The sequence below is a fragment of the Treponema vincentii genome (assembly GCF_018336815.1).
In the GTDB taxonomy this organism is placed as follows: Bacteria; Spirochaetota; Spirochaetia; order Treponematales; family Treponemataceae; genus Treponema.
Genome location: NZ_CP050497.1, coordinates 2,421,922 through 2,537,264, shown reverse-complemented (window position 1 = coordinate 2,537,264; position 115,343 = coordinate 2,421,922). Strand labels below are relative to the sequence as shown.

The 115,343-nt window shown below is 42.9% G+C and carries 108 protein-coding genes, 4 tRNA genes, 1 other RNA gene and 3 pseudogenes (1 of these 116 running past the window's edge); 88 read left to right on the top strand and 28 right to left on the bottom strand.

Translation table 11 applies throughout. The features are described from left to right. Positions 1–445 precede the first annotated feature (445 nt). Positions 446–1,439: pseudogene (locus GWP40_RS11615) on the bottom strand (DHH family phosphoesterase). 117 nt (positions 1,440–1,556) lie between these two features. Beyond that, complete coding sequence (locus GWP40_RS11610) at positions 1,557–1,976, bottom strand: hypothetical protein (RefSeq protein ID WP_212565447.1); 420 nt, start codon at positions 1,974–1,976, stop codon at positions 1,557–1,559. A 141-nt stretch (positions 1,977–2,117) separates the two neighbouring features. On the opposite strand from GWP40_RS11610, the gene ssrA reads away from it, so the two are divergent. Then, positions 2,118–2,466: a transfer-messenger RNA gene (ssrA, locus tag GWP40_RS11605) on the top strand. 7 nt (positions 2,467–2,473) lie between these two features. Here ssrA and GWP40_RS11600 read toward each other — a convergent pair. Genes GWP40_RS11600 through der form a run of 3 tightly spaced genes read right to left on the bottom strand, consistent with a single transcriptional unit; the run spans position 2,474 to position 5,432 of the window. Next, positions 2,474–3,517, bottom strand: coding sequence for a hypothetical protein (locus tag GWP40_RS11600; protein WP_212565446.1), 1,044 nt, complete (start codon positions 3,515–3,517; stop codon positions 2,474–2,476). Between the two features lie 50 nt (positions 3,518–3,567). Then, positions 3,568–3,933 carry a MerR family transcriptional regulator gene (locus GWP40_RS11595; RefSeq protein ID WP_230974446.1) on the bottom strand — a complete coding sequence of 122 codons (366 nt, stop codon included), beginning with the start codon at positions 3,931–3,933 and terminating at the stop codon, positions 3,568–3,570. Continuing rightward, the gene (der, locus tag GWP40_RS11590) at positions 3,909–5,432 is read right to left on the bottom strand and encodes a ribosome biogenesis GTPase Der (protein ID WP_212565445.1); all 1,524 of its coding nucleotides are present in this window, start codon (positions 5,430–5,432) and stop codon (positions 3,909–3,911) included. The genes GWP40_RS11595 and der overlap by 25 nt, the downstream gene beginning before the upstream one ends. A 120-nt stretch (positions 5,433–5,552) precedes the next feature. Between der and GWP40_RS13115 the strand changes: the two genes are divergently transcribed. Both GWP40_RS13115 and GWP40_RS11580 read left to right on the top strand, forming a co-directional pair. Beyond that, complete coding sequence (locus GWP40_RS13115) at positions 5,553–5,954, top strand: DUF6364 family protein (protein WP_230974445.1); 402 nt, start codon at positions 5,553–5,555, stop codon at positions 5,952–5,954. A gap of 220 nt (positions 5,955–6,174) precedes the next feature. After that, positions 6,175–6,687, top strand: coding sequence for a hypothetical protein (locus GWP40_RS11580; protein ID WP_212565444.1), 513 nt, complete (start codon positions 6,175–6,177; stop codon positions 6,685–6,687). A gap of 10 nt (positions 6,688–6,697) precedes the next feature. Here the strand turns inward: GWP40_RS11580 and ptsP are convergent, their stop codons facing one another. From ptsP to GWP40_RS11565, 3 genes are all read right to left on the bottom strand, one after another. Next, entirely contained in the window at positions 6,698–8,455 is a 1,758-nt protein-coding gene (ptsP, locus tag GWP40_RS11575) for a phosphoenolpyruvate--protein phosphotransferase (RefSeq protein ID WP_212565443.1), read from the bottom strand. Between the two features lie 66 nt (positions 8,456–8,521). After that, a tRNA-Glu gene (locus GWP40_RS11570) sits at positions 8,522–8,593 on the bottom strand. Between the two features lie 73 nt (positions 8,594–8,666). After that, a tRNA-Gln gene (locus GWP40_RS11565) sits at positions 8,667–8,737 on the bottom strand. A 243-nt stretch (positions 8,738–8,980) separates the two neighbouring features. Here GWP40_RS11565 and GWP40_RS11560 point away from each other — a divergent pair. Genes GWP40_RS11560 through GWP40_RS11550 form a run of 3 tightly spaced genes read left to right on the top strand, consistent with a single transcriptional unit; the run spans position 8,981 to position 11,637 of the window. Continuing rightward, positions 8,981–9,199 carry a hypothetical protein gene (locus GWP40_RS11560; protein WP_212565442.1) on the top strand — a complete coding sequence of 73 codons (219 nt, stop codon included), beginning with the start codon at positions 8,981–8,983 and terminating at the stop codon, positions 9,197–9,199. Positions 9,200–9,220: 21 nt separating this feature from the next. Further along, the gene (locus tag GWP40_RS11555; RefSeq protein ID WP_212565441.1) at positions 9,221–11,317 is read left to right on the top strand and encodes a heavy metal translocating P-type ATPase; all 2,097 of its coding nucleotides are present in this window, start codon (positions 9,221–9,223) and stop codon (positions 11,315–11,317) included. Then, the gene (locus tag GWP40_RS11550; RefSeq protein ID WP_212565440.1) at positions 11,314–11,637 is read left to right on the top strand and encodes an HMA2 domain-containing protein; all 324 of its coding nucleotides are present in this window, start codon (positions 11,314–11,316) and stop codon (positions 11,635–11,637) included. The genes GWP40_RS11555 and GWP40_RS11550 overlap by 4 nt, the downstream gene beginning before the upstream one ends. A 263-nt stretch (positions 11,638–11,900) precedes the next feature. On the opposite strand, the gene GWP40_RS11545 is transcribed toward GWP40_RS11550, so the two are convergent. From GWP40_RS11545 to GWP40_RS11525, 5 genes are all read right to left on the bottom strand, one after another. After that, the gene (locus GWP40_RS11545; RefSeq protein WP_212565439.1) at positions 11,901–12,776 is read right to left on the bottom strand and encodes an AEC family transporter; all 876 of its coding nucleotides are present in this window, start codon (positions 12,774–12,776) and stop codon (positions 11,901–11,903) included. Positions 12,777–12,811: 35 nt separating this feature from the next. Further along, entirely contained in the window at positions 12,812–13,111 is a 300-nt protein-coding gene (locus GWP40_RS11540) for an acylphosphatase (RefSeq protein WP_212565438.1), read from the bottom strand. A gap of 49 nt (positions 13,112–13,160) precedes the next feature. Further along, positions 13,161–13,955 carry a PHP domain-containing protein gene (locus GWP40_RS11535; RefSeq protein ID WP_212566613.1) on the bottom strand — a complete coding sequence of 265 codons (795 nt, stop codon included), beginning with the start codon at positions 13,953–13,955 and terminating at the stop codon, positions 13,161–13,163. A 99-nt stretch (positions 13,956–14,054) separates the two neighbouring features. Continuing rightward, positions 14,055–15,782, bottom strand: a complete 1,728-nt coding sequence (locus tag GWP40_RS11530) for an AMP-binding protein (RefSeq protein ID WP_212565437.1) — start codon at positions 15,780–15,782, stop codon at positions 14,055–14,057. Positions 15,783–15,883: 101 nt separating this feature from the next. Beyond that, positions 15,884–17,812 (bottom strand): DNA topoisomerase IV subunit A, encoded by a 1,929-nt coding sequence (locus tag GWP40_RS11525; protein WP_212565436.1) that lies wholly within the window; start codon positions 17,810–17,812, stop codon positions 15,884–15,886. Between the two features lie 563 nt (positions 17,813–18,375). Here GWP40_RS11525 and dxs point away from each other — a divergent pair. Further along, entirely contained in the window at positions 18,376–20,244 is a 1,869-nt protein-coding gene (gene dxs, locus GWP40_RS11520; protein WP_212565435.1) for a 1-deoxy-D-xylulose-5-phosphate synthase, read from the top strand. Between the two features lie 73 nt (positions 20,245–20,317). Here dxs and GWP40_RS11515 read toward each other — a convergent pair whose 3' ends face one another. Beyond that, positions 20,318–21,364: an endonuclease/exonuclease/phosphatase family protein gene (locus GWP40_RS11515; RefSeq protein WP_212565434.1), complete on the bottom strand. Its 1,047-nt coding sequence runs from the start codon at positions 21,362–21,364 to the stop codon at positions 20,318–20,320. 156 nt (positions 21,365–21,520) lie between these two features. Here GWP40_RS11515 and GWP40_RS11510 point away from each other — a divergent pair, with 156 nt between their 5' ends. The 18 genes and pseudogenes from GWP40_RS11510 (at position 21,521) to GWP40_RS11425 (ending at position 40,007) form a co-directional block, all read left to right on the top strand. After that, positions 21,521–22,426: an RluA family pseudouridine synthase gene (locus GWP40_RS11510; protein ID WP_212565433.1), complete on the top strand. Its 906-nt coding sequence runs from the start codon at positions 21,521–21,523 to the stop codon at positions 22,424–22,426. Positions 22,427–22,507: 81 nt separating this feature from the next. Next, positions 22,508–23,548: a tRNA preQ1(34) S-adenosylmethionine ribosyltransferase-isomerase QueA gene (gene queA / locus GWP40_RS11505; RefSeq protein WP_212565432.1), complete on the top strand. Its 1,041-nt coding sequence runs from the start codon at positions 22,508–22,510 to the stop codon at positions 23,546–23,548. Between the two features lie 163 nt (positions 23,549–23,711). After that, complete coding sequence (locus GWP40_RS11500; protein WP_212565431.1) at positions 23,712–24,185, top strand: arginine repressor; 474 nt, start codon at positions 23,712–23,714, stop codon at positions 24,183–24,185. A 172-nt stretch (positions 24,186–24,357) separates the two neighbouring features. Beyond that, on the top strand, positions 24,358–25,800 hold the full coding sequence (locus tag GWP40_RS11495; protein WP_230974443.1) for a hypothetical protein: 1,443 nt from the start codon (positions 24,358–24,360) through the stop codon (positions 25,798–25,800). A gap of 260 nt (positions 25,801–26,060) precedes the next feature. After that, positions 26,061–26,133: transfer RNA gene (locus GWP40_RS11490), tRNA-Thr, on the top strand. Between the two features lie 23 nt (positions 26,134–26,156). Continuing rightward, complete coding sequence (gene rpmG / locus GWP40_RS11485; RefSeq protein WP_016523242.1) at positions 26,157–26,327, top strand: 50S ribosomal protein L33; 171 nt, start codon at positions 26,157–26,159, stop codon at positions 26,325–26,327. A gap of 40 nt (positions 26,328–26,367) precedes the next feature. Further along, positions 26,368–26,440: transfer RNA gene (locus tag GWP40_RS11480), tRNA-Trp, on the top strand. A 21-nt stretch (positions 26,441–26,461) separates the two neighbouring features. Further along, complete coding sequence (secE, locus tag GWP40_RS11475) at positions 26,462–26,641, top strand: preprotein translocase subunit SecE (RefSeq protein WP_044013336.1); 180 nt, start codon at positions 26,462–26,464, stop codon at positions 26,639–26,641. A 9-nt stretch (positions 26,642–26,650) separates the two neighbouring features. Next, the gene (gene nusG / locus GWP40_RS11470) at positions 26,651–27,205 is read left to right on the top strand and encodes a transcription termination/antitermination protein NusG (RefSeq protein ID WP_212565429.1); all 555 of its coding nucleotides are present in this window, start codon (positions 26,651–26,653) and stop codon (positions 27,203–27,205) included. Between the two features lie 61 nt (positions 27,206–27,266). Further along, complete coding sequence (gene rplK, locus GWP40_RS11465; RefSeq protein ID WP_212565428.1) at positions 27,267–27,698, top strand: 50S ribosomal protein L11; 432 nt, start codon at positions 27,267–27,269, stop codon at positions 27,696–27,698. After that, a pseudogene (gene rplA, locus GWP40_RS11460) lies at positions 27,698–28,379 on the top strand (50S ribosomal protein L1). Before rplK ends, rplA begins: the two are co-directional and overlap by 1 nt. A 1-nt stretch (position 28,380) precedes the next feature. Next, a complete protein-coding gene (rplJ, locus tag GWP40_RS11455; RefSeq protein ID WP_212565427.1) occupies positions 28,381–28,914 on the top strand; it encodes a 50S ribosomal protein L10 in 534 nt (177 codons plus the stop codon). A gap of 98 nt (positions 28,915–29,012) precedes the next feature. Then, complete coding sequence (gene rplL / locus GWP40_RS11450) at positions 29,013–29,402, top strand: 50S ribosomal protein L7/L12 (RefSeq protein WP_212565426.1); 390 nt, start codon at positions 29,013–29,015, stop codon at positions 29,400–29,402. Positions 29,403–29,678: 276 nt separating this feature from the next. Further along, on the top strand, positions 29,679–33,176 hold the full coding sequence (rpoB, locus tag GWP40_RS11445) for a DNA-directed RNA polymerase subunit beta (protein WP_212565425.1): 3,498 nt from the start codon (positions 29,679–29,681) through the stop codon (positions 33,174–33,176). A gap of 18 nt (positions 33,177–33,194) precedes the next feature. After that, entirely contained in the window at positions 33,195–37,529 is a 4,335-nt protein-coding gene (gene rpoC / locus GWP40_RS11440) for a DNA-directed RNA polymerase subunit beta' (RefSeq protein ID WP_212565424.1), read from the top strand. Between the two features lie 150 nt (positions 37,530–37,679). Next, positions 37,680–38,054, top strand: a complete 375-nt coding sequence (gene rpsL / locus GWP40_RS11435) for a 30S ribosomal protein S12 (protein ID WP_016518396.1) — start codon at positions 37,680–37,682, stop codon at positions 38,052–38,054. Between the two features lie 14 nt (positions 38,055–38,068). Next, entirely contained in the window at positions 38,069–38,539 is a 471-nt protein-coding gene (gene rpsG / locus GWP40_RS11430; protein ID WP_044013319.1) for a 30S ribosomal protein S7, read from the top strand. Between the two features lie 259 nt (positions 38,540–38,798). Continuing rightward, positions 38,799–40,007: an MFS transporter gene (locus tag GWP40_RS11425; protein WP_212565423.1), complete on the top strand. Its 1,209-nt coding sequence runs from the start codon at positions 38,799–38,801 to the stop codon at positions 40,005–40,007. A 13-nt stretch (positions 40,008–40,020) separates the two neighbouring features. On the opposite strand, the gene GWP40_RS11420 is transcribed toward GWP40_RS11425, so the two are convergent. Both GWP40_RS11420 and GWP40_RS11415 read right to left on the bottom strand, forming a co-directional pair. Beyond that, on the bottom strand, positions 40,021–40,758 hold the full coding sequence (locus GWP40_RS11420) for a substrate-binding periplasmic protein (RefSeq protein WP_230974442.1): 738 nt from the start codon (positions 40,756–40,758) through the stop codon (positions 40,021–40,023). A gap of 113 nt (positions 40,759–40,871) precedes the next feature. Then, positions 40,872–41,690, bottom strand: coding sequence for a transporter substrate-binding domain-containing protein (locus tag GWP40_RS11415; protein ID WP_212565422.1), 819 nt, complete (start codon positions 41,688–41,690; stop codon positions 40,872–40,874). Between the two features lie 632 nt (positions 41,691–42,322). Between GWP40_RS11415 and ligA the strand changes: the two genes are divergently transcribed. From ligA to GWP40_RS11395, 4 genes are all read left to right on the top strand, one after another. Then, on the top strand, positions 42,323–44,251 hold the full coding sequence (gene ligA, locus GWP40_RS11410) for an NAD-dependent DNA ligase LigA (RefSeq protein ID WP_212565421.1): 1,929 nt from the start codon (positions 42,323–42,325) through the stop codon (positions 44,249–44,251). Positions 44,252–44,485: 234 nt separating this feature from the next. After that, the gene (locus GWP40_RS11405; RefSeq protein WP_212565420.1) at positions 44,486–45,676 is read left to right on the top strand and encodes a THUMP domain-containing class I SAM-dependent RNA methyltransferase; all 1,191 of its coding nucleotides are present in this window, start codon (positions 44,486–44,488) and stop codon (positions 45,674–45,676) included. 11 nt (positions 45,677–45,687) lie between these two features. After that, positions 45,688–46,692 carry a permease gene (locus tag GWP40_RS11400; RefSeq protein WP_212565419.1) on the top strand — a complete coding sequence of 335 codons (1,005 nt, stop codon included), beginning with the start codon at positions 45,688–45,690 and terminating at the stop codon, positions 46,690–46,692. A gap of 162 nt (positions 46,693–46,854) precedes the next feature. Further along, positions 46,855–48,546, top strand: coding sequence for a thiol-activated cytolysin family protein (locus GWP40_RS11395; protein WP_212565418.1), 1,692 nt, complete (start codon positions 46,855–46,857; stop codon positions 48,544–48,546). A 122-nt stretch (positions 48,547–48,668) separates the two neighbouring features. Here GWP40_RS11395 and nudC read toward each other — a convergent pair whose 3' ends face one another. The 5 genes from nudC to GWP40_RS11375 form a co-directional block, all read right to left on the bottom strand. Then, positions 48,669–49,460 (bottom strand): NAD(+) diphosphatase, encoded by a 792-nt coding sequence (gene nudC, locus GWP40_RS11390; protein ID WP_212565417.1) that lies wholly within the window; start codon positions 49,458–49,460, stop codon positions 48,669–48,671. 49 nt (positions 49,461–49,509) lie between these two features. Further along, positions 49,510–49,641 carry a hypothetical protein gene (locus tag GWP40_RS13315; RefSeq protein ID WP_256481848.1) on the bottom strand — a complete coding sequence of 44 codons (132 nt, stop codon included), beginning with the start codon at positions 49,639–49,641 and terminating at the stop codon, positions 49,510–49,512. Between the two features lie 141 nt (positions 49,642–49,782). Then, complete coding sequence (recO, locus tag GWP40_RS11385; RefSeq protein ID WP_212565416.1) at positions 49,783–50,682, bottom strand: DNA repair protein RecO; 900 nt, start codon at positions 50,680–50,682, stop codon at positions 49,783–49,785. 126 nt (positions 50,683–50,808) lie between these two features. Continuing rightward, a complete protein-coding gene (asnS, locus tag GWP40_RS11380; RefSeq protein WP_212565415.1) occupies positions 50,809–52,230 on the bottom strand; it encodes an asparagine--tRNA ligase in 1,422 nt (473 codons plus the stop codon). Between the two features lie 15 nt (positions 52,231–52,245). After that, complete coding sequence (locus GWP40_RS11375; RefSeq protein ID WP_212565414.1) at positions 52,246–52,776, bottom strand: adenine phosphoribosyltransferase; 531 nt, start codon at positions 52,774–52,776, stop codon at positions 52,246–52,248. Between the two features lie 194 nt (positions 52,777–52,970). Between GWP40_RS11375 and murD the strand changes: the two genes are divergently transcribed. Further along, on the top strand, positions 52,971–54,326 hold the full coding sequence (gene murD / locus GWP40_RS11370) for a UDP-N-acetylmuramoyl-L-alanine--D-glutamate ligase (RefSeq protein ID WP_414162747.1): 1,356 nt from the start codon (positions 52,971–52,973) through the stop codon (positions 54,324–54,326). 51 nt (positions 54,327–54,377) lie between these two features. Next, complete coding sequence (locus GWP40_RS11365) at positions 54,378–54,677, top strand: 2-hydroxyacyl-CoA dehydratase (protein ID WP_212565413.1); 300 nt, start codon at positions 54,378–54,380, stop codon at positions 54,675–54,677. On the opposite strand, the gene pyk is transcribed toward GWP40_RS11365, so the two are convergent. Together pyk and GWP40_RS11355 are read right to left on the bottom strand one after the other, a co-directional pair. Then, positions 54,603–56,363 carry a pyruvate kinase gene (gene pyk / locus GWP40_RS11360; protein WP_212565412.1) on the bottom strand — a complete coding sequence of 587 codons (1,761 nt, stop codon included), beginning with the start codon at positions 56,361–56,363 and terminating at the stop codon, positions 54,603–54,605. The genes GWP40_RS11365 and pyk overlap by 75 nt on opposite strands. Positions 56,364–56,392: 29 nt before the next feature. After that, positions 56,393–57,580, bottom strand: coding sequence for a dicarboxylate/amino acid:cation symporter (locus GWP40_RS11355; protein ID WP_212565411.1), 1,188 nt, complete (start codon positions 57,578–57,580; stop codon positions 56,393–56,395). A 257-nt stretch (positions 57,581–57,837) separates the two neighbouring features. Between GWP40_RS11355 and GWP40_RS11350 the strand changes: the two genes are divergently transcribed. The 57 genes and pseudogenes from GWP40_RS11350 (at position 57,838) to GWP40_RS11070 (ending at position 110,093) form a co-directional block, all read left to right on the top strand. Further along, positions 57,838–59,280 (top strand): aminopeptidase, encoded by a 1,443-nt coding sequence (locus GWP40_RS11350; RefSeq protein WP_212565410.1) that lies wholly within the window; start codon positions 57,838–57,840, stop codon positions 59,278–59,280. Positions 59,281–59,353: 73 nt separating this feature from the next. Further along, positions 59,354–61,276: a phosphoglucomutase gene (locus GWP40_RS11345; protein WP_212565409.1), complete on the top strand. Its 1,923-nt coding sequence runs from the start codon at positions 59,354–59,356 to the stop codon at positions 61,274–61,276. A 106-nt stretch (positions 61,277–61,382) separates the two neighbouring features. Continuing rightward, entirely contained in the window at positions 61,383–61,769 is a 387-nt protein-coding gene (locus tag GWP40_RS11340; protein ID WP_212565408.1) for a PUR family DNA/RNA-binding protein, read from the top strand. A gap of 283 nt (positions 61,770–62,052) precedes the next feature. After that, positions 62,053–62,445, top strand: coding sequence for a VanZ family protein (locus tag GWP40_RS11335; protein ID WP_212565407.1), 393 nt, complete (start codon positions 62,053–62,055; stop codon positions 62,443–62,445). Between the two features lie 69 nt (positions 62,446–62,514). Next, positions 62,515–62,703 carry a hypothetical protein gene (locus GWP40_RS11330; protein WP_212565406.1) on the top strand — a complete coding sequence of 63 codons (189 nt, stop codon included), beginning with the start codon at positions 62,515–62,517 and terminating at the stop codon, positions 62,701–62,703. Between the two features lie 102 nt (positions 62,704–62,805). After that, positions 62,806–64,107 (top strand): phosphoenolpyruvate mutase, encoded by a 1,302-nt coding sequence (gene aepX / locus GWP40_RS11325; protein ID WP_212565405.1) that lies wholly within the window; start codon positions 62,806–62,808, stop codon positions 64,105–64,107. Further along, positions 64,108–65,235 (top strand): phosphonopyruvate decarboxylase, encoded by a 1,128-nt coding sequence (aepY, locus tag GWP40_RS11320; RefSeq protein WP_212565404.1) that lies wholly within the window; start codon positions 64,108–64,110, stop codon positions 65,233–65,235. A gap of 1 nt (position 65,236) precedes the next feature. Next, entirely contained in the window at positions 65,237–67,087 is a 1,851-nt protein-coding gene (locus GWP40_RS11315; RefSeq protein WP_212565403.1) for a 2-aminoethylphosphonate aminotransferase, read from the top strand. Between the two features lie 138 nt (positions 67,088–67,225). Next, positions 67,226–68,443 (top strand): ATP-binding protein, encoded by a 1,218-nt coding sequence (locus tag GWP40_RS11310; RefSeq protein ID WP_212565402.1) that lies wholly within the window; start codon positions 67,226–67,228, stop codon positions 68,441–68,443. Further along, on the top strand, positions 68,425–68,754 hold the full coding sequence (locus GWP40_RS11305) for a nucleotidyltransferase domain-containing protein (protein ID WP_212565401.1): 330 nt from the start codon (positions 68,425–68,427) through the stop codon (positions 68,752–68,754). The genes GWP40_RS11310 and GWP40_RS11305 overlap by 19 nt, the downstream gene beginning before the upstream one ends. After that, entirely contained in the window at positions 68,742–69,248 is a 507-nt protein-coding gene (locus tag GWP40_RS11300) for a hypothetical protein (RefSeq protein ID WP_212565400.1), read from the top strand. Before GWP40_RS11305 ends, GWP40_RS11300 begins: the two co-directional genes overlap by 13 nt. A gap of 432 nt (positions 69,249–69,680) precedes the next feature. Beyond that, the gene (locus GWP40_RS11295; RefSeq protein WP_212565399.1) at positions 69,681–69,785 is read left to right on the top strand and encodes an AAA family ATPase; all 105 of its coding nucleotides are present in this window, start codon (positions 69,681–69,683) and stop codon (positions 69,783–69,785) included. 49 nt (positions 69,786–69,834) lie between these two features. Further along, positions 69,835–70,932 carry a Gfo/Idh/MocA family protein gene (locus GWP40_RS11290; RefSeq protein ID WP_212565398.1) on the top strand — a complete coding sequence of 366 codons (1,098 nt, stop codon included), beginning with the start codon at positions 69,835–69,837 and terminating at the stop codon, positions 70,930–70,932. A 15-nt stretch (positions 70,933–70,947) separates the two neighbouring features. Further along, entirely contained in the window at positions 70,948–72,069 is a 1,122-nt protein-coding gene (locus tag GWP40_RS11285) for a DegT/DnrJ/EryC1/StrS family aminotransferase (protein ID WP_230974441.1), read from the top strand. A 6-nt stretch (positions 72,070–72,075) separates the two neighbouring features. After that, on the top strand, positions 72,076–72,570 hold the full coding sequence (locus GWP40_RS13475; protein ID WP_212565397.1) for an acyltransferase: 495 nt from the start codon (positions 72,076–72,078) through the stop codon (positions 72,568–72,570). 40 nt (positions 72,571–72,610) lie between these two features. After that, positions 72,611–73,039, top strand: coding sequence for an HI0074 family nucleotidyltransferase substrate-binding subunit (locus GWP40_RS11275; RefSeq protein ID WP_212565396.1), 429 nt, complete (start codon positions 72,611–72,613; stop codon positions 73,037–73,039). A 3-nt stretch (positions 73,040–73,042) separates the two neighbouring features. Further along, positions 73,043–73,342 (top strand): nucleotidyltransferase family protein, encoded by a 300-nt coding sequence (locus GWP40_RS11270; protein WP_212565395.1) that lies wholly within the window; start codon positions 73,043–73,045, stop codon positions 73,340–73,342. Between the two features lie 52 nt (positions 73,343–73,394). Further along, entirely contained in the window at positions 73,395–73,751 is a 357-nt protein-coding gene (locus GWP40_RS11265; RefSeq protein WP_230974440.1) for a DMT family transporter, read from the top strand. A 9-nt stretch (positions 73,752–73,760) separates the two neighbouring features. Further along, complete coding sequence (locus GWP40_RS11260) at positions 73,761–74,744, top strand: NAD-dependent epimerase/dehydratase family protein (protein ID WP_212565394.1); 984 nt, start codon at positions 73,761–73,763, stop codon at positions 74,742–74,744. 113 nt (positions 74,745–74,857) lie between these two features. Beyond that, a complete protein-coding gene (locus tag GWP40_RS11255; RefSeq protein WP_212566609.1) occupies positions 74,858–75,382 on the top strand; it encodes a UbiA family prenyltransferase in 525 nt (174 codons plus the stop codon). Between the two features lie 240 nt (positions 75,383–75,622). Continuing rightward, entirely contained in the window at positions 75,623–76,186 is a 564-nt protein-coding gene (locus GWP40_RS11250) for an HAD-IB family phosphatase (RefSeq protein ID WP_212565393.1), read from the top strand. Between the two features lie 37 nt (positions 76,187–76,223). Beyond that, positions 76,224–78,008, top strand: a complete 1,785-nt coding sequence (locus GWP40_RS11245; RefSeq protein ID WP_212565392.1) for a DUF6044 family protein — start codon at positions 76,224–76,226, stop codon at positions 78,006–78,008. A gap of 32 nt (positions 78,009–78,040) precedes the next feature. After that, entirely contained in the window at positions 78,041–79,441 is a 1,401-nt protein-coding gene (locus tag GWP40_RS11240) for an oligosaccharide flippase family protein (RefSeq protein WP_212565391.1), read from the top strand. A 16-nt stretch (positions 79,442–79,457) separates the two neighbouring features. Beyond that, positions 79,458–79,895, top strand: coding sequence for a polysaccharide biosynthesis protein (locus tag GWP40_RS11235; RefSeq protein ID WP_212565390.1), 438 nt, complete (start codon positions 79,458–79,460; stop codon positions 79,893–79,895). Then, complete coding sequence (locus tag GWP40_RS11230; RefSeq protein WP_212565389.1) at positions 79,843–80,673, top strand: polysaccharide biosynthesis protein; 831 nt, start codon at positions 79,843–79,845, stop codon at positions 80,671–80,673. Before GWP40_RS11235 ends, GWP40_RS11230 begins: the two co-directional genes overlap by 53 nt. Positions 80,674–80,676: 3 nt before the next feature. Next, complete coding sequence (locus GWP40_RS11225; protein WP_212565388.1) at positions 80,677–81,828, top strand: LegC family aminotransferase; 1,152 nt, start codon at positions 80,677–80,679, stop codon at positions 81,826–81,828. A 31-nt stretch (positions 81,829–81,859) separates the two neighbouring features. Further along, positions 81,860–82,711: an AAA family ATPase gene (locus tag GWP40_RS11220; protein WP_212565387.1), complete on the top strand. Its 852-nt coding sequence runs from the start codon at positions 81,860–81,862 to the stop codon at positions 82,709–82,711. Continuing rightward, on the top strand, positions 82,657–82,968 hold the full coding sequence (locus GWP40_RS11215) for an AAA family ATPase (RefSeq protein ID WP_212565386.1): 312 nt from the start codon (positions 82,657–82,659) through the stop codon (positions 82,966–82,968). Before GWP40_RS11220 ends, GWP40_RS11215 begins: the two co-directional genes overlap by 55 nt. Beyond that, positions 82,965–83,642: a DUF4276 family protein gene (locus GWP40_RS11210; protein WP_212565385.1), complete on the top strand. Its 678-nt coding sequence runs from the start codon at positions 82,965–82,967 to the stop codon at positions 83,640–83,642. Before GWP40_RS11215 ends, GWP40_RS11210 begins: the two co-directional genes overlap by 4 nt. A gap of 2 nt (positions 83,643–83,644) precedes the next feature. Beyond that, complete coding sequence (neuC, locus tag GWP40_RS11205) at positions 83,645–85,801, top strand: UDP-N-acetylglucosamine 2-epimerase (RefSeq protein WP_212565384.1); 2,157 nt, start codon at positions 83,645–83,647, stop codon at positions 85,799–85,801. After that, positions 85,767–86,426, top strand: coding sequence for a peptidoglycan bridge formation glycyltransferase FemA/FemB family protein (locus tag GWP40_RS11200; protein WP_212565383.1), 660 nt, complete (start codon positions 85,767–85,769; stop codon positions 86,424–86,426). Before neuC ends, GWP40_RS11200 begins: the two co-directional genes overlap by 35 nt. A 34-nt stretch (positions 86,427–86,460) precedes the next feature. After that, positions 86,461–86,790: a hypothetical protein gene (locus GWP40_RS11195; protein WP_230974439.1), complete on the top strand. Its 330-nt coding sequence runs from the start codon at positions 86,461–86,463 to the stop codon at positions 86,788–86,790. Between the two features lies 1 nt (position 86,791). Continuing rightward, entirely contained in the window at positions 86,792–87,793 is a 1,002-nt protein-coding gene (gene neuB / locus GWP40_RS11190) for an N-acetylneuraminate synthase (protein WP_212565382.1), read from the top strand. Further along, a complete protein-coding gene (locus tag GWP40_RS11185; RefSeq protein WP_212565381.1) occupies positions 87,790–89,118 on the top strand; it encodes a cytidylyltransferase domain-containing protein in 1,329 nt (442 codons plus the stop codon). The genes neuB and GWP40_RS11185 overlap by 4 nt, the downstream gene beginning before the upstream one ends. 14 nt (positions 89,119–89,132) lie before the next feature. Then, the gene (locus GWP40_RS13310) at positions 89,133–89,564 is read left to right on the top strand and encodes a sugar phosphate nucleotidyltransferase (protein ID WP_414162746.1); all 432 of its coding nucleotides are present in this window, start codon (positions 89,133–89,135) and stop codon (positions 89,562–89,564) included. A 69-nt stretch (positions 89,565–89,633) separates the two neighbouring features. Continuing rightward, complete coding sequence (locus GWP40_RS11175) at positions 89,634–91,052, top strand: hypothetical protein (protein WP_212565379.1); 1,419 nt, start codon at positions 89,634–89,636, stop codon at positions 91,050–91,052. Between the two features lie 27 nt (positions 91,053–91,079). After that, a complete protein-coding gene (locus tag GWP40_RS11170; RefSeq protein WP_230974438.1) occupies positions 91,080–92,039 on the top strand; it encodes a GNAT family N-acetyltransferase in 960 nt (319 codons plus the stop codon). A gap of 19 nt (positions 92,040–92,058) precedes the next feature. Further along, the gene (locus tag GWP40_RS11165) at positions 92,059–93,447 is read left to right on the top strand and encodes a polysaccharide deacetylase family protein (protein WP_212565377.1); all 1,389 of its coding nucleotides are present in this window, start codon (positions 92,059–92,061) and stop codon (positions 93,445–93,447) included. A 29-nt stretch (positions 93,448–93,476) separates the two neighbouring features. Then, positions 93,477–94,568: a non-hydrolyzing UDP-N-acetylglucosamine 2-epimerase gene (gene wecB, locus GWP40_RS11160; RefSeq protein WP_212565376.1), complete on the top strand. Its 1,092-nt coding sequence runs from the start codon at positions 93,477–93,479 to the stop codon at positions 94,566–94,568. Next, on the top strand, positions 94,562–94,879 hold the full coding sequence (locus tag GWP40_RS11155) for a hypothetical protein (RefSeq protein WP_212565375.1): 318 nt from the start codon (positions 94,562–94,564) through the stop codon (positions 94,877–94,879). The genes wecB and GWP40_RS11155 overlap by 7 nt, the downstream gene beginning before the upstream one ends. After that, positions 94,867–95,508 carry a nucleotidyl transferase AbiEii/AbiGii toxin family protein gene (locus GWP40_RS11150; protein WP_212565374.1) on the top strand — a complete coding sequence of 214 codons (642 nt, stop codon included), beginning with the start codon at positions 94,867–94,869 and terminating at the stop codon, positions 95,506–95,508. Before GWP40_RS11155 ends, GWP40_RS11150 begins: the two co-directional genes overlap by 13 nt. A gap of 50 nt (positions 95,509–95,558) precedes the next feature. Continuing rightward, positions 95,559–96,881, top strand: a complete 1,323-nt coding sequence (locus GWP40_RS11145) for a nucleotide sugar dehydrogenase (protein ID WP_212565373.1) — start codon at positions 95,559–95,561, stop codon at positions 96,879–96,881. Positions 96,882–96,893: 12 nt separating this feature from the next. Beyond that, positions 96,894–98,012 (top strand): glycosyltransferase, encoded by a 1,119-nt coding sequence (locus GWP40_RS11140; RefSeq protein WP_212565372.1) that lies wholly within the window; start codon positions 96,894–96,896, stop codon positions 98,010–98,012. Next, positions 98,005–99,036: an EpsG family protein gene (locus GWP40_RS11135; protein WP_212565371.1), complete on the top strand. Its 1,032-nt coding sequence runs from the start codon at positions 98,005–98,007 to the stop codon at positions 99,034–99,036. The genes GWP40_RS11140 and GWP40_RS11135 overlap by 8 nt, the downstream gene beginning before the upstream one ends. 17 nt (positions 99,037–99,053) lie before the next feature. After that, positions 99,054–99,941, top strand: coding sequence for a glycosyltransferase family 2 protein (locus tag GWP40_RS11130; RefSeq protein WP_212565370.1), 888 nt, complete (start codon positions 99,054–99,056; stop codon positions 99,939–99,941). A gap of 63 nt (positions 99,942–100,004) precedes the next feature. After that, positions 100,005–100,823 (top strand): glycosyltransferase family protein, encoded by an 819-nt coding sequence (locus GWP40_RS11125; protein WP_212565369.1) that lies wholly within the window; start codon positions 100,005–100,007, stop codon positions 100,821–100,823. A gap of 41 nt (positions 100,824–100,864) precedes the next feature. Beyond that, entirely contained in the window at positions 100,865–101,740 is an 876-nt protein-coding gene (gene rfbA, locus GWP40_RS11120) for a glucose-1-phosphate thymidylyltransferase RfbA (RefSeq protein ID WP_212565368.1), read from the top strand. 81 nt (positions 101,741–101,821) lie between these two features. Beyond that, complete coding sequence (locus tag GWP40_RS11115; RefSeq protein WP_212565367.1) at positions 101,822–103,051, top strand: ATP-binding protein; 1,230 nt, start codon at positions 101,822–101,824, stop codon at positions 103,049–103,051. Further along, positions 102,987–103,364 carry a PD-(D/E)XK nuclease domain-containing protein gene (locus GWP40_RS11110; RefSeq protein WP_230974437.1) on the top strand — a complete coding sequence of 126 codons (378 nt, stop codon included), beginning with the start codon at positions 102,987–102,989 and terminating at the stop codon, positions 103,362–103,364. The genes GWP40_RS11115 and GWP40_RS11110 overlap by 65 nt, the downstream gene beginning before the upstream one ends. A 100-nt stretch (positions 103,365–103,464) precedes the next feature. Then, positions 103,465–104,005: pseudogene (rfbC, locus tag GWP40_RS11105) on the top strand (dTDP-4-dehydrorhamnose 3,5-epimerase). A gap of 16 nt (positions 104,006–104,021) precedes the next feature. Next, complete coding sequence (rfbD, locus tag GWP40_RS11100; RefSeq protein ID WP_212565365.1) at positions 104,022–104,894, top strand: dTDP-4-dehydrorhamnose reductase; 873 nt, start codon at positions 104,022–104,024, stop codon at positions 104,892–104,894. Further along, positions 104,895–105,995 (top strand): dTDP-glucose 4,6-dehydratase, encoded by a 1,101-nt coding sequence (gene rfbB, locus GWP40_RS11095; RefSeq protein WP_212565364.1) that lies wholly within the window; start codon positions 104,895–104,897, stop codon positions 105,993–105,995. Positions 105,996–106,074: 79 nt separating this feature from the next. Further along, positions 106,075–107,082, top strand: coding sequence for a GNVR domain-containing protein (locus GWP40_RS11090; RefSeq protein WP_212565363.1), 1,008 nt, complete (start codon positions 106,075–106,077; stop codon positions 107,080–107,082). Next, positions 107,072–108,619, top strand: a complete 1,548-nt coding sequence (locus tag GWP40_RS11085) for an SLBB domain-containing protein (RefSeq protein WP_212565362.1) — start codon at positions 107,072–107,074, stop codon at positions 108,617–108,619. The genes GWP40_RS11090 and GWP40_RS11085 overlap by 11 nt, the downstream gene beginning before the upstream one ends. 202 nt (positions 108,620–108,821) lie before the next feature. Then, entirely contained in the window at positions 108,822–109,439 is a 618-nt protein-coding gene (locus tag GWP40_RS11080) for a hypothetical protein (RefSeq protein WP_212565361.1), read from the top strand. A 10-nt stretch (positions 109,440–109,449) separates the two neighbouring features. Then, positions 109,450–109,674 (top strand): hypothetical protein, encoded by a 225-nt coding sequence (locus tag GWP40_RS11075; RefSeq protein ID WP_212565360.1) that lies wholly within the window; start codon positions 109,450–109,452, stop codon positions 109,672–109,674. A 77-nt stretch (positions 109,675–109,751) separates the two neighbouring features. Next, positions 109,752–110,093 carry a hypothetical protein gene (locus tag GWP40_RS11070; protein WP_212565359.1) on the top strand — a complete coding sequence of 114 codons (342 nt, stop codon included), beginning with the start codon at positions 109,752–109,754 and terminating at the stop codon, positions 110,091–110,093. Between the two features lie 253 nt (positions 110,094–110,346). Here GWP40_RS11070 and GWP40_RS13625 read toward each other — a convergent pair whose 3' ends face one another. The 5 genes from GWP40_RS13625 to fmt form a co-directional block, all read right to left on the bottom strand. Next, on the bottom strand, positions 110,347–110,412 hold the full coding sequence (locus GWP40_RS13625) for a UvrB/UvrC motif-containing protein (protein ID WP_212566607.1): 66 nt from the start codon (positions 110,410–110,412) through the stop codon (positions 110,347–110,349). Beyond that, the gene (locus GWP40_RS11060) at positions 110,405–111,331 is read right to left on the bottom strand and encodes an Rpn family recombination-promoting nuclease/putative transposase (protein WP_212565358.1); all 927 of its coding nucleotides are present in this window, start codon (positions 111,329–111,331) and stop codon (positions 110,405–110,407) included. The genes GWP40_RS13625 and GWP40_RS11060 overlap by 8 nt, the downstream gene beginning before the upstream one ends. A gap of 271 nt (positions 111,332–111,602) precedes the next feature. Then, a complete protein-coding gene (uvrB, locus tag GWP40_RS11055) occupies positions 111,603–113,594 on the bottom strand; it encodes an excinuclease ABC subunit UvrB (protein WP_212565357.1) in 1,992 nt (663 codons plus the stop codon). A gap of 111 nt (positions 113,595–113,705) precedes the next feature. After that, the gene (locus tag GWP40_RS11050) at positions 113,706–114,707 is read right to left on the bottom strand and encodes a PASTA domain-containing protein (protein ID WP_212565356.1); all 1,002 of its coding nucleotides are present in this window, start codon (positions 114,705–114,707) and stop codon (positions 113,706–113,708) included. Positions 114,708–114,722: 15 nt separating this feature from the next. Then, positions 114,723–115,343: the 3' portion of a methionyl-tRNA formyltransferase gene (gene fmt / locus GWP40_RS11045; RefSeq protein ID WP_212565355.1), read on the bottom strand. 357 nt of this gene lie beyond the right edge of the window; 621 of the gene's 978 nt are visible here — the last part of the coding sequence; its start codon lies off the right edge, out of view; it ends in the stop codon at positions 114,723–114,725.

The window sequence follows — 115,343 nt, the reverse complement described above, 5'->3', positions numbered from 1 at the left end:
ACACCCCCGCGGAAAAATTGAGACTACTCAACCGGAACTGCCAAGGAGGGCAGTGGTTCCATATAGCAGCGATATTTTGGCTTTGCCAAAATTCGCCTTCAACTGTTGTACACGGATGTACAACAGTTGAAGATGGTTCAAATGGTCTCACAGTCTCAATTTTTCCGCGATTTTTATCTATTTTGCCTGATGCGTTTCCCCCTTTGCTGGAAAAATGTGCGAAATTTTATTTCCTTAAAATGCAACAGTTGAACAAAATATGAATTTTGGAAACTGTTGCATTCGTGCGCGAAAAGCGCACACATCAATACGCAAGTTTTCGAAAGAAAACTTGACGGTTAAGGTGAGCGGTGTCATTGTAGACGCTCACCTTATACCTATGAAATTTCGCACAGAAGGAAGGCAACCGCTGCAAATATTTTATAATGCGGTTGCCCTGTAAATATCAATTTTGAAACTGCGGGGCAAACGCTGCGACAAACTTCGGTATTAATTGTTCGGCAATTCCTTCTATATAAAGCCCTGCGGCCTGCTTATGCCCGCCGCCGCCGAATGAAGAGGCAATAATGCTAACATCGATGGTATCGAGAGATCGGAAGCCGACGCTGCAATGTGTTTCGGTATCCTGCCGGACAATACAAATTGCCTTTACTCCTGCAATGCTCTGGATAAGCTGATATGCCATATCGGAATCTCTGTTTTCGATGCCGATTTCTTGCTTATCCTGATACGTTTCATACGAAACGATAAGCCTTCCGTCATAATACGGCTTCATACGGGCTAATACGCGCGAGATAAGCGTCCGTGAGCCGAATGACTTACCGCCGTTAATGGCTGCAAAGGTGTATTTCGGGTTTGCCCCCGCCTGTACCAACCGTGCTGTATGAGCAAAAACCTCGCCGCTCCGTTCATCCAAGTGGCGGAAAAAACCGGTGTCGGTACAAAGCCCGAAAAACAGCATCTCCGCTTCATCCCGTGTTACGGAGCCGGTCATCTTTTCGATGATTGTTTGGATAATAAATGTTGTTGAAGGAGCTTCTGCATATACAAGCGATCCTGCTTCATTCATCGTATTGGTAGCGTGGTGATCAATGCAGATTGAAGGAAAGTTTTTTAATTGTTCGGCAATGTCGCCCGTCCGATCTATTCCCGAACAGTCAACAATGATGACGCCTGTGTTTTCAGGGTGTTTGATGAGCGCTTCCGGTACCTGCGCAGAAAAAAAGCGATTCATATATCCGTATTTCAGACCGTTGGAACGGCCCTGCAGAAAGCAGCTGCGTTTTTTTTCCGAGTCGTTGTAAGAAAAGAGACATCGCAATACTGCTTCCGATACAGTCTCCGTCAGGCTCTTTATGACCGGCTATGAGGAACATCGGATATGAATGCAAAAAATCGATTAATTTCTGCGGAACGGCAGGTGTAATAATATTAGCCATGAATAACCTAGTTTAAATGGAAAACAGGCATATAGCTCCAAGCTATTTTTAAGCCGACGAGGAGCTCTGAAAATCAATCGGATTTTTAGAACTCCTTATGCCAATTTCCGATACGGATTAGAACTCAAGCGCGAGTGACTCTACTCCGTCAAATTTATCATTATATTGTTGAGGATTGGATAAAAGCCCCCATGTTGGGGTATTTAAATCTTGTCGTGGAGCAGAAATTTTAATGTATTCACATTTTCCATCGCGGATAAAGAAAGAGAGATAGGGATTAATACGGGTATTAATAAACGCAATATCAGCCTTGTTTTCTTTTGGGCTGAACCATTCGAACGGGATAAATGCTTCTCCGGTCTCTAACCCTGCCCGACGATAGATGACATAGTAACCCTTTGGATGGGTAAATATCTTCAAAAGCTGAGTGTTGACATAATATACATCAGCTTCTTTTGATTCGGCTGCGAGCGGAAATACGCTTACTGCTCCGAACAGTATAATACAGAAAATGAAACAACGGCATATCTTTTGCATAAAATTCCTCCGGAATTATGATAGTAAAATTATAACAATGGATATGAAAAATTGCAAGTATACGCATTGCATCAGAAGCAATCGGAATCAACAGGCTTGACAGTAACCGTATAAATCCGTATATTCGATCAAACCAAGCATGGGGATGTTCCGGTTTCGACTAGGAAGCAGAGGCTTGAGTTGCAGGTGGAGAGCCGTGCTCCTAAAAAGCGGCAAACTTTATAACTGCCAACAATGACAGTTCCGACTACGCATTAGCTGCGTAATCGCGGAACCTACCGAGTGTTGCTTCCGAGCGAGGTAGAGTTCCGACGCTATTCGGAGCTTGCTTTTTACCGGATGCGGACGGTAGAAAGGACACTTCCCGCAATACGGATTCGACGCTTTCGGCGCTGACACCGGATCCCGACAATCACCTCGCGCCGATAAACCTGTAGATGCTCCTGTATCTCTTTTTAGGACGGGGGTTCAATTCCCCCCATCTCCAACGTTCCTTCCTATTGATACATAATCAAATATGGGCGCGGTTTAAGCGAAAATACTTCTTCCGGTTTCATAATTGGAATATCATACCCGGCGCCCTCAACCATCGGCTTCAAAAAAAGCTTGAAAGATTTGAGCGGAATATTTTTTGCCGCTGCATTATACGCATACGTCTCTTTTTTTAACTTCGGCGATCCAAAACCGTCGGAACAGTGGATGAGCTGCACCCGCTCATAATTGCTTTTTACTAATTGCCGCTGTTTAATCATCCGCGCATTAAACTGATGGATAACCAACATACGCCTGCCGCCGATACCATGCTCAATCATATAGTTCTGTATTATTTGCTGCGCTTCGTTGATTTCCTCTGCCGTCACAGAGCCGATTTCCTGCATCGGTTTTGTGGTACGCCATTCGGGATCAAGTGCGAGATGAACATTCGGATATTTTAAGAACGGGAGCAATTTTTTCGTTGCCTCGGCAACCGGATACTTTCCGATTTGATGGTCGAGGAACACATACCAACCCCGTTCCGCTGCAAATGTAATATACTGCTCTACAATAGCGGTAGAAAGTATACCGATTTCGCCGGCAGGCCAACAGGTACCGTAAATGATATAAAATGCGGGGATGATTTTTCGATTGCCGTTTGCGGAGTCGTAGAGTTTAACGAATTCGTTCATAATCGGTTCAATCTCTTCAAGCGAATACTGACCGAGTATCCCCATCGTGCGGGCATTAGGCTTTCCGTACAGGGCAAAAACATCGCTATTGAGCAATACCGATTGTAAGCCTTGTTCCGCTCGCTCTCTGTTCTTTATAATATCCTGATACTCAATAGGACCTGCCAGACCGCCTGTTTCCATCACGGCAATCTCTGACCTATCGAGGAAAAGGGCGCGGGGAAAGACCGGCTTCCATTCAATCTGTCCCTGCGGTACGGTGGTGTTCCTTTCAGGATTGACGGAATCATAGGTATAAGCGCCGACTGTATAAAGCACGGCTGCACAAAAAAACAAAGCGATTTTTTTCGGTAAAGGTACTACCATAGCTTTCATAGTATCGGCAGTAAACCAAAAAGCTATAGGTGCCGCTTCAAATCCGGTTGTTAGGATTCGGGAGCCGGTTTAAACACATTTTTATTTCTTTGCAGCAGCCGGTACATATCGAGCAATTCACTGCGGATGCCGGAAAGTTCGGTGATACGGCTGCTCCCTCCCTTGCCGGAAAGATCGGAAAGGAGTTGTTGCCCTGCGCCTTCAAGCGTAAACTTCCGTATCTCAATCAAATACTTCATACGGAAGATTAAATCGAGGTGATGGTCGGTATACAGCCGTCGCCCCTGCTCATCCTTTTGCGGCCGCAAAAAGGGCAGCGCCTGCTCCCAGTAGCGGAGAACATGCGCCTTAATGCCGGTTATCTTTTCAACTTCGCCGATGGAAAAGCCTGTCACGGTTTTACCCTGTCTTCCCATTTTACCCGGCTGCCCTTTACCCGTACCAAAAAGGGAATCGATGTAAAGCCGAGGTCTTTGCGTATTCGGTTGGTAATGTACCGGAGATAGGATTCGGAGACAAGGTCGGGTTTATTGGCAAAAATTAAAAACTCAACCGGTCGTGCGGAAGTTTGCACCATATATTTAAGCGTGAAAGAATTACGCTGCCCGTGCGGAGGAGGCACCGCCTCGAGCCAGTCCTTGAGCGCGAGGTTGAGTGCAGAGGTTTCTACCTTTTTGGTGAGCTGATCGAAGAGTTCCAGTGCGGTGTTCAAGAGGTCGGGAATGCCGCTTCCGTTCTGCGCGGACACCGGCACAATCGGGGCATATTCCATCTTGCCGAACATAATCTTGATATGTTGCTCCGCATCGCGGAATTTTTTTTCGCCTTTCACCAAATCCCATTTATTCAACACAAAGATGACGCCCAGCCCCCGCTTGGTCGCCTGCACGATGATTTTTTTATCCTGTTCGGTTAGCCCTTCCTCCGCATCGATCAGGTGAAACACAATGTCGGCATGTTCCAAGCTCTTCATTGCACGGACAACCGAGTAATACTCGATATCCTCTTTTACCTTTGTTTTACGCCTGATGCCGGCGGTGTCCTGAATGATAAACTGTCTGTCTTTATAGAAAAACTCACCTTCCACCACATCGCGTGTTGTACCGGCAATCTCCGAAACAATCGATGCGGAGGTCTTGGTGAGGTAGTTGCTAAGCGTGGACTTACCGGTGTTCGGTTTTCCAATGAGCGCGATGCGGATCGCAGTATCGGCGGGCGCTTCGCATACCTGCGAAAAGTCCAAGCCCTTGGTTATCTCTTCGGCAAGCGGCGTGATATTGTCCCCGTGTTCGGCACTGATACACAGGAGCGTCGGGAAACCGAAGCTGAGATAGTTATAGGCTTCCGCTTCGCCGCGCCCGCCTTCGGTTTTATTTACCGCCGTGATGAGCTTATCCCAGTAGGGACGCAGAAAGCGGATAAACTCTTCGTCTTCCGCTGTGGGTGCAGAAGCTTCTAATAATAGAAGAATTTTATCGGCACGGCGGAGCGCTTCCTGCGTTTTTTCTATAACCAGCTCATCCATCAAGTCTTCTTTTTTGTCGCCGCTGCGGGTCAGCTTAAAACCGCCCGTGTCCATCAGCCGTACCGGCTTCCCGTTGATAATTGCCTGCTCCTCGATGGGGTCGCGGGTTACGCCGGGGGTCGGGTCGGTAATAGCGCGGCGCTTCCGCAAAAACCGGTTGAATAGGGTAGACTTTCCTACATTCGGCCGCCCTGCTATCACCACAAGCGGCGTGTTCTCGTATTTTTTGCGGTAATCGAACCCACCTTCCGTTCCTTCCGAAGCTGTAGGGTCTGCATCTGGAAATTCCAGTCCTGCATCCGCTGCTGTGTGCCCGTGCATTATCGTATCGGTATTGCCTACTTCATTTCTATCGTCTCTTTCTGTATTTATCCTGCGATTTTTACTCATTCTCTTTCCTTATCGGACGTGATTATAGAAAATTACCGCAGCTCTCTCAAGCACCTAGCAGAAATAATAATTCTTGACGATACGTATCAATTATATCTATACGTACAAGAGGTGCTGTAGATGCAAGCAAAATTAACATTAAAAATGGAAAAGGATATTATCGATGCAATGAAACGCTATGTGGCAAACAACAACAAAAGTCTTTCGCGGTTGGTTGAAGATTTTTTCAAAACCTCTATCGGAGAAACACAGCAAACCATCACATTATCTCCGCTCGTAAAAGAATTAACAGGTATTATCAGTGAAGCGGATATAGAAAAGAGCAATTACATCGATTATAATGACAGAGAGATTCTTGATGTATTTTTGAAGTTACAAATAGTTTTTGTCGGAGATGAAGATTGTAGAGATAAGTTTAAAAATAACGTCATGCCCGATGATATATTACTTATAAATAGTGGTCGTATAGTAAAAGCAATTGGCATTGTAAAAAAGCGAGGGATTTGCTTTATCAGATTTTGATATTTCAGATATAGATGAAAATGATTTAATTAGTTCGACATATCCTGACTTTGATTTTTATGACGCACAAAGTTTTGCTAACGGCTGTAAAGTTTGTATTTACAAGCTCAAAGAAAAGGATTATTTAAAGATAAATAGAGGAGTTACGTTTTCTAATTGCTATCAGTATTCTGAACAAGATGTAATCAATCTCATCTCAATATATAGTGGAGAAAAAGATATGTTAAATAAAATAAAAAATTATACCGGTATCTTACGTACAAAGAAAAATATTATTTTACAAGGGGCGCATGGAACAGGTAAAACATATATTACCGCTTCTCTTGCAGTATCACTTATAAATCCTTCGTTTAAAGATTTTGATGACCATCAAAAAGTTATGGCAGAATATAATAAGTTTTTGATTGACATTGACGATGAACAAGGTGAAATTGTATCCGGTCAAATTGGTTTTGTAACTTTCCATCAATCATTAGATTACGAAGAATTTATAGAAGGATTAAAACTCTCTCTTGTTAATAATAATGTCACCTATAAAATTGAAGATGGGATTTTTAAATTGTTAGCTAATAAAGCAAAATATAAGAAGAACAATAATTTCTCTGAAGCGTATGAAGTTTTAATTGAGCAATTGGAAAAAGTAAGAGACGAAAATCCTAATGAAAAAATTCTGTTTAAAGATACCTGTAAACGAAACAAGGTAAATAGCTTTATACAATATAAGTATGAATAATATATTGCTCCTACAGTGGGAATCGCTCCATCGTTTCGCGGCGGATTTCTTCGGAGCTGTCAAACCGGCTGACAGCTTTGTAGAGAGCCTCTGCATCGGAAAGCCGGATAGATTCGATGCGCTGCGCAATCTCCGGTATTTTCTGTGCTGCCATGCTGAACCTGCGTAACCCCATCCCAAGCAGAAGCGGAACAGCCTCCGCCTTGGAAGCCATCTCTCCGCACATGGATACAAACCCGCCGCGCGAATCGCCGGTACGGTGCAGGAGCGGTTCCGCTTCGATAACATGGCGGATAAGCCGCAGTACCGCGGGTTGAAAACAGTCGGCTAAATGCGCAATGGTTTGGTTTTCCCGATCCGCCGCCATCGTGTATTGAATAAGATCGTTGGTACCAATGGAAAAAAAGTCGACCGCCGGTGCATACAGGTCGGCGGCGATTGCGGCGGAAGGAACTTCTATCATAATCCCCACCGGAATATCTTTTTTATACGGTATCCGATTTTGTTCACACTCCAGCTCAATCTCTTTGATTAACTTCCGCACTGCGATGATTTCTTTTTTACAGGAGATCATCGGAAGAAGAATATGCAGATTGCCGGTACGCCCCGCTCGCAGCAGCGCCCGCAGCTGAGGCTTAAAGACTTCGGGTCGATCCAAACAATACCGAATACCCCGCCAGCCGAGAAGCGCATTCCGTTCCAAAAGGTTTTCCTGTTCTTTCAGCATTTTATCGGCGCCGGCATCAAAGGTGCGGATCAACACCGGTTTTGAACCCATCCGTTCCAAAACGGTACGGTATGCTATGTATTGATGTTCTTCATCGGGGATATCACTGTCCCCTAAAAATAAAAATTCAGAGCGGAAGAGTCCGATTCCGGCAGTATTCTGAACAGCCGACATCTCCGATTCTTCCGTAAGTACAATGTTTGCACTCAAATGAACGGGAATACCGTCTTGCGTATACACTTGCGCATAGTCCCGTGCTTCTTCGGTTACCTCAATTTGTTCAGTACCTGCAGATTTTATTTGAGCGACGGTTTCCTCATCGGGTTCCAAAATCAACGTTCCGTTCGTGGAATCCAGCACGGCATACATTCCGCTTTTTGCCGACTCCATAAGGCCTTGAACGGCAATCAATGTCGGAATGTTCCACGCTCGTGCCATAATCGCAATATGACTGGTTGCGCCTCCTTCTTCCATAATAATCCCACAGGGTGCAAGTTTTTTTATTTCGAGCACTTCGGACGGTTTAAACACCCGTGCTGCAAGCAGGGTGTCCGGCTGTACGCCGACAAATCGAGAGGGTGGTTGCTTAGGCTGCGGATTCAAATGAGAAAACACCGGTTCGTAAGCATCCTGAATATCAACCGCCCGTTCGCAAAGATAGCTGTCGCCGGAAGCGGTCAGCATCGTAGTAACTTCATCTAATTTCCGTTTGAGCACTGCTTCGGCATTCGTCAGCGAAGTTTCTATTTCCGTATAAATACCGCGCATGAATTCTTCGTCGGCAAGCATTGCTTGATGGGATTCTAAAATAGCCTGTTCGGGGGCTTTTGAGGGAGCATTTGTTGTTCGGTATTGAGTAAGCGCCTGCCTTAGCTCTTCTTGAGCAGCTTGCACCGCAATCCGCAGCCGTTCTTGTTCATGGCGAATATTTTCTGCGGTAATTGCGTAGGCGGGGGTGGCCTGTATAACGTTTTCAGGAATACACACAAGCCGACATGCAACGAGACCGTCGCAGACAGATAAACCGGTAAACTTTTTCATAAAATCATTATAGAAAAAAAGATGGGGTTTGCATATATAACGGAACAGTACATCTAAAATGAGAACCGGTCCCTACGGGAATCGAACCCGTCTTTTAAGATTGAGAATCTCATGTCCTAACCGATAGACGAAGGGACCAAAAACAGAGCATCGGTTGCTCTACTAAGCGAAAACCTCTAAAAATAATCATTTTTAGAGGTTTTTCGGCGTATTCCCCAGGGAGGATTCGAACCCCCACAAGCAGAACCAGAATCTGCGGTGCTACCATTACACAACCGGGGAAAGTTGACGGGGAAGATACTATCATATATTGCTATTTCGTGTCAAGAATAACGGAATAACGTGAATAACGATTCTATGTAAAGAACTTACCTACTTACCTACTTATTGCGTTTTTTATCAAAAACTGTTATCGTTGCACACACGAGAACGCCTTATCAGCAAAGCTGCTGGCGGCTTTTAATAGGTATCTCCCACAATCGAGATTTTTGGGAGTACTCTTATCATAATTAAGCGAGGTAAACTATGTTTTCAAATAAATGGGTGGCATTCGGCGTAGGTGTTGCAGCGGGTCTCGTAGCAGCATCCGTTATTAAAACTCCGGCTTTTCGCAAGGCCTGTATAGCAGTTACGGAAAAAGGTATGCAGCTTAAACAGGATGCCGTGGCCTTTATGGAAGCGGTGAAAGAGGACGCACAGGATATCGCAGCCGAAGCTGCATATAACCAATCGCAAAACGCATAAAAGCTTTTTATCAATTTATCGATGAACGTAACCGTTAAACACTCCCTGCCCGGCAGAATACGGCTGCACTACAATGCGGTTGAAATTTTGCCGCGGCAAGCTATCCTTGCGCAAACCCTCGTCGCGGTGCAAGACGGCATAACCGATATTCAAGTTAATCCCAAAGTCGCATCCTTTTTAGTGTATTACGATGTAAAGACTCTTTCGGAAGATGAGGTGCTCGCCTTATTCAGGGCGCTGTCAGACAAATACCTGTCCGATGAAAGTCTGCTTGACTCCGTCGCAAAAATTCCTGCACCCGAAAGTGTATTCGATGTATTAGCGTCTACGCTCTTTGACGTTACCGTACGATCGCTTCTCCCGATGCCGCTTCGCAATCTGTTGCTCTACAAAAGGATTGTCCCGCGTATTATAAAAGCGGTACAGTCCATCTTTGCAGGAAAATTCTTTAGCACGGATTTACTGGATGCAACGGCGCTGACGGTTGCCGTTCTGGACGGCAAGGCGCAGACGGCTCGTTTTGTAGCAACATTGCTCGATATGGGGGAAGAAATTGAAGAGCTGACCCGCCGCCAATCGTACAATAATCTGGCGCAAATGCTGTTGATTTCAAATGAGCCGGTACATCTCATCGAAGGTGATCAAGAACGGACAATCCCGCCTTCCGCACTTAAAAAAGATGATCTTATCGTTGTCCGCGCCGGAAGCCAAATCCCCGCAGACGGGAATGTTGAACAGGGTGAAGGCCTTGTGAACCAAGCGAGTATTACCGGAGAATCGCTGCCGGTAGAAAAAAAGAGCGGAATATCGGTCTTTGCCGGCACTATTCTGTTGGAAGGGGAACTGTATATCCGTGTACGCACGGTCGGGTCGGAAACAAAGGTGAACAATATCATCGCGATGATCGACCGCTCGCAATCTTTAAAAGCTGCCGCTCAAAAACGATCGGAACTTATCGCGGAAAAAGTAGTGCCCTTCAATTTTTTACTGACCGGCTTAACCTATTTATTTACACGAAATATCACCAAGACTATTTCTACATTGATGGTTGATTATTCCTGCGCGATGAAGCTTGCCGCACCTATTGCCGTTCTTTCTGCAATGAAGGAAGCGGCGGAGCACGGTATTTCGATAAAAGGCGGAAAGTATTTGGAAGCGGCGGCGCTTGCCGATACCGTCATTTTCGATAAAACGGGAACTCTTACTTATGCGGAACCGGTTTTAGCCGGAGTGCATCCGTTCGGCGCTTTTGCAAAGGATGAAGTGCTTAGGCTCGCTGCATGCCTTGAAGAACATTTTCCGCATCCGCTGGGAAGAGCCGTTGTGCAAGCCGCCCAAGACCGGAACCTTGTACATCCCGAACGCCACGCAAAGGTTGAATACATTGTCGCACACGGTATCGCGTCTTCGTTAGAGGGCAAGCGGCTCTGTATCGGAAGCGCTCATTTTATTTTTGAAGATGAAAAAGTTCCGACAACCAAAGCGATAGCCCGCGTGCAGAAATCTGCCGAAAAATCCGGCTATTCTTTACTCTACTTGGCGATTGACGGACAGCTCGCCGGTATTTTGACTATTGGGGATCCTGCTCGAGAAGGTACCGCAGAAACCGTCGCCGAGCTGAAACGATTGGGTGTGCGTAATTGCGTTATGATTACAGGCGATGCCGAACAGGCGGCGGCAAAAGTCGCAGCTCAAGCCGGTATTACGGAATATCATGCACAGACGCTGCCGGAAGATAAGGTGCGCTATGTGCAGGAAGCGAGGGATGCCGGACACAAGGTGATTATGATCGGTGATGGAATCAACGACGCGCCTGCGCTTTCCGCCGCGGATGTCGGCATTGCGATGGGTAATTGTTCTTCCATTGCGGGAGACACCGCCGATATCGTACTGGCTGACGACGGACTTTCCGGTTTAATTACGGTGCGGAAGCTCGGTCAAAAAACACTGTCGCGGATAGATAAAAACAACAAGCTGATTATCGTCGGCAACTCACTGCTCCTGTTTGCCGGTATGTTCGGCCTTATTCCGCCCGCACTCGCGGCGGCGCTGCATAATTCGCTGACCATTGCCGTCAGTATCGAATCCATGCAAAAGCTATTAAAGGATGCGCGATGATTACCGGCTTTTTCCCCGGCCGCATACGGCTGCGAGCGCCTGTCTTTAAAGACACCGCAATCACCGAACGGGCATTATCCATCCTGCAAGCTCCGGCGCTCTCGTCAATCGTCAAAGCCATTGAGCATAATCCCGTTACCGGAAGTGTGCTGATAACGTACCATCCGACAAAGGTACCCATGGCGAAGCTGACCCCATTGCTTCCGTTTTTTAAAAAGCTGGGAAAAGAAGCTGAGACCTATTCTGAAAAAAACAAAGCTGACATTCTTGCAATGCTGGATGAACTGGAAGGGTACGTCAAAAACTGGGAAACGGCTTAACTGCTCCGGTAGCATTTAAAACGCAGAGCAACCGCATCAGAAATATTTTAAGCGGTTGCTTTCCTTCTGTGCGAAATTTTAAATAAAATTTCGCACTTTTTTCCAGTGCTGGACGGGCAAACGCATCAGGCAGAATAGATAAAAATCGCAGAATAATTGAGGCCGTGAGACCATTTGAACCGCGAAGAGGTTCAACTCTGGTTGAACGACCTCAATTATTCTGCGGGGCTATTAAAAAAACAGCCTGATGCGTTTGCCATGGTTTAAAACAGCAGCCGTGTTACCACAATATAGATCGGGATAAGCGCTAAACTCAACAGCGTTCCCCACGCGGTAAGGCCGGCGGATTTTCCCGTATGGCAGTAATGTGTTTCCAGCACGATAATGTTGGCGGCAGGCGGCAAGATACAGATCATATACAGCGCCTGCTTATTGGCGGTTACCAATTCCAAATGCAGCAGCCCCGCAATAAAGATAAAGAGCGTCATCAAACAGGCGACCGTAAGCGCCCGTAGTACCGCCAGTTTAAGCGTGAGTTTTAAATCTTTTATTTCAAGCTTAATCTTTGCAAGCCACATACCGAGCACACCCATACCTAAAATACTCATAACCAATTTAAGGATTCGATATAAGGGCGGCAAATAAAGTTTGATACTGTCCCCGAAAGGAATACAGATAATGCCGATAATGAGCGCCGCAACGGGAGGAGATTTCAGTGTCCGTTTTATATCAATCTTTGCAGCGCCATTATTGATCAGCATCCCTGCGCCGATGGAATTTCCAAAAAGAGAGTTTCCGATATACAGCGAAAGTACGGCGGTTGCGGCGCCGTCTCCCCATACCGATGCAACAATCGGCAACGAAAGCCACCCGATATTCAAATAGAAAAAACATAACTGTTCGACGGCATCGGCGCTGAAAAGACGGCTCATATACATCATTACCGTCATCATAATAATCATAGCGAATATGCTGACAAATAAGTCGGCACGGCACGTTGAGATATTGTAAATAATAATCAACGGAATAATTATTCTGGTAAGCAAATATGCCGTCTGATTTTTTATATCGATCGGCGTTTTCCCAACAAGAAAACCGAACCCGAGATATAAAAACGGAAGCACTATTTTAATAACCATTATGTTCTCCTCAGTAGATGCATCATTAAAAGTTCCTAATGCTGTATTTTAAACGAATGCAACCCCTGATATTGCGCCGCTGTAACGGTAAAATTGGAAATATAGGCGCGTGGATGGCTGTGCTGCACCGCATCGAAAAATTCGTAGAGCGCGGTGCCTTCTCCTTCCGCAAATATCTCCACCGAATAGTCGGGACAGTTCCGTACCCAACCGGTGATACCGAATTCCCGCGCTACCTGTACCGTCCAATAGCGGAATCCGACGCCCTGCACTCGGCCTTCCACAACGGCACGGGCGGCCTTCCGTTCGGCAGTATGCGGCGTATTCTTATGCATAGCATATCCTCAAAAAAATGCCCTCTTTCAACATACCGATGAACCTATCCTACTTATGAGCAAAGCCCAGCGCTTCCGCCGCATCGAGTATCGGTATGCCGAGGTCTTCCGCATAGTCGATACCGTTTCGTACTCCAGCTAAAACCTGTTCTATTTGGTGCGCATCGGCATTGCAGATAATACGGGCATTTTTTTGCGCTGCCCGTTTCCAAAACGTGGCTACGGGATATTGATAGTCTGCGCCGTAATCCCGCTGCACCTTCGATTTAATCAGTCCGTACCCATTGATTTCAAGCGGCATACCCAAATCATTTGCCGCATCGATGAGCGCATCAATGCAGGCAAGACAGTCTGCGTCGATAGACCGGATGCTGCTCAAAAACAAATCGGGATGAGCCAAAAATGCATAGAACCCCGACTGCATCCCCTCAATCGTAAAATCGATATAGGTATGCAGCCGCCGCCTTTCGGTAACAGTTGCGATATATTCAAGTCCGCCGTGCAGCGGAAACCAGTGAGAACCAAACACCAAATAATCGGCTCCGTAGCGGCCGATCAGTTCATCCTTAAACCAGCTGCGGTGTTGCGGCGACCATTCGCACTCAAAGCCGAAGTATACGGGAAAATCGGCTTCTTTTTTTGCTTCTTCAACAAGGCGCTTGTACAGCGGTATATCAGCCGCCGCCATCCGGCAATAAAGCCACATATCGTCATGCGGATAAGGACAATGATCGGAAAATCCGAGTGCGGAACAACCGTCAGCAGCAGCCTGCCGTACATAATCAATTGGAGTGCCCTCAGCGTGTTTGCACAGATACGTATGCGTATGAAAATTACTGAGCATAAAAAAAAGTATAGCGGTAAGTCCTTCAAATGTCAAACTTCTGCAGGGTAAACGCATTCTGCCCCCGGCAAAATTAGACGCAGGGTTTCGGCGGATGTATTATTTCCCGGACGGAGCTTCGCCTTCCTTTTTCCCTCGGTTCTTAAAATGATACAGATATCGTTTTATCTTTTGACTGGCGGTCTTTTCAAAGGCTTCGACCTGCTCGATCTTATCGATCCGTGACATCTTATTCACACTGGAATTAACGAAAAATTTAATCTCGTTTAAGATTTCCGCCCGTTTATAGGCCATTGCATCGGTAATGCCCGAAACAGCGTCCGCTACGGCAGATTGTAGATTCTGAATGGCGGAACCTTCTTTATTTTGATTTTGCTCTTTTTGTACCTCGGCTGCAAGTTTTTCTTCATCAAGCTGCACGTAGGCAACAAGGGATGATTTTTCCCCCTCAACAACGAGCGATTCCGTTACAAGCGGATGCTGATTCAGTACAAACTCAATATCTTCGGGGTAGATATTCTCGCCGCTGGCGCCGAGAATCATATTTTTTGAACGGCCTTTAATTGCTAAATGTCCTTTTTTGTCCATTACAAAAAGATCACCGGTTTTGAACCAGCCGTCTTCGGTAAATGAATTTTTTGTAAGCTCAGGGTCGCGGTAATAACCTTTCATCACATTCGGTCCCTTGACCAACAGTTCGCCGATGCCGGTTTTGGGATCAGGGTTATCGATTTTAACCTCGACATCGGGGACGGCGTAACCGATCCAGCCCGGAACACTTTGGCGGACGGTCGAGCCGGCAATAAGCGGCGCCGTTTCCGTCAAACCGTACCCGATAACATACGGGAACTTAGCATCTCTCAAAAATTCTTCAACGGTTGTATCGGTTTTCGAGCCGCCTAATCCGAAAAATTTCAAGTGTCCGCCGAATGTTTTTTTCAGCTGCTTTCCGGCAAGACGGTTTAGGATTTTTTTACCGAGCTTAGTATGGTACATCCGTGCGCGGAACGGCGAGGAGTTAAAAGCCGGGAGTATCTTGTTCCGGTATATTTTTTCCATGACGATAGGAACGCTCAGCATCATTGTCGGACGTACTTTCAACAGAGCAGGCAGGAGTATCCGCGGCGAAGGAATCCCTTCAAGGTAGTACACACAGGCGCCGTTTAAAAAGAACATCAAAAAGCCGATCGTAAATTCATAGACATGCGAAAGCGGCAGAATGGAAAGCGCCCTGTCATACTCGTTAATGCGTTGGCAGGACTGCCCTGCGATTGCATTGCAGACAAGGTTTTTATGCGAAAGCTCCACGCCCTTGGAACGACCCGTCGTACCGGACGTATAAATAACGGAAGCGGTATCGTTTTCCCTGCAGGTATGAGGCGGAGGGGCGCCGTCTCTTGTTTCCGTACCTTTTTTAACCGAAAAGTCCTGAATATCGATGAGGACGGAAACGGTTTCGGGCACTCTGCTCATCAGTTTTTCCGAAACGATAATCATCGTTGTTTCGGAATGTTCCAAACAAGCCTTAACCTCTTTGTCGGTAAAATCAGGCAACAGCGGCACGGCGATAGCCCCCATCGTAACAATTGCAAAATAGGCGATTCCCCAATGGGGCACGCTGTGGCTGTAAATTGCGACCTTATCACCGGGATTAACGCCAAGCCGATACAAATTTTGTTGCAGCTGTTTTATTTGCTTACCGGCTTCATTGTATGAAATCGGCTCTCCCGACACAAATGAAAGCGCCGGACGTGCCCCGAACCGCTTGATGCTATTCTCCAGCATCGCTTGAAAGGTATAATGTCCCAATTCATTGATTGTTTGCATAGGCAGTGTTCCTCCCTACAAGGTACTGAATTATCCGGACAAAGACAACTCAGCATAACCTTTGGTCATCTCTAAAAACTCACATTTTTAGAGATTCACCATTACTTTTTAGTATTTTTTTTCGCTACCGGCGCCGCCGCTTCCGCTTCCCGTTCCGCAAGGCGTACCCCCTGCGCCTTTAATCCCTTTTCGGGATAATCCGCGGTTTTGAAGCGCGCTTCGTTTTTCTTTGTCCGAGGCTTGGGCGCGTACTGCACCGTAAACTCAAAATTTTCAGCCGTGCTTGCGTAGAGTACGGTCGCCGTATCCGGTACGAACAGGTAATCACGGTTCAATATATAAGATTCAACCCGTGCCCGTTTGATATACGGATACTGTGTTTTCTCATCTTTATAAATAACCGTAAAGAGGATTTGTGACAATAATTCTTTTTCAGCAAACCCGCAATACCACATACCGGTATCGACAAAGAGCCGGTCGGGCACATCCATAACGGTGTACACCCCGCTTTTGCGCAGGATAAAAACACGGTCATACGGCGAAACTTTGAGTATTTCTTTTCCGGTAGTTACGGCAGTGCCGAGGTAGCCGGTTGCTTCGTCATAGCGGAGCGATAAATCGCGGTTAACGGCTTCTTTTACATCTACCTTGGTAAAGCCGGTAATCTCCGTTTTACGCGCCGTAACTTCGGGCGGCAGTTTCGCAAGGATTCCGTCAAGAACGCTGAGGGCATATTTTTTGAGATTCTTTAAAAGACGGGCAATCTCTTTGAGCCGGGCGGAAATTTCCTGCACTTCGGCACGGTTTTTTTGAATGTCGTAGAGCGAAATACGCCGAATGGGGATTTTGAGGAGCCGGTCTACATCGTCTTCCGTTACTTCCCGTATCAGCTCCGCTTTGAACGGTTCAAAACCTTTGATGACAGCCTTAATGACCGATTCGGCAGTTTTCATCGTTTCAATTTTTTTATAAATCCGCTCTTCGATAAATATCCGCTCGAGTGTTCTCAAGTGCAACCGGTCGGTCAGCATCTCCTGCTCATACAAAAGTTCATCTTTCAGCAAAGCGGTCAGCTGTTTCGCGTGAGTTTTAATCACCTCGGTAACAGTCGTTTGAACCGGCAGATTGTCTTGAATGACCAGCAAATTACAGGAGATCGATTGCTCACAATCGGTAAAGGCATAGAGCGCATCAACAACATCCGCTGCGTACACGCCGCGCGGCAGCTTGAGTTCTATTTCTACTTGTTCAGCCGTATAGTCGTTAATTTCCGAAATTTTTATCTTTCCCGACTTCGACGCCGATTCTATAGAAGCAATGAGGCTTTCTGTAGTGCTGCCGAAGGGGAGTTCACGGATCACAATCCGTTTATCGTCGGAGGTATCCAACTTTGCCCGCACCAACACCTTGCCCTTGCCGTCCTGATAGTCGGATATGTCGATAAGTCCGCCGGTTTGAAAGTCGGGATAGAGTGTAAAAGATTTACCGGAAAGGCAGGCTTTTTCCGCCTCGATAATTTCGCGGATATTATGCGGAAGTATTTTGGTAGACATGCCGACGGCGATGCCTTCCGCCCCGATGAGTAGTACGACAGGCAGTTTAGCACGGAATACAACCGGCTCTTTATTTCTGCCGTCATAAGAAGGAACATATCGCGTAATATGGGGATTAAACAGGATATCTTTTGCAAATTCGGTGATGCGGCATTCGATATACCGCGGGGCGGAAGCTTCGTCCCCCGTAAAGAGGTTTCCGAAGTTCCCTTGCTTGTCGATAAAGAGGCTTTTATTGGCGAGTACCGTCAATGCGTTCCCGATGGAAGCGTCCCCGTGCGGGTGATACTTCATGCAGTAGCCGACGACATTGGCAACCTTATGGAACTTTCCGTCATCCATCTCAAAAAGAGAATGCAGAATACGCCGTTGTACCGGCTTTAAACCGTCCTCTACATCGGGAATTGCGCGGTCGCGAATAACATAACTGGCATACTCTAAAAAATTCGTGTTAAATAAACTTTCTACATAATCCATACAAGGTTGTTAAGCATAGCGGAAAAACCCGACATTGTCCAGATTCGCCAGCAGGGTAAACGCATCAGACTCTCTTTTAACATCCCGCAAAATATTCTGTTTTCTGTTTTTCTTCCATAAAATTGGAAAACTGAGAAAGCGACTGCCCTGTTACTGCCCTACTCTATTTTATGGAAAAAAACGGCAGCCTTGACTTTTTACTGCTGTTCGGCTATTATCTCCTATCTTTATAAATAAGGAGTGTGTTCACGTGCCCTGCGGAAAAAAACGGAAGCGACAGAAAATAGCAACGCATAAACGAAAGAAGAAGCTTCGAAAGAATAGACATAAGAACAAGTAACCTCTAAAAATATCATTACGCTTTTTAGAGGTTTTCAATAATCTTGTATCCTTCTCGATTATACCACTATACCGGTGTATAAAGCATATAAGAAGGATCTTTTATTATTTGCAAGATTATTATAGGCGTATTGTTCTATCGCTTTTATTACGGTGAGAAAGGGCTTTGTTGAGTATCTTCACAGCCCTTTTTTTATGTATCCGGCAGTTCACTGAACATATACATGGATAAAAACGTACTCTTATCAATACATGACCCGAAAGACCTACAATCTCTTTCAAGTGAGGAGCTGCGTATATTAGCGCAGGAAATGCGCAGCGTTATTCTGGAAACAGTCGGCGCAAACGGCGGGCATCTTGCCAGCAATCTCGGCGTTATAGAGTTAACTATCGCACTGCATCGAGTGTTTTCGAGCCCAAAAGACGCAATAATATGGGATGTGGGGCATCAATCCTATCCTCATAAGCTCCTAACCGGAAGGTATGATAATTTTTCAACACTCCGCTTAAAAGACGGCCTTGCAGGTTTCCCCAAACGGGAAGAAAGTCCCCATGATGCATTCAACACAGGACATGCCTCTACCTCAATTTCAGCAGCCGAGGGAATTCTTATCGGGCGAAAGCTACAGCACCAGAGCGGAAAGGTTATCGCTGTTATCGGCGACGGGGCTTTAAGCGGAGGAATGGCCTTTGAAGCGCTCCTGAATGTTACCCCGCTTACAAAGAATCTGGTTGTTATCCTTAACGATAATAAGATGTCCATCTCTCCGAATATACGGGCGGTTTCCGAATACCTGAGCCGCTTAACCGTGCGGAAAGGATATCAGCAGTTTAAGTATATATTTGATACCGCTGTCGGCAAAATTCCGTTTTTAGGTAGGCGCATTAATTTTTTGATTCACCGGTTAAAGCGGGGCGCCAAGGGGATTTTTTACAGAAACAATCTTTTTACCGATCTCGGCTTTGAGTATGTCGGGCCGCTGAACGGGCATAACGAAAAAGAGCTTGAAAAAGTATTCCGCAATGTCAAAAATATTGATGCGCCGGTACTTATTCATATTGAAACAAAGAAAGGGAAAGGCTATCCGCTCGCGGAAAATAATCCTTCCGCCTTCCACGGCATCGGACCGTTCAATATTGCCGACGGAAAAATTGAAAAGGCGAGTACAAACTCTTTTACCGAAGCATTTTCTCATATTATCATTGATGAGGCGGCAAAGCGGGATGATATTGTTGCGATTACCGCTGCAATGGCGCAAGGAACAGGACTTCAGCGCTTCCGGCAGCAGTTTCCCGATCGTTTTTTTGATGTCGGTATTGCCGAACAACATGCGGTAACCTTTGCCGCCGGACTTGCCGCGGCCGGTTTACGGCCTATCGCAGCCATTTACAGTACGTTTTTGCAGCGGGCAATCGATCAAATTATCCATGACGTTGCACTGCAAAAACTGCCGGTTATCTTTGCGATAGACCGTGCGGGAGCGGTTCCCTATGACGGAGAAACCCACCAAGGCCTCTACGATATCTGCTTTTTACGCAGTATTCCCAATATGACGGTGCTCGCTCCCGCCTCGGCAGCGGAAATGCGGGCGATGTTTGAATGGGCATTGCAGTTGGATGCACCGGTTGCAATACGGTACCCTAAGAATACCTGCGCAGCGGAATGCCCCGCATTTTTGCTTCCGATGGAAACCGGCCGCGGCGTGTTCACCGTAACGGCGGAACACAGCAATGTGCTGCTGGTGTGCACCGGCGGGATGTTCCCGGAAACCGTTCAGGCGGCAGAGCTGCTCGGACAAAAAGGCATATCCGCCGATATATACAATCTTCGCTTCTTAAAACCCATTGACGAAACCTTTTTCTTGGAAAAAGTCAAAAAATACCCTGCCGTACTCTTTATCGAAGACGGCGCATATATCGGCGGTGTCGGGCAGTATCTGGAAAGTTTGGTTCAAAAACGACTTTCCGGTACAAAAACGGCAGTATGCGCCTTTCCCGACACGGTCTTTATGCAAGGTTCGCGGCAGGATGTTCTTGAATGCGCCGGACTAACCGGTGAGCAGCTTGCCAAAGCCGCATCGAGGCTTTGCTGATGAAGGATGGCGAAAAAGTAACCAACTTTTGAGACATCTCCAGTGTTTCCCTAACCGAGTTTTTAAAGATGCCTTAATGTATCTCAAAGCGGAAGCCAAGCGGTAAATGGTCTGAATATCCTTCGCCGGTCAGTACATTGTACCTGACCGGTTTACCGCCCTCAACGAGCGGCGGTTCATATAGCACGAAAAACAACAGCGGTTCAATATAAGCGGTTCCGTCATCCGAGGCAGTTTTTGAATCAGCGCCACTGTCCGCGCCGCCCTCGTAGAAAATATGATCGATTTTTTCCCACGAATTTTTAAAGTAATAACTGCCGTCAGGCTGCGTGCCTGCTTCGTTCTCCGCTTTATAGTTCGATACATCCCAACATACCGGAAAATCATTCAGCTGATTAAATTCTTTAAGGGTCTGATTAAAATCTCCACATACGATAAAAGGAATGCGCGGATTTTTTTCTCTATGCTCTTGAATCTTCTTTATCAACTGAGCTTCCTGCTGAGCACGGATAGCTGCACTGTCGGAACTGCCGGTCTTTGATTTCCAATGCGCTGCAAAGACGGTTAATAACCGCGGTTTGTCGTTACTCCCCGTATTCAATACAATCTCTATCAATGCTCGCAACGCTCTCTTTTGCTCGGTATAAAGGCGATGCACAAAATAGCGTTCAATGGGATACTTACTAAGGATGATTGTGGTAAATGCCCCTTTTTCCAAACGCGGCGGGCATATTGCATAGGGATAGTTTTCCCCGCTTGGCAGCTGTTTACAAAAATCCTCAATCACACGCTCATTTTCAACCTCCTGTAAGACTACAATATCGGGTAACCGGTCTTTTTTGCCGGTCAATTTTTCTCCTGCCGCAAACAAGGTGCCTTTCAGCCGTTCGAGACGCGCTTTATACTTCTGAGCTGTCCATCGGGATTTGCTTCCTTTGTATTCTTTGAATTCGCTACCGTCTTCTACGGCATCAAAAAATGTCTGCGTGTTATAAGTAACAAGCGTAACGGGTTCCTTAAACTGCGTATCCGTAAGAGGAGTGCACCGCGTGCATTGCAGAAAGAGAATACCGGCGGTAATACAGGCAAAGAACGAAAATAACAATCGTTTGAGTTTCATGGTTTAACCTCCGCCTCTTATATAGAGCACGAGATGCAAAATGGCTAGAAATTAGACGTATCTAAATCATTTCCTTACAGAAAAAGCCGGTGGACTTTCGGTTCTTGGGTCCTCGTTCCCTGTACACGTTGTGCCTTTTGTGATTTTATTATCGATATGAATAAAATCGTTTCCCATAAATCGATCGCAGGCAATGCCTGCTTTACTGTTTTATGTTCCGGCGGAAAAGGCGGGCAGAAAGAAAGAGATAATCGTAGTATGACAACCGGAACAAAGACAGCTGGAATAAAATGCAACAAGAAATGCAAACGGGATTTCGGACGGGAGAAGATTACCATCCTGTATGAAGATGAATATCTTGCGGTGATTTACAAGCCGGACGGAATGCTTTCCGTGCCGTATCCGGGGAGCCGCGCGCAGACTGCTCTCGAAGTTCTTGAGCGGATAATGCGCAAAAAAGGAACCTATTCTCAAGCGCATAGACCGTTTGCAGTTCATCGTCTTGATCGCGAAACATCGGGAGTAATGATGTTTGCAATGACGGAAAAAGCTCAAAAAAAGATTATGGATCATTGGCAGACTCTGGTAACGGGGCGTATTTACCGTGCGGTTGCGGAAAATCCTGTGCAGGGAAATTATGCGCGGAGCTATTTCGGTGTAATGAAGAACAGCGGCACCATTAACGATGAAATTGCATACAATGCGCACAATCGAGGTTTTGTTCCGCATGATAAAGCCCGCTTTAAGATGGTAAGCGCTGTAACTCATTACAAAATAATTGAGCGCGGGACTCATTATACGCTTTTTGAATTAAGCCTTGAAACGGGAAGAAAGAATCAGATTCGGGCGCATTTGGCATCGAAAGGGTATGTTCTTGCCGGAGATGAAAATTACCGAGCAAAAACCAATCCTTTCGGGCGGCTTGCTCTCCATGCACGGACGCTTGAATTTAATCACCCATTTACAGGAGAACCGTTGAAATTTGAAATCCCCGAACCGAAAGAATGGCTTCTGTGCGTCAAGAACGGAGATAGACCCAGTGCAGTTAAACATCCAAGATAAACCGCACCGGAGATATTTCAAGCGATTGCCTTGTCACTGGTGGTGGGTTTCGGGTATAGTGCTTTCCGTTTTTGAGGCATTATGTTTACAAAAGATTTTGACTTTGACTTACCGAAAGAATTAATTGCGCAGTATCCTTCAGCCGAACGTGGGAAGGATCGACTTCTCGTGTTAAATAGACGGACGGGGACATTAACCGATGCGATGTTTTCCGACTTGCCCGATTTTCTGCCGCCCGATTGTTTAATGGTGTTTAACAACACAAAGGTGCGCCATGCCCGTTTGTATGCCCATACCGGTAGCGGTGAAACTGAATTTTTGCTGATTGAGCCGCTCGACGAAGGCTTTGTGTGGAAAACCATCGTAAAGCGTGCCAAGCGGCAGCGGGAGGGGAAGGAATACACCTTTAACGACGGCACCCGTGCCGTGCTGATTCCACCTCCTTCCCCCAATGCAGCGGAAGTCGATTGCAAATATATACGTTTTGACCGCTGCATTGATGACCGTTGGCTGGAAGCCAACGGTCATATCCCGCTGCCTCCGTACATCAAGCGCGGCGGCACGGATGAAGATGCCGCGCGGTACCAGACGGTATACGCAAAGAACACCGGTTCGGTTGCGGCGCCTACTGCCGGACTCCACTTTACGGAGCCGATTTTGCAGGAACTGGATAAGCGGCATATTGCACGAACCGCCGTAACACTGCATGTCGGCCTCGGTACATTTCTACCGGTGCGGACTGAAGTGGTTGAAGAACACACGATGCACTCCGAAAAATTCTTTATTTCCGACGAAACAGCCACAACAGTGGAAGCGGCTCACCGCAACGGTAAAACCATTCTCGCTGTAGGGACAACTTCGGTACGGACGCTCGAATCCGCATGGAAATCCGATACGCAGCAGTTGAGTCGCGGAATGCAGGCAACCGACATATTCATTTATCCCGGCTTTCAGTTCGCCCTTACCGGTGCGCTTCTTACCAACTTTCACACGCCGCAATCGAGCCTCGTTATGCTGGTATCCGCATTTGCCGACCGCGACAACATCTTTGCAGCTTATCGCCATGCAATAGAAAAAAAATACCGCTTTTTCTCTTACGGCGATGCCATGCTCATTCTTTAAGAACCGTGGTAATCGACTAGGGCATCCGCATTAGCAATATTTTAAGCGGTTGCCTGCCTTCCGTGCGAAATTTTATGCAAGATTATGCATATTTTTGTCTATATTTTTTATTTTTATTGACTTTTTTGAATATTTATGCACTATTACTCCATAGGTGACATAAGTGAAACAGCGGCTAACAAGATTAAAAACAATCAGAAAATTGATAAAATCATACCCGATTGAATCACAGGAAATGCTGCTCGGCTATTTGGATCGCGAGGGGTTTTCCGTTACTCAAGCAACCTTGTCGCGCGACTTAAAAATGCTCAAGGTGAGCAAGGTTTCCAACGGAAAGGGTGATTATGTCTATACGGTACCGAGTGAAGACCATCCTCGTGAAACCGAGCAGGCGGGCATCCAAGATTTTTTACGCGGGTATATTTCTATAGATTATTCGGGAAATATGGCGGTTATCAAAACGTACTCAGGGCATACCGAGCTTATTTCGATGGCGCTTGAAAATATGGGGTTTGAATCCGTTCTCGGTATTGTTGCAGGCCGTGATAATTGCGTATTTATTTGTTTGAGGGAAGGAGTAAGCGGCGAGCAGTTTCTGCGTGAACTGAAAGATCGGATTCCCGAATTGGAAGACTGAAGGATGCGCCGAAAAACTTCATTGACTTTAAGTACCTTCGATGGTGTTTTAAGATATAATACGGAAATGCCGATACCATAGAAGTATGAAAAGCGTTCATTTTAGGATACCTTCTTATCTGATAGGGAGTATTCTCATATTCATAAGTATAGCGGCTGCTTTTGGAGCTGATGTGTCCTCACCGAATTCCCCGGCAGTAAAACAAGATGCCGAGAGCAAAGAATCCGTTATTACGGTAGAAACGGTAGCCGGTGAAGATCCGAAAACCATACATCTTTATCCGTTTGATCAAATACCGGATTCTGTTGAAGTTCGAGGATCGATTACCGGTTCATGGCTTTCCGCGCCGATTGAAAAAGTTATCAAAAAGGCGCCCGAATTGCATACGGATTCAAAAGGAAATACGTTTACGGTATCGGGAAAGTATGCGGAAGACAGTAAGAATGTATATATCATTTCTATTATTCCTAATCTTACCGATTACAGTTTGCCGGAGCACAATCTCGTGCCGCAAGGTACGTGGATGCTGTACCGAAGGGCTGATACCGGCGCTCCATTGTCGATTAAAATATATCCGCGTGAAAATCCTGCCCTTTCGGTTTCTCTCCGTCCTGCAAGCCAAAAGGCTTATAGCGGGAAGTCGTTTATCGATATATGTCTTTTTAATGCTTATGTGCGGAAAGACATCGCTATAGGCGTTCCTTTTGAAACACTCTATCATATTTCGCTTTTACGGTTGAAAGCATTAAGTCAGTCAATCATTCCATGGGATTTGTTTAATCCGCCGCGTGATAACAGCCCCGTTAAATCGATGTCGCGCATAGTTGAAAATCTCCGGTATCGGTTGGTACGGGTGAAAGACGGTTGCTTTGACCATGACGGAAAGCCGGTGCATATCAGTAATTCCCAGCCGCAAACGGAATTGGAAATAACAGCTGCGATGAATATCGACCAAATCCGCTCTGAAGTAATTGGCGGTGTTGATTCGGCCGGTTTTGCAAAGTGGGTTATCGATGGGATTATTCGTCCTATTGCAGGGCAGGGGACGGTTGTTGAAGCGTTAAAACGCGAGACCGATGCGCCTAAAACTCATTTTACAAGGCCGTATCTGGATACCGAGAATATCTTTTTCGGATTGGATTGGATACGGAATCTCGGCGCCGCTGCTTTAAGCTTAAATTTGAAGCGCACTGTTTATCCCGACTCTTCCGGTTTGGATGTAGATAGCTGTCCTTTTGCGCTTACCGGAGCGGCAATTCCGGTAAGTACGAGTGCAAAAACGGGATCGGTAAAACAACCTGCTTTTTTGGGGTATCAACGATATGCAGGATATCAAACATCGTATCTTTTACCGCTTTTATATTATTTTGCCATCGTCGAACCTGATCACTTTTATCTTGCATGTATCAGCACGGTGTCTTCGGCTACGGAGCTGAGAACGTATGAGCGGATAGCCGTATTCTTTCCGTATTTTGACGGTTTTGGAGCATTCCATCTTGACATATATGAGGACGGCGAGCTGATACCGGTTGATGAGTTTATTGAAAAAAACAAAGATGCTTATACAGCGATGGTACGGGTACGCGCCCCTGAGAAAGGCCTCTTTAATCCGTGAAGTTATTGAGACCTTATGCCCGCTGATTGAATTTTTCTTCAAAATTTCAATCAGTTTCTTAAAAGAAGGAAAAATGCATCAGAGAATTATAGCACAAATTCCGCAAAAAAAGAGACTGGACAACCATTTGAGCCGTGTTGCGGCGAAACTCTGGTTGGGCAGTCTCTTTTTTTGCGGGGGGTATTCAAAAAAATATCTGATGCATTTTTTCTGAGTCCTTGACACTTTCTTATTCTTCTGGTATTCTCAAGCGTCATTCTGCTTCTGTAGCTCAGTCGGCAGAGCACAACCATGGTAAGGTTGGGGTCAGCGGTTCGATTCCGCTCGGAAGCTTTTTGTTTTATAGGAGGTTTGTGATGGCTAAGAAAACATCTGTTGAGCTTATCGCATTACAATGTACTGAATGTAAGCGGAAGAACTACACAACCGCAAAAAATCGGAAAAATATTCAGGGTAAGCTTGAGTTAAGTAAATATTGTCCGTTTGATCGTAAGCATACCGTACATAAAGAAACAAAAGTTAAATAAGTATTTGAAGTCCGACCGATGGCCTGCGGCTTTTAAATAGAGGTCAGTAGCTCCAATGGTAGAGCGTCGGTCTCCAAAACCGAATGTTGAGGGTTCGAGTCCTTCCTGGCCTGTTTCATAAATAAGGGGTAGATATGTCAAAAATAATTACTTTTGGAAAAGAGTGTGTTGCTGAGCTGCGCAAGGTGGTTTGGCCTACTCGTGATGATGTCGTTTCTGCTGTGAAGGTTGTTATTGTTTCTACCATTCTTGTTGCTGTTTTTCTTGGTATTGTTGATACGTTTTTTGTTGCTTGCCTTGGCTGGTTCTTTTAAGGAACGGTTATGGCAAAAGAATGGTATATTCTACATATCTTTTCGGGCTATGAAAAGAGAGTGGAGCGTGCAATACGTCTATTAATGGAAAACGGTGAGATTCCTGCGGGAGTTATCTCTGAAATCAAGATTCCCGAAGAGGAATTGACTGAGGTAAAAGACGGTAAAAAGCGGGTTGTTCGCCGAAAATTCCTGCCCGGTTATATCCTTATTGAAATGGACTTGCCTGCCGTAAACTGGAAAGGGGTGTGTGCTCCGATTAGAAGAATACATGGTGTTACCGGATTTTTGGGTGTTGTCGGCGATGCTCGGCCTCAGGCTATTTCGGCTGATGAGGCAAAAAGTGTTTTGCAGAAGTCAGGGGAGATTAAGGGCGAAAGAGCTCGATCCGTGCAGATGTTTACGCCCGGTCAACAGGTTAAAATTATAGAAGGGCCTTTTGATACCTTTACCGGCACTGTAGAAGAGGTTATGGCAGATCGCAATAAACTGCGAGTGATGGTTGCTATATTCGGTAGGACAACCCCTGTTGAAGTTGATATGCTTCAGGTTGAGTTGATTTAGTGTTTTAGTTTTTTATTTATGGGAGGGAATGTTTTCCCGTTAGTACCAGAAGGAGATGGTTATGGCAAAGAAAAAGGTTACTGCGGTTATTAAATTGCAGTGTCCTGCCGGAAAGGCAACGCCTGCTCCGCCTGTAGGTCCTGCGCTTGGGCCGCATGGTGTAAGCGCACCTCAGTTTGTGCAGCAATTTAACGACCGCACAAAATCGATGGAGCCGGGCTTGGTTGTTCCTGTTGTTATTACGGTCTATTCGGATAAAAGCTTTACTTTTATCTTGAAAACTCCGCCTGCTGCGGTTTTAATCAGAAAGGCATGTAATATCCAAAAAGGTTCTGCAAATTCGATAAGTCAGAAGGTTGCAACTTTGTCAAAAGCAAAGCTTGAAGAAATTGCTAAGATGAAGATGCCGGACATTACTGCAAATGATTTGGAGGCTGCAAAGAAAATTATTGCGGGAACTGCACGAAGTATGGGTGTGGAGGTAGAGCGCTAATGAAACACGGAAAAAATTACCGCAATGCGTTAAAAAAATACGATAATGCTGCTCTTTTCTCTGTTCCCAAAGCTGTAGAATTGGTGAAAGAGCTGAAGTTTGCAAAATTCGATGAAACGGTCGAAGTTCATGTCAGTCTGAAACTGGGTAAGAATCAGAGCGTTCGTGATACTGTTGTTTTGCCACATCAATTTAGAGGCGAGAAGCGTGTGTTGGTGTTCTGTAAAGAAGACCGTGTGAAAGAAGCTTTGGATGCCGGAGCTACGTATGCCGGTGCTGCCGATTATATCGAAAAAATTAAGGGTGGTTGGCTTGATTTTGATATCGCTGTTGCTACCCCTGATATGATGAAAGATGTCGGGCGGCTTGGTATGGTGCTTGGTCGGAAAGGTTTGATGCCTAATCCTAAAACCGGAACGGTTACTGCTGATATCGGCGCTGCTATCAATGAGCTTAAAAAAGGTCGTGTTGAATTCCGTGCCGATAAAACCGGCGTTGTTCATCTTGCAATCGGTAAAGTTTCGATGGATACGGATAAAATCGCCGAAAACATTACGATCCTTTTGACTGAAATTGGACGAAAAAAAGCCTGCCGATGCGAAGGCTGATTTTATCCAATCGGTTTCTGTCAGCTCTACGATGGGGCCGGGTGTCTGGGTAGATTATAAGGTAGGAGAATAAGATGGCACTGCGAGCGCATAAACCGCAGCCTGCAAAAACGGCTGCTATCGAAAATATTACGAATGAGTTAAAAGCTGCTTCGTCTTTTATTTTTACAGAATACCGCGGGTTGTCTGTCGAGCAGATTACACAGCTGCGCGCAAAACTCCGTGAAAATAATTGTACCTACAAAGTCGTGCGCAATAATTTTGCACGCATCGCTTTCGACTCCGTGAATTTGGATGTTAAAGACTATTTAGTCGGGCCTACTGCAGTTGCGATGATGAGCGAAGATGCAAACGCTGCTGCAAAAACGTTGTTTGAATTTGCAAAAGAAACTCCTGCACTGGTGGTAAAAGGTGCTGTGGTTGACGGGGAATTCTATGATGCTGCAAAAATCGAAGCATTCTCTAAATTGCCCGGCAAAAAAGAACTTATTGCAATGTTTATGTCTACGGTCAATGCAACGACCGCAAAGTTTGTGCGTACTCTTCAAGCTATTGTTGATAAAGAAGGGGGCGCTGCAGACTCTGCGCCTGCATCGGCAGAAGCGTAATTCCGAATGCGGCAGTCAGGCTTCATGCGCTGTCTTCCTGTCTGCCGTTACTGCGGCTTGTATGAGCTGTGAAATTTTAATTTATAGGAGAAGATAATATGGCGGCATTAACAAATGAACAAATTATTGAGGCAATCAAAGAGAAGACTATTCTCGAGCTTTCCGAATTGATTAAGTCGATGGAAGAAGTATTCGGTGTAACAGCGGCGGCTCCCGTTGCAGTTGTTGCCGGCGGCGCTGCAGGCGGTGCAGCAGCAGCTGAAGAGCAGACTGAATTTACCGTAACGCTTAAAGGTCTGACAGACCCCAGCAAGAAAATCGGCGTAATCAAAGAGGTTAGAAACGTTGTTGCAGGGCTTGGTCTTAAAGAAGCAAAAGAACTCGTAGAAGGCGCTCCGAAAGTATTGAAGGAGAATGTTTCTAAAGAAGAAGCTGAAAAGATTAAAGAGGCAATGACAGCTGCCGGTGCAGAGATTACGATTGCTTAATTTTTTTGATATGAGCCGGCTGTGTAGTGCAGTCGGCTATTGTTTGATTCTATGATTTTTTTCTCAAACGCTATGTGGAGCTTCCTCGTCAATAGGGGAGGCTTTTGTAGTTTAAACAGGTAAAAAATACGGTAATAAAAATAACGAACTATTAAAAAATCTGTTTAAAAAATGGGTAGATTGTAAGATAAATTATATGCTGTGCAGTATGGCGTGCTTATTTTAAGTTTTTATAGAGACGCGAAGCTGCTTGGGCGAGAGAAGGGGGAAGACGGGATGCCTGTGCGGAAAACGGTTAATCGCCAATATATCGGAAAAAATATCCAAAATTTTATGGAGCTGCCTAATTTAATTGATATTCAGCTCGCATCTTATGAAAAATTTTTATGCCGCGGAACACACCGGAGCGAAAATACTTCGGAGGAAGTCGGTTTGGAGGATGTGTTTCGGACGACCTTCCCAATCGAAAGCCCAAACGGCGATATGACGCTGGAATATCAATCATATACACTTGATGAAAATGACATTAAATTCAGCGAATATGAGTGCAAGCAGAAGGGGTTGACTTATGCTATCCCGTTAAAGGCTCAGATAGACTTGGTATTTAATCAAACCGGTGAAATCCGCCGCAAGAGTATCTATATGGGCGATATTCCCTTGATGACCGAACGTGGTACTTTCATTATCAACGGTGCCGAGCGTGTTGTCGTATCTCAAATACACCGCTCCCCGGGCGTTATCTTTTCTCACGACAAAGGTGTTTATTCAAGCCGTATTATTCCCTATCGTGGCAGCTGGCTTGAATTTGAAATCGATCAGAAAAAAGATCTGATTTATGCAAAGCTCGATAAGAAAAAGCGTATCTTAGGAACCCTGTTTTTGCGGGCGTTGGGCTATGAAAGCCGTGAACAGATTATCGACTTTTTTTATAAAACCGAAGTCTTACCGGTTGCCGAAGGAACAGCGGAATACGATAAACTGGTAGGCCGTGTGTTTGCCAAGCGGATAACCGTAGCAGATGAATCCGGGGAACGGACGCTCTATCAAGCCGGTGAAAAGATTCATCCGCACGTTGTTGATGAATTGCAGCAAAATCATATTACTGAAATTACCGTTATCGATTTTAAAAAAGAGGGCAGTCTTGATTCTCCTGTAATTATCAACTGTTTTGAACGGGAGGAAATCCGCTTTGCCGATGCTGCAAAGGGGCAAGAGCCTACAAAGGAAGAGGCGCTGTCTGTCGTTTACGCCGCTTTAAAGCCCGGTGATCCTATGACGGTAGAGGCTGCCGAAAAAGATTTAACTTCGATGTTTTTCTCTCCCCGCCGGTATGATCTCGGACGTGTTGGGCGGTATAAACTCAATAAAAAATTTGATTACGAGCATCCCGTTGAAGAATGTACGCTTATCCTCGACGATATCGTAAATACGATGAAATACCTTATTCAGGTTTACATCGGGGATGCTTCAATCGATGATATTGACCATCTCGGAAACAGACGTGTTCGCTCAGTCGGCGAGCTGATGACCAATACGCTCAAAACCGCGTTTCTCCGTATGGAGCGGATTGCGCGCGAGCGGATGGGTTCAAAAGAAATTGAAACGATTAAGCCGCAAGAGCTTATTTCCATAAAGCCTATTGTCGCAACCATCAAAGAATTTTTCGGGGCAAGTCAGCTTTCGCAGTTTATGGATCAGGTCAATCCACTCGCGGAGCTTACCCATAAGCGCCGTCTAAACGCATTAGGTCCCGGCGGTCTTTCCCGTGACCGTGCCGGTTTTGAAGTCCGCGACGTTCACTACACTCATTACGGTCGGATGTGCCCGATTGAAACGCCGGAAGGTCCGAATATCGGTCTTATCGTGTCGATGGCGAGCTATGCGCATGTTAACGATTACGGCTTTTTGGAAGCGCCGTATGTAAAGGTCGTGAATGGCGTTGCAACTCGCGAGGTTGAATACCTTTCGGCGATGGACGAGGATAAATATTACATTGCGCAGGTATCCACCGCAGTGCAGAGCGACGGTACGATTACGGCGGAGCAAATTGCGTGTCGTCATCAGGGGGACTACACCACGCGCAGCTCAAAAGAAGTGCAGTACATGGACGTGTCGCCCAAGCAGATTATTTCCGTGTCCGCTTCGCTTATTCCCTTCCTTGAGCACGACGACGCGAACCGCGCGCTCATGGGTTCCAACATGCAGCGGCAGGGTGTGCCGCTCGTATTTCCCGAGCCTCCCCGGGTCGGTACCGGTATGGAAGGCAAGTGCGCCTATGATTCGGGCGTGTTAATCAAAGCAAAGCGGAGCGGTACGGTTAAGTTCGTTTCTTCCGAGAAGATTTCCATCGAATCGGACGCACCGGAAGGAACGGAAGAGAAGATTCGCGACTATACGCTGCTGAAATATCAGCGCACCAATCAGGATACGTGTTACCATCAGCGGCCGATTGTTTCCGTCGGGCAGCACGTAGAGGTCGGTGATGTCATTGCCGACGGCCCCGCAACCTATCAGGGAGAACTTGCGCTCGGTCGCAATATTCTGGTCGGCTTTGTGCCGTGGAACGGGTATAACTACGAAGACGCTATTTTGATTTCTCGCCGCGTACTGAAAGAAGATATGTTCACGTCGGTGCATATTAAAGAATTTACGACGGAAGTCCGCGAAACCAAGCTCGGTGCGGAGCGGATTACCGGCGATATTCCAAATAAGTCGGAAAAAAGCCTCGACAACCTCGATGCGGAAGGTATTATCCGCATCGGCGCTCAAGTCCGCTCCGGCGATATATTAATCGGAAAGATTACGCCTAAAAACGAGTCGGAAACAACGCCGGAATTTAAGCTGCTCAACTCAATATTCGGTGAGAAGGCAAAGGATGTTCGCGATTCATCGCTGCGCGTACCGCACGGCGTTGAAGGCACAGTTATCGATGTACAGCGATTGAAGCGCTCACAGGGTGATGATCTTAATCCGGGTGTTGACGAATTTATCAAGGTTCTCATCGCGACAAAACGCAAGTTGCGCGAGGGCGATAAGATGGCAGGCCGCCACGGAAACAAGGGTATTGTTGCCCGCATTTTACCGGAAGAAGATATGCCGTATATGGAAGACGGTACTCCGCTCGATATCTGCTTAAATCCGCTCGGTGTTCCTTCTCGTATGAATATCGGTCAGATTTTGGAGTCGGAACTCGGACTCGCGGGCTTGCGCCTTGACGAATGGTACGAAGCGCCCGTATTCCAGTCGCCGACCAATGAGCAAATCGAAAAGAAACTGGTGGAAGCGGGTATCCCCGCCAACTCAAAGGTGAAGCTACGCGACGGACGAACCGGTATGCCCTTCCAAAACGACGTATTTGTCGGGGTTATCTACTTTATGAAGCTGGCGCACCTTGTTGACGATAAGATGCACGCCCGTTCAACCGGTCCGTATTCTCTGGTAACTCAGCAGCCGCTCGGCGGTAAGGCCCAGTTCGGCGGTCAGCGCTTGGGAGAAATGGAAGTGTGGGCGCTCGAAGCTTACGGTGCAGCTAATACGCTGCAGGAGCTTTTAACTATTAAGTCGGACGATATGCACGGACGTTCCAAAATATATGAATCCATCGTAAAGGGACAGGCTGCGACCGCTGCCGGAATCCCCGAATCGTTTAACGTATTGGTACAGGAATTGCGCGGTTTGGCGCTGGACTTCACGATTTACGATGAAAAAGGAAAGCAAATCCCGCTGACCGAGCGTGATGAAGAATTGATTACCGAAAACAGCTCCAAGTTTTAATTGAGATAAGGATGGGCTATGAGAGATATACAAGATTTCGACAATATTATGATTAAATTAGCTTCGCCTGAAGCGATCCGTGCGTGGTCGTACGGCGAAGTGAAGAAACCCGAAACGATTAACTACCGTACCCTGCGGCCGGAGCGGGACGGGCTTTTCTGCGAGCGTATTTTCGGAACTACAAAAGAGTGGGAATGCTATTGCGGTAAGTTTAAATCAATCCGCTACAAGGGTGTTATCTGCGACCGTTGCGGTGTCGAAGTTACTCACTTTAAGGTACGCCGCGAGCGTATGGGACATATCGAATTAGCGGCTCCCGTTTCTCATATCTGGTACTATCGCTCGGTACCGAGCCGGATGGGACTTTTGCTGGACTTGCCGGTTGCGGCGCTCCGTTCGGTACTGTACTACGAAAAGTACATTGTTATTGAGCCGGGTGGAACCGATTTAAAGAAAAATCAGCTGTTGAGCGAAGATGAATACCGCGATGCTCAGGAGCGGTACGGCGGAGCCTTTACTGCAAATATGGGTGCGGAAGCTGTTAAAACCTTGTTAAGTAACTTAAATCTGGATGAGCTTGCCGCTCAGCTTAGAATGAAGATGATCGAGAAGGGCGCAAAAAGCGATAAACGGCTCTTAAAGCGTATCGAAATTGTCGAACATTTTAGAACGTCAAACAATAAACCCGAATGGATGATCCTCGATGTGATTCCGGTTATTCCGCCCGATTTGCGCCCGATGGTGCAGTTGGACGGCGGACGCTTTGCAACCTCGGATTTAAACGATTTGTATCGCCGTGTTATTCACCGGAATAGCCGTTTGACCCGTTTGATGAGCCTTAAAGCGCCCGATATCATTATCCGCAACGAAAAGCGGATGCTGCAAGAGGCGGTAGACGCCTTGTTCGACAATTCGAAGCGGAAGCGCGTTATTAAGGGTTCTTCAAATCGCCCGCTTAAATCCATCTCCGATATGCTCAAAGGAAAGCAGGGACGCTTCCGCCAGAATCTACTCGGTAAGCGCGTTGACTATTCGGGACGTTCGGTTATCGTTGTCGGTCCTGAACTGAAACTGTGGCAGTGCGGCTTGCCTACCAAGATGGCAATGGAGCTTTTTAAACCGTTCATTATGAAAAAGCTCGTTCAAAAAGAAATTGTTTCCAATATCAAGAAAGCGAAAATCATGGTTGAGCAGGAGGCCGCTCCGGTTTTTGCCGTTCTCGACGAGGTCATCAGCGAGCATCCCGTTATGCTGAACCGTGCGCCGACGCTGCACCGTCTTGGTATTCAGGCTTTTGAGCCGGTTCTTGTCGAAGGTAAAGCCATCAAGTTGCATCCGCTTGTTTGTAAACCGTTCAATGCGGACTTTGACGGCGACCAAATGGCTATCCACGTACCGCTTACACAAGCGGCGCAGATGGAATGTTGGACGCTGATGCTTTCGAGCAGAAACTTACTCGACCCTGCAAACGGAAAGACAATCGTATATCCGTCGCAGGATATGGTTCTCGGGTTGTACTATCTAACCAAGCAGCGTTCGTTAAAGGAAGGACAGCATATCCGCCGGTATTCTTCGGTTTCCGAGGTTATGATGGCCGCAGAGGCAGGCTCTATCGGTTGGCAGGAACTTATCAAGATTAACTATCGCGGCGAAGATGTGGAAACAACACCTGGACGGATCGTTTTTAATGAAGAGATGCCCGAAGGCGTTCCATTTGTCAATATCGCCTTGGATGATAAGCAAATCCGCAAGCTGATCGAAACTGTGTACCGCATAAAAGGAACATGGATTACCGTTCAGATGCTGGATAAGCTTAAATCCGTCGGTTATTACTATGCGACTTTCTTCGGCGCAACACTGAGTATGGACGATATCATTATCCCTCAGGAAAAATCGACTATGCTCGAAAAAGCAAACAACGAAGTTCTTTCTATATATAATCAGTACCGTGGCGGTCATATTACGCAGGAAGAGCGGTATAACAGGGTTGTCGAGGTGTGGTCAAAGACAAACGAAGAGTTGACCACGATAATGATGGATACGCTCGCGAAAGATCAGGATGGCTTTAATACGATTTATATGATGGCTACCTCCGGTGCGCGCGGAAGCCGCAACCAGATTCGTCAGCTTGCCGGTATGCGAGGCCTTATGGCTAAACCGAGCGGCGACATTATCGAGTTGCCCATTCGTTCAAACTTCAAAGAAGGTTTGAACGTTATCGAATTCTTTATTTCTACGAACGGAGCCCGCAAGGGACTTGCCGATACCGCGTTGAAGACTGCAGACGCCGGTTATCTGACGCGCCGTCTGGTCGATATTGCGCAGGATGTTGTTGTCAATGAAGAAGACTGTGGTACCATCAACGGTATTGAATACTCGGCGGTAAAATCCGGAGATGAGGTTATTGAATCTTTAAGCGAACGGATTGTCGGTAAGTATACGCTCGAGCGGGTAGAGCACCCGATTTCGCATGAACTCTTAATCGATGTAAACGAATATATCACCGATGAGATTGCAGCGAAGATTGAAGAGGCGGGCGTACAGACCGTTAAGCTCCGCACGGTATTAACCTGCGAGTCCAAACACGGCGTTTGCGTGAAGTGCTACGGCCGCAACCTTGCCCGCAATAAGATTGTTGAAATCGGTGAAGCGGTCGGTATTATTGCGGCACAGTCTATCGGTCAGCCGGGTACTCAGTTGACGATGCGTACCTTCCATGTTGGAGGTACGGCAAGCAGCACAACCGAAGAGAATCATATCACCTTTAAATACCCCGTCATCATCAAAGATATTTTGGGTACATCAATCTCACTTGATGACGGTAATCTGCTGTTTACCCGCCGCGGCACGCTTCTGTTTGAAAAAGTTCTTGAGGAGTATAGGCTTGCGGCAGGGGATTCCGTTGCGGTGGAAACGGGCGTTCGTGTTCTGCGTGACGATGTGCTGTATACCGCTGCGGATGGTACGGTTGTGAAGAGTCCGATGAGCGCTTTTGCCTATTTGAACGGTTCGACACTGTATTTGACGGCTTCCGAACAAAAAACCGAAATCAGAAACGGTTCGACGGTTGTTGTCAAAAAAGGTGATTACGTACCGGCCAGCTCGGTTATTGCAACCTTCGATCCGTATAATGAACCGATCCTTGCGGAGCAAGATGGGTTTGTCCGGTTTGAGGATATTATCCCCGGTTCAACCCTCGAAGAAGATGTGAACGATGAAACCGGCGTGGTTGAGCGCCATATTTCCGAGTTGAAATCGGATATGACTTTGCAGCCCCGTGTCTTTATCTCGGATGAATCCGGTAATGCGCTCGGCTTCTATTATCTGCCGGACGGCGCTCAGCTGATGGTAGAAGAAGATACGCAGATTAAGGCCGGTACCGTTATCGCAAAACTTGCAAAAGCTGCTGCGAGAACGCAGGATATTACCGGTGGTCTTCCCCGTGTTTCGGAACTGTTTGAAGCTCGCCGTCCGAAAGCTCCTGCTGTACTTGCTCAGGTCGCCGGTACCGTTTCGTTTAAAGGCTTGCTGAAAGGTAAGCGGATTGTTATCGTGAAGGATCATTACGGCAAGGATTATAAACACTTGGTTCCGATGTCCAAGCGATTGCTTGTCCGAGACGGCGATACGGTTGAAGCAGGTGAACGGCTGTGCGACGGTAACCTCGATCCGCATGATATTCTTGCAATTTTGGGTGAAAATGCGCTTCAGAATTATTTGATGAATGAAATCCGTGATGTCTATCGGATGCAGGGCGTTTCCATCAACGATAAGCATATCGGTGTTATCGTTCGCCAGATGCTGCGGAAAATTGAGGTTATGTCTGTCGGCGATACCCGCTTTATCTACGGTCAGCAGGTTGACAAGTATCAGTTCCATGCGGAGAACAAGCGCGTTACTGCGGAAGGCGGTCAACCTGCTGTCGCTCGTCCGATGTTCCAAGGTATCACCAAGGCTGCATTGAATATCGATTCGTTCATTTCGGCGGCTTCCTTCCAAGAAACGACGAAGGTCTTGACGAACGCTGCGATTGCCGGTAAAACCGACGAGCTGCGCGGCTTAAAGGAAAACGTTATTATCGGACATCTTATCCCTGCCGGTACCGGTATGCCGCAGTATCGATCGGTTAAGCTCTTTGATAAGAACATGAGTGACTTGGATGAGCAGGTCAACGAAATTCTCGAACGGCGCAGACGCGAATTGGAAGAAGCGGAAGCTGCCGAAGCTCAAGCGGAGATGGATGAAGAAGACTTTGATACGGATGACGAACTCGGCTACGAGAATACGGAGTCCGCCGAAACTTCTTATGATGAAACTTCTCTTGACGAACCTACAGGAGATTTTGAGGATTGACAGACTGTATATAGTACACTAGAATAGTGCGTCTGTATGTTCAGATTATAAGTGTATATACTTTGGGATCGTTATGAACAGGAATTTGTAACGATTCCGATTATAGCTTAATCCGTAGTGCTGGCGGAGAGATATAAGGAGTTAGGGCAAATGCCTACGATTAATCAATTGATAAAGCAGGGTCGAAAAGCGGTCGTCTCGCGAACCAAGAGTCCTGCATTGCAGTCATGCCCGCAGAAACGCGGTGTATGCACCCGTGTAATGACGGTTACGCCGAAAAAACCGAATTCCGCATTGCGGAAGGTTGCCCGTGTGCGCTTGAGCAACGGTATCGAAGTAACTGCCTATATTCCGGGTATCGGACATAACTTACAGGAACACTCCGTCGTGTTAATTCGCGGCGGCCGTGTTAAGGATTTACCGGGTGTGCGCTATCATATCATTCGTGGAACAAAGGATACGCTCGGTGTTGCCGATCGTAAGCGCGGCCGTTCAAAGTACGGCGCAAAGAAGCCTAAGGCGTAAAGGAGAGGTTTATTATGGGACGGAAAAAGAAGACTATCAATAGACCGATTGCGCCGGATGCACGCTACAACAGCGTTGTGCTTTCAAAGTTTATTGCCCGCATGATGCTTGACGGAAAAAAATCCGTTACGACAGCTATTTTGTACGACAGCTTTGATGTAATTAAATCAAAGACAGGCGAAGATCCGCTTACCGTATTTACCAAAGCGCTTGAAAATGTTAAGCCGCTTGTCGAGGTAAAATCACGCCGCGTTGGAGGCGCCACCTATCAGGTACCGATCGAAATCCGCGAATCCCGCCGCGAGGCGCTCGGAATGCGCTGGATTATCGGCGCTGCCCGCAGCCGGAACGGTCATGCAATGTCCGAGCGTTTAGCTGCCGAGGTTATCGATGCGTACAACAATACCGGTACCGCCTTCAAAAAGAAGGAAGATACCCACCGTATGGCGGAAGCGAACAAAGCCTTTGCTCACTACCGCTGGTAGTTTACAACTGCCGGTATCGATTGCTATCGGTAATGCTGTGTAGTATGGAAAGCCTTGAAACAGTACGTTTCAAGGCTTTTTTTATTCGTCTTTTCGGTAATGCTTGTATCCGGGATGCTTGCCCCATACGTTATAGTCGGCGCGCATACGGCATAATCGGTCGATGTTTTCGCGGGAAATTTTTGACAAAACATACACATATTTGTATTATTCGTACGACTAACATATTCGCAATCCGGTTATAAGGAGTATAAACCCTATGGAAAAATCGATGGAGCAGCCGCTGATATTGCGTAGAGGTGTTCCGTACTTTTTGCTGTTTTCACTATATGCGATAATTAATACCTATTTACCGATTATGCTTAGAACGCTTGGCTTTTCAACTGCCCAAATCGGTATTCTGCTCGGCATTATTGAAATAGTAGGCGTATGTGCGCCTTTTTTTATTACGCGGCAGCTTGATAAAACCGGCCGCTACGGGTTGATAATGTGTATATTCGGATTCGATATTGCGCTATTACTGCTGCCCATTCTCCGCTTTCATTCATTTTTTGTTACGGCGCTTTGTCTCGGTATTTTTGCTGTAGGTTTTAAGGGAATGGTTCCGGTACTGGACGGTTTTACAACAAAGGCACTGGGGCAACATAACGCTCAATATGGGAAAATTCGGGCGCTCGGTTCTGTCGGCTTTGTCGGTATGAATTTATTTTTACAGCTGCATCCCTCTATTTCAGGGAAAAATCCTGTTTCAATGATTTTGGCTGTCAGCATAGTTGCACTCATGTTTGTGGTAACGCTCCGGTGGGTACCTGATTTATATGCTTCTTTGCTTGTCGAGACGGGAACCCCGATGAAAACGGAAGAAGCCACATTAAAAGAATCTACCGAAGGACAATCGGTAAAGGAGAAAGTTGCGTTTGCTGCATTCCCTAAGCTGTTTTGGGAATGTTTATTATTGATCTTTCTGGCCTTTTTAGGCTTGGTTCCCTGCCAGCGTTTTTTTTCGCTCTATGTTGAAGAATATATTAAAGTGGAAGCTTCTGCCGGTTTATGGGCGCTGTCGGCAATGGCGGAAATACCGTTGCTTATTATCTCCGGAAAACTTATCCGGCGTTTCGGCAAAGAACGGCTCCTTGCTGTCTGTTTACTAAGCGTGATTATACGGAATTGCTGTTATATTTTTATTCCCGGAATCAGCGGTGCGGTCGTAGGGCAGCTCTTGCATTCGCTGAGCTTCGGTTTATTCCACCCATTGGGTGTACTGCTCTGTGTTGTGCACAGTTACGGTAAAACAGTTACTGCTATGACTTTTTTTACTGCAGCAAACGGCATTGCCTACGTAATAGGGAGTATGGTTGGTGGGTATGTTATCGAATGTTTAGGGTATCCGGCGCTTTTTTTATTATTCAGCGTGTTTCCTGCTATCGGTATTGTATTTTATCTTTTTATTATGCGGCATGGTTGCTGATTATGCGGCGGGGTTAATATTTTCCAACCATCGAAACATCGGCTCCGAACCACTTTGTGGATATTGCCAGCAGGGTTCCGTCCCGTGCCATATCGGCAAGAAAAGCGTTTATTGTTTCCATTAATTCTCTGTCTTCTTTTCTAAATGCATAGCTGTAAGTATTGATGCTAATCGGATCTCCAATTACCTGATATAGTTTTTTCTTTTCTATTGTAATTTTACTGTAATATGTCAGCAAGTTCATGACGACCGCATCAAGCTGATCGTAATCCAATGCAAGCAGCATACTTTCTTGTCGGGAATAACGATATGGCCGACGACCGTTATTAATATAAAGGGGAGACTTCATTACAAGTTCGAACATTCCCTCATCGGATAGTATGCCGATCCGCTTATTCCGTAAATCGGAAAATTGACTGAATGGCACTGTGCCGTCCATACTTTGAAGTACAACAACCACTAACGCATCTCGTAAATACGGTGTACTTAGTAAAAAGCGTTCTGCATTTGCCTCATTATTAATAAAACCGCTTGCAATATAATTAATTTTTCTGTTTTCGAGCGCTGCGATTCTATCTGCGATGCTTATAATAGGTACAAGTCGCAGCTTTACGCCAAGCTTATCGGCAAGAGCTTGAGCTACATCCGCTTCGAATCCGGCAATTGCTCCTGTGCTGGAATAAAAACTGAGCGGTGGAATTGACGGATCGACGCCAACCACAAGCTCATTTTTGACAATAATCCTTGCCAATGAAGTATCATTTATTCCTTTATTCTCTATCCGGTTGCCGGTACAAGAAAAAAGTGAAAATACTAATAATATGCCGAAAAAGACTTTTTATCTTCATTTTTACCTCAGCGTTATTAAAATCGAACATTCAATACTGATAAATTAGAACCGAACCATTTTCGGGAAAAATCCGGAATAGTGCCGTCTTCATTCATTTCGACCAAAACGGATTCGATTTTAGCGACCAGCGAACCGTCCGTTTTCCTAAAAGCGAACGTGTAATATTCGGTAGAAATAGCTTCATTTATAATACTGTAGTTCGGGCTTTGATCGAGCGTGTTGCAGGAGTAAATAAGGTCTAATACGATGGCATCGCAGGTACCTGCATTGAGCGCTTCATACAGGCGATCTATGGAGATCAATTGCTGAATGCTCACATGATCTTTCAATATCTCCATATCCGATAATGCTTCATCGCCACCTGTGCCTACCTCAACTGCTATCCTTCTATCTCTTAACTGATCCAATGTTTGGTATCCTTTGCTTGCAAGCGTTACAACAATTTTAGCATTTTGAAGATATGGCGCACACATTCGGTAATGCTGCTTACGTTCTTCCGTAAGGCTAAAACCGCTTGCAATGCAATCGATTACTCCCGTATTCAAAAGAATTTCTTTTTGCGTCCAATCTATCGGGTAAAAGATCGGATGAATACCGAGGCGGCGGCATAATTCCGTCATTATATCGACGTCATACCCTACTATTTCGTTCTTTTCATTTCTAAAAGAGAGGATGGGAACAAAATCGGAAACACCGATGACCAATGTGGCTTTTACCTGAACTTTCGCCCAAGAAGGATCTTCAATATATTCAATTTTAGTATTGCGGCGGCATGAAGAAAATAAAATAAATAGTATACATAGCGCCGCATATACAGCTATCCGTTTTTTCATATCAGTTTTTACGACCTTCAACAACATTTTATTCGTGCGGATGGTTTAATACCCGCCGTACCTCTACCGCCACAGACGGCGGTGGTTCCGAACAGCAGCAATGTTGTGGCAGAGCCACAACTTGCAGTCAAAACTATACACGGACGTATAGTTTTGACGAACGCTCTGCGCCGTAACAAAGGGTATTAAAGCCGACTGCAACCACCGAATAAGTATACAAACAGTACCATTTTTTATGTGTCCTGTAAAGATAAATTATTCAGGGCAACCGCATCAAAAATATTTTTAGCGGTTGCCTTCCTTCTGTGCGAAATTTTACTCAAAATTTCGCACATTTTTCCAGCCAAGGAGTAAACGCATCAGACAGAGCAGATATAAATCGCGGAAAAATTGAGACTGTGAGACCATTTGAACCGCAGACAGAACTGCCACGGATGGCAGGGGTGATAAACAGAAACCGGTTTTTGAAAAAAACCGGCAGTCAAGGAATTGACAGGGATGGCAATTCCTTGGCGTTGCTCTGCTCGAATAGTCTCAATTTTTCTGCGGGGATGTTAAAAATCGATCTGATGCGTTTACCCTGTTGCCTCTCTGTTGGAAAAAATGTGCGAAATGTAGTATGCTTTCAATTTATGGAAAAGAATACACGGATACAAGAGCTTGAAGCGCTGATAAAAAAGCATCAGGACTTATACTATAACGCAGAACCGGAAATTTCGGATGCGGATTTTGATTTATTGTGGGACGAACTGCGGAGCCTTGACCCTCGGAATGCCTTATTTGCAACGGTACCCAAGGACAGCGCCGACGGTTTCCCAAAAGCGGAACATATTATCCCGATGGGGAGCCAAGACAAGGCGGCGGATCCCGAAAGTTTCCAAAAATGGGCGGAGAAAATGCCGTTTTCCGATTTTCTGGTACAATACAAACTGGACGGCGCCAGTATGGAGCTGCAATATGAAAAAGGGCGGCTTGTTCGTGCGGTAACACGGGGTGACGGCAAAATCGGCGATGATATTACTGCGAATGTTAAAAAGATGCAGGGAGTCGTACTTGAGATGAAAGGAGATTCCGCTCCTAACGGAGCGTCACCCTTTTCCGGCGGCATCCGCGGCGAAGTGCTGATGACCAAAGAGGTGTTGCACAATTTTTACCCCGATAAAAAGAATTGCCGGAATGCAGCAAACGGGTTGATGAAGCGGAAGGACGGCAGTGGCAGCGAGCGCCTCGAAATTATTTGCTATGATGCTGCCGCGGGAACAGTCGGAAAGCCCTTTACCGAAGCGGCGCCTTTCACCACGGAAACCGAAAAGCTCAACTGGCTTAAAACGCAGGGCTTTTTACAGGTACCGGTTATGCGGTGCGTCGGCGTCAGGGAGGTTATCGACTACCGCGCCCATGTTATGGATATTCGCAGCACTATTCCCTACGACATCGACGGTCTTGTTATTAAAAACGACCGTATCGATACTGCCGACCTCAGCAGGGCGCGGCCGGAAAAACAAATCGCCTTTAAGTTTAGCCTTGAAGAAGCGGTCACTGCGCTGCGCAGCGTCGAGTGGAGCGAATCGGGCGCTACCTATACCCCCATCGCGCTTATCGATCCGGTACAGCTGGCGGGTACAACCGTCAAGCGGGCAAACCTCTGCAATCCGAACATGATTACGGAGCTGAACCTCAAGATCGGCAGCAGAGTGCTGGTAACCAAACGGGGAGAGATTATCCCCAAGATAGAAGCGCTTATCGAAAATCCTGCATCAAGTGTGCCCATCGAACATCCGTGCCGATGTACGAGCTGCGGCGCTGCGCTCCGTGACGAAGGTACCCGCCTGTATTGCCCTAATCCGGCGTGCCCTAAGCTCATTCATCACCGGATAGAAAAATGGATCAACACCCTTGATATTCAGGACTTTGGGACGGTGCTCCTCAAACAGCTTTTTGACGCACAGCGCCTTCGCTCTATTTCCGATTTATATACGCTGACTGTTGAGGAACTCGCAGCCCTCGAACGCATGGGAAAAAAGTCTGCGGAAAAAGTATACCGCGCACTGCACGCCAAACGGGATATCCCATTGCCGGTCTTTATTGCCGGTTTCGATATCGAAGGCATCGGCCGCACCATGGTTGAAAAACTGGTTGATGCGGGCTTTGATAGCCTTGAAAAACTACTCGCGGCTACGGAAGAAGACTTTGCCGCCGTATATCAATTCGGCAGTGTCCTTGCCCATACGCTTACGCTCGGCCTCCGCGATGCAAAGGAAGAGATGCTGCGCCTTACCGGTTCGGGGACTATCGTTATTCAAACACCTGCTGCCGCAACTCAAGGGAATCTGCCGCTTGCAGGAAAAAGTTTTTGCTTTACCGGAGAGTTGAACACACTTAAAAGGAAAGAAGCTGAAGCGATGGTTCAAGCAAAAGGCGGAACGGTAAAATCTTCGGTAACCAAGGGACTTACGTACCTCGTAACCAATACCCCCGATTCCGGTTCGTCAAAAAACAAGAAAGCGCAGGAACTCGGCACTGCAATTATCACCGAGGAGGCATTTTTAAAACTGTTTTAATGTCGGCAAAAAAACTAAACTACCCGCGACCCCTGTAGACACAAAACAGAGCCGATAAGCATTCACTTACCGGCTCTTTGCTTTCTGCATTCGCCCCCTTAATTCACAGCCTGAATGAGAAATTCCTCACCGGATAAACCGATGAGGAATTAAGTATTCTTCCCCACAAAAGCGCCGTAGGGATTTTACTCTCAGTTAATTGTATAAATCGATAAAAATGAGTATAGTCCTTTTATGCTTGAATTTTTAGCGCTTTGCGCAGTCGGCGCTGAGCCGATCCTTTCAAATGAATTAAAACTGTTAGACTTTAAACCGGTCAATCGATTGCCGGGGCGTGTTTTTTTTACCTCTACACTGAAGGAGCCGGAAGTTGTAAGCATCATGCGTGCAAACTTTTACCTCCGCACTGCGGACAGGCTCTATTTCGTTCTAAAAGAATTTGCAGCTGACAACTTTGATACACTGTATGACACCGTTGCCGCAGTAGATTGGCAGCGTTTTTTTTCCAAGGATTCCAAGATAACGGTAGACAAGGTGAGAACCTTTAAGAGTAAACTCGCCTCCGAACATGCCGTGCAGCGGGCTGTCCATAAGGCGGTCTGTACCGCGCTCTGTTCTGCATGGAAGATGGATGTATTACCCGAAACGGGGAGAGAATACAGCATACGCATATATATAGAACATAACCGCGTGTATCTGCTGCTTGACCTTTCAGGAGAACCGCTGCACCGGCGGGGATACCGCTTAAGCGGAGGCGCCGCACCGATGAGGGAAACGCTGGCGGCTGTTTTGTTGCAGTGTATGCAATGGAAACGGAAGTTGCCGCTGCACGATGCTTTTTGCGGTTCGGGTACCATCCCGATAGAAGCGGCATTGTATGCCTACAATATTCCGCCCGGGATCGGCCGCAGCTTTGCCTTTGAAACCTTTGCCTGCTATTCGTCTAAAAAAGACCGGCAGCTTATTGAAGAAGAACGCCGACGCGGCGCGCTCAATATCCGCACGGATTGCTTGGTACGGGTAAGCGGTTCAGACAACGATCCTGAGGCGGTGCGGCTTGCACAAACCAATGCCGAGCGCGCCTGTATGCTGGCCGGTAAAGCGCTGCAGCGGATTGGAAAAGATAACCGTATCCCGCGTCCCGAATTTATACAGGCTGATTTTAGCGAACTTGCTGCGCCGTATCCCGAAGGTGCGCTCCTTTCCAATCCGCCGTACGGAGACCGCCTCGGCGATGAACAGGAAGCAACCGCGCTCTACGAAAAAATGACGTCCATTCCGCACGAGTTTGACAACTGGCGCTTAGGTTTTATTACTGACAAACCGGCTTTTGCAGATATATTCCTGCGTACAGGTATTACGCTCAAAAAGCGTCCGTTAAAAAGCGGTAACCTCGACACCTGCCTGTATTATTACGGAGTGTAGAAGGTCTTTATATGACGGCTTTTTTTTCTACCATACATACCGTTTTTACCGGCATCGTGCTGCAGGCTGTGCCATTCATGCTGGTGGGGGCGCTTTTATCCTCAGCGCTGTACGCTTTTGTTCCCGACCGGATTCTTATCAAGGTTTTTCCTAGAAGATACGGACTTGGCTTTTTAACAGCGCTCTTTGCCGGAGCTCTGTTCCCCGTTTGCGAATGCGCTGCCGTTCCGCTGATGCGCAGCCTGATTAAAAAAGGCATTGCAATGCCCATCGCGGTTACCTTTATGCTTGCTTCCCCCATCGTCAACCCTATTTCGATTGTCTCGACGCTGTACGCTTTCCCACAACAGCCGTCCGTAGCAGTCTATCGGCTATGCTTCGGCTTGCTAGTTGCAGGTACGATTGGGCTTCTACTGTTGTTTTATCCCGAAGAAAAATACTTAAAGGAAGATTTTGATATGGAACAGGCAGCTCAACCACACACCCTTGTCGGCGTAGACACAGCGTTTCGGCTTGCGACAGGCAGAACGGCTCCTCAAAACGTACACAATGAGCTTCAATCGGACAACTCCGGCAAACCCACTGCAGAAAGCAGGATGCAATGGCTGCAATCCAAAACATACACGCTGCTGATGCACACCTGTTCGGAATTTTTTACCACAGGCCCCTTTTTAATTCTCGGTGCGTTTATCACCGCCATAATACGCGCAGCAGTCCCGCAGGAATTGTTCAGCATAACAAGCAGCAGCGCGGTAGGTTCGCTTCTGCTAATGATGCTTTTCGCCTTTGTATTTTCCGCCTGCTCCACCTCCGATGCCTTTATCGCCCGCAGTTTTTTAGATAGATTCTCCTTAGGTTCAATCCTCGGCTTTTTAGTATACGGCCCGATGATGGATATAAAAAACCTGTTTATGCTGTTTTCTTTGTTTAAAAAACGGTTTGTCATAGAGCTTACGCTGATTATCACGGTAATCAATGTTATCGGTATTTCAGTATTAGCTCGGCTATTTTTATGATTGATTCGTGCGGGTTTCATACCCCGGCGCTCTGCGTCGGGGTTGTTGATTTTCCTTGATATCATATTTTTTATAAAAATTTTCATTTTTTGCCCCGAATTTCAAGCCATTTTGCGGCGCGTGCTTTATAAGACAGGCAGCATCAACCGCAAGGAGGTTTCTATGCAACAACAAGAATGGGCAAAGTCCACAACACGTATCAAACACCGTGCTGTATTGTTGATCTGGCTTGCAGTAATAGGCATAGCAGGGTGTCAACAACCGACAAAACCGCTGCTGAAAGAAACAAAACAAGAAAAGCCTATAAACCCTTCTTCACCCAAACAGGATAAGCCTAACAACCAGCAGGGAGAAATTACCTATAAAGGGCTTGAGCTTCCCGAAAGCCTTGCACGTTCACCGCAGCGATTGCGTGAGCTGATTTTCCAAGGACAGCAAATTAGAGAAACGGAACCGCAACTCAATGCTCACGGGCAGGTAGTCAAATACATCGAAAAAGAAGTAGAACACGATCTTTCGGCAGCTTTTGATAACACGCTCTTGCTCGATCCTTCCCAGAACTCCATTTATCCCGGGTCAGTCTTGCGCGGTGATAATCTTGACAAAGATAGTTATCAAGAAATTACCGAAGGCAATAAACGGAAAGCGATAATATCTTTCGATTTGCAAGGTGTAAAAGATAAAGGTGGAAAATCGGGAATTACTTCAGGCGAAATTTTTCCGGATTTGGCATCATATAGAGATCTGCGCAATCGAATCCTCAGTCAAAGTATTACTTACCATGCCTCAGCCAATTTAAGCTATGAAGAGATGGAAATTACCAATGAGAAAAGCCTTGAAGCACAGCTTAAAATAGGAGTAGGTTTTGGTGCAGCAGGGATTAAAAGTAAAATTGCAGCAGGTTTTAAATTCAAGGATGGAGAACAGAAGGAGCGGCGTCTTATCAAATTCGTCGAAACATTTTACACCGTCGATGTGAATCAAGAAGCGGCACCGCTTATGGTCAATATACCGCGCGACAAGGTTGGAAACACAATGCCGGTGTATGTATCGTCGGTTTCTTACGGACGCATCGCCTACCTTACCATCGAATCCGATCAAAAGAAGTCTGAGCTCAAGGCAAATCTTGACGCGGTATTTAAAGTTACAACAACAAACCATGCCGAAGCCGATATTGATTTGGCAATCAAAAAGCTGGAAAAGGGAACAACCATTACAATCAATATTATCGGAGGCGGCAGCGAGGCAGTAACCGATCTGAAGCAGTTCCAAAAGTATATTGTAAAAGAAGGTTTTTCCTCAAAGAATCCGGGGCAGATTATTAAGTATCAATTACGGTTCTTAGATGACAATGCGACTGCGTATATCAAATATAGCGAAAAATACAAGACCGTCGAACGTACGGAAATTCCTGCAAAAGGATACAAGGTAACCGCAACGGTGGAAAAGATAAAATACACCGGACATAACACTATAGATGTTACCGGTACTATCGGTATGCAGCCGCTTGATAAAGATAAGCTGCGGAAAACGATCTTTAACTACGACAATAATACGAAACCAAAATTAACATTTACATATATGAAGGATGCACAACCTCAAGCGCAGACGGACACTATTATTGTACCGAACGAATCTTCTGTTGTTCAGCTTGCCTTCGATATAAAAGGAGACATCAGTGGCGTGGAGAATATTTTTGTAAGCGATAAACAAGGGAACAATCCACTGCAGAAGAGCCGTGCAGTCAGCGAGTTTAAAGCAAGCCCATTGCAATCTTTTACACTCTACCGGAAGGGAAACCCGACAGATACGTTATTATTCGATATCCGGTTTAAAGTTGAAAAAGAGCCGTAAGTCGTGCCGTCGTTGAACAGCGTACGTCCGTGTACGCTGTTCAACGACGAGTTTGCAGGACAAACTCGCTTCTGCATGGAACCAGCGGCATCCGTGCCGCTGGTGAACAGTGTACATCAGGGCTAATACCAGTCGCCACAGATAAGCCGATGAGCGGCGGAGCCGGGGAGCGGTATCGGGGGCAACGCATCGCGCGTAAACCATGCGGCCTCCGATAACTCTTCTTTTTGTACGGTAATATCTCCCGAAACATATTCGGCGCGGAAGGCAAGCATCAGCTGATTAGGATACGGCCAGCCTTGGCTTCCACGGTACCGGATGTTCTTAACCGTTAAGCCGACTTCTTCACGGACTTCACGGATAACGGCTTCCTCTGCCGTTTCACCGGCTTCGATAAAGCCCGCAATGCACGTATAAAGGTCGGAGATGTGCTGTACATGCCGTGCTAAAAGGATATGTTCCCCCTTACTGATGAGCACAATAATGCACGGCGCAAGCACAGGATAAAATATTCTGCTGCATTGCGGGCATTCCAATGCTGTTTCGGTTACGCTTAAATACAGCCGACTGCCGCATGAAGCACAATACTTAGTATGCTGCAGCCAATCGAGCAAAAGAGCTGCACGGGCAACAATCGAGGCATACTCGACAGGTTCCGTTATAAATAAATTCCGGTACGGTATCCGTTTAAAGCCTTCCGGTTCCGCTGCATCAGGCGATAAGGCCGCTGCAAAGGTACGGTATATCCTTTCACCGTAAAGGCTGATAATATCTTCATTACGATATGTTTTAAGAGCTTGGGAAACTTCGCTACCGATCGGCAGCTGTCCGCTTTCTAAAATAAAAATATCTTTCTTTTGTATTAACACACCGAATTCAAAATCAGTCCCATTGGGGCAATCTATAAGCGCCATATTCCCAGTTATCCTTTTATCAGTTTAAATGAACTCAACAATGGGACCTCTAAAAACTTGAGTTTTTTGCAGATGCCCAGTCCATGATTTCGGCAATTCCGACGCAGAGAATATACGCATTCTTTTTCGATGATGAGCGGGTGTTCAGGCATGAAGTGCGAACTTCATTGATCGGTTTCATAACCCCCATTATAGCAGAAAATTAAAAATGATGATACTTCTTTGATAGGACTAATTTTAAACTCGTCGGGCATCTCTAAGAATCTAACCGACTTTTTAGAGATGCTCCATAGTATAAGCAAGGAAAGCACAATGTTGATAATTACACATACCTCATCTGAAAGGTTTTAAGCGGCGCTCCTGCCATCTTTTCGGTTAAGAAAAAGAGGAACCGCTTGAGCTCCCCATAAGCGGCGGGGCTGAGCGGCAAGTGCCGTGAATAGCCGGGAGCTTTTTCCGTTACGGCATACAGATACCTGAAAGCCTCTGCTGAAAGCGGAAACGTATGGGCATCGAACCGACGGCAGGAGCTGCAAAAGCACTCATCCTCTGCGGGGCTATATACAGCGCAGCACGTTTCCGCCGGGCAGGACGCGGCGTTTGCCGCAATTTCAGCGTCGGCTGCAATCTCGGCGCTGCCGCTCTCCCACCCCGCAGCATTGGTTACAGTCCTGCCGCTCCCCGCACCGACGCTTACAATTTCCGCGCTGCCGGTTACACCCCCGGTGCGACGTGCAATCTCGACGCCGCACGTGCCGCAGTGGAATATATCGGGGGCAACGCCTGCGGTCTGCAATAGCCGCCATAAAAAGCGCAAGAGCCCCCGCTCGCATCCTGCATCGTCGGACACGCACAGCCCGTCCAAAAAAGCGTTCACCAGCTGCCAGTTCACCGTGCCGCAGGTTTTTATCGTGATTTCGCTGCACACGGCGGCGCACCAACTGCGGGCTAAACTTTCGCGCAGCTCCATCCGGTAGGCGCTCACTGAAAAATCGGTAATTTTGTTTGAATTTTTTATCGGGTTTGAATAGAGCCAGACTTGCCCGCTCTGATAGGTAGAAACCATCCCCCGCAGTTTACTCCGTGCGCCGCCGAAAAGGGTCGCCGGTACAATCGTGCACCCATGTTCCTGCGGCACAAGAAGCGACACGTTCCGATGGTCGCTGCTAAAAGAAGAAACCGACAGCACGAGCGCCTCGGTATTCCAAGAACGATTACTCATACTGCCGGTCTTATGGTCGGAACGTGTAAGTGCGTCACGAACAAGTACGACCCATATAAGAACAACTTGCGCAGTGCGCGCGTAGCGGTACGCTGCATTGCGGTACAATCCACTGTGTTGCTGCGGTTAAAATTCCGCAGATTTTGGAGTCCGCGGATACGGAATAACATCGCGGATATTCGCCATACCGGTGACATAGAGGAGCAGCCGGTCAAATCCGAGCCCGAATCCCGAATGCGGTACGGTTCCGTAGCGGCGCAAATCCAAATACCACCAATAGTTTTTGACATCAAGGCCGAGATCGGTCATACGGGTTTCCAGCGCAGCAAGGTTGTCTTCCCGTTCGGAACCGCCAATAATCTCTCCCAGTCCCGGCACCAGCACATCCATCGCCCGTACCGTTTTACCGTCATCATTTTGCTTCATATAGAAGGCTTTTATTTCCTTAGGATAATCCGTTACGATAACGGGACCTTTAAAGACCTGCTCGGTTAAATATTTTTCGTGCTCGCTTTGAAGATCACAACCCCAGAACGGTTTAAACTCAAACTCGGAAGCGTGTTTTTCAAGTTCTTTCACCGCATCGGTATAGGTGATACGGGTAAACTTGGACTGTACGACGTGTTCCAGCGTTTCGATAAGCCCCGGCTTAATCTGCGCGTTAAAAAACTCAAGGTCGGCTCTGCAATGGGTTAATGCCCATTTGAGAAGGTAGACAACAAATTTCTCCGCTAAATCCATGTTGTCCTCAAGCCGGAAAAACGACATCTCCGGTTCTATCATCCAAAATTCGGAGAGGTGCCGCGTCGTGTTTGAGTTTTCTGCGCGGAAGGTCGGCCCGAAGGTATAGACCCGTGAAAGCGCCGTTGCATACGTTTCTATCTCAAGCTGACCGGAAACCGTCAGATAGGCTTCCCGTTCAAAGAAGTCCTGTTTGTAATCAACCGCGAAAGTGGCAGGATCAACTTTATCTTTTAAAGCCTTGCGGATAATCTCCTGCATATTAAGCGTGGTTACCTGAAACATCTCGCCGGCGCCTTCGCAATCGGAGGCGGTAATCAGCGGCGTATGCACGTACTGGAATCCGTGCTCTTGAAAGAAGTTGTGTACGGCAAAAGCCATTTGATTCCGCACACGGGCAACCGCTCCGAACGTATTGGTACGGGCGCGTAAGTGAGCTATGTCGCGTAAAAACTCAAACGTATGCCGTTTTTTTTGCAACGGATAGGTTTCGCCGGAAGCCTCGCCGTACACAAAAATCGTTTTTGCGGCAACCTCTACGGCCTGTCCCGATGCGGGAGATTCGATCAATGCTCCGACCGCTTTAATGGAAGCGCCGGTCGTAATCCTGCTTAATTCTTTTTCGGTTTGCGCATCGATCCCCTTATCGCGGTCAAAGGTAAGCTGAATCGAGGCAAAGCATGAACCGTCGTTTACCTGAATAAAAATAAGGTTCTTTGTTTCGCGTTTGGTACGCACCCATCCGTAGACAGCGACCTCCTGCCCGTCCGGTTTTTGTGTCAGTATATCTTTAATTAATGTAATCATTTTAAAATCTTATCCCTATTCGCTGTCGTATTCGATCAGTGTTTTAATCGGTAAATCACCGAGAAGTTTGTCATAGTGCAAAAACGGCAATCCGATAAGGCCGCAAAAACCAACCACCTCGGCGCCGCCCTGATTCAGCATTTTCCGCGCCGCATTCAGCGTGCCGCCGGTTGCAATCAAATCGTCGAGCAACAATATCCGCTGGCCTTTTTGTATATCGGAGGTGTGAACTTCGATCGTTGCTTGCCCGTATTCGAGGTCATAAGAACAGGAATAGGTTTCACCCGGCAGCTTTCCTTTTTTTCTAATGAGAATCAGCGGAATACCGAGCCTATCGGCAAAGGGAGCCGCAAAAATAAAACCGCGCGATTCGATCGCTGCAACCGCATCGATTTTTTCATCCTTATAAAAGCCCGTAAGCTTATCCAAGCAATAGTGAAACGCTTCAGGATTTATCAGAAGCCCCGTAATATCATAAAACAAAATTCCCTTCTTAGGAAAATCCGGAATCTTGCGGACGGCACTATCTATCAATGTATCTTTCATATTAACATTTTAACTTTACAGGGTATAATAGTCAAGGTAAAGTAATTGCAGCGCAGCGCCCTAGAGACGCCTCTTCGCTATTCTTTTCTAAACGCTTGTTTTTTGATACTATCGTTGAATGATGATACGGAATTTAAACGATATTGCAGGGCTTTCGGTAACGATTATGGGACTCGGATTAAACGGCGGAGGGCTTGCTTCGGCTCGTTTTTTTTGCGGAACACGGCGCAAAAGAGGTTATCGTAACCGATATGAAAACCGAAGAGGAGCTTGCTCCCTCGGTTGCGGAGTTGCGGCGCTATCCCAATGTACGTTTTGCGCTCGGCGGTCACAATATTGAAGATTTCCGTACGGCGGATATGGTGATTAAAAACCCCGGCGTAAAATCGGAAGGAAATCCGTATCTTGCAGCTGCGCGCTGTATCGAAACCGATATTTCAATTTTTTTACAGCTGAGTTCCGCGCCGGTGCTTGCCGTAACCGGCAGTAAAGGAAAATCCTCAACCGTCAGTGCGCTGTATTATGGGCTGCAGCAATGCGGCATACGGGTATTCCTCGGCGGCAACATCACGGTGAGTCCGCTCACCTTCTTAACCGAAACACGAGCCGACACACCGGTTGTGCTGGAGCTTTCCAGTTGGCAGCTCAGCGACCTTGCGCAAAGCCCGCAGTTAAAACCGAAAATAGCGATTATTACCCATATTATGCCCGATCATCAAAACTGGTACGGCTCGATGGAACGCTATGTAGCCGACAAAAAAATCATCTACCGCAATCAGGATAACACCGATTACACAATCTGCAATTACGATGACGGCTGGGGAAAGACCTTTGCGCAAGAAACAGCTGGGCAAGTCTTTTGGTACAGCGCACATCCGCTGCCGCCGCATCTACTCGGCGCATGGATAGCCCCCGACGGCTCTGCTCGGATACGGCTGGCGCCGGACGAAGACCGCCTGCTGCTCCCTTCACGGATTACCGTTCCCGGCGCAGCGCTCAAACAAAATGTTATGGCTGCCTCGCTTGCCCTTGCGTTATACGGCGCCGATCTGCAACAGATCCCGTCCGTTATGCAAAACTATGGCGGTATTCCCCATCGGCTTGAATTTTTTTACGAAACGGAACAATTCAAATTCTATAACGATTCCGCAGCAACAATTCCCGAAGCGGCAGCGGCAGCAGTGAACGCTTTTGAAAAGCCGGTTATCCTCATCACCGGCGGAACCGATAAAAAGCTTGACTTTACCACTCTTGCGCCGGAGCTTAAAAAGGCAAAAGCATTGTTTTTACTTGCCGGCACAGGAACCGATAAATTGACACCGCTACTGCAAGCTCAGCACACCCCGTACTTTGGCCCCTTTCAAGACCTTTCTACCTTGCTTGAAGTAATCCGCCGAGACTATGAACCGACACTGCAAAACACGACTGCTGCAGAACAAGCAATCGTCGTATTTTCCCCCGGCGCTACGAGCTTCGGCATGTTTAAAAACGAGTTCGACCGCGGCCTTCGCTTTAAAGAAGCAGTGCGGAAATGCTGGCCAAAAATCTGATGCATTTTCCTGTTCATTGATGCCGACGAAGCAAGCAATACCCTTGACGGCATGGTCAAAGATTTAAGCAAGCGCTATCTTGGACACATCAACTGTGCGCGTTTTACCCCGAACAAAGAGCGGATTGAAGATATTAAGCGTCTCGCTTCCGAATTTAAAGCGGACGGCGTTATCGGCGTCAATCTGAAGTTCAGCAACCTATACGGACACGGAAGGATACTTTGTGGAACGTACGATGAAGAAGCCGGTATACCGTGTCTCTGCATCGAAACCGATTTAATAAAGCGCAGCAGTTCCTTTTATCACGACACCGGTTTTTCCGTTCAGCGTGATAATATCGCCTGTTTTTAATACGGTCGTTGCTTCGGCGGCTCCGACGATGGTCGGCTTCGAAAGGTTCATTCCCATCAGGGCGGCATGTCCGCTCAAGTTTCCGTTTTCGGTAATGACGGCGCCTGCCCGCTCGATAAAGGAATTCATTAAATCGTTGGTTGCTTGGGTTACGATAATGTCTCCATCCGCAAAGTCGGTCAGCAAGTCTTGCTCGGTGCGGATAACCTTTACTCGGCCGGTTACAACCGATTCAACGCCGGTGCCCTTACCCTTCAGCAGGATCTTTCCGACGGTTTCAACCTTCAACAAGTTTGTCGAACCGACCAGTCCGATCGGAACTCCGGCGGTCAGTACGGCAAGTTCGCCCTCTTGTACGAATCCATTCTCTTTTGCGACGTTGATGCACTGCTCGAACATTTCGTCGGTCGATTTAAAATAGGATGTTACAATCGGATATACTCCCCAGTTGAGTGACAGCCGCCGCGCTGTTGCTTCGGACGGTGTTACGGCAACAATCGGCGCCTTGGGCTTGTATTTTGAAAGTGCCCGCGGCGTTTCTCCCGAAGAGGTCGCGGTAACGATAACCTGTGCATTCATTTCCAACGCCATAGAACAGGTTGCGTGTGCGATGGCATTCGTAATGGTCAAAGAATGCTCCCGGGCAACCGCCCCCATAATCTTGTCGTAGTTTAACGAATTTTCGGTTGTAACGGCAATGCGGTGCATCATCTTAACGGTTTCTACCGGATATTTTCCCGCAGCCGTTTCTCCTGAAAGCATAATGGCGCTCGTTCCGTCAAAGATGGCGTTTGCAACATCGGTAACCTCCGCCCGCGTCGGGCGAGGATTATGCGTCATCGACTCAAGCATTTGGGTTGCCGTAATTGCCGGTTTACTTGCCCGCAACGTTTTACGGATAATCATCTTTTGCACGAGCGGAATTTCTTCCGGCGGAATTTCGATACCTAAATCGCCGCGAGCAACCATGATACCGTCGGAAACTTCAATAATTTTGTCGATGGAGTCGACGCCTTCTTGGTTTTCGATTTTCGCAATAATGTGGATATTGTTCCCATTTGCTTCCTCCAAGACCTTGCGGATGCTTAAGATATCCGCAGGGCCGCGGGTAAATGAGGCCGCTACAAAATCAACCTCGTTTTGAGCGCCGAACTTTAAGTCGGAAATATCCTGCTCGCTCAGGAAGGGAAGATTGATTTTTGCTCCGGGAATATTGATGCCCTTATGATTCGATACGGGGCCGTCGCTCATGACGGTACAGATAATATCGGCGCCGTTATCGATCCGCTCGACCTTCAGTTCGATTAAGCCGTCATCTATAAGGATGCGATTATTAGGCTGTACTTCCTGCGCAAGGTTCTTATAGGTTACGCTGCATATTTTTTCATCGCCGACAACATCGCGTACGGTAAGCGTAAATTGCTGTCCCTTGCTCAGCTGTACGGAATTAACGCCGAAGTTTTTCAGCCGTATTTCCGGCCCCTTGGTGTCCAGCATAATCGCAATCGGCAAGTTGAGTTCCTGTCGAATCTTCTTGATACGGTCGATACGGATCTGGTGCTCTTCATGCGTACCGTGCGAAAAATTAAGGCGGCATACGTTGAGCCCTGCCTTAAATAATTCACGCAGTATTTCTTCCGAGTCGGAAGCGGGACCGATAGTACAGACAATCTTTGTCTTTTTCATCTTTTCTCCTATCGAATGAAAGTATGTCTTTACGCCTTCTTTTTATCCTTCGAAATGGCGTCGACCAAAATGGCGATGGCGCCGTCTCCGGTTACGTTACATGCAGTTCCGAAGCTGTCCTGTGCAATATAGAGCGCGATAATCAATGAACTCATCGTGTCGTTAAAGCCGAGAATGGACTGAACAAAGCCAAGCGCTGCCATAACGGCGCCGCCGGGGATACCGGGGGCTGCAACCATTGCGATACCCAAGATTGCGATAAACGGGAGCATAACGCCGGCGCTCGCTGTTTGTCCGTGCAGGATCAGGATAGCCATCGAGCAGCTGGTAAGGGTGATGGTACTTCCTGCAAGGTGGATGGTTGCGCAGAGCGGAATAACAAAGTCCGCAATTTTTTCCTGAATACCGATTTTCTTGGCGGAAGCAAGCGTTACCGGTATGGTCGCAGCAGAAGACTGCGTTCCCAATGCGGTAACATACGCCGGTAGCATCGTCTTAATCGACGTAAAGGGATTCCGTTTTGCAATGGTACAGGCAATGATGTACTGAATAAGTATCATGATGACGTGCAGCGCAATGACGATTGCAAATACTTTGATAAATACCTTGAGGATAAGCCCAACTTGTCCCGCATGGGTCATGTTGGTAAATACGCCTAAAATATGAATCGGCAGAAGCGGAATAATGATAACTTCGATAACTTTCGTAACGATATTCTGAAATTCGCGTGCTGCATTTTTTAATGTTTCAGAACGGGTTACCGCAATACCGATACCCAGAACAAAGCTTAAAATCAACGCAGTCATAACGCCCATCAGCGGCGGCATATCGATACCGAATAAGCCGGGCAGCAGCGCATCTTCAGGGTTCGCATGGGAAAAAACATCCACATGAGAACTTAAAAAGAACGGGAAGAATATGGAATCGGTTACAAAGGCCAACGTACCGGCAAGCAGTGTTGAACCGTACGCAATACCGGCAGTGATAGCGAGCAGCTTTCCTGCGTCGGAACCCAGATCCGCGATACCCGGAATGACAAATCCAAGAATGATCAGCGGAATGATAAAGCTGAGAAAGTTGCCGAATACCCCGTTAAAGGTTGCCAAAATCTGAACAGGCAACGGCAAATGGATGGAGCGCGTCAAGTTACCGATTAAAATACCGGCAACGATTGCAATAATAAGACGCGGCAATAGACCTAATTTTTTTGCACTCACAATAAACTCCTTTTTAAAAGTGTCAGGACATCTTTAAAAGCTGACCGGTTTTTTAGAGATGTCCAACTATCTTTCTATAGTGTAGCTGACTTTCTGACGGTTGTCCAGTTTTTTTTGATATTCCGGCATCGTGATGTACCTCTTTTATAATTCTCTTCAATAGTATATACTGCCCCATCTGATGATTAAACTCAACATCTAAAGTTTTTAGAAATTGGTTGATAATTTGATACATCACATAATTAAGAAGGTGCACTATGGAACTCACGTATAAAGCAAAAACAGCATGGGAAAAGCTCACCGAAAGTGAACTTGCCGAGATGCAAACGCTTTCTCAAAATTACATCTCATTTTTAAACACCGGAAAGACCGAACGCGAATGCGCCGCTCAAATTATACGGCAGGCAAAGGAAGCAGGTTTTAAGCCGCTTGAAGAAGTGATAAAGAGCGGAAAAGCGCCTGCGGGTACAAAGGTCTATCTTAACAATAAAGATAAGTCCGTTGTGATGATGGTGCTCGGCGAGGATATCATGCAGGGGATGAATATTGTCGGCGCTCATATCGATAGCCCGCGTCTCGACGTCAAGCAGATGCCCCTCTATGAAGATTCCAACCTCGTGTTTTTAAAGACCCACTATTACGGCGGTATCAAAAAGTACCAGTGGACTGCAATTCCGCTCGCTATTCACGGGGTCATCTTTACCAAAGAAGGCAAGAAGGTTGAAATATGCATCGGTGAAGATGAAAACGATCCTGTGCTCTTTATCAGTGACTTGCTCATCCATCTTTCAAAAAAGCAGCTGCAGGAAACCTTAGCGGAAGGCATTACCGCCGAGCAGCTCAATGTCCTTGTCGGGAATATGAAACCTGCAACGCCGGATGAATCGGATGATAAGAAAAAAGACAAATCTAAAGAGGATAAAAAAGGAGATAAGGAGTCTCCCGTTAAGGAAAATATCTTAAAAATCTTGAATCAAAAATACGGCATTACGGAAGAAGATTTCCGCGTTGCGGAACTCGAGATTGTCCCCGCAGGAAAGGCGCGGAATGTCGGGCTTGATAACTCGATGATTGCAGGGCACGGCCATGATGACCGCGTATGCGCCTATACCACACTGAAAGCGATGCTCGAAGTTTCGGGGACTCCCGCAAAGACCGCCGTCGCCCTCTTTGCCGATAAAGAAGAGATCGGTTCGGTCGGTAATACCGGCATGACAGCGCTCTACTTTGAAAACATGGTCGCGGAGATTGCCGCCCTGCAAAATGCTCCCTGCGATTTAGGCGTGCGCCGCGCATTTGCTAACTCCTGTATGTTATCTGCCGATGTGTCCGCCGGTTATGACCCCGCGTTTACGTCCGTATTTGAAAAGCTCAATTCGGCGTTTATCGGCAACGGTATCTGCATCAACAAATACACCGGCTCCGGCGGCAAGGGCGGCTCAAATGACGCAAACGCCGAATATCTCCAAAAGATCAGGCATTTATTCGACACCAACAATGTTGTCTGGCAGACGGCGGAACTCGGTATGACCGACGCCGGGGGAGGAGGTACGATAGCCTACATCCTCGCTAAGTACGGAACGGAAGTCGTAGACTGCGGAGTGCCGGTATTGTCGATGCATGCCCCCATCGAATTGATCAGTAAAGTAGACCTTTTAATGGCATACCGAGCCTACAAGGCGTTTTTAAAAGCACATTAAAGCGAAGCGGAACCTCTAAAAGCTGTGGTTTTTAGAGGTTTCGGTTAATCGATTTCGATACGAGAGAATATCAATGAATACAGCATACCCTGAATTACAGCATGCATTTGAAAAGATGATTCTATCGGCGTCGGGCTGGCGCAAAGTATTTGCTCAATCCGGAAGCGAAAACGACGGAGCGCCGGAAATTTCCGCCGCCGACCGCGATATTGTTTTCTTTGCCGCTCAATCATTTGCGGAATTCTTACAAGCTGAGTTTCCGGCAATCCGCACGATAGTCATAGCCCGCGACAGCCGTCCCACCGGCGCAGCGCTTTTAAAAGAGGCTGTAACGGCGTTTGCCGCTGCGTCCGCGATAACAGGTTCGGATGTGCCTATGGCAACGGTTGCTACGGCTACTTCCGCGGTGAAAAGTTCGGCGGCTTTAGCGGTACAATCGGTTGGAATAGCAGCGGCGCCGGAGATTATGGCGTACGCGCGCGCTGCAGGGGCGGCTTTCATGTATATTTCCGCAAGCCATAATCCCATCGGGCATAACGGCTTTAAGTTCGGGTTGGATACCGGGGGCGTACTGGACGGAAGTCAATCGACGCGGCTGATAGCCTTATTCACACAAAAATGCGCCGCCGCACACCAAGATACTGCGGCTGCCTTGCGCAAACAGGCTAATCCGGCACAGGTACAAATGGTGTTTGAGGCGGAGGCTGCGCATAAACAAGCGGCGCTTGCAGCCTATCAAAACTTTTTACAGGAAGTGATTGCCGATTCAAAAGACAGCGCGGAACAAGCGCGTTTTTTTGACGGCATCCGCGCTCAATGCACCGAACTTGCGGCAGCAGGGAAGCCGTTTACACTGGTTGCAGACTTTAACGGCAGCGCCCGCGCCGCTTCGGTTGACCGAGCTTTCTTTGAAAAGCTCGGTATGCAGCTTGTCGGTATTGCGGAACAGGCCGGAAATATCGTCCACGGTATTATTCCCGAAGGGGGGAACCTCGCAACTTGTGCTGCAAAGATCGAAGAACTGCACCGGAGCAATCCCGCACAGGCGGAGAATACGTTGTTCGGCTATATGCCCGACTGCGACGGAGACCGCGGCAATATCATCTACTGGGATGAGGTACAGCAAAAAGCGCTGATCCTTGAAGCGCAGGAAGTCTTTGCTTTGTCGGTCATCGCGGAACTGAGTTATCTGCACTACAGCGGTAACATCAGCGCGCCTCTCGCGGTTACCGTCAACGGGCCGACATCGCTCCGCATTAACGAAATCGCAAAAGCCTTGGATGCGGAAGTGTTTTATGCGGAGGTAGGCGAAGCCAATGTAGTAAACCGAGCGGAAGATGCACGCCGGTACGGTTACAAAGTACGGATACTCGGCGAAGGCTCCAACGGGGGGAATATCACCTACCCCGCCGCCGTGCGTGACCCGCTGAATACGCTCTTTGCTATCAGTAAGCTCTTGCTCATAAAAGATACGCCGAGCGCATCCTGCCCGTTCCGTATCTGGTGCGAGCGGTCGGGGCAAACGGCAAAGTACCGGAAAGACTTTACCTTTGCGGATATTATTGCAACGCTTCCCCGCTATTGGACAACCCCGACGCAGGAAGCGCGGGCGCTGATGCACATCCATACAACCGACCACACTGCGTTAAAATCGGCATATCAGAAGATTTTTATGCAGGAATGGGCGGATAAAAAACAGCTGCTGAAAGACCGGTTCGGTATAGCAGCCTGTAAAGTGTTTGCGTATAATGGAACGGTTTGTACGGAAAATCTCAGAGATTTTGGAGTTTCCGCAAAGGGCGGCCTCAAAGTGCAGTTCTATAATGCAAGCTATATGCCGATTGCCTTTATCTGGATGCGCGGTTCCGGTACCGAACCGGTATTCCGCATTATGGCAGACATCAAAGGATATGATCAGGCAGCGGAAGAATATCTGGTTCAGTGGCAGGGAGATATGGTACGCAAAGCCGATGCGGCGGTATCGGCAAAAAATTAAGAAAGCTGTAGCCGAATTTTACGGCGCCGGTAAAGGAATGCTGATGGTCTTACTGGCTATATGCATTCCGGCAATTATCGGTAGCTTTTAAGGGAAGGATAACGGAATGGGAATTCGAGGAGAATTATTTACCACTCAAATTCCGGTAGAGAACCGGACATATTTTTTTAATGTGAAAGAGAATCGGCTGGGTGATGTTTTTTTGCAGATTGTCGAAAGCAAAAACACTGACGGCGCCGGTTTTGACCGCCATGCAATTGTCGTATTTCAGGATGAAATGCAAACCTTTTTGCAGGGGCTTAACGAAAGCCTTGAATTTATCGAAAAAAAACGGAAAGAGCAGCTCAAGGAAAAACGAGAGAAAAAGCAGCGGAGTATTTCTGCAGAGACAGCCGGCGGAGAAAAAAAGAAAATCATCAATAAGCACAACTCAAGTACAAAACCGAAACCCGCGCGGAAGGTACGCATTGTCAAAAAAGACGAGGCAGAATAGGAAGTCTCCCTCGATGTCTTTGTCCCTTTATTTCATAAGCGATACGTTTAGAAAACCTTTGAATATCCGAAAAACCATAGCTTGCGTATCTTGCTTTTAGCTTAAACTTGGTGTATATTGCCGTAGTTTACGATTATCAGCCTTATGCGGAATGGAGCCTGTTTCGGCGGCACAGAAAGCAGCGGCGGTCATTTTTATTGATTGGCATACAGCCTGTTTAAAAATCAAAGCAGTTGTGTGAATGGGTGAGGTATGTCCTCATCTTATTTCGGAGGTGTCGGACATGATTTCAAAAAAAATCATCGAATATACTATGCGGTGTATGTCAATGTGTATCGCCGTTGTAATCTTTCTCCTTTCTGCGCAGTCAAAGCTGCCTATTCCGGAGAGCGTTTCTTTTCATGGATTAGATAAGCTTTTGCATGCATGCGCTTTCGGGAGTCTTGCTTTTACGCTTTCCTATTGGTTTGCTTCTGGTAAATGGCTTGCAAAACCGTTTAAATATTTCACGCTTGTTTGCCTTTTTACTGCTTGTTACGGTATCTCTGATGAAATCCATCAAATCTTTGTTCCCGGGCGCGATGCTTCCGTATATGACTGGTTTGCCGACTGTACCGGAGCTGTCTTAGCAACACTTGTACGGTTGGGGATGCTAAAACATCGGTTGGAGTTTTGATTCATGTAGCTCATGTAATGCCCCTGTGCTCATGCGTTAGAGAATATTGTTTTTAGGAAAAAGGCGCGAATGAATACCGCAATTATAGAAAAACTTACGGTCTTTTTTGATGCTAGACCCGAAATTATCCTTGCGATGCCTAAGGAAAGTGTTTTGCTGCATAGGCATACGATGACCGCTCTCTACTGGTATGAAGATTATTATCCCATCTATAAGCGCGGGCAAATGTATATTCTTGAACATGCTTTTAAGAAATAGACTGTTTTTATGAATTTTTGTGTGCGGTGTTAAAAATATTTAATTGATATTGGCGAATATGAGGCTTGATACAAGCTTGATGTTTTTTGGGAAATGTAACCTATGGAAAAAACAGTATATTTGGGAATTACCGGGGATATCATCCATCCCGGCATTATCAATATTATTGCAGAAGGTGCAAAATACGGACGCCTTATTATTGGGGTGTTGACGGATAGCGCTATTGTTTCGCATAAAAGATTACCGTATTTGACGTATGAACAACGAAAACAGGTTATAGAGAATATTAAAGGCGTAAGCGAAGTCATTCCGCAAGAAGACTGGTCGTATGTTCCGAATTTAAAAAAATTAAAACCGGATTTTATTATTCACGGTGATGATTGGCAAGCCGGCCCCTTAAGCAAGATCAGAGATGAAGTTTTTCAAGTAATGAACGAGTGGGGCGGTCAGGTGATTGAAATTCCTTACACGAAAGGAATTAATTCAACGGCGCTTGCCGCTAATATGCATACTATCGGGACAACGCCTGAAATTAGAATGAAAACGTTACGGAGACTTATCGAAGCACAACCGGTTGTGCGGATTATGGAAGCTCATTCCGGCCTCTCCGGCTTGATTATCGAAAATATTGAAGTACAAAAAGAAGATGGTGTTCATCGTTACGATGGAATGTGGTCTTCAAGTCTCACCGATTCTACCAGTAAGGGAAAGCCAGATATTGAAGCGGTTGATCTTACAACTCGTTTACAAAGTTTAACGGATATTCTGGAATGTACGACAAAGCCGATTATTTATGACGGTGATACGGGCGGCAAACCTGAGCATTTTGTATTCACCGTTCGAACTTTGGAGCGGAACGGTATTTCCGCTATTATAATAGAAGATAAAGTCGGTTTGAAGAAAAACAGCTTATTCGGTACGGAAGCTAAGCAGGAATTGGCGCCGGTAGAAGATTTTTGTCATAAAATAGCGGAAGGTAAAAAGGCACAAGTTACCAAAGATTTTATGATTATTGCTCGCCTTGAATCTCTGATAGCAGGCCATTCTGTGGATGAGGCTTTGGAACGTGCCTTTGCGTATGTAAAAGCCGGAGCCGATGGCGTTATGATTCACAGTAAAGAGAAAACAGGGGAAGATATTAAAGAATTCTGTAAACGCTTTAGAGGCGAATATAAAAAAGTACCGATCGTTTTAGTACCCACTACCTATAATCAATTTACCGAATCGGAGCTTGCTTCATGGGGAGCAAATGTTATTATTTATGCGAATCACATGTTGCGGGCATCGTATCCTGCAATGTATAAAGTCGCAAAGACTATTTTAGAAGCTGAACGTTCTTTAGAAGTGAATGATATGTGTCTTTCAATAAAAAATATTTTGGAATTAATTCCGGGGACTAAATAAATGATACGCCCTCAATTTTTTTATGCGTTATTACAGGAAAACGGTACCGATTTTTTTACCGGAGTGCCTGATTCTTTGTTAAAAAATTTCTGTGCATATATAACGGATACGGCAGATAAAACGCATCACATTATTGCAGCAAATGAAGGCTGTGCTGTCGGACTCGCAGCGGGGCACTATTTTGCAACCGATACTATTCCGCTTGTGTATATGCAGAATTCCGGATTGGGTAATACGGTTAACCCGCTCCTTTCACTTGCAGATAAGGCGGTGTATTCCGTACCGTTATTGCTTGTAATCGGATGGCGGGGGGAGCCCGGTGTTCATGATGAACCGCAGCATATAACGCAGGGAAAAGTAACTTGTGCACTTCTTGATGCAATGGAAATTCCGTATGTAATTTTGGAAGCCGATGAGGAAAAGGCAGCCGTTCAAATTACCCATGCCTATAAAATGGTCAAAGAAAGAAATGCTCCGTTTGCGCTTGTAGTGCGGAAAGGATGCTTTGCACCCTATACGCTTAAATCAAACGACTCTGTCCCTGCTGAAATGACGAGAGAACAGGCTATAGCCCATATAATAGCTTATGCTCCTTCAGATGCAGTTTTTGTTTCGACTACCGGAATGGCATCTCGTGAATTGTATGAATTACGCGAGAAAAATCAGCAAAAGCATAATACGGACTTTTTAACGGTCGGTTCAATGGGACATGCTTCTCAAATAGCGCTCGGTATCGCTTTATGCAAGCGGGATAGGACGGTTATCTGTATTGACGGCGATGGCGCAGCTCTTATGCACCTTGGAGGGTTCAGTACAATCGGTACTCAAAAACCGAAAAACATGGTGCATATCGTTTTAAATAACGGCGCTCATGATTCGGTCGGCGGACAGCCTACTGTAGCGCGGAACATAAACTTATGTGCTGTTGCTTTGGCATGTGGATATGATCAAGCTCTATCCGTTGCAGCGCCGGAAGCGTTGCTGTCAAATTTAAAAATCGCGTTTGCAAGCCCCGGTACGGTATTTATTGAGGTGATGGTATCTAAAGGTGCGCGCCCTGACTTAGGAAGACCGAAATCATCTCCTATTGAAAATAAAAAAGCTTTTATGGCATTACTGGAGAAATAGTATGATTAAGGAAGCTGTTATTTTGGCTGGTGGCTTGGGGTCCCGCTTAAAAGATAAGACAAAAACAATGCCGAAAGGTTTTTTGGAAATAGGGGGAACAGCAATTGTAGAGCAATCGGTACAAAAACTGCTTGCTCAAGGAATAGAAAAAATTATTATCGGTACGGGGCATTGCAACGAATATTATGACCGTCTTGCCCAAAAATATCCGGCTATCATTACGGTAAAAAATGAGCGCTATGCTGAAACCGGCAGTATGGGAACGCTTGAATGCTGTGCACCTTTGGTTACCGGTTCCTTTTTACTGCTGGAATCCGATTTGATTTATGATTCGATCGGATTATTTACCCTGATAAATGATGAGCGGAAAAATCTTATTTTAGCGAGCGGCGCTACGCATTCCGGTGATGAGGTGTATCTTCAAGCTGATGCAGATATGCGCCTGACAGGGCTATCTAAGAAGAAGCAGGACTTACACAGTATTTTAGGTGAACTTGTCGGTATTACCAAATTGACGAAAGAAGTGTTAAATAACATGTGTGCGTACGCAAAGGCTCATCATAATGATTTACCTAAAATGGAATACGAGCATGCGCTTTTAAAAATTGCGGAGACTGACGCTGTTGCGGTAAAGAAAAGTGAGTACTATGTATGGCGGGAAATCGACGATGAAGATCATTTGGCGATGGCAGTAAATGATATTTATCCTCATATCGTAGAAAATGAAAGTCTGCGAAATGTTCGTCGCGAAGTGCTTCTTAATCCGGGGCCTGCCACAACTACCGATAGTGTTAAATATGCTCAAGTCGCAGCAGATATTTGTCCGCGTGAAAAAGAATTCGGAAATTTAATGCAATGGCTTTGCGATGAAATGAAGCTGTTTGCGCTGGCGCCTCAGACCAATCCCGATGAATATGAAACTGTTATGTTCGGATGCTCCGGTACCGGTGCGGATGAAGTCATGGTTTCTTCCTGTGTGCCCGATACCGGAAAGCTGTTAGTAATTGATAACGGCTCGTATGGGGCGCGGATGGCAAAAATCGCGCAAGTATATAAAATCCCTATGGATGTATATAAAAGTTCAACGTATGAACCTATCGACTTGGAAAAACTTGAAGCTGTATTTGCATCGAAAAAGTATACTCATCTTGCATGTGTATACCATGAAACAACAACCGGCTTGCTTAACCCCTTGCATATTATCTGTCCTATGGCAAAAAAATACGGCATGGTTACGATTGTTGACGCGGTAAGCGCTTATTGCGGAATGCCGATGGATTTAAAAACACTCGGTATAGACTTTATGGCCTCCACAAGCAACAAGAATATTCAAGGCATGGCGGGTGTAGGATTTGTTATCTGCAATAAAGCCGAGCTTGAAAAGACCAAAGACTATCCGATGCGCAATTATTATTTAAATCTGTATGATCAATATGCGTATTTTTCAAAGACCCATCAAACACGGTTTACGCCGCCGGTACAAACGATGTACGCATTACGGCAGGCTGTTTTAGAGACCAAACAAGAGACCGTTCAAAAACGGTATGAGCGCTATACCGAGTGTTGGAATATACTAGTAGCAGCGGTTAAAAAGCTTGGCCTTGAAATGCTGGTAAAAGAGGAGCATCAAAGCCATTTTATTACGGCAATTTTGGAGCCGAAGACCCCTCAATACAGTTTTGATGCCCTGCATGACTTTGCTGCTGAACACAGCTTTACCATTTATCCGGGAAAGCTGGGGAATATTGATACATTCCGTATCGCAAATATCGGTGATATCAAACCTGAAGAAATGCGTACTTTTACCGTTAAACTCGAACAGTATATGCATGGAATCGGGGTAGGGAAGTAAACAACTTTTAAGGCACCCCCATTGATAATGCAGCCCTTTACAAGGGGCGTATTGTGTTTAGTGATATGTTAACGTTATTGGCATATATATGTTGATGATATTGACATACCATGCAGTTGTTGATATATTTTCTTCACAATGTTACAGGCAGAATTAAAGAAAATATATCTTACACAACTCGAAAAACTGCGGAAAACCGATGACGGAACCTATCGAGATGCATTAGCGGATATCCCCGATATAACGACCCATGCGTTTGTGGTATGCGGTGTTCGGCGGTGCGGGAAAAGCACTCTGTTACAGCAGTTTGTAAAGAAGCTCAATAAGCCGTTTTTTTATCTGAATTTTGATGATTTACGGCTGTTGGAATTCTCCGTTTCCGACTATGCGATACTGGATGCTGTTATTGAGGAATCGAACAGTCGTCTTATTTTTTTTGATGAAATACAGGCCGCAGCGCATTGGGAATTGTACGTGCGGCAAAAACTGGATCAAGGTTTTCAGGTTGTATTAACAGGCTCTAATGCCTCCCTTTTAAGCCGTGAACTTGGAACAAAACTGACCGGGCGGCATATCGTAAAAGAGTTGTTTCCGTTTTCTTATTCCGAGTATCTGCGCTTTGCGCATGCACAAAAAGGTATTCAATCGTTTGAAAGCTATTTTCAAACAGGCGGTTTTCCCGAGTATCTCAAGCTGAATAATTCCGAAGTTGTTATGCAGCTTCAAAAGGACATCTTATATCGGGATATAGCAGTGCGCTACAATGTCAGTGATGATAAATCGCTGCAACGGCTGTATGTGTATCTTGCTTCCAATGCGGCATCACTGATTTCTCCCAGTAAGCTGAAAACAGTCGCCGGAGTAAAGTCGCATACGACCATTCTTGATTATTTTTCATATTTTGAGAATGCATATTTGTTGAGTTTAGTACCTAAGTTCGCATGGTCGCAAAAAGCACAGAGCCTTGCCCCAAAAAAAGTTTATTTTACCGATATCGGATTGATACGGACGGCAGGGCTTACGTTTAGCGAAAATTCGGGGCATATTTTAGAAAATTTTGTGTTTAACGAACTCCGCCGAAAGTACGGGACTTTTGACGATAAACAAATCTACTATTATAGTGATGATGCGTGCGAGTGCGATTTTGTCGTTAATCCGCTTTTTGCACCGCAGTGCATTCAGGTATGCTTAGAGCTGAACCTCGATAACACCGAACGAGAGTTAAACGGACTTCTGAAAGCTATGGATTTCTTTAAGGTTCGGGAAGGACTTATTCTTACGCGGGATTCTCGTGATCTTTTTGTAAAAGAAGATAAAAGGATAACTATCATGCCTGCGTGGGACTACTTTGGGTAACAATGCGTCTGTCTGAAGAAACTAAAAGCATCATCATCGATTCCGTTCGTCGGCATTTTACGCAAGCTGAAAAAATTATCCTATTCGGTTCTCGTGCTGATGATAGCAAGCGGGGCGGGGATATCGATATACTGGTGCAAACGCCGCTTACTTCTGCTGTAGCCTTTGAAGAAAAATTACAGACGGCTGCGGCTCTACAATTGAAGCTCGGTGAGCAACGGATTGATCTACTTACAACAACCGGCGCTGATGATGGGCGGTTGATCGTGCAGAATGCATACCGGCAAGGTGTAGTATTATGGACGAAATAGCAAAACTAAAATGCGCTTCTGCGCTGGAAGAATGTAAAAAACATATACACAGGATTGATGTGGCGCTTCAAACTTTGCATTCGTTTTTTCCGATTACAGAAGAGAGGCTGAACGCATTATCCGATGAGCAAACTGCTGTTTTGGATCAATTCCTCTATCGGTTTGCAAAGTTGCAAGATTGCATTGGTTTGCGGTTAATCCCTGCTGTATATAGTTTGCTGGAAAGCGATACAACCGCGCATCCGTTTATCGATATTCTCAATAAACTTGAAAAATTTAACATTTTAACATCGGCTGAGGACTGGCAGTATTTCCGTTCGTTGAGAAATAGTTTTGCCCATGAATACCCCGAGCGGCCGGAAGATATTGTCAATGCGGTTAATGCACTCTATGCTTCATGGGATAAATTTATGACACTATACATGAAGCTTGCTGTAACGGCAGAAAAACTGCTTGGTACGGAAGATTTGGAATGCCCGCTATCCAATAAATGAATAGCCTCCCCTAAAAACTTCATTTTTGAGGGGCTTGGGGTTAATTTACACGTTGTATAAATAGATTATACTATTTTATGGTTGTGTCTTTAAAGATTTTAAATTTATTGCTGTTTTTGTGCCTATACCTATAAAAACTTTAATTCTTGTTGGCTTTTTATGCTTATAGCTGTAAGATTTAATTTATATAAGGATGTTTTATGGATGTAAGCATAAAAACTACGGTTAGGCGATTGGATTATCTGCAGGACAATTTCTACAAATGCAATTTTCGGATGAATCTTGAATGTCTTGCTTGGAAGACGCTTAAAGATAAAATGGAATGTGATGGATTGACTTTCGAACGATTGTCTCCAAAATATATTTTTAAAGATGCCTATAAGGGTAAGTATATCGATTGCGAGCATATTTGAGCAATGAGGTAACATCTCCATGAAAAAACTACCGGTTGGTATCCATACGTTTTCTCAAATTAGAAATGAAGATTACCTGTATATCGATAAAACACAAGAAGCGTATCAGTTAATCAATAATTAAGCAAATTTAAGTATGTGGCTTTGGAGTGAAATTAAGAGAAGGATATAAAATGAAATATAAGATTGCGTTAATCGGCTGCGGCCGAATTAGTTTTAAGCATATTGAAGCATTTGTTGCGATGCAGGATAAGGTTGATTTAGTTGCTGTTTGCGATCCCGTGCAGGAGCGTGCAGAAGAGAAAAAAGCTGAGTACGCTAAAGCACTGCCGAATGCAATGGTGAAAGTATTTGCCGACTATAAAGAAATGCTTGCGACGTGTAAACCGGAGATAGTAACGATTGCGACCGAATCCGGTAAGCATAAGGATATTGCGGTGCATTGTTTGCAGAATGGCTCTCATGTAATTTGCGAAAAGCCGATGGCGCTTTCTACAGCTGATGCACAAGCGATGATTGATACGGCAAAACAACACGGTAAAACATTGGCAGTGTGCTTTCAGAATCGCTTTAATGCACCGGTGGTAAAAGCACGTGAAGCATATCAAAAAGGCCGTTTCGGTAAAATGCTGCACGGAATGATCCAAGTGCGCTGGAACCGAAATGAAGGTTACTACGAACAGGCAAAGTGGCGCGGTACGTGGGAGCAGGACGGCGGTACTCTGATGAACCAGTGTACGCACGGTATTGATCTTTTGCAATGGATGATGGGGGAAGATGCTGTCCGCGTGCAGGCGCAAACCCGCCGGTTTATCCGTCCGATTGATGCAGAGGACTTCGGTTGTGCGATTGTAGAATTTGCTTCCGGTGCTGTTGGCATAATAGAAGGAACTGCCGATGTGTATCCGAAAAATCTCAATGAAACATTGAGCTTATTCGGTTCGGAAGGTTCCGTTGTGATCGGCGGGCTTGCGGTTAATAAGATGGAAACATGGCGTTTTGCCGATGCGGAACAGGTAGGGGACACGGAAGAAAATGTCCTTAATCCTAATGAAAAAGACCCGCCGACGGTGTACGGTTTCGGACATACGGCTCTTTTTAGAGATGTCGTCGATGCAATCGAACATAATCGTGAACCGCTCGTTTCGGGCGAAAAAGGCAAAAAAGCTTTAGAGATTATCTTGGCTATTTATAAATCTCAAAAAACCGGATTGCCGGTAACGCTGCCGTGTGATTTTTCAACGTTGGAAATGAGGGGTATCTTTAAATAGATTAAGAGGAGAAAGATGATGAAAGTACCTTTTTATACTGCGACACGAGAATATAAAAATTTAAAAAATGAGTTCGATACGGCATTATCCTCAGTGCTGGAAACGGGGGATTTTATTTTAGGAAAAGCTGTAGCAAGTTTGGAAGAAGGAATACAACAGTATACCGGAGCAAAATACGTGGTCGGGGTTGCGAACGGCAGTGACGCATTGGTGATTGCTTCCGATATTCTTGGCTTTAAAAACGGCGCAGAGGTTATAACACCTGCTTTTACGTTTTTTGCATCCACTTCCTGTATTGCCCGCTTAGGCGGTAAACCTGTTTTTTGCGACATTGATGAAGACACCTTCTGTATGGATATGCAGGATGCGAAAAAACGTATAACAAAAAATACGGTCGGACTATTGCCTGTGCATTTATTCTTACAAACGGCGGATATGACTGCTTGTATGGCACTTGCAAAAAAGCATAATCTCCGTGTGTTAGAAGATGCAGCTGAGGCCTTCGGGATGCAGGATATGTATAACGGCGCTTTGCATCAGTCAGGAACTGTCGGCGATATGGGGATTTATTCGTTTTTTCCGACCAAGACGCTCGGCGGCTACGGCGATGGCGGTATGATCGTTACGAATAACGAAGAGTATTACTTAAAAGCGAAAAGCTTGCGTGTCCACGGAGCAACAAAAAAGTACCACCATGACTATATCGGATATAACTCTCGGCTTGACAGCTTACAGGCTGCCGTTCTGAATGTTAAACTCAAGCATATTGATGAGGCGATTGCAAAGCGAGCTGAACACGCAGCGCAATATCGGGTTTTGCTAAAAGATATAGGGCAGATAAAACTTCCCGTCGTAAAAACGAAGGGAAAAGAAGTGTACTACGTGTTTAATATCCTTGCTGAAAACCGGGATGAGTTACAGGCATATCTTACCGAAAAAGGAATAGGTACGACGGTGTATTACCCCAAGTGCTTACATGAACAGGAGTGCTTTAAGTATCTCGGTTACAAGAAAGGTGATTTCCCCGTTGCCGAAAAACTGTGTGCTTCCGTACTTGCTCTTCCTATGTACCCTGAGTTGACTCAAGATGAAATTGCCTATACCTGTGATGCAATAAAAGTATTTTATAAGCGGTAGGGGAATATGGCTAAAAATTATTTTGTGCATGAATCGAGTTATGTTGATGAAGGTGCGGAGATAGGAGAAGAAACCAAGGTCTGGCATTTCACGCACATTATGAGCGGCGCTAAAGTCGGTAAAAGATGTTCCATCGGGCAGAATGTTAACATCGGCGGGAAGGCTGTTATCGGCAATGGCGTAAAGATTCAAAATAATGTTTCGCTATATGACGATGTGGTGATAGAAGACGATGTTTTTTGCGGTCCGTCCTGTGTGTTTACCAATGTGATAAATCCCCGTGCCTTTATTGAACGCAAACATGAGTATAAACAAACCTTGATTAAAAAAGGCGCATCTATCGGTGCAAATGCTACGATTGTTTGCGGAGTAACTGTCGGTGAATATGCGTTAATCGGTGCAGGAAGCGTAGTAACAAAAGATGTGCCGCCATACACCCTTGTCTATGGAAACCCCGCACGGGTGCACGGCACGGTGAATGAGGCGGGGGAGAAGGAGTAGAGGGGATGAAAGCCCTCTGGAAAAGTATTTATCATAGGCAATGATGAAAGATACGGAAAATATCCGTTGGAAACAGCGGTTTCAAAATTTTGAAAAAGCCCTCATCGTCTTTAAAGAAAGGTGCTTGGACGTTGAGGAACATCCTGAGGGTTCAAAATATTATGATGCCTTTCAGATGGCATTGGTACAAGCTTTTGAAATTCTTATAGAGCTTTCTTGGAAGGTGTTAAAAGACTATCTTGAAAGTGAAGGGTATACGGAAGTTCAAACGGGAAAGAGAGCATTCCGTCAAGCCTTTCAAGATGGAATAATTGAAAATGGAGAAGTTTGGTTAAAAGCTCTTGAAGTGAGAAATCTTACGAGTCATGTCTATGATGTTTCCCTTCTTGGAGAGCTTAATGATTTTGTGATTGAAAGCTTTTTACCTGAAGTTGAAAAACTTAATGATACACTGCGAGCGGAACTTTAGCGTATGCGGTACGGTTTGCCAGAAGAGCATATCAAAATCATTTTAAGTTACATTGCACGGCATAGCGAAATTGAGGAAGCTGTTTTATTCGGTTCGCGTGCATTAGGAACGTATAAGCAGGGTTCGGATGTGGACATTGCATTAAAAGGTAATAAAGTAGATTCTTTTTTGGCAGCGCATTTGAAGTCGGAAATTGAAGAGGAAACATGCCTACCCTATTTTTTTGACTTTGTTGCTTATGCTAAATTGAACCATAAGGATTTAATCAAGCATATCGATGAATACGGTGTGGTGTTAAAGTAGCGGTTGTTGAAAAATATCAAAAATATTTGTGTTTTGTAAAAGGATTGATAAAATGAATATAGGTGTTATTTTATTAAGTGTTTGTCTTAACTGCTGTGCCCAACTGTTTATTAGAAAAGGAATGCTTCAAGTCGGTGAAATGAACATGCTTCGAATGGCTTACAATATAGGGCTTTTAGCAAGCAATATATGGCTTTGGATTGCAATGTTTTGTTATGCAGTAAGTATTATCCTTTGGATGTCTGTTCTTTCAAAGGTTCAAGTCAGTTTTGCATATCCGTTCCTCAGTATAGGATATGTGCTTTCGGCAGTTGCCGGTTACTTGTTTTTTCAGGAATCTCTTTCGCCGGTTCGTATTGCGGGGATTGCAGTTATCTGTATTGGTGTTGTTCTTATTTCAAGAAGTTAAGGAAATTAAATGTATTATATCTTTGGTGGTAATGGTTTTGTTGGGCGTTATCTTGCAAATGAACTGTTAAACAGGAATGAATCGGTAACCGTTTGTGATATTCATGAAGTTCTGGATAGCCAAATAAATGAGAAGGCTGACTATGTTCATGTCGATATTCGTGATAAAAGACAAATAGAAAATCTTTCATTTGCTTCGTGCGATACTGTTATAAATTTGGCTGCGAATCAGTATCACAACAGAGTACCCCAAAATCGCCATGATTATTTTTTTGATACCAATACTACAGGAACTCAAAATATCCTAGAGGTAATGTATGAAAGAAAATGTCTTAGCTATATTATGTTTACAACGGATATGACATACGGCAAGCCTCAATATCTTCCGGTTGATATAAATCATCCGCAGAATCCTTTTGGTCCTTACGGACAAAGTAAAAAAGCCTGTGAAGATATTTGCCGTGAATTTCGCAAAAAAGGGATAAATATAACAATTTTTAGACCTAGAATGATTATTGGACCTGGACGGTTTGGTATCCTTGTTAAGCTATTTAAACTGATTGATTTAGGTCTTCCTGTGCCTACGATCGGAAGTGGTAAAAATCATTATCAAATGATTTCGGTCTTTGATTGTGTTTCAGCAATTATTTGTGCTCTTGAAAAAGATATCCCTAATAAGGAGTACAATCTCGGATCGGAATCTCCGCCTAATATTACGATTCTTTTAGAAAAGGTTATACAGTATGCAGGCTCTTCTTCATCTGTTATTCATACGCCGGGAGGTTTTGTAAAACTAATACTTGCTCTTTTTGATAAAATAGGACTAACGATTATGTATCCCGAACAATTTATGATAGCCGATGAGGAGTATATTCTTGATATTTCACAAACTAAAAAAGATTTGGACTGGCAGCCTAAATATAGTGATGATGATATGTTAATAGATGCATATAGGATGTATTCGGAAACGAAAAGGAGAGACAGTAAGATTTAAATGGGGAAATTTAGAAATATATTAAAGCTCCTTCGTCTAAAACACTGTATAAAAAATTTTCTTGTTTTTGTTCCGCTTATATTTATGCGGGATGAAGGGGGGGGGGGCAGAGAATACTATATGTTTTAATTGGTTTTATTTCGTTTAGCCTTATTGCTTCAACAATATATATAATAAATGATGCTAAGGATGTAGAAAAAGATAAACTTCATCCAACTAAAAAAAACAGACCTTTTGCAAGCGGAAAAATTTCGATAGCAGAGGGTTTTGTGTATGCTGTATGTTGTTTTTTTATTTCTATAGGATTGCTTTTTTATCTAATTGTATTTCATCATATCAGTTTTTTTGCTTTGTTTAATTTGTTGTTATATTTTATTTTGAATTTGGCATATAGTTTGGGTCTTAAAGACATTCCGATTATAGATATCTCTATTTTAACAGCAGGGTTTTTAATCAGGGTTATGTTTGGTGCTCTTCTTGCTGGAACCTATGTTTCTTCATGGTTGTATTTGACGATTGTTTCGGCTGCTTTTTATTTAGGTCTAGGGAAGCGTAGAAATGAAATTAAAATGGTTGAGAGCGGCATCGATGGTGTGACTCGTGCCGTTTTGCAAAAAATATACATTCAACTTTCTTGATAAATTTATGTATCTGTGTTTGGGTATGACCTGTGTGTTTTATGCTCTGTGGGCTAAGGAGTACCCTAATCCATATATGATTTTAACTGTGCCTGTGGTTATTATTATATTTATGCAATATAGTCTTGATATCGAAAGTTCCTATGATGGAGATCCTGTTGAAGTTGTTTTTGCAGATAAAAAGATACTGGCTTTTTGTTTGTTGTTTTTATGTATGTTGTTTGGAATTATATATCTATTATGAATGTATTTGATTTTGACGGAACGATTTATGATGGAGACAGTTCAATCAATTTTTGGCTTTTCTGTTTAAAAAATGATATAAAGCTTATTCGCTTTTTTCCTTTGCAAGTTAGCGGTCTGTTTTTATATATATTTAAATTTGTTGATAAAAAAGAATTTAAGAAATTGTTTTTTAAATTTTTACAAGGAATAAAGGATATAGATGCTTGTATTCTCTCTTTTTGGATTGAGAATGAAAATAAAATTAAAGGATGGTACAAAGAGATGCAGGCTTCAGATGATTGCATTATAAGCGCATCTCCTGATTTTTTGCTTCGCCCAATATGTAAAAAAATTGGTATAAATAATTTAATAGCCACAAATATGGACCAAAAGACGGGGAATATTCTAGGTGAAAACTGTTATGGAACTGTTAAGCCGATTTTATTTAAAGAAAAATTTGGGAAAATAGAAATTGAAAATTTCTACTCCGATTCAAAATCTGATTTGCCTATGGCTTTGCTAGCTGGAAATGCGTATTTTGTTAAAAGAAATCAAGTACAAAAATGGTGTCTAAGCTGAATTTGTGAATCATAAATTTTTATTATTGAGGATTTTTATGTTGAAATTAAAAAAGAAAGAGAGATATTTATTGCGTATAATATTGCTGCTTGTGATTGTTTTTCTTGTATTTCCGGCGTTTATCGGTGAGAATTCTATCATTTCCATACACGATAATTTGGACTCCAATGCTGCATGGGCGAAAATGATCAAGGATAATGACTCTTTTTTTACGCTTAATAGTCCCACACCATCCTTTAATAATTTGTCAACTTTGTATTTTATGCAGGTTAATTATTCTTTATATTCTGCTATCTTTTGTCTTTTACCTACTTTCTTTGCCTATATGATTAATTATTATATTGCAATTATTGTAGGTTTCGTATCTATGCTTATCTTATTAAAAAGGCTTGGAATAGAAGATGATTTTATAGCGGTTGTTATCTCTATAATTTTTGCTGTATTGCCTAAATATTATTGGTCAGCTGTTGCTATTTCCTCTATACCAATTTTAGTAATTACATTTTTAGATATAATCAAACAAAATGCCAGATTTAACAAAAAATATATACTCCTTTTATTTTTTCCACTTATTTCAAATTTTGCTTTTGTCGGCATATTTGCTATAGGGTTATGGCTGCTTGTTTCCATAATTTTATTAATACGATCTAAAAAAATAAATATCAATCTGTTTGTTGCCTTTTTTGTTTTGTGTACTGGGTATATCCTTGTTGAATTTAAATTATTCTATCATGCCTTGGTAATAAAGGAGCCGTTAAATAGGTCAATATTTGCTCTGGGCGACGGTAATGTTTTGCTATGGTTTAAAAATTATTTTTTGAATGGTTGGTATCATTTTGCTTCTTTACAAAGAAAAATCATAATCCCGTTTGCATTTATTTTTTTACTTTTATATTTTTTATCTTTTTGGGTAAAACGGATAAAAACGCAATTTGAAAATATCAGTAGGAAAAATATTCACATAATATTATTTTTATTTTGTATACTTATCTCTTTTTCATTCATTGCGGCTTTGTATGAAAATAATTCTATCAGCACATTTGTTGAAACTGTCATTCCTCCTTTATCAGGGTTTAATTGGGGAAGAATTTGGGTTTTGAATATTCCGGTTTGGTATATTTTGTTTGCGTTAGTTGCTGTACAGATTAATGCTATATTTAATAAAAAATGGCTTGGCTATACCGTTGTTTTGTTGCAATTATGCTATGTTTTATTTTCCCCGACAGAGTATAATGATACTATTAAAACATGGTATAACGAAATTGTTTATAAAACAGGTCTTGATAAAGTCATCCATATAGATAAGACAATCTCTAAAAAATTTGTCTATAGCTCTGATGATTTTATTTCTTATAAAGAGTTCTTTGATATTGAGTTGTTTAATGATATAAAGCATGACATTGGATATGCCAATGAAAATGTAGTCGCTTTTGGCTATCATCCTGCGGTACTAATGTATAACGGCTTCCACACGGTCGATGGCTATAATAGTATTATTCCTCTTTCATATATGAGGAAATTCGGAAAACTGCTCGAGCCTGAATTTGCAGTGAATCCTGAAATGAGAGACTATTATAATAGTTGGGGTGGACGCATGTACTTATATAATGGCGGAGCTGATTTTTATGCGCCAACCCGTAATAAAAATCCTCAACCTGCGGCTTTACGTGTAGATATGAATATTTTGAAAGATACTTTTAATGTCAAGTATATCTTATCAAGGCCGGTGATTACTAACGCTGCTGTCTTAAAATTACATTTAGTGGAAACTTATACGCATAAAAATAGCATATATACTATTCATGTGTATAAAGTTTTGTAGTTAAATGTATTGAGCTTTTTAAGTAGGGCTAAATGGTTGATGTTTTTTCAAAAAATAAGTCGATTTCCCGCGTTGTTATTTTTAATGTGTTTGGGAGTTTCGTTTTACAAGGGATATCGTTTTTTACTGCTCCAATATTTACACGTCTTTTAAGTCCATCTGATTATGGTATCGTCGCTGTTTATACGGCATGGCAGGGCTTATTTATGTTATTTATCGGACTGCAAACTTATGGTTCTATTGCAAATGCCCGTATTACGTATGAAAAAAATACAATAGATATGTACTTATCTGCAATTATGACCTTAAGCTTCCTTTCTTTTGCTTGTGTTTTGAGTATTTGTATAATCTGGGTACGTCCATTATCAAGGATTTTGGGTATACAGCAGGGGTTTGTAATTCTGCTGCCCATTCATAGTTTTTGCGTTTTTATTGTTAACTTTTATACGACAAAATGGATGCAATTTAAAGATGTTGAAAAGAATGCTATTTTTGGAGTGTTAATAGCTGTCGTAAGTGTTTGTCTGTCGCTCATTTTTATTTACTTTTTTCAGGAGGAAAAATATCGAGGAAAGATATATGGTGCTGCTATTCCCCAAATTTTGTCGGCATGTATTTTTTTAGTTTTTCTATATAGGAATGGTCGATGTTTTTATAATAAAGACTATTGGCAATATTGTTTAAAATTGACTCTGCCGCTTATCCTTCATGGTGCGGGGGGGCTGATTCTATCCCAAAGTGATAGAATTATGCTGAAGAAGTTTGTTGGAGAGGAAAGTGTTGGTATATACAGTGTAGGATACAGCTTAGCTCTTATTATTTCTTCGATTTGGGGAGCCTTGAATACTTCGTGGGTACCTTTTTACTATGAGTATAAGAAGGATAACAACGGAAATCTCATTTTGGAAAAGGCTGGTCGGTATATGACGCTTTTTTCCGTGCTAACTATGGGGTTTTTACTATTAGCACCGGAGGTGTATAAAATTATGGCCCCATCGGCCTATTGGAAGGGAATCCGCCTTATTCCGCTTATTGTATTGGCGTACTATTTCAATTTTTTGTATGCCTTTCCTGCTAATCATGAGTTTTTTTATCAAAAAACTATCTATATATCATTAGGTACTTTAGTAGCTGCCGGTATTAATATTGGTCTAAATTTCTTGCTGATTCCCATATATGGAGATATGGGGGCGGCCATTGCAACGGTTGTTTCGTTTGTGTTCTTATTTCTTTTTCATGACATTATTGCGCGGTATGTTATAAAAAATTTGGAATATCATTTTAGGTTTTATCTGTGCGGTCTCGTACCCGTTCTGTGCGTTGCTATCTTATATTATTTTACATTATCGTTTTGGTATATACGATGGGCAGTCGCAACCTGTTTAGGGGTATTCCTTTTATTGCGTATTATTAAACAAAGGGCATTGTTTTAAAAAGGAAGGAGTCTTTATGGTTGATTTTAATATAGAAAATTTTATTTCAGAATATGTAATAAAGCGGAAAGAAAGTCTTTTTGCTTCTGATATTCGTGCAAATACAAAACAGTTGAGTGCTTGTATTGAAGGAAAAACAATGCTCGTAATTGGAGGGGCAGGCAGTATTGGAAGTTCTTTCATTAAAGCGTGTTTACCGTTTAAGCCCCGCACCCTTGTCGTAGTTGATACAAACGAAAATGAGCTTGCGGAATTGACGCGAGATTTACGAAGCACAAAGGGGTTGTTTATTCCCGATGACTATGCTACGTACCCGATTAATTATGCGGATGTTGTCTTTGAGAAGATATTGAGAGCGAGGAAAGGCTTTGATATCGTAGCAAATTTTTCTGCACATAAGCATGTCAGAACTGAAAAAGATATATATTCTATTGAAGCTTTGCTCAAAAAATAATATTATAAATGCGAAAAAGTTATTGGATTTGTTAAAAGAATTTCCTCCAGCAGCATTTTTCTGTGTTTCTACGGATAAGGCTGCAAATCCTGTGAACGTAATGGGTGCAAGTAAAAGAATAATGGAGGATTTAATTTTTTCATACTCCGATTATTTCCCCGTTAAAACGGCACGTTTTGCGAATGTGGCTTTTTCAAACGGTTCGTTACCGGCAGGATTTTTAGAACGCATAGCTAAATATCAGCCGATTTCTGCTCCAACTGATGTCAAGCGGTATTTTGTTTCTCCGAAAGAGAGTGGCGAAATTTGTATGCTTGCTTGTATGCTTGGGCATAATCGTGAGGTATATTTCCCAAAGCTGGATCAAGTTTCAACAATGACTTTTTCCGATATTGCAGAAAAATTATTACACGAGTTGGGTTATACCGTATGTAAGTGCAGTTCGGAAGAAGAGGCAAAAGAGAAGGCCTTACAACTGTTTAGAGGTAGTAGGGATTATCCTGTTTATTTTTCTGTTTCAGATACAACAGGAGAGAAACCTTATGAAGAGTTCTTTACCCAAACAGAAACGGTTGATATGAATAAGTTTTCCGCACTGGGTGTTATTACGGGTATACAAAAGCGTTCATCCACTGAAATTAATGAATTTATTTTTGAACTGGAGCGATTGTTTAATAACGATACGCTGAAAAAAGCGGAGATTATAGCACTCTTAAAGAAATTTCTACCAAATTTTGAACACGAAGAAAAGTATAAGAATTTAGATGGGAGAATGTAAATTATGAATATTAATGAAGTTATTACTTTTATCAAAAAGCTCTATAATGCTGATTCCGTACAGCTGCACGCACCGGTTTTTATCGGCAACGAAAAAAAATATCTTGCGGAGTGTATTGACACCTCCTATGTTTCCAGTGTCGGTGCGTTCGTGGATCGGTTTGAAAAAGATATGGCAGAATATACGGGAGCTAAGCGGGCCGTTGTGTGTGTTAATGGCACGAATGGCATTGCAATAGCGCTTAAACTTGCGGGCGTTGAAATGAATGATGAGGTTATTACACAACCGTTGACATTTATTGCAACAGCAAATGCTATTTCTTATTGTTATGCCCATCCGGTATTTTTAGACGTTGATAAGGAAACAATGGGGCTTTATCCTGTAAAGATGGTTGAATGGCTGAAAGAACATGCTCTAATTAAAAATAATGAATGTTTTAACAAACAAACCGGTAGGCGCATTAAAGCTTGTTTGCCTATGCACACCTTTGGGCATCCTGTTAAGCTCGATGAACTTGTACAGGTTTGTAATGATTGGAAATTGGAATTAGTTGAAGATGCTGCTGAAAGCATCGGATCCTTTTATAAAGGGCAGCATACCGGAACATTCGGTAAAATCGGTGTTATCAGTTTTAACGGTAATAAGACAATTACAACCGGCGGCGGCGGGATATTGCTTTTTCAGGATGAGAAGCTCGGCTCCTATGCAAAACATATTACAACACAGGCAAAAATTCCTCATCGGTGGGAATTTAAGCATGATGCAATTGGATATAATTATCGTATGCCGAATATTAATGCTGCATTAGGATGTGCCCAGCTTGAAAATCTTGATGTGTTCTTAAAAAATAAACGGGAAACAGCTATGCGGTACAAGGCATTTTTTGAAGGCTCCGATATTACTTTTTTTGATGAACCGAACAGTACGCATTCGAATTTCTGGCTCAATGCGGTTATATGTGAAAATAAAGCAAAACAACAAGAATTTTTAACAGCAACGAACGATGCCGGTGTAATGACTCGTCCTATTTGGGAACTTATGAATCACTTACCTATGTTTAAAGATTGTGAATGCGGTGATCTGACCAATGCCGAATGGTTTGCAGAGAGGGTTGTGAACATTCCGAGCGGAGTAAGAATCGATTGTATAAAATAGATATAGGCGCATTATGAATAGACGATCAATTTTGAAAAAGATAGAACTTGCCGGTTTTAAATCAATTAGTTCATCAAAAGAATATGCCTTAGATATGGACTTGACCGATGTAAATATTGTTATCGGTTCGAATGGTTCCGGAAAAACAAATTTACTTTCTTTTTTCAAAATGCTTAATTACATGATGACCGGAGCTTTTCAGAACTATGTTGCTCGATATGGTGGTGCGGAATACCTTCTCCATTTTGGTTCGAAATATACATCGTCGATTGAATCGCGTCTTACGTTTGTTAACGATAAAGATACCGATGTATATGATATAGTGCTTGCAAAAACCATACAGGATTCTTTAATTTTTTTGGATGAATCAATAGAATGGAGAGAGCGGCGTTATGAACTCGCGGGAGGACAAAGAGAAAGTTATTTAGCTACTAATAACCTAAAATATAGCAGTGAAAGAATTATCAAATATATTTTATCAAATTGTAGAACATTTCAATTTCATGATACGTCTATGACTTCTCATATCAGGAATACGTCAGAAATTGAGAATAACCGTTGCCTTATGAGTGATGGCGGAAATATTGCTGCATATCTCTATATGTTAAAAAACAAATCATCAGAATACAAAAAATATTATGACAGGATTGTTGAAAGAATAAAGTTTGTTATGCCGCAGTTCTGTGATTTTTCACTGGAACCACAGGTATTAAATCCTGACTATATAAAACTACGATGGTTTAGTGCTGATAATAATGAGTATGATTTCGGGGCTGAACAGTTATCTGATGGTTCTATCCGCTTTATTGCGCTTACAACGCTTTTTTTTTGCAGCCGCCGGAATTACTGCCGAATGTTATTATTGTCGATGAACCTGAGTTAGGCTTGCATCCGCAAGCAATTGATTTATTGGCTTCAATGATAAAAACCGCAGCAAAAAATGCTCAAGTTATTGTTGCAACGCAGTCTGCACGGCTTCTTGATAGCTTTGATTCATCTGAAATTATTGTTGCCGAGTATGATAGCATACGCAAATGCAGTCTCTTTCATCGGTTGGAGCAAGAACAATTAAAGCTATGGTTGGAAGATTTTACTTTGTCTGAATTGTGGGAAAAAAATGTTTTAGGCGGGCAGCCGTGAAGTATATCTCTGTTATTTGCGAAGGGCAGGCTGAAGCTACTTTTGTAAAGCGCATACTGGTGCCATATTTTGCTTTACGAGATAAAATACTTATTCCTTGGACTGTATTAACCAAACTTGATAAAAAGCATGGTAAAATGTACAAGGGCGGGATGAGCAATTTTGAAAAAGCTCGTTCAACAATAACTAAGGCTCTTGCCAATGTAAAAAATGGTCACATATTTGTTACGACTATGTTTGATTTTTATAAACTTCCGCAGGATACACCTGGTATGGATAAAATAGGAACCATTAGTGATCCTTATAGGCAGATATTATTGCTGGAGAAAGAAATACAAGCTTTTGAAAAAGTATCTCCGTATGTATATCTTCCGTATATACAATTGCATGAGTTTGAAAGTTTGATTTTTGCTGATTTGGATAAGATCACTCAACGATATTTTGAATCTGATTATGATATCAGACCTCTTAAAGAAGCTTTAAAAGAATTTAAAAATCCTGAGTTGATCAACCATGGCGAATCTACATCACCGTCAAAAAGATTACTTGCGTGTATACCGGATTACGATAAAATTGATGGTGGAGTATCCATACTCGAGAAAATTGGAATAGGAAAATTACGAGACGAATGTAGACATTTTTCCGATTGGATTGAGAAATTGGAGCAGCTATAAATATGACTAAAATTTGTATTGTAACAGCAACGCGGGCAGAATATGGTTATCTACGCAGTTTAATAGATGCAGTGCATCATGATCATCATTTTCAGTTGCAGCTTGTTGTAACAGGCGCTCATTTGTTAAAAGAACAAGGCTATACGGTTGAGCGTATACAAGAAGATGGCTATCCGATAGCCGCGTTTGTAGATGTTGCGGTGGATAATACTTCTGAACTGACTATTGCGCATACAATGAGCCGTTATGCGGAAGGCTTTGCTGATACCTTTCATAAACTGATGCCGGATATTGTTTTTGTATTGGGTGACCGGTACGAGCTTTTGCCGATCTGTTCTGCAGCATTTATGATGAAAATTCCGATCGCACATCTTTCAGGCGGAGATGTTACAGAGGGAGCTTTGGATGATGCTATACGAAATGCAGTAACAATGCTTGCCGAGTATCACTTTCCCGGTACGGAAGATTCTGCAAAAAATATCATCAGAATGCGGGGGGGGGATAAGAATGTCTTTACAGTTGGAGAACCTACGCTTGATTTTTATACAACAGAAACGCTGCTGACTCGTGTTGAATTAGCCGAAGCACTACATCTTGATGCAGATAAACGCTGGGTATTGATGACTTATCACCCGGAAACAATGCAAAGCCTCGACTATAATATGGAGGCTGTTAGTAATATTATTACAGTAGTGCAGTCTATTCCTAATATTCAAATCGTTATTACTAAAGCAAATATGGATTACGGCGGAAAAGAAATCAATGAATATCTTGATGCTGTGGCTGTACAATACCCTGGGATTTTTACTGTGGTTTCCTCATTGGGGCAGCTCCGCTATTTAAGCTTTATGAAACAGGCTGCTCTTGTTATTGGAAATTCCAGCAGCGGTATTGTTGAAACTCCTTTTTTGTCTATTCCGACGGTAAATGTAGGAGATAGGCAAAAAGGGCGGTATCAATGTGCTAATATTATACAGGCATCTACTGGAGTTGATGAAATACAAGCTGCTGTTACTACCGCGCTCGCTGCAGATAAAAATGCCTACAACGATAAAAACTATTGGGGTGAAGGGCGTACTGCTGAAAATATTTTAAAAATACTGCATCAAATGGTTGATAAAAAAATAGGTGGAGAGTTCGCTATTGATCTAGCGTGTGCCCCCCCCCCGATAAGTTTTCAGAAAATAAATAAACATTATTTGTATGCATCTGGTAGGGCGGCATTATACGCAATATTGCAAAATATAAAGTATCATTTTTCAAAAATTGACACTGTCTTGTTGCCTGAGTATTTATGTGAATCTATTATCCATACCGTTTCTGCTGCAGGATTTCGTTATGATTTTTATGATATAAAAGCTGATGTTGAGCCTAATTGCGAAACGATACTTTCAAAATTGGATAATCATACCTGCGTTTTTGTTATAAATTATTTTGGTTGCGTAAATAGCGAATATATTATACAGGCACTGCGTAAGATACAATCTGATGTATGCATCATTTTAGATAACGTGCAGGCATTTTATGAAATGGACGATAGGTCAAGTGCCAATTACGTATTTACTAGTTTTCGTAAATGGTTTGCTGTTCCTGATGGTGCATGGGTAAAGACTGTTCATAATAATATGAAGCCTGCTCTTTACCCAAATGGTTTTGTTCAATTTAAATTTGCAGGGGCTTTATTAAAGTATTTTGACTCGTATAAAGAGGTGTCTGATCAATCTTATTTGGATTTATTAATACATGGTGAAAAAATTCTTGATAATTCATATGATGTAATATGCTCAGAAATAACACAAGCTATTTTTGAAAAAATTGATTTTGATGGTATAAAGCGAATACGCAGTATGAATGCTGACTATATATGTGAACAATTAAAAAAAATGGATATATATGTTGTTAAAGGTTCAAAGATGCCAAAAATCCCCTTTTTTATCCCTATTTTAGTACCGAATAGAGATAAAATAAGAATAGCATTAAAAGAACGTAATATTTTCCTGCCGGTGCATTGGCCGCGGGTGGAAGGTATTGCACATACTAATCGCTTGTATGATACTGAACTTTCTTTGGTGATTGATCAGCGGTATTCTATTTTTGATATGAAAAAAATGATTGGAGCTTTAAATGATATTGGTGGAAATAAGGGATACTTGGAATAAGTGTCTTGATCTTATTCCTGACAATAAACGTGATATTTATTTTTTTGAAGAGTATGTTAAGTTATATCAAGATAATACTTCAAGAGCTTTGTGTATTATAGCTCAAGAAAACGATAATATACTGCTGTTGCCCATTATCCGGCGCCAATTCGAGACTTTTTTTGATTTTGAAACTCCGTATGGTTATGGGGGACCTCTTGTAAATACTGATGATATTCGTTGGATTGAATCCGCCCTGCAAAGTATGAAACAGTTTCTTGTAGAACAGCGGTATATTGCAGGTTTTATTCGGTTTCATCCATTGCTGCATAATAATGCGATATGCTGTAACTGTTGTGAAGTGGGTCTTGATCGTCAAACGGTAGTCATCGATTTACTACCAGATGAGGATAGTATTTTTTCGCTTCAGCTTTCTGCAAAAAATCGAAATATGGTTAGAAAGGCATTGTCGGAAGGGTTGGTGTTTTGCGCAGATTACGATTTTGTCTCTTTGAAGGATTTTATACGAATATATGGCGATACAATGTCCCGGCTGTCAGCCGATGATTTTTATTTTTTTGATGAGGCATATTATCAATCGTTTGCGGAAATGCTGAGAAAAAAGATCATTTTTAGGCTGTGTTAAGAAAGATGGAGAAATTCTTGCTGCAGCATTGTTCATGTACAGCAGAGATTATGGACATTATCACCTTGCGGGGAGTGTAAAAAGCTCTTATCATGGGGTTAATAATCTCTTGCTATGGCAAGCTGCCCTTGAATTGAAAAAACAGGGTGTTAAAATATTTCATCTTGGGGGTGGGTTAAATGATGATCCCGAAAATTCCCTGTTTAAATTTAAAAAATCCTTTAGCCATACTACGGCAGAGTTTTATATCGGGAAAATGATCTTTAATGAAGATGTTTACAGTACAGTATGCCAAGAATGGGAGCAAAAGAATCCTGATAAAGCCTCTTTGTATAAAAATAGATTGTTGAAATATAGGTATTAATATGAAATACAAAACTTTTATTATTGCAGAAGCAGGGGTAAACCATAATGGTAGCTGTGATCTTGCTTTAAAATTGTGTGATGCTGCAAAAAAAACGGGAGCAGATGCCGTCAAGTTTCAAACTTGGAAAACGGATGCTATTATTACAAAAGATGTTGCCCAGGCAGAATATCAAGTAAAAAATACCGGAAAGGTAATCTCTCAATACGAAATGTTGAAGTCGCTTGAACTTTCGTATGATGATTTTCGTAAGATAAAGGCCTATTGCGATTCGATTGGTATTCTGTTTTTGTCTACCGCTGATGAACAAGAAAGTCTTGATTTTCTTGTTGAGCTGGGGGTTCCTATGTTGAAGATTGGTTCCGGTGAAATTACCAATATTCCATTTTTGCGATATGTAGGCTCAAAAAGGCTACCGGTAATTTTAAGCACGGGGATGAGTTCTTTAGCAGAGGTTGATGTTGCCTATCGAATTTTGCAGCAGGCGGGAACTGACGATATTACTCTTTTACATTGTACCACCAGTTATCCGTGTCCTATCGATACAGTCAATCTAAAAGCTATGCAGACACTTGCCGACGCTTTTCACTGTCCGGTTGGGTATTCCGATCATACTATTGGCGATGAGGTCGCTATAGCTGCTGTTGCGCTGGGTGCAGTAGTGGTTGAAAAACATTTTACGCTTGATGTAACGATGGAAGGGCCTGATCATGCGGCAAGCACTACACCGGATGACTTCGCTATAATGGTACAAAAAATCCGCAATATTGAAAAAGCATTGGGAAACGGTATAAAAATACCATCAAAAATGGAAACACAGATTTCCCAAGTGGTATTGAAAAAAATTGTTGCGATACAAAATATAGTAAAGGGGGAGTGCTTTACAAAAGATAATATTTCTGTTAAACGAAGTGATAGCGGGTTGTCAGCCTCATTGTGGGACTCTGTAATTGGATTGAAAGCTGGAAAAGATTTCAGGATTGGTGAAGGAGTAACATGGTGACAAGCATAGATAATGGGTTTTTATATGTTATTCCAGCTCGTGGTGGTAGTAAAGGTATACCTCATAAAAATATTAAGTTATTACACGGGAAACCGTTGATTTATTATTCAATAGATATAGCTCGGTCATTAACAAACGATGAGCATATTTGTGTATCGACTGATGATGAAGAAATTATCAAGGTTGTTTCCGATTACGGTTTGAAAGTCCCCTTTGTGAGACCAAGGGAATTGGCAAACGATACGGCAAGTACGAATGATGTTTTGATTCATGCGTTGAAATATTATGAGTCTATCGGAAAAAACTATACGGCAATAGTGTTGTTGCAGCCTACATCTCCATTGCGTTTGGTAGAAAATGTGCGGGCAGCTGTAAAATTATATACTGATGATATAGATATGGTGGTGTCGGTAAAACTATCTTCTTCTGCTGCTGTTATATGTGAAGAAGATTTAGATGGCTTTTTAACGATGACTCTAAATAAAGATGATGTCCGGCGTCAAGATGTTAAATCGTATTATGAGTATAATGGTGCTGTTTATGTCATCAATCCAATATCTTTGAAGGAAAAAGGTTTGGCTCATTTTTCCAGGATAAAGAAGAGCATTATGGAAGATATAAACTCGATAGATATTGATACTCCATTTGACTGGCAGCTTGCTGAAGCAATTTTGGAGAAAAAAGTTGGTAAAAGGCTTAAAGTAGTAATGAATACACATGATTTTACAAAGTATCTTGTACTAGATAGTACGAGTATTCTCGATGCTTTAAAGCAACTTGATGCTGTCTCTGATAATGGGATGCTTACATTGTTTGTTATCGATGAATCGAAGCGGGTGGTGGGTTCATTGACTGATGGTGATTGTAGACGAGCTCTAATCAAAGGTGCTTCTTTAGCGGATCCCATAGCAACCGTTATGCGGAAAGATTTTACCTATATTGATGATGATAATTATTCTTCCGATTTAATTTCCTTTATTAGGCAAAAAGGCATTAAACTTGTCCCTTATCTTCATAAAGATAAAACCGTTAAGAAAATTCTTGATTTTTCAAATGGAAAATCCTATTTGCCCATTGATGCGGTGTTGATGGCGGGAGGAAAGGGAGAGCGTCTTCGGCCTTTAACGCTTAATATACCTAAACCGCTCTTAAAAGTCGGCGGTAAGGCGATTATCGATTATAATATTGATAATCTTATGCACTGCGGTATTGATAATATAAATGTTACGGTAAATTACTTAGCCGAGCAAATAGAGGAACATTTCTCAACTGAAAAAGATGGTATACAGATTAAATGTATTCGCGAAGGTGAAAAAAATTTTTAGGAACTATTGGCGGTGTGCAATATATACATGATTGGCATAATGATGTTATTCTTTTAATGAATTCGGATCTTTTTACCAATATAAATTTAGAAGAATTTTATTTGCATTTTTTAAAGAATGGCGCAGATATGAGTGTTGCAGCTATGCCATACAACGTGAATATACCGTATGGCATACTTGATATTGAAAATAAAAGAGATATTATTGGAATCAAAGAAAAACCGAGTTATTATTACTATGCAAATGCAGGGATATATCTTTTTAAGAGGTCGTTGCTTGATTTAATCCCCCATAATACTTTCTATGATGCAACGGATTTTTTGAATGATCTTATAGCAAAGCAATACAAAGTCATTCGTTTTCCGATTTCCGGCTATTGGATAGATATCGGTAAACCTGCTGATTTTCAAAAAGTACAGGAAATTGCAGAGCATTTGAAGGGGTGAGGTTAAAGGTCTTAACTTGAAAACTTTTTTACTTGGCATTATACAATAAATTTACTTTATGGTGTAAAAATGAAAACTGATGTTATAGAAAAGATAAAGTATATAGAAACAACATATTCTGTTGAAGATATTGAATATGCAGGTATCAAATTATGGCCATTTTTGCGAAATAGTATTTTTACTTTATACTATTATTCAGATGAAAAACCTGAAGCGAATGAAGCTCAGAAGAAAAATAAATTATGGCGATTATTTACAGCATTGAAAGAGACTTCTTTAACTCAAATGTTAAAGAAACAAAGTGTAATTATTTTTACTGATGATCTAGAAATTAAGAAGCATAATGATGAATATATTGATAGGATTATGCAATGTGTTTTTGCTATCGAAACAAGGCAGATACCGGTTATTGTAAAACGTTTGTCGTATAATATGCCTATTAAATATTACGTACAATCTGATCTTATTGCCGGTTTTATTGTATTATTTTCGAAATTGCTTCACTTTAAACAGAAAGCCTTTCAAGGAGAAGAGATAGTTAAAAATATTATCCATGATTTAGGTATTCAGTTTAATTATGAAAAAATTGTCCGGTTAATCATTGGTGGAATCAATTTTTATTACATATATTTTGAGTTGATAAAACCTTCTAAGATTTATGTGAATTGTTATTATGATATTATGCGAATGCCTGCGTTTTATGTTGCTAAGTTGAAACATATTCCGGTAATTGAGATGCAGCACGGGGTAATCAATAGTCATCATACCGCGTATACTTCGTTTAAAAGTTTTGATCCGAATCCCTATCCTGATTATTTATTGGTTTTTGGTGACCGATTTAAATTAGACGTTAGCGAACATATATATCATAAAAATTCAATATTTACCGTAGGCAGCTATTATATTGATTTAATGCGGCAAGAGGTAGAGATCAATAAGCATCTATTTGAAAAAAAATATGGGTTTTTAAAAGACAAAATTATTATTACTGTTGCAAGTCAGTATGACATCGATAGGGATATTCTTACATTTGTTGAGCAAGTGACTAAGTTAGATAGTCGATTGTTTTTTGTTTTTATTCCTCGGTTTGTTAAAGGTTATCACCGTAGTTATAAGAATGATAGTATTGTGATTGAAACGGAACTTAATGTCTATCAATGTATGCAAAATTCACATATAACATCCGCTGTGCTATCAACATGCGCAATAGAAAGTTTAGCTTTCGGTACTCCTGTAATCTTGATGGATATAGGCGGTTTGGCAAAGTTTGTGTATGGGGAATTTTTTAAAGGTATTGTATCGGTATTATATGTTTCTGAACCGAAAGACTTTGTAGAAAAAGTGGATCAAGCTATTCAACTCGACAGAAATATCATTCGCCGGGAAGGATCATGGTTCTTTGCGGATAATTATGAAGAAAGATTAAAAAAAGCTCTTACTATTATTGATGAAAAGAATAGGGTATCTCTAAAAACCTCAGGTGTTTAGAAATGCCTAATACTATTAGGAAGCATGATGACAAATAAAGACAGGTATCATACGTTTTGTGAACAAGAAAAAGGTGTCCCAATTTTTAATAAAGATTGGTGGCTTGATGCCGTGTGTGGTGAAGATAATTGGAATGTAGTGTTAGTAGAAAAAGGTGGCAGTATAGTCGGCGCTTTGCCTTATTGCATTGATAAAAAACTATGGTTTAATAGAATACAAATGCCATTGCTGACTCAAACATTGGGGCCGTATATAAAGTATCCTGTAAACCAAAAATATTATAAGCGTCTTTCTTGGGAAAAAGAAGTATATTCGGATTTAATTAAGCAATTACCTAACTATGATTTTTTTCAACAAAGCCTTTCTCCACAAATTACCAATTGGCTGCCGTTTTATTGGTGCGGGTTTAAACAGACAACACGCTACACGTATCGGATTAAGAATATTACGGAAGACCAATTAGAGAATGAATATGAAACTGATATAAGAAGAAGAAGAAGAAAAGCTGTTAATCTTGGTATTACTGTTGATGAGTTACATTCTGTAGATGATTTTTTTCTTTTAAATACAAAAACATTTAATCGGAAAAATATGCAGATTCCTTATTCAAAAGATATTGTTGTCCGTATTTATAATGCATGCATAATGCATAGCGCGGTGAAAATGTTTGCCGCAAAGCTGCCTGATGGGACTATTGTTGCTGCAAATTTTTTGGTTTATGATGATACTACGGTTTATTATTTGATGGGAGGAATAGACCCTACTGCAAAGGATATGGGAGGGATGGATATGGTGCAGCACCACTCTATTTTATTTGCCTTACAGTCCGGTAAAGTATTCGATTTTGAAGGAAGTATGGTTGAAAGTATTGAAAAATATTTCCGATCATTTGGAGCTGCACAAGTACCATATTTTCAAATATATCGTTGCGGTTCCCGATTATATAAATGTATGAAAAATATAAAAGATATTTTTACGTCAGTTTAATTATTTGGAAATAAATACTATGCTGAAAATAAAAATTCCTAACTTTTGTATTTCCGAAATTGAATATACCTGCTCCATTGTTTTTACCGAATGGCTTGGCATCGATTATGAAATTACACCTATGGCGCAAAATACTGTTCTTATATCTTCCGGTGATAATACATTGCGGCTTAGTGCGGACTTTTTTGTTAGAGCTTCAAATAACTGGCTTAATGAAGAAGCAATGCCGTGTTTGCCGTTAAAGAACTATAATTTGACTGAATTGAAAACGACTTTACATAATGAAATTCATATTTGCGAGGCTGAGCTTCCCGTATTGTATGGTGTGCCGAAAATAGCGGTTGACGAAAATACTATTGACTGTGATATTGATATTTTAGGCAGTATCTTTTTTATGATTTCGCGTTACGAAGAAATTGTGGTAAAAGAACGGGATAATCATAATCGTTTTTCTGCAAAATCTTCAGTCGCATATAAAGAAAGTTTTTTATTTCGTCCTATTGTAAATGAATATGTGGAACTGTTATTTGCGTTGCTTCACTATTTATTTCCGCAGCTGGAACGGAAAAAAATGCAATTTAGAATATCTCCTACGCATGATGTTGATGTTCCGTTTAGATACCTCAATGTATCTGTGCCGCGTTTTATTAAGCATATGGGAGGAGATGTTTTAAAACGTAAATCTGTACTGTTAGCTTTTGATACATTATCTCGATGGAATAAAGTTAATAATGGCAAAGTAGAAGATGATCCCTATTACACATTTGATTTTATTATGTCTGAAAGCGAAAAGCGTGACTTAAAAAGCGCATTTTACTTTTTACCTTCAAGCAGTCCTGAAATGACAATACAATATCCCGTTACATTACCTCATATGCAAGCCTTATTGCAGACTATTGATAAACGCGGTCATGAAATAGGTATTCATGGTTTTTATGGGACGTATTTAAATAGTAAAGCGTTCACAGACGATGTACAATTGCTGCGAGATACACTTGAAGTGCTTGGAATTGGTCAAGAAATAAAAGGCGGTCGGCAGCATTATCTCCAATGGCAGAATCCCGAAACTTTCGTTATTTGGGAAAATGCAGGGATGAAGTATGATTCTACATTGAGCTTTGCAGATATGCCCGGCTTTCGATGCGGTACGTGTTATGAGTATTCAGTGTATGATTGTATAACACGAAGAAAATTAAAATTGAAAGAACGCCCGCTTATTGCAATGGAGTGTTCTATAATTGCAGAGCGATATATGAATTTAGGGCTAACCGATGATGCTTTACAAGTATTTAAAAATTTAAAAGTAAAATGTAAATATTATAACGGCAATTTTGTTTTACTGTTCCACAATACAGAGTTCTTAACAGAAGCTCAGAAACAATTTTATATAGAAGTTTTAGATTGTTGATTTTTGAATTATATAAGGTAATGTATTTTATGCACATTCTTACAGTTATTGGCGCACGTCCGCAATTTGTTAAAGCAGCGGTGTTAAGTCGCTATATTAGAAACAATCCGCAGCTTGGTGTAACGGAAACAATCGTTCATACCGGTCAGCATTATGATCAAAATATGAGTGACATATTCTTTACCGAAATGGATATTCCGCGACCTGATTACAACTTACATATAGGTTCCGGTTCTCATGGGAAAATGACCGGCCTTATGCTTGAAAAGATCGAAGAATTGCTGTTAGTGCTAAAGCCGGATGCAGTGCTTGTGTACGACGATACTAATTCTACATTGGCAGGGGCTTTAGCTGCCAGTAAGCTGCACATTCCGGTTGCTCATGTGGAAGCCGGCCTGCGTTCCTATATGATGGCAATGCCGGAGGAACAAAACCGTCGTCTTACCGATCACCTTTCAACATGGCTTTTTTGTCCGACTGATACGGCTGTAGACAATCTCAAGAAAGAAGGAATTATTTCTACGAGCGGTATACCATCTGCAGATAATAAGGTTGTGTGTAAAACGGGTGATATTATGTATGATGCTTCCCTTTATTACCGTCAGAAAAGTAGTTCATTACAAACACCAAGTAATTTTATCTTGCTGACTATTCATAGGGCGGAAAACACCGATGATCCGGTGCGCTTAACAAATATTGTAAATGCTATCAACACCCTTTCGGATAGAAAATTTGTTTTCCCTGTGCATCCTCGTACAAAGAAAATACTGGCAGAGCATGGGTTACATTTTGAAAAACACGTTACACTGATTGATCCGGTCGGTTATTTGGAAATGCTGAAATATGAAGAAGCTTGTACTGCTGTGCTTACAGACTCAGGCGGTGTTCAAAAGGAAGCTTTCTTCTTTCAAAAACCGTGTATCACCATGCGCGACACTACTGAATGGGTTGAACTGGTCTCTTCCGGTTGGAATACGCTCACCGGTGCTGACACTGAAAAAATCGTATCTGCCATTCGGAATATGCATACCCCTACAGAGTATCCTCAGCTTTATGGTGATGGGCATACGGCAGAAAAGATTATCGAAGTTTTAGGGAGTTATGCGATACAGTTATGTTAGATGAAAAAATAATAGAGCAAATAATAAAAGACTGTTTTTGGGATATGAATTTTAATGTTGATGAATTGTCTAATATAATTTACGGTAATGATTTTAAAGCAAAAGCTTTTTTATTTGATAAACTTTTGTTAAACAGCACAAAGCTTTTTGCAAGTTTGAACATATTCTATAAAGAAGATCTGGAAAAACTGATAAAGGGTTATAAGCTACCTACCTTTAATAAAAATATTGCAAAGCGACGGTTAAATTTAGCAGGGACGTATTTTCTTGATTTGCCTTTAACAATTGAGGAGTTAAGTTGGACGGTGTAAGTTATAAAGAGCTGTACAGACTTCAAGATAAAGTTCTGAAAATCGTTTTTAAAACCGAAAAAGAGTTTTATTTAACCGGTGGAACATGTTTAAGCAGGTTTTATTTTGAAAAAAGATATTCTGATGATTTAGACTTTTTTGCACAAAGTTCAAATCGGTTCCATTTTGCGATAAAAAACATTTTATGTCAGCTTAAAAAAAATTTTTCGGTTATTACAGAAGTAGATTCAAAAGATTTTATTAGGTTAAAAATCAATACGATTTTACAGCTTGATTTTGTCAATGAAACGCTTCCACATTTTAAAGATGTTATTATAGTGAATGAGTATTTTATCATTGACAATCTTGATAATATTCTTAGTAATAAACTATGTGCTGTAATAGGGCGCGATAACCCTAAAGATATATTTGATATTTTTTTAATATCTAAGATGCATACGTTTTCATGGAAGGAAATACTGACGGCGGCTCATGAAAAAGCTTATTTTAGCGACGATGATTTAATTATCCGCTTAAAGACTTTTCCAAGAAACTTGTTAAAAAATATTAAATTGCTCGATAAAAATTTCTTAAATGATTTTGATGAAACGTATAAAAAAATTCTGGATGAAATAATTCGGAATGTATAAATTTACTTTCAACAGTCTATTAAACATAATTGCAGACTAAGGAGTTCAACATGTCAAATTTTGAAACAATCATAAAAAAAATTGAAAGTAATACCGAAGTTGTCGGTATTATCGGCTTAGGCTATGTCGGCTTACCTCTTGCCGTGTCTTTTGCAAAAAAAAATGTGCTGGTTTTGGGCTTTGAAAAGAGTGTGAAAAAAGCAGAAGCAGTGAATGCGGGAAAGAACTATATCGGTGATATAAAAGATGAAGACTTAATCCGTGTAGTAACGAAAACAAAAAAACTTTCCGCAACAAACGATTTCTCCCGTATTAAAGAATGCGATACGGTTATTATCTGTGTTCCGACACCGCTTGATCACTTCAAAAAGCCGGATATGAAGTTTATCGAACAGTCTTGCATAGATATTGGAAAAAATATGAAAACAGGTACTTTTATTTCGCTTGAAAGTACCACCTATCCTACGACAACGGAAGACTTTATGAAGCCCATTATCGAAAAAGCATCAGGCCTAAAAGAAGGTAAAGATTTTTGGCTGTGCTTTAGTCCGGAACGAGTTGATCCGGGTAATAAAGATTATAAGACTGATAATACGCCTAAGGTTGTTGGTGCGTTAGGTGAAGAGGCTCAGAAAATTGCGGTTGCGCTCTACAGTAAAGCAATTCAGCATCTTTATCCTGTCTCAAGTCCCCGTGTCGCAGAAATGGTAAAAATACTTGAAAATACCTATCGATTGATCAATATTTCACTTATCAATGAACTGGCTCTTTTAGCGGGGAAAATGGATATTAATATTTGGGAAGTAATAGACGCTGCAAAATCGAAACCTTACGGTTTTCAGGCTTTTTATCCCGGTCCAGGTATCGGAGGACACTGTATCCCGCTTGATCCGTTCTATCTTGAGCATATCGCAAAAGGTTTTAACTTCGATTTAACGATGATAAATACTGCCGGCAATATCAACAATCAGATGCCGCATAAGATGATGAATAAGATTATGTATGCCCTTAACCGCAAACAAAAGTCTATGAATGGCTCTACAATATTGTTCTTGGGTGTTGCCTATAAGCCGGATATTGATGATCCGAGGGAAAGTCCTGCCTTGCTCGTCATGGAAGAATGTGCTAAAAAGAGGGCAAATGTCCTGTATCATGATCCGTATATTCCTGAATGTATTGATGATAACGGAAAAAAATGGATTGGTACTGATTTAACCGATGTGCTTTTAGAAAAAGCCGATTGTGTAGTATTTACGACTAACCATTCTTGTTTTGATATTGAACACATTGTAGAGAAATCAAGTTTGGTAGTCGATTTACGCAATGCGGTAAAAACTGTCCACATTGAAGATGGAAAGGTGTTTAAACTGTAAGATGAGGTTTTTATGAAAAGAGGTTTATATCTCTGTAAACAAAATTATAATTTCGATGATATAAATGTACATGCAACCGGAATTGCTAAAAAGATTCTATCTCAGCTTAAAGTATTGAATACAAATGGGTTGGATACAAAGTTGGTAAATTATAACTTTACAGATGCATCGTATTTTAGGCGGTTGCTTTCTTTCTTTTTTACTAAACGAGTGTATATAAAAAAAATTTCTAATATTGATTTTTCTGGAATTAATTTTATTTATGTTCGTCGATTTAGCCCTACCGATAGGAATTTACTTTATTTGCTTGCTGCTATCAAAAAAGTAAATCAGAATTGTAGGATTATTTATGAAATTCCCACATATCCTTATGATGAAGAGCATACAGGAATAAAAGGTTCCATTGTACTATTTACTGATCGTTTATTTAGAAAATGTTTATATAAGTACATTAATTATATAGCTACATATTCTCATCACGATGAGATTTTTGGCGTTCCAACGATCAAAATAGTGAATGGAATAGATTGTAGTGCTATCCCTCTTGTTACCGCTAAAGCATACCATGATGATATACATTTAATTTGTGTAGCCCAATTTTCTTCATGGCATGGGTATGATAGGTTGATAGATGGATTATATGCACACTATAAAAACAATCCTGAAAAAAAAATATTTATTGATTTTGTTGGCGATGGCGATGCATTGCAACAATATCGAGACATGGTGAGTACATATAAGTTAGAACGATATGTTATATTTCATGGAATTTTAGCAGGCGATGATTTGTCTGCTGTATTTAATCAAGCTGATATGGCTGTATGCTCACTGGGGTGCCATCGTAAAGGTATCATACTTTCTAGCGAGCTAAAATCGAGGGAATATATGGCTCGTGGTTTACCTATGGTGGCATCAGCTAAAATCGACATATTAACTAATGACTATGTATATGTGCACTATGTTCCTGATGATGATAGTCCTATTGATATTGAAGCTATTTTAAGTTTTTATGATATGCTTAAATGGAGAGAACCTCGGCAGAAACAGATATATAATATTAGAGCTTTTGCAGAAAATAATTGTGATATGCATATTACAATGCGGCCGATCTTGGATAAACTTTATGATTAAAAATAGGTTTGAATTTTGTTTAAGAGGTCAAGTTATTTTCTTGTTCTTCATTGGATATTTTTTTGCTATTATAGTTGCTTTGAGACCGATCGGAGCTGATAGAGATTCATTATCGTATTTGAGTTTATTTGATGCTATTTCTGGTGGTGTTATAAATGCCGGAGAAGTAGCTTTTACCACTGATATAGGTTTTTTGTTGATAGCCAAATTATCAATCTTTTTCGGAACAGGCTTTCGAGGCCTCCTTTTGATGTATTCGTTGTTAGCTTTTACATTAAAAATTTGTGTTATTTGTAAACAAGCCCTTTATCCGTATCTTTCTTTCTATATATATATAACTGCTTTTGTACTGCTCCATGAAGCGACCCAAATTCGAGTAGCCGTTTCTATCGGTTTTTTTTTATTGTCACTTCCCTATCTTTTTAAAAAAAAATATTTCATGTATGTACTTACAATTGTTCCTGCGATACTATTTCATTATTCCGCGTTTTTTTTATTGCTTCTTCCATTGGTAGAAAGGTTAAAAATTAAGCGTGTTTTTTATTTTCTGTTTCCAGTTATATTACTTTTTCTCGTTGAGGTTGGATGGTCGCTTTTTATGCTTTTTCGAATGATTGTTCCTGTTTTGCCTTCTTTTTTATCTAGTAAAATCAATATTTATCTTACTCTATTAGCTAATAGTAATAATACGGGAGCTAATATTTATTCTTTTGCTCATATTGTAATGTTTCTTTTGTATTATTTTTTATTGTATGTTAATAAATACCTCGCTTCTGATTATGATAGATTTCTTGTAAGAATATCATTTTATGGTATATGCAGCTTCTACCTTTTTAATTTTTTACCGGTTTTTGCTGTAAGAATTTCTGGGTATTTATCTACCGTTTTAATTGTTTTATTACCGAACTCAGTATATGCTATTAAAGAAAAACACATGATGGTTTTAGGGATGTTCTTTACTTTTACTTTAGGTTTTGTGTATTATTTTTTCACGTTAATGAATCCCCTTAATTTTTCTATATAGTGGAGTTGATATTCGTTATGACTATTGGCGTTATCATTGTAACATATAATCCAGATATTAATTTGTTAGAACAAACTTTTTTTTCTATTGCTGAGCAAGTTGATGAAGTCTTATTAGTTGATAATGGATCAGAAAATTTTGATGATATAAATACAAAATTTTCTCGTCTAAGAAATTGTACCATTGCTTCTTTGTATAAAAATATGGGAATTGCATATGCTACCAATGTTGGTTTTAGATATTTTATTAAAAAGAATTTTGATTATATTGTTTTAAGTGATCAAGATAGTATATTTGCTAAGAATTACATAAAAACTTTTTATGAAGCCTTGTCTTCAGTTTTATTGGATAATATCGCTGCTTTTGCACCTTCTATATATGATGTTATATCTAATCAGCATAGACGGTTTTATTATAAAAGAAGAATATGGATTAAACAATGTTATCCAGATGCTCTTTATAGTGTTGTTTTTCAAGCGATTGCGTCAGGATTAGTAATTCGTGTGGCATATCTAAGAACTATTGGTTGTATGAATGAAGACTTATTTATCGATTCTGTGGATTTTGAATGGTGTTGGAAATTAAATTTTTATGATTATAAAATTATTGGCTGCAAAAACTTAGTTTTACAACATACTCTTGGTGACCGAGTTCGTGTGATTGGTCATAAGAAAATAAACATCCATACTAATATTCGATGTTATTATATTACACGTAATACGATATATTTGTCTTTACATACTAGATTTTTATCAGAGGTTGATAAGTTTATATTATTTTGTAAAGGATGTGCTTATCCATGGTTATTTGCCGTTTGCTCGGCTAAAAAATTTACTACATTCAAATATTGTATGAGGGGACTCTATGATGGTGTTTTAGGTAGATTAGGCTACCATACTTCGTAATATACTATGTATCGTAGTTTTGTATATGCTGCAAATGTATTATACCATAAGGGAAATTAATAAATGATAACAGCTTCAATTGTTTTATATAATACCGATATTTCTCAATTACGTAATGCAATTAATTCCTATGCGCCAAGTGCTGAGCGGATATTGTATCTGATTGATAATTCTGAGCAAGAATTTGACCTAAATAAGTTAAATATGGATTTGACTCACATACGATATATTTTTAATAATAAAAATGTAGGGTATGGCGCAGGACATAATATCGCACTGCATAAGGCAATAGATGAAAATTCTCAATACCATGTGGTTTTAAATCCTGATATTCGATTTGATTCTCGAATCCTAGATGACTTAAAAAGATTTATGAATCAGCATGGTGATACTGCTTATATATTGCCGAAAGTAATATATCCTAACGGCGAATTGCAATATTTGTGTAAGCTTTTACCAACTCCCATAGATTTATTTATTAGGCGCTTTTTACCAGCTTGGGAATTTTTGAATAATATTAATGATAGATATGTGTTGAAAAATTCAGGATACGATAAGATTATAAATCCTCCTTGCTTATCTGGATGTTTTATGTTTTTGCGCTTGGATACTATAAAACAAGGCAATATTTTTTTTGATGAACAATTTTTTATGTATCTTGAAGATTTCGACCTTATTCGTCGTTTGCACCGACTTGGAAAAACTATTTTTTATCCCTATCTCACTATTATTCATGATCATGCTCGAAGTTCGTATCGTTCAAAAAAAATGTTGAAATTACATATTATTTCGGCAATAAAGTATTTTAATAAATATGGATGGTTCTTTGATAAAGAACGAAAAATAATGAATGATAAAATTTTAAAAGAGATAGCACAATAATTCTATATGCGTTAATTATTAATACTGTTTAGGAGTAATATATGAAATCCATAATCCTTGCCGGCGGTTCCGGCACTCGTTTATATCCGCTTACGCGGGCTGTTTCCAAGCAAATATTGCCGCTTTATGATAAACCGATGATTTATTATCCGTTATCGGTGTTGATGCTTGCCGGAATTCGTGATGTCCTCATCATTTCTACGCCACGGGATATTGCTCTCTTTAAGGAACTGTTTGGAACCGGCGAGTGGCTTGGTATGCGTTTTGAATATGCAGTCCAAGATAAGCCGCGCGGTTTGGCAGATGCTTTTATTGTCGGTGAAAAATTTATCGGTGATGATCCATGTGCTTTAGTGCTCGGAGATAACATCTTTTACGGTCGGGGTTTTTCTGCAACCTTAGCTGAAGGAGTGCATTCAATAGAGCAGAATAATGGTGCTGTTATTTTCGGTTATTATGTAAAAGATCCTACTGCGTATGGTGTCGTGGAGTTTGACCAAAACGGCAAGGCAATTTCAATAGAAGAAAAACCTCAGCACCCTAAATCGCACTATGCGGTACCTGGATTGTATTTTTATGATAACGACGTTGTACAGATTGCGAAGAATGTGAAGCCGTCCGCTCGCGGTGAAATTGAAATCACCTCTGTTAATAATGCCTATCTTGCTGCCGGAAAATTAAAAGTCGAAAAGCTAGGGCGCGGAATGGCATGGCTCGATACCGGCAGTTATGACGGTTTATTGGAGGCATCAAATTTTATTGCGACTATTCAAAAACGGCAGGGTATGTATGTGTCCTGCATTGAAGAAATTGCATACTTAAAAAGCTGGATAACCAAAGAGCAGCTTTTAAAACTTGCTGAAAAGTATAAAACCGAGTACGGACAATACCTACAGTATATTGCGGAGAATTATTAATGCCTTTTACCATTGTACAATGTCCTATTGAAGAGTTCTTTTAAAAAAGAAAGCTGGAAAATCTAATTTTGTGAGATTACAATGAATAACTGTCATGGAAAAAAACTGCCGGTAGGCATACACTCATTTTCTGAGATCATTACCGGTAACTACGTCTACATTGATAAAACACAAGAAGCATATCAGTTAATCAATAATTATAAATACGTTTTTTTATCTCGCCCGCGGCGGTTCGGTAAAAGTCTCTTTTTAACCACCTTGCAAGCAATTTTTGAAGGGAAGAAGGAGCTTTTTAAAGGCTTATATATTTACGATAAATATAATTTTGAAGCCTATCCGGTTATCAGGATTCATTGGGGCGGTAATTTTACATCGGAAGTTAATTTCCAAAGTGAAGTACAATCAGCACTAACTTGGAATGCCGAATCCCTTGGTGTAATGCTTGATAAAGAATTATCACTTTCTTCTCAGTTTGATTTACTTATCAAAGAAACCTATAAAAAGTACAACAAGCGCGTTGTTATTTTAATAGACGAATACGATAAGCCGATACTGGACAATATTACCGATCCTGCAATGAGGGATTATGCACGCGATACGCTGAAAGGTTTGTATGAACATATCAAATACAACGACGAATATGTCAAATTTGCATTTCTGACCGGGGTGAGTAAATTTGCAAAGGTGAGTATTTTTTCCGGACTGAATAACCTTGTCGATATATCGTTGTATCCTCAATACGGAAATATCTGCGGGTATACGCAAACCGATCTCGAAACAAGCTTTCAGCCGTATCTGGAAGGCGCTGATATGGAAAAGGTGAAGCGCTGGTATGACGGGTATAATTTCTTAAAGGACAATGTATATAATCCGTTTGATATTCTTAACTTCTGTACGGCAGGACATTCATATAGGAATTATTGGTTCGAATCCGGAACGCCGACTTTTTTGATACGCCTGATGCAAGAAAAGCAGTTCTTTCCGCCTGATTTACAGAATATAAAAGTCGGAGAGGAAATCCTGCAATCTTTTGACATCGATAATATTGAGTTACCGGTATTATTGTATCAAGCGGGGTATCTTACGATAAAGGCAGCTGTTACGGTAAGGGAAGGACTTTATTATCAGTTGAGGATTCCGAATTTTGAAGTACAAAAATCTTTAAATGAAGAACTCCTCAATGTGGTAACGCCCTCAGTTATTGAAAAAACAAAGATGCAGGATAATCTATATTCTGCACTGGAAAATGCGGACATGGAAACGTTTAAAAAACCATCTTGTGCGTGTTTTTGCGAATATTCCGTATCATAATTATTCAAGTAACTATATTGCGCAGTATGAAGGTTTTTATGCGAGTGTGATTTACACCTATCTCTATAGTTTGAACATGCCCTTTGTTGCCGAAGATTGCACCAATCAAGGGCGTATTGATATGAGCATCACCATTGAAAATAATGTCTATATTATTGAGTTTAAGATGGGTGCAGGAGACGGTATCGCACAAATAATGGAGAAAAAATACTATGAAAAATATCAAAATCAAGGTAAAGATATTTATGTCATAGGTATTAATTTTGATAGTGAAAAGAGAAATATAAGCGAATTTAAGTATGCGAAGCTATAACTTCGGTAGCTGCAATGAGATCGCTTCGGTGTAATTAAGGATACTCTATTTCGCCGTATAGAGCGGAAATGTATTGAAGAATTAAACAGGAGAATTATTAATGCCTTTTACCATTGTACAATGCCCTATTGCCGGACTTTACGAAATTCAGCCAAAAGTTTTTTCTGATAACCGCGGTTATTTTTTTGAAAGTTGGTCGCAACGCGATTTTGCTGCTGCTGGCATTGCTTATAATTTTGTGCAGGATAATCAGTCAAAGTCTTCCAAAGGAGTGCTGCGCGGGTTACATTTTCAAAAAGAACTATCCGCAGGGAAAATTGGTACGGGTGTTAAGCGGAGAGGTTTTCGATGTTGCAGTTGATATTCGTAAGGGGTCTGCTACTTACGGAAAATGGTACGGGGTTCTCCTTTCTGCAGAACGGCAAAATCAGTTTTTTATTTCACCGGGATTTGCACACGGCTTTTTAGTATTGAGTGATGAAGCTGTCTTTGCGTATAAATGTACGGACTTTTATCACCCTGAAGATGAAGGTGGCATTATGTGGAACGATCCTGTAATCGGTATCGAATGGCCGAAATTAGATGTTCCCTATATATTCTCCGAAAAGGATACAAAGTACCCTGCTTTTGGAATGAAATAATAAAGCGAGAGATTTTATGATTTGGCTTATAGGTTCTAAGGGGATGCTCGCAAGCGAGGTTGCTGCGCAGCTTAACCAATATAGTATACAATGGATCGGTTCGGATAAGGAAGTTGATATTACCGATAGAACATCTGTAGAAACTTTTGCGCAACGGAACTTTGTAACCGGCGCTTTGCAGTGGATTATTAACTGTGCTGCATATACGGCAGTAGATAATGCGGAAGACGACCCTGAAACAGCCCAAAAGCTGAATGCGGATGCCCTTATCAATATTTGTGAGGTTGCGAAACAGTACGGAGCACAGCTCATTCATTTTTCTACGGATTATGTATTTGATGGAGCTTCTGCTGTTCCGTATATAGAAACCGATGTTACTAATCCGCAGAGTGTGTATGGTCGTACAAAATTGCAAGGTGAGCAGAATATTATCGGGCTATTGCCTGAACATTATATTATCCGTACTGCATGGCTCTATGGAAAAAACGGTATTAATTTTGTTTCTACGATGCTTCGCTTAATGAATGAAAAAGGCAGCCTCAAAGTGGTCAATGATCAGAGAGGCTCTCCGACGTATGCCGTAGATTTGGCAAAAACTGTACTGCAAATAATTCAGCAAAACAATCACCGTTATGATATCTATCATTATTCAAATGAGGGAAATATAACGTGGTACGATTTCGCTTGTGAAATCTACAGGCAAGGAAAAGAGATGGGGCTTCTCAAGAGAACTTGTTCAGTTGTTCCGTGTACCAGTAGTGAATTTCCACAGAAGGCTCACCGTCCGTCTTTCTCATTGCTCAATAAGCAAAAAATTAAAGAAGTGTTTTCTCTTTCGGTTCCGAATTGGAATGAGAGCCTTTCATTATATCTCAAGGAGTTACTCTAAATGCGCAGTTTTAAAAATATTCTTATTACAGGCGGTGCCGGTTTTATTGGGTCAAATTTTATCCGCACCTTATTAAAAAAAGACTCCACATTTACAGGACGCATTATCAACCTTGATGCATTAACTTATGCCGGTAATGCGGCAAGTCTTTCCGATATAGAAGCTGAATTCGGCGGGAGCACTGCTGATACACGGTATATTTTTATTCACGGCAATATTTGTGATAAAGAGCTCGTGGCCGGTATCTTTGAAAAATATGATATTGATTCTGTAATACACTTTGCGGCGGAAAGCCATGTAGACCGTTCCATTTTAGGGCCGGAAGTTTTTTTACAAACGAATATACTCGGTACTTTCACGTTGTTGGAGACAGCAAAAAAGGCATGGCAAAAGAGCGATGGTTCCATGCGGGATGATGTGCTGTTTCACCATATAAGTACAGATGAAGTATACGGATCGCTTGGCGCAGAAGGCTATTTTCAAGAAACGACACCGTATGATCCCCGCTCTCCTTATTCTGCAAGCAAGGCATCAAGTGATCATTTGGTAAAGGCGTATTTTCATACATACGGCCTGCCCATCACCGTGTCTAATTGTTCAAATAATTACGGACCGTTTCAGTTCCCGGAAAAGCTCATTCCGCTGATGATTTTAAATATTGTGGAAGGAAAGCCTCTGCCGGTATATGGCGACGGGATGCAGATACGCGACTGGATTCATGTTGAAGATCATAACCGCGCCGTGCAGCTTATTATGCAACATGGCAGAGTAGGGGAAACCTATAATATCGGTGGTGAAAACGAATGGGCAAATATTAAACTGTTACATAAGTTGATCGATATCGTTTCTCAAAAAGCGGGTCTAAATATAGAAAAGATTAGGGCTCTTATAACTCACGTAACCGATCGGCTCGGGCATGACCGGCGCTATGCTATCGATTGTACAAAGCTTAAAACAGAGCTGGGCTGGAAACGTATGTTTGATTTTGAAACAGGACTTGCTCATACTGTTGACTGGTATTTGCAAAATAAAGTATGGATAGAAAATGTTCGTTCCGGTGAATACCGAAAGTGGATCGAAAAGAACTATAGCGGTCGGTAATATACTTGAAATGCAAAAAATACATAGGCTGTGACTTCCTAAAAATTAACTGGATCGAATAAGCTCTAAGGAGATTATAGTGGAACATGATATAAATAATAATTCTGACGAAATATCTTTGTTAGATTTAGTTGCCGTATTATGGCGCTGGAGATGGCTGATTGTTGCGCTAACGGGTATAGTTTCAATAGGTGTTTTTACCTATGTTCTTATTGGTAAAAAAATGGATCCCCAAAAGTCATATATGCCGGATGTATACACCAGTACAGCCTTTATGCGCATACAAAGCAGTACAAGTTCTTCCGGTGGAACTTTAGCGTCGATGTTGCAGCAAAATGGTCTCGGTAATCTAGCAGGGGGGGGCAGCGATAATACGCAGCAGTTAGCGCTCTATATTGCCGGCAGTAATTCTTTTCTCGATACTATTGCAGATGAATTGCATATTGCCGAAAAATATAAGATTAAAAAATTCCTCAAAACCGAGACCCGAACCATAGTCAAGGGTTTACTTAAAGCAAAAATGGATGAAAAAAGCGGAGTGTTTTCATTAGCTGCTACGCATATTGAGCCTGAGTTTGCGCAGAAAGCTGTCTTGATTGCTGTTGAGTATTATGAAAAACGTTTTGCAGAGCTTGGTCTTGATAAAAAAGTCCACGAAAAAGAAAATTTAGAGAAAAGTTTGAAACAATCATTTGATGAAATAAAACGTTTAGAGCGGGAAGCAGGCAATTTGGAAAATAAAATAGCTCAATCAGGTGGGATGAGAGGTACCGCTCTTACGATAGAACAAATCAAGCGTGAAATTTCTATTCAAGAAAAGATATACGGGCAATTAAAAGCTCAGTATGAACTTTTGAAAGTAGAAATGGCGGGCGAAACTCCGGTATTTCAAATATTGGATATGCCCGAAGTACCCGAAAAAAAATCCGGACCGTCGCGTGCAAAAATATGTATTATTGCATTTGCTGCAGGATTATTCTTTTCAATATTTCTTGCTTTTCTTTTGAATGCCGTGCAGGAGATATATCGCGATCCTGAAGTGCAGGCAAAGTTCTTACGGAAAAAGGACAAGCAACATGAAGTATAAAACTATTTTACTTGTATGTGTATGTTTTATTGCAGCTTTTTCATTGTGTGCAGCTTCAAATTCCGATGCGGAAACTGAGTCAAAGCGATTAGCTCAACAAGCAATGGCGAATCCCGATTATCGTGTTTTGCCGGGGGATATATATCAACTTGGTTATACGATTGGGCAAAATGCTGTGAGTTATCAGATCGTTGTGGACTCAAGCGGCATTATCCGTGTTTCTAACTTAGGTTCGGTGAATACAAACGGTAAGACCTTTATGGCTGTTAAAAAACAGGTTGAAACACTGGTTTCACAAAATTATCCACTGAGTGTGGTTCAGTTTGTACTTACAGCCCCCAGTACTTTTACCGTAACGGTGAAGGGGGAAGTGAATAAAACAACAGAAGTAAAAGCCTGGGGACTTATGCGCGCATCTCAAGCTATTACCGGTCTATTAACGGATTTTGCTTCAAATCGTTATCTGTCTATTACAGGGCGTTCCGGAAAAACAATTGATTATGATCTTTTTCAGGCAATACGTTTTGGGGATCTTACTCAAGACCCGTATTTATCGCCCGGTGATGTAATCTCTATCCCACGTGTTAAGCGGCGTGTTACACTTTCCGGAGCAGTTGAGCGTCCCGGAACGTATGAATTGGCAGAAACAGAAACGCTTGCTCAGCTGATTGACGTTTACGGCAGTGGATATACCGCTGGAGCCAATAGAACACAGGTTAAAATAACCCGTACAACAAACACAGAAGATGGAAGCACGAAGTTTGATTCTTTTTTTGTTGCGCTGAGCGGTGAGCCGGATGGAAATGAGCAGCTGCAGCATTTGGATAAAGTCTATATTGATACTCAAAAAACACTGCGTCCTTTTGTGTATCTTGACATTCCGCTTGATGTTGAAACACGACGTACGATTTTGGCAGATAGTCAAAAAGGTAATACAAATGGAATTTCTTCAACCCAGAATGATACAAGTACAATAAATAAAGATACCGAGACCAAAATTGTGGTTACGACTATTCCAATTCCCTTTAATGAAGGGGATGATCTTATTTCGATCGTTCGCGAGCGGTTACCGATTTTCACTAAACCGTGGATTGATGTTACAGGAGCGTATATTTTTCGGCAAGGAAAACAGATACCGATAAATTTAAGTCCGCTATTGTTCGATCCATCCTATCACGAAATTATTCCGATCGAGGCAGAAGACCGACTGGTTGTTCCCGAGATTAAACAAACCGTAACTGTTGATGGTGCTGTAACGAATCCCGGTTCGTATCCGTATACTCCCGGTCGTAAAGCTGACTTTTATATTGCATTAGCGGGCGGTTTTGACTATCAACGGAATACCGGTGGAGCTGTTGTAATTAAAGATGTATATGGCAAAAAACTTGCCAAGGATTCGGTTATCGGTCCGAATACGATTATTACGGCAAAAAGTAATGCCTTTATGTATAATTTTAATATGTATGTACCACTCATTACGGTAACAGCAACGATTTTAACTATCATTACTTCTATCATTACCTTGACGAAGCGATAAATTTTTTATTCGTGCGGAGTGTTTAATCCCCCGATGCTCTGTGTCGGGGTGTTGATTTCTCAAGATTTTTCCTTTCTTTTTTGAGGCAATCGCTCTAAAATATTTTAGGTTGTTATCTTCCTTCTGTGCGAAATTTGAGACAAGATTTCGCACTTATATCCTTCCTCTTTAAAAATCCCGTAAAATAGTATATGCTTTCCTCATGAACAATACGAAGGGCGACAGCGATTTCCTCTTTGCGCTTGATTATATATTGAATAAAGCGAATATACGCGAAATCGATGCATTTGCTGCAGCAATTGAACGTCGGCAAGGTCAGCTTGAGGGAGCGTTAAACGGTAACTTCCCGTTTACTCCGGAAGAAGCAGCCAAGAAAATGTCGGAATCGATCTATGCTTCTATTGATGCTAGTATGGATGGCGTTCGGCATACTTTTCGGAATTACGCCACCGATATTTTGCAAAAAGAAGCGCCTGAGCTTTCCAAGGATCAGATCGTCGATCTGGTTGATTCATGGATTCCTCAATCAAGCAGTCAACGTGGAAAAAGCCGCCGCGCTTCTTTAGCAAAGAACGGTTCGGTACAAGGTGTTCCTGCCGATCTGTTATACGAAATGGTTATACAGTTTGTTTCGTACAGTTTGGGCGAAATGCCGGTTGACACACAGCGCAGTCTTACCGCTGCAATGCATGATTGGACGGGTTCTTATTGGCGGCGCTTTCCTACCGGTATAAAGCAGGAGATAAAAGCTTTTTTGAATGGGGAGACAACATCCGGAGAGTTCCAAGGTCATCTGCGCGAGATGTTGGGGCTAGCATAAGGAGATTTGTATGCAGAAAAACGAACAGCCGTTTGAGGCGTGGACCGGATATTATAAAATAGAATATCTTGATGAAGAACCTAAAGTAACGGAAAAAGAGCTCTTTGATACGGTATTTGCCAAGTTGGAAAAAATACAAAAGCAAGTTATGCTTGAAAAAATTAAAAAGGCGGAGGCTCAGCTCATAATACTGGAAGATGAACTAAGCGTATTTTTAGCAAAAGGTGGACTGTAAATTATGATAGACCTATTCCTCCGGTAGATGATGATGAAGTCGATGGTAAGTATAATGAGCATGCAGGAGGATTTCATATGCTTAAATTATCGACATTGGTTCGCCTGGCTTTGGAAAAAAATCTGAAAAAATCACTGGAAACACCAGAAATCATCGATATTCTTAAGGCAAAGCATAATATCAGTGAAGGTGAGGCAAGGAATCTAATTGCATCGGAAATTAAGGATACTGTTAAAAAGTATCTGGATAATTTTCCCCCATTTGCGGATAACTTCAAAAATCTTAATGACTGGGATGTTTATATTTCTTTTGGTAAATATTTTCTTAGTGGAGGTATGTTTCCTAACGAGATATGGCGTAATACTTATAAGGTTACCGGTCAAGATGCAGAAGATTTCTGGAAAAAATGTTGGGGGTAATCTAATTTATTCGTGTGGTTTAGTACCTGCCGTTGCGCAGCTCAGCAGCGTGTTTCCTCTGCAAACACGCTGCTGAGCCGAGAACCAGTGCCATCCGTGGCAAGTTCAAAAATTGACCTCCTTGTCAATTTTTGAACGCGAGTTTTTGCTGCGCAAAAACATCGCTACTGCTTATAACCACGGACATCCTTGTCCGTTCCGATACGTTGAGGATACTTTTTTACCGTATGACGCAGTAGATATGTCGTATATTTCAAAAGGAGCCCAATCTTTTAATCTCTTCGATCTTGTCGCGAATGACCGCCGCCTCTTCAAACACTTTCTACTTCTTCTTGGCTGAGACCGGTCATTGTACAAATTTCGCCAATCGAGTAATTATGTATACGCATAAGTTTTGCCGTTTCAAGCTTTGTTTGGTACGCTCCATCGGAAAATCCTTGTTTAATACCCTGTTCAATACCCTGTTCAATGCCTTGCTCAATACCTTGCTCAATACCCTCGGCAAAGGCTATTCTGCCCGCTTCTGCTCGCTGTACCGCAATGTCCGTATCATAGTCGTATTCTGCTACTAGCATATTAATTACCTCCCGTGATTTTCTTTGTAAGTATTCCTTTAAGATACCTTTTTCTATACATATTTTTACCGCATTCGTAAAGCCGTTTTCAGGGTCGAGTTGTGTTTGTATGCGTACTTCTTCTACAAACAAACTGTATTCATCTAAAGTTCTGCAACAGCTTAATATTTGTGCTCCCTTCCTCGTATTTATATTATAGACCTTTACGATAAGTTCCAGCGGCAGGGCATCCGATTTTGTCATAAATGCATCTGAAAGCTTTAAAATTGTAGTTTCAGGGTAGTCTTCCATCCCATTGTAAAAGACGTAAAATTCCGGTGTAGGTATTTTTGACAGCTTTCTTAAGTATCTGTCTGTCGGAGTTTGCAGTTTTTCGTAGAGCCGCGCGATATATTGTAAAAAGCGTATCGGCATATTTTCATTGATAGTAGACTGATGCTCCGCAAGAACAACAATCTTATTGTCTACAAGGCAAGATATATCGTTGATAATATTCATGTACATGACATTATCAAGCCGTATGTTTTCTACCGGACATGAAAGCTGTAAATTAGTATTATGTAAGGCATTATACAACGACAAGAAGTTTTCTTTTGCCTTTTCGTCTTCGCTGAAAAGGTCAACAAACACCGAGTCTTTGTACCTGCGGTTGTGCTTTGGCATAGCGTACCTCACTTGTACGTTATTATACCATACTTACCACAATTTTATAACCTCTCTAATCAGAACGTCCTCGTCCATCCGAGGACGTTCTGATACGTTGAGGACACTTTTTTACCGTATGACGCAGTAGATATGTCGTATATTTTTGAACCAGGCTTTTGAAAATAGACGCCACAGATGCTAGGAGCGTACAAAAAACATCCGCAGGCGTACTTTTTGTACGTCGAGGACTGTTTTTTGTTAAGCGACAACGCAGATGTGCCGTATATTTTCAAAAGGAACCAAGGCGTTTAATCTCTTCAATCTTATCACGTACCACCGCCGCTTCTTCAAAGAGGAGCATATCGGCGTATTCAGCCATCTGCGCCTCGAGCTTTTTGATGAGCTTTTTGCGGTCGGCGGGGTTCAAAATATTAAAGCTGTTGACGAGCGGTTCCGTTTCGGTACGGGCGGCTTCTTTTTTGATTTCCGCTTCGCGTACCAGAATATCCTCGATGGATTTTTTAATAGTCTTGGGCGTAATGCCATGCGCCTCGTTATATGCTTGCTGGATTGAACGGCGGCGGGTTGTTTCTTCTATGGTTTCCTTCATCGCATCGCTTATGCGGTCGGCATACATCACTACGCTGCCGTTGGCATTACGCGCCGCCCGCCCGACAATCTGTACGAGGCTGGTGGTTGAGCGCAAAAAGCCGATCTTGTCCGCGTCGAGGATGCCGATAAACGATACCTCCGGCAAGTCAATCCCTTCTCGCAAAAGATTAATCCCGATAAGCACATCGAACTCGCCCGCCCGTAAACCTTTAAGGATTTCCACCCGCTCAATGGTTTCCACCTCGCTGTGAATATACTTTACCTTTAAGCCCAAACCGGTGAGGTAGTCGGTCAGGTCTTCCGCCATCTTCTTGGTGAGGGTGAGGATAAGGCTCCGCTCGTCCTTTGCAATACGTTTTTTTACCTCACCGTAGATATGCTCCATCTGCCCCTCGATCGGGTGAATTTCGATGAGCGGGTCTAACAAACCGGTCGGGCGGATGAGCTGCTCAACAACGCGGGTGGAATACTGCAGCTCTTTGGGGCCGGGCGTTGCGGAAACAAATATTGCCTGATTGAGCATCTGTTCAAACTCTTTCATTTTGAGCGGGCGGTTATCCAGCGCGCAGGGGAGCCGGAAGCCGAAGTCCACAAGGTTCTGCTTACGGCTGCGGTCGCCTTCGTACATCGCGCCGATTTGCGGAAAGGTTACATGGCTTTCGTCCATAAAAAGGAGAAAGTCTTTGGGAAAGTAATGCAAAAGCGTTGCAGGCGGCTCCCCGGGCTTGCGGTTTGCAATCGGCGCAGAGTAGTTTTCTATCCCCGGACAATAGCCCATCTCGGAGAGCATTTCGATGTCGTATTCGGTACGGGTTTTCAGCCGTTCCGCCTCCAAGAGCTTTCCCTGCGTCTTGAGTGTTTCCAAACGGGTATCAAGCTCTTGTTTAATCCGCTCGATAGCATTAGGTATCGCATTCTCCGGCATAACAAAGTGCTTTGCAGGATAAATCGAAAGCTCTTCGTATTCTTGGCTCACATCTCCGGTCAGCGGATTAAAGCGGCGGATACGCACAATCTCTTCCCAGTCAAACTCAATGCGGTAGGCTTCTTCCATATACGCAGGGAATACTTCCATCACATCGCCCTTGACACGGAACCGACCGCGCTCCAACACCGCATCGTTCCGCTCATATTGCAGACTGATCAGCTGCTTTTTGAGTTTTCCGGGATCAATGGTCTGTCCTTTTTCTATGGTGATGCGTAAATCGCGCCACGATTCGGGCAAGCCCAAACCGTAGATGCAGGATACCGTCGACACAACGATAACATCCCGCCGCTCCATCAAACTGAATGTTGCCGAAAGCCGGAGCCGGTCTATTTCGTCGTTGATAGAAGCATCTTTTTCGATATAAAGGTCCCGCGCCGGGACGTAGGCTTCCGGCTGGTAGTAATCGTAGTATGAAACAAAGTATTCAACGGCATTTTCCGGGAAAAAGCCTTTGAACTCGCGGTAAAGCTGCGCCGCAAGCGTTTTGTTGTGGCTGATAATCAGCGTCGGCTTTTGTACCGCCTGAATGATATTCGCCATCGTAAAGGTTTTACCCGAACCGGTGACGCCTTTGAGCGTTTGAAACCGATCGCCTGCCAGTATACCGTCCGCAAGCTGCCGTATTGCATCCCCTTGGTCTCCGGCAGGCTGATAATCCGCCATGAGTTTAAACTGCTTCATAATGGAAGAAGTGTACCTTATTACGCACGGTTTGTGTAGAAGGAAAATATAATATAGTCCTAGCGGAGAACGGGTGAGGGGTGGTACAAGCGCGTGCCCTGCAGCAACCGCCTATTCCGCTGTATTTGCGCCTACCGTTTCGGTGTAAACCTCTTTGTTGAGTACTTCCAGCGACAGCTTTGTTCCTTCCGGAACGGTGTATGGTACTGAACATGCGCCGCCCGGATGCCGGAATGAGGTAAGGAGATCTTTATCCCCGTTGGGATACGCTGCATAGAGCGAAACGGTAAAGGGATAGGGAAACTCTGCCAGTGTTGTTTTAAGGATGCCGGACACCATACCGTTTGCCGATTCCGGTAGGGAAACGGTCAGTGTTACCGGAGAAAATACCGGAACTTCACTCTGTGCTGCGGCACTTTGCTGTTGTACGGTAATATCCGTTCCCGTGGCGCTGCCTGCGGTAAAGGCAAAGGTTACCGCAGCTCTTTGCATTACCTGATATATTTTTTTAAGATCGGCGCCGGTCATATCGGGAACTTGGGTTGTTTCCGTTTGCGTTCCCTTGCTTACCACAAAGGTCAGCTCCATATTATTTGAAATCGGTGTTCCCGCTGCGGGTTCCTGCTCAAGGATGGTGCCTGCAGGTTCGGCGCTGTATTTCGTCAAATACGGCTGTTTAATCCGGATGTATTGACGGCTGCCGGAAGTAAACAACTCCCGTATCCGGTTTTGTACATCTTCGATATTTTCTCCGATATAATTCTGTACCGTATCGATAACAGTCCCTTGGCTTACCACCAGCTCGATCCGCTTGCCTCCTTTGACGATAGCTCCCGGGCTGGGATCCTGTTCAAGGATAAGCCCTTTTTCGTCCGCTTTTTGAGAATAGCGGAGCTGAATGCGCGGATAGAGCTCACGCGCCTGCAAATCGAGCAGCGCTTCGGGTAAATCTTTACCGACAACATTCGGCACCATCACCTGTTCGGCACTTTTTAACGAAATAAAAAAGACCAGCGTCGAAACCGCAACAAAAACGATGAGCATCACCAACGATGTAATAACAATTGTTTTTCCGTTTCCGCTGATATCATCAGCAATATCACCTATACCCATAGTTAATCCTTAGATTTATGTTTCAGGAAGAGACCGGAGCGTTGTTCCGATAAAACCGGTTGCTCCGTTTAAAAAATCCTTCCATTGCATTGCTTTTTTGGTTTCTTTTTGGAGTATCTGAACCGCTAAAATACCCTTTCCCGTTTGTATCAAGACGCCTTCCCGTTTATCAATGCCGAGTACCAGTCCCGGCGTTTCGGGAGATTCCGCCGCTGCGTTCCCCGCATACGGATGAGCCTGTGTAATAGAAAGTTTTGAGCCAACCCAATAGGTAAAGGCTCCCGGCCACGGGGTGTAGGCGCGTATTTTCCGGTCTATTGCGGCAGCATTGTCCTGCCAGTTCAGTAATCCGCTGTCTTTTTGTATCAGAGTACAGTACGATGCCGTTTCATGATGTTGCGGCGTTGCAGTGACGGAACCTGTTTCTACCATTTTAAGCGCTTGCACGATGAGCAAAGCGCCGAGTTCTGCACAGCGGGTTAACAGTGTTTCGGTCGTATCGGACGATTCAACCGGCAGTTCTTTTTGAATGATGATGTCTCCCGCATCCATTTCCTGCGCCATATACTGAACGGTTACACCGGTTATGCTGTCTCCTGCAAGGATTGCTGCGGGTACCGGACTCGGGCCTCGCCA

Bases quoted from the DNA above. Each gene is read 5' to 3' on its own strand.
- GWP40_RS11610 (WP_212565447.1), bottom strand. From the start codon at position 1,976: ATGCAAAAGATATGCCGTTGTTTCATTTTCTGTATTATACTGTTCGGA.
- GWP40_RS11600 (WP_212565446.1), bottom strand. From the start codon at position 3,517: ATGAAAGCTATGGTAGTACCTTTACCGAAAAAAATCGCTTTGTTTTTT.
- GWP40_RS11595 (WP_230974446.1), bottom strand. From the start codon at position 3,933: ATGGGAAGACAGGGTAAAACCGTGACAGGCTTTTCCATCGGCGAAGTT.
- der (WP_212565445.1), bottom strand. From the start codon at position 5,432: ATGAGTAAAAATCGCAGGATAAATACAGAAAGAGACGATAGAAATGAA.
- GWP40_RS13115 (WP_230974445.1), top strand. From the start codon at position 5,553: ATGCAAGCAAAATTAACATTAAAAATGGAAAAGGATATTATCGATGCA.
- GWP40_RS11580 (WP_212565444.1), top strand. From the start codon at position 6,175: ATGTTAAATAAAATAAAAAATTATACCGGTATCTTACGTACAAAGAAA.
- ptsP (WP_212565443.1), bottom strand. From the start codon at position 8,455: ATGAAAAAGTTTACCGGTTTATCTGTCTGCGACGGTCTCGTTGCATGT.
- GWP40_RS11560 (WP_212565442.1), top strand. From the start codon at position 8,981: ATGTTTTCAAATAAATGGGTGGCATTCGGCGTAGGTGTTGCAGCGGGT.
- GWP40_RS11555 (WP_212565441.1), top strand. From the start codon at position 9,221: ATGAACGTAACCGTTAAACACTCCCTGCCCGGCAGAATACGGCTGCAC.
- GWP40_RS11550 (WP_212565440.1), top strand. From the start codon at position 11,314: ATGATTACCGGCTTTTTCCCCGGCCGCATACGGCTGCGAGCGCCTGTC.
- GWP40_RS11545 (WP_212565439.1), bottom strand. From the start codon at position 12,776: ATGGTTATTAAAATAGTGCTTCCGTTTTTATATCTCGGGTTCGGTTTT.
- GWP40_RS11540 (WP_212565438.1), bottom strand. From the start codon at position 13,111: ATGCATAAGAATACGCCGCATACTGCCGAACGGAAGGCCGCCCGTGCC.
- GWP40_RS11535 (WP_212566613.1), bottom strand. From the start codon at position 13,955: ATGCTCAGTAATTTTCATACGCATACGTATCTGTGCAAACACGCTGAG.
- GWP40_RS11530 (WP_212565437.1), bottom strand. From the start codon at position 15,782: ATGCAAACAATCAATGAATTGGGACATTATACCTTTCAAGCGATGCTG.
- GWP40_RS11525 (WP_212565436.1), bottom strand. From the start codon at position 17,812: ATGGATTATGTAGAAAGTTTATTTAACACGAATTTTTTAGAGTATGCC.
- dxs (WP_212565435.1), top strand. From the start codon at position 18,376: ATGGATAAAAACGTACTCTTATCAATACATGACCCGAAAGACCTACAA.
- GWP40_RS11515 (WP_212565434.1), bottom strand. From the start codon at position 21,364: ATGAAACTCAAACGATTGTTATTTTCGTTCTTTGCCTGTATTACCGCC.
- GWP40_RS11510 (WP_212565433.1), top strand. From the start codon at position 21,521: ATGAATAAAATCGTTTCCCATAAATCGATCGCAGGCAATGCCTGCTTT.
- queA (WP_212565432.1), top strand. From the start codon at position 22,508: ATGTTTACAAAAGATTTTGACTTTGACTTACCGAAAGAATTAATTGCG.
- rpmG (WP_016523242.1), top strand. From the start codon at position 26,157: ATGGCTAAGAAAACATCTGTTGAGCTTATCGCATTACAATGTACTGAA.
- secE (WP_044013336.1), top strand. From the start codon at position 26,462: ATGTCAAAAATAATTACTTTTGGAAAAGAGTGTGTTGCTGAGCTGCGC.
- nusG (WP_212565429.1), top strand. From the start codon at position 26,651: ATGGCAAAAGAATGGTATATTCTACATATCTTTTCGGGCTATGAAAAG.
- rplK (WP_212565428.1), top strand. From the start codon at position 27,267: ATGGCAAAGAAAAAGGTTACTGCGGTTATTAAATTGCAGTGTCCTGCC.
- rplJ (WP_212565427.1), top strand. From the start codon at position 28,381: ATGGCACTGCGAGCGCATAAACCGCAGCCTGCAAAAACGGCTGCTATC.
- rplL (WP_212565426.1), top strand. From the start codon at position 29,013: ATGGCGGCATTAACAAATGAACAAATTATTGAGGCAATCAAAGAGAAG.
- rpoB (WP_212565425.1), top strand. From the start codon at position 29,679: ATGCCTGTGCGGAAAACGGTTAATCGCCAATATATCGGAAAAAATATC.
- rpoC (WP_212565424.1), top strand. From the start codon at position 33,195: ATGAGAGATATACAAGATTTCGACAATATTATGATTAAATTAGCTTCG.
- rpsL (WP_016518396.1), top strand. From the start codon at position 37,680: ATGCCTACGATTAATCAATTGATAAAGCAGGGTCGAAAAGCGGTCGTC.
- rpsG (WP_044013319.1), top strand. From the start codon at position 38,069: ATGGGACGGAAAAAGAAGACTATCAATAGACCGATTGCGCCGGATGCA.
- GWP40_RS11425 (WP_212565423.1), top strand. From the start codon at position 38,799: ATGGAAAAATCGATGGAGCAGCCGCTGATATTGCGTAGAGGTGTTCCG.
- GWP40_RS11415 (WP_212565422.1), bottom strand. From the start codon at position 41,690: ATGAAAAAACGGATAGCTGTATATGCGGCGCTATGTATACTATTTATT.
- ligA (WP_212565421.1), top strand. From the start codon at position 42,323: ATGGAAAAGAATACACGGATACAAGAGCTTGAAGCGCTGATAAAAAAG.
- GWP40_RS11405 (WP_212565420.1), top strand. From the start codon at position 44,486: ATGCTTGAATTTTTAGCGCTTTGCGCAGTCGGCGCTGAGCCGATCCTT.
- GWP40_RS11400 (WP_212565419.1), top strand. From the start codon at position 45,688: ATGACGGCTTTTTTTTCTACCATACATACCGTTTTTACCGGCATCGTG.
- GWP40_RS11395 (WP_212565418.1), top strand. From the start codon at position 46,855: ATGCAACAACAAGAATGGGCAAAGTCCACAACACGTATCAAACACCGT.
- nudC (WP_212565417.1), bottom strand. From the start codon at position 49,460: ATGGCGCTTATAGATTGCCCCAATGGGACTGATTTTGAATTCGGTGTG.
- GWP40_RS13315 (WP_256481848.1), bottom strand. From the start codon at position 49,641: ATGAAACCGATCAATGAAGTTCGCACTTCATGCCTGAACACCCGCTCA.
- recO (WP_212565416.1), bottom strand. From the start codon at position 50,682: ATGAGTAATCGTTCTTGGAATACCGAGGCGCTCGTGCTGTCGGTTTCT.
- asnS (WP_212565415.1), bottom strand. From the start codon at position 52,230: ATGATTACATTAATTAAAGATATACTGACACAAAAACCGGACGGGCAG.
- GWP40_RS11375 (WP_212565414.1), bottom strand. From the start codon at position 52,776: ATGAAAGATACATTGATAGATAGTGCCGTCCGCAAGATTCCGGATTTT.
- GWP40_RS11365 (WP_212565413.1), top strand. From the start codon at position 54,378: ATGGTCAAAGATTTAAGCAAGCGCTATCTTGGACACATCAACTGTGCG.
- pyk (WP_212565412.1), bottom strand. From the start codon at position 56,363: ATGAAAAAGACAAAGATTGTCTGTACTATCGGTCCCGCTTCCGACTCG.
- GWP40_RS11350 (WP_212565410.1), top strand. From the start codon at position 57,838: ATGGAACTCACGTATAAAGCAAAAACAGCATGGGAAAAGCTCACCGAA.
- GWP40_RS11345 (WP_212565409.1), top strand. From the start codon at position 59,354: ATGAATACAGCATACCCTGAATTACAGCATGCATTTGAAAAGATGATT.
- GWP40_RS11340 (WP_212565408.1), top strand. From the start codon at position 61,383: ATGGGAATTCGAGGAGAATTATTTACCACTCAAATTCCGGTAGAGAAC.
- GWP40_RS11335 (WP_212565407.1), top strand. From the start codon at position 62,053: ATGATTTCAAAAAAAATCATCGAATATACTATGCGGTGTATGTCAATG.
- GWP40_RS11330 (WP_212565406.1), top strand. From the start codon at position 62,515: ATGAATACCGCAATTATAGAAAAACTTACGGTCTTTTTTGATGCTAGA.
- aepX (WP_212565405.1), top strand. From the start codon at position 62,806: ATGGAAAAAACAGTATATTTGGGAATTACCGGGGATATCATCCATCCC.
- aepY (WP_212565404.1), top strand. From the start codon at position 64,108: ATGATACGCCCTCAATTTTTTTATGCGTTATTACAGGAAAACGGTACC.
- GWP40_RS11315 (WP_212565403.1), top strand. From the start codon at position 65,237: ATGATTAAGGAAGCTGTTATTTTGGCTGGTGGCTTGGGGTCCCGCTTA.
- GWP40_RS11310 (WP_212565402.1), top strand. From the start codon at position 67,226: ATGTTACAGGCAGAATTAAAGAAAATATATCTTACACAACTCGAAAAA.
- GWP40_RS11300 (WP_212565400.1), top strand. From the start codon at position 68,742: ATGGACGAAATAGCAAAACTAAAATGCGCTTCTGCGCTGGAAGAATGT.
- GWP40_RS11295 (WP_212565399.1), top strand. From the start codon at position 69,681: ATGAAAAAACTACCGGTTGGTATCCATACGTTTTCTCAAATTAGAAAT.
- GWP40_RS11290 (WP_212565398.1), top strand. From the start codon at position 69,835: ATGAAATATAAGATTGCGTTAATCGGCTGCGGCCGAATTAGTTTTAAG.
- GWP40_RS11285 (WP_230974441.1), top strand. From the start codon at position 70,948: ATGATGAAAGTACCTTTTTATACTGCGACACGAGAATATAAAAATTTA.
- GWP40_RS13475 (WP_212565397.1), top strand. From the start codon at position 72,076: ATGGCTAAAAATTATTTTGTGCATGAATCGAGTTATGTTGATGAAGGT.
- GWP40_RS11275 (WP_212565396.1), top strand. From the start codon at position 72,611: ATGATGAAAGATACGGAAAATATCCGTTGGAAACAGCGGTTTCAAAAT.
- GWP40_RS11270 (WP_212565395.1), top strand. From the start codon at position 73,043: ATGCGGTACGGTTTGCCAGAAGAGCATATCAAAATCATTTTAAGTTAC.
- GWP40_RS11265 (WP_230974440.1), top strand. From the start codon at position 73,395: ATGAATATAGGTGTTATTTTATTAAGTGTTTGTCTTAACTGCTGTGCC.
- GWP40_RS11260 (WP_212565394.1), top strand. From the start codon at position 73,761: ATGTATTATATCTTTGGTGGTAATGGTTTTGTTGGGCGTTATCTTGCA.
- GWP40_RS11250 (WP_212565393.1), top strand. From the start codon at position 75,623: ATGAATGTATTTGATTTTGACGGAACGATTTATGATGGAGACAGTTCA.
- GWP40_RS11245 (WP_212565392.1), top strand. From the start codon at position 76,224: ATGTTGAAATTAAAAAAGAAAGAGAGATATTTATTGCGTATAATATTG.
- GWP40_RS11240 (WP_212565391.1), top strand. From the start codon at position 78,041: ATGGTTGATGTTTTTTCAAAAAATAAGTCGATTTCCCGCGTTGTTATT.
- GWP40_RS11235 (WP_212565390.1), top strand. From the start codon at position 79,458: ATGGTTGATTTTAATATAGAAAATTTTATTTCAGAATATGTAATAAAG.
- GWP40_RS11230 (WP_212565389.1), top strand. From the start codon at position 79,843: ATGTCAGAACTGAAAAAGATATATATTCTATTGAAGCTTTGCTCAAAA.
- GWP40_RS11225 (WP_212565388.1), top strand. From the start codon at position 80,677: ATGAATATTAATGAAGTTATTACTTTTATCAAAAAGCTCTATAATGCT.
- neuC (WP_212565384.1), top strand. From the start codon at position 83,645: ATGACTAAAATTTGTATTGTAACAGCAACGCGGGCAGAATATGGTTAT.
- GWP40_RS11200 (WP_212565383.1), top strand. From the start codon at position 85,767: ATGATATTGGTGGAAATAAGGGATACTTGGAATAAGTGTCTTGATCTT.
- GWP40_RS11195 (WP_230974439.1), top strand. From the start codon at position 86,461: ATGTACAGCAGAGATTATGGACATTATCACCTTGCGGGGAGTGTAAAA.
- neuB (WP_212565382.1), top strand. From the start codon at position 86,792: ATGAAATACAAAACTTTTATTATTGCAGAAGCAGGGGTAAACCATAAT.
- GWP40_RS11175 (WP_212565379.1), top strand. From the start codon at position 89,634: ATGAAAACTGATGTTATAGAAAAGATAAAGTATATAGAAACAACATAT.
- GWP40_RS11170 (WP_230974438.1), top strand. From the start codon at position 91,080: ATGACAAATAAAGACAGGTATCATACGTTTTGTGAACAAGAAAAAGGT.
- GWP40_RS11165 (WP_212565377.1), top strand. From the start codon at position 92,059: ATGCTGAAAATAAAAATTCCTAACTTTTGTATTTCCGAAATTGAATAT.
- wecB (WP_212565376.1), top strand. From the start codon at position 93,477: ATGCACATTCTTACAGTTATTGGCGCACGTCCGCAATTTGTTAAAGCA.
- GWP40_RS11155 (WP_212565375.1), top strand. From the start codon at position 94,562: ATGTTAGATGAAAAAATAATAGAGCAAATAATAAAAGACTGTTTTTGG.
- GWP40_RS11145 (WP_212565373.1), top strand. From the start codon at position 95,559: ATGTCAAATTTTGAAACAATCATAAAAAAAATTGAAAGTAATACCGAA.
- GWP40_RS11140 (WP_212565372.1), top strand. From the start codon at position 96,894: ATGAAAAGAGGTTTATATCTCTGTAAACAAAATTATAATTTCGATGAT.
- GWP40_RS11135 (WP_212565371.1), top strand. From the start codon at position 98,005: ATGATTAAAAATAGGTTTGAATTTTGTTTAAGAGGTCAAGTTATTTTC.
- GWP40_RS11130 (WP_212565370.1), top strand. From the start codon at position 99,054: ATGACTATTGGCGTTATCATTGTAACATATAATCCAGATATTAATTTG.
- GWP40_RS11125 (WP_212565369.1), top strand. From the start codon at position 100,005: ATGATAACAGCTTCAATTGTTTTATATAATACCGATATTTCTCAATTA.
- rfbA (WP_212565368.1), top strand. From the start codon at position 100,865: ATGAAATCCATAATCCTTGCCGGCGGTTCCGGCACTCGTTTATATCCG.
- GWP40_RS11115 (WP_212565367.1), top strand. From the start codon at position 101,822: ATGAATAACTGTCATGGAAAAAAACTGCCGGTAGGCATACACTCATTT.
- GWP40_RS11110 (WP_230974437.1), top strand. From the start codon at position 102,987: ATGCGGACATGGAAACGTTTAAAAAACCATCTTGTGCGTGTTTTTGCG.
- rfbD (WP_212565365.1), top strand. From the start codon at position 104,022: ATGATTTGGCTTATAGGTTCTAAGGGGATGCTCGCAAGCGAGGTTGCT.
- rfbB (WP_212565364.1), top strand. From the start codon at position 104,895: ATGCGCAGTTTTAAAAATATTCTTATTACAGGCGGTGCCGGTTTTATT.
- GWP40_RS11085 (WP_212565362.1), top strand. From the start codon at position 107,072: ATGAAGTATAAAACTATTTTACTTGTATGTGTATGTTTTATTGCAGCT.
- GWP40_RS11080 (WP_212565361.1), top strand. From the start codon at position 108,822: ATGAACAATACGAAGGGCGACAGCGATTTCCTCTTTGCGCTTGATTAT.
- GWP40_RS11075 (WP_212565360.1), top strand. From the start codon at position 109,450: ATGCAGAAAAACGAACAGCCGTTTGAGGCGTGGACCGGATATTATAAA.
- GWP40_RS11070 (WP_212565359.1), top strand. From the start codon at position 109,752: ATGCTTAAATTATCGACATTGGTTCGCCTGGCTTTGGAAAAAAATCTG.
- GWP40_RS11060 (WP_212565358.1), bottom strand. From the start codon at position 111,331: ATGCCAAAGCACAACCGCAGGTACAAAGACTCGGTGTTTGTTGACCTT.
- uvrB (WP_212565357.1), bottom strand. From the start codon at position 113,594: ATGAAGCAGTTTAAACTCATGGCGGATTATCAGCCTGCCGGAGACCAA.
- GWP40_RS11050 (WP_212565356.1), bottom strand. From the start codon at position 114,707: ATGGGTATAGGTGATATTGCTGATGATATCAGCGGAAACGGAAAAACA.